Origin of the sequence: Viridibacillus arenosi (assembly GCF_001955655.1) — a bacterium.
Classification (GTDB): Bacteria; Bacillota; Bacilli; order Bacillales_A; family Planococcaceae; genus Viridibacillus; species Viridibacillus arenosi.
The window spans coordinates 1-115,343 of sequence record NZ_MSPW01000007.1 but is presented as its reverse complement, the minus strand read 5'-3'; the positions used below and the strand labels follow the sequence as shown (position 1 = coordinate 115,343).

General features: G+C 35.0%; 104 protein-coding genes, 1 pseudogene and 1 riboswitch (1 of these 106 running past the window's edge). Of the genes and pseudogenes, 29 read left to right on the top strand and 76 right to left on the bottom strand.

Annotated features, from left to right (window positions below):
* Positions 1-944 carry the 5' end (the start) of an MMPL family transporter gene (locus BK137_RS13855; protein ID WP_038178952.1) on the bottom strand. The gene continues 1,270 nt to the left of window position 1, outside the view, so the window shows 944 of its 2,214 coding nt (coding positions 1-944); it begins with the start codon at positions 942-944; its stop codon lies off the left edge, out of view.
* 118 nt (positions 945-1,062) lie between these two features.
* Here BK137_RS13855 and BK137_RS13850 point away from each other — a divergent pair, with 118 nt between their 5' ends.
* A complete protein-coding gene (locus BK137_RS13850; RefSeq protein ID WP_038178950.1) occupies positions 1,063-1,683 on the top strand; it encodes a TetR/AcrR family transcriptional regulator in 621 nt (206 codons plus the stop codon).
* A gap of 6 nt (positions 1,684-1,689) precedes the next feature.
* Here the strand turns inward: BK137_RS13850 and BK137_RS13845 are convergent, their stop codons facing one another.
* On the bottom strand, positions 1,690-2,139 hold the full coding sequence (locus BK137_RS13845; RefSeq protein WP_143691055.1) for a hypothetical protein: 450 nt from the start codon (positions 2,137-2,139) through the stop codon (positions 1,690-1,692).
* Between the two features lie 51 nt (positions 2,140-2,190).
* Here BK137_RS13845 and BK137_RS13840 point away from each other — a divergent pair, with 51 nt between their 5' ends.
* Entirely contained in the window at positions 2,191-3,609 is a 1,419-nt protein-coding gene (locus BK137_RS13840) for a cryptochrome/photolyase family protein (protein WP_038178948.1), read from the top strand.
* A gap of 26 nt (positions 3,610-3,635) precedes the next feature.
* Here the strand turns inward: BK137_RS13840 and BK137_RS13835 are convergent, their stop codons facing one another.
* The 13 genes from BK137_RS13835 to BK137_RS13775 form a co-directional block, all read right to left on the bottom strand.
* A complete protein-coding gene (locus BK137_RS13835; protein ID WP_038178946.1) occupies positions 3,636-4,070 on the bottom strand; it encodes a MarR family winged helix-turn-helix transcriptional regulator in 435 nt (144 codons plus the stop codon).
* A 27-nt stretch (positions 4,071-4,097) separates the two neighbouring features.
* Positions 4,098-4,853, bottom strand: coding sequence for an SDR family NAD(P)-dependent oxidoreductase (locus BK137_RS13830; RefSeq protein WP_038178944.1), 756 nt, complete (start codon positions 4,851-4,853; stop codon positions 4,098-4,100).
* Positions 4,854-4,995: 142 nt separating this feature from the next.
* Entirely contained in the window at positions 4,996-5,601 is a 606-nt protein-coding gene (locus tag BK137_RS13825; protein WP_038178942.1) for a class I SAM-dependent methyltransferase, read from the bottom strand.
* A gap of 696 nt (positions 5,602-6,297) precedes the next feature.
* Entirely contained in the window at positions 6,298-8,316 is a 2,019-nt protein-coding gene (locus BK137_RS22320) for a CotH kinase family protein (protein WP_051448542.1), read from the bottom strand.
* Positions 8,317-8,352: 36 nt separating this feature from the next.
* Entirely contained in the window at positions 8,353-9,036 is a 684-nt protein-coding gene (locus BK137_RS13815) for a DUF4956 domain-containing protein (protein ID WP_038178940.1), read from the bottom strand.
* A gap of 21 nt (positions 9,037-9,057) precedes the next feature.
* On the bottom strand, positions 9,058-9,759 hold the full coding sequence (locus tag BK137_RS13810) for a polyphosphate polymerase domain-containing protein (RefSeq protein ID WP_038178938.1): 702 nt from the start codon (positions 9,757-9,759) through the stop codon (positions 9,058-9,060).
* Between the two features lie 22 nt (positions 9,760-9,781).
* The gene (locus BK137_RS13805) at positions 9,782-10,699 is read right to left on the bottom strand and encodes a peptidylprolyl isomerase (protein WP_038178936.1); all 918 of its coding nucleotides are present in this window, start codon (positions 10,697-10,699) and stop codon (positions 9,782-9,784) included.
* Between the two features lie 141 nt (positions 10,700-10,840).
* Positions 10,841-12,265 (bottom strand): HAMP domain-containing sensor histidine kinase, encoded by a 1,425-nt coding sequence (locus tag BK137_RS13800; RefSeq protein ID WP_038178934.1) that lies wholly within the window; start codon positions 12,263-12,265, stop codon positions 10,841-10,843.
* On the bottom strand, positions 12,249-12,929 hold the full coding sequence (locus BK137_RS13795; protein ID WP_038178932.1) for a response regulator transcription factor: 681 nt from the start codon (positions 12,927-12,929) through the stop codon (positions 12,249-12,251). Before BK137_RS13795 ends, BK137_RS13800 begins: the two co-directional genes overlap by 17 nt.
* 208 nt (positions 12,930-13,137) lie before the next feature.
* Complete coding sequence (locus BK137_RS13790) at positions 13,138-14,415, bottom strand: cation:dicarboxylate symporter family transporter (protein WP_038178930.1); 1,278 nt, start codon at positions 14,413-14,415, stop codon at positions 13,138-13,140.
* Positions 14,416-14,569: 154 nt separating this feature from the next.
* On the bottom strand, positions 14,570-15,466 hold the full coding sequence (locus tag BK137_RS13785; RefSeq protein ID WP_038178928.1) for a response regulator: 897 nt from the start codon (positions 15,464-15,466) through the stop codon (positions 14,570-14,572).
* A 2-nt stretch (positions 15,467-15,468) separates the two neighbouring features.
* Entirely contained in the window at positions 15,469-16,737 is a 1,269-nt protein-coding gene (locus BK137_RS13780; RefSeq protein WP_038178926.1) for an ATP-binding protein, read from the bottom strand.
* Between the two features lie 555 nt (positions 16,738-17,292).
* Positions 17,293-18,345: an NAD(P)/FAD-dependent oxidoreductase gene (locus tag BK137_RS13775; protein ID WP_038178925.1), complete on the bottom strand. Its 1,053-nt coding sequence runs from the start codon at positions 18,343-18,345 to the stop codon at positions 17,293-17,295.
* A gap of 178 nt (positions 18,346-18,523) precedes the next feature.
* On the opposite strand from BK137_RS13775, the gene BK137_RS13770 reads away from it, so the two are divergent.
* Genes BK137_RS13770 through BK137_RS13755 form a run of 4 tightly spaced genes read left to right on the top strand, consistent with a single transcriptional unit; the run spans position 18,524 to position 22,295 of the window.
* Positions 18,524-19,321, top strand: coding sequence for an ABC transporter ATP-binding protein (locus tag BK137_RS13770; protein WP_038178923.1), 798 nt, complete (start codon positions 18,524-18,526; stop codon positions 19,319-19,321).
* Positions 19,318-20,244 carry an iron-hydroxamate ABC transporter substrate-binding protein gene (locus BK137_RS13765; RefSeq protein ID WP_038178921.1) on the top strand — a complete coding sequence of 309 codons (927 nt, stop codon included), beginning with the start codon at positions 19,318-19,320 and terminating at the stop codon, positions 20,242-20,244. The genes BK137_RS13770 and BK137_RS13765 overlap by 4 nt, the downstream gene beginning before the upstream one ends.
* A gap of 36 nt (positions 20,245-20,280) precedes the next feature.
* Entirely contained in the window at positions 20,281-21,291 is a 1,011-nt protein-coding gene (locus tag BK137_RS13760; RefSeq protein ID WP_038178919.1) for a FecCD family ABC transporter permease, read from the top strand.
* Positions 21,288-22,295 carry a FecCD family ABC transporter permease gene (locus BK137_RS13755; RefSeq protein WP_038178917.1) on the top strand — a complete coding sequence of 336 codons (1,008 nt, stop codon included), beginning with the start codon at positions 21,288-21,290 and terminating at the stop codon, positions 22,293-22,295. The genes BK137_RS13760 and BK137_RS13755 overlap by 4 nt, the downstream gene beginning before the upstream one ends.
* A gap of 167 nt (positions 22,296-22,462) precedes the next feature.
* Here BK137_RS13755 and BK137_RS13750 read toward each other — a convergent pair whose 3' ends face one another.
* Positions 22,463-23,473, bottom strand: coding sequence for a YeiH family protein (locus BK137_RS13750; protein ID WP_038178915.1), 1,011 nt, complete (start codon positions 23,471-23,473; stop codon positions 22,463-22,465).
* A gap of 112 nt (positions 23,474-23,585) precedes the next feature.
* On the opposite strand from BK137_RS13750, the gene BK137_RS13745 reads away from it, so the two are divergent.
* Positions 23,586-24,476 (top strand): LysR family transcriptional regulator, encoded by an 891-nt coding sequence (locus tag BK137_RS13745; RefSeq protein ID WP_038178913.1) that lies wholly within the window; start codon positions 23,586-23,588, stop codon positions 24,474-24,476.
* A gap of 57 nt (positions 24,477-24,533) precedes the next feature.
* Here BK137_RS13745 and BK137_RS13740 read toward each other — a convergent pair whose 3' ends face one another.
* The 5 genes from BK137_RS13740 to BK137_RS13720 form a co-directional block, all read right to left on the bottom strand.
* Entirely contained in the window at positions 24,534-25,271 is a 738-nt protein-coding gene (locus BK137_RS13740; protein WP_038178911.1) for an amino acid ABC transporter ATP-binding protein, read from the bottom strand.
* Positions 25,272-25,293: 22 nt separating this feature from the next.
* Complete coding sequence (locus BK137_RS13735; protein ID WP_038178910.1) at positions 25,294-26,037, bottom strand: amino acid ABC transporter permease; 744 nt, start codon at positions 26,035-26,037, stop codon at positions 25,294-25,296.
* Positions 26,038-26,100: 63 nt separating this feature from the next.
* Entirely contained in the window at positions 26,101-26,955 is an 855-nt protein-coding gene (locus tag BK137_RS13730) for a transporter substrate-binding domain-containing protein (protein WP_038178908.1), read from the bottom strand.
* Positions 26,956-27,091: 136 nt separating this feature from the next.
* Positions 27,092-27,273: riboswitch (Lysine riboswitch) on the bottom strand.
* Positions 27,274-27,392: 119 nt separating this feature from the next.
* Positions 27,393-28,841 (bottom strand): hypothetical protein, encoded by a 1,449-nt coding sequence (locus BK137_RS13725; protein ID WP_038178905.1) that lies wholly within the window; start codon positions 28,839-28,841, stop codon positions 27,393-27,395.
* Between the two features lie 335 nt (positions 28,842-29,176).
* Entirely contained in the window at positions 29,177-29,368 is a 192-nt protein-coding gene (locus tag BK137_RS13720) for a hypothetical protein (protein ID WP_038178903.1), read from the bottom strand.
* 530 nt (positions 29,369-29,898) lie between these two features.
* On the opposite strand from BK137_RS13720, the gene guaC reads away from it, so the two are divergent.
* Positions 29,899-30,882 carry a GMP reductase gene (guaC, locus tag BK137_RS13715; protein ID WP_038178898.1) on the top strand — a complete coding sequence of 328 codons (984 nt, stop codon included), beginning with the start codon at positions 29,899-29,901 and terminating at the stop codon, positions 30,880-30,882.
* Between the two features lie 57 nt (positions 30,883-30,939).
* On the opposite strand, the gene BK137_RS13710 is transcribed toward guaC, so the two are convergent.
* Complete coding sequence (locus BK137_RS13710; RefSeq protein WP_038178897.1) at positions 30,940-31,830, bottom strand: LysR family transcriptional regulator; 891 nt, start codon at positions 31,828-31,830, stop codon at positions 30,940-30,942.
* A 125-nt stretch (positions 31,831-31,955) separates the two neighbouring features.
* On the opposite strand from BK137_RS13710, the gene BK137_RS13705 reads away from it, so the two are divergent.
* Positions 31,956-33,146, top strand: coding sequence for a coenzyme F420-0:L-glutamate ligase (locus BK137_RS13705; protein WP_038178895.1), 1,191 nt, complete (start codon positions 31,956-31,958; stop codon positions 33,144-33,146).
* 101 nt (positions 33,147-33,247) lie between these two features.
* Here the strand turns inward: BK137_RS13705 and BK137_RS13700 are convergent, their stop codons facing one another.
* From BK137_RS13700 to BK137_RS13635, 13 genes and pseudogenes are all read right to left on the bottom strand, one after another.
* Entirely contained in the window at positions 33,248-33,751 is a 504-nt protein-coding gene (locus tag BK137_RS13700) for a methylated-DNA--[protein]-cysteine S-methyltransferase (RefSeq protein ID WP_038178889.1), read from the bottom strand.
* Positions 33,744-34,652 (bottom strand): DNA-3-methyladenine glycosylase 2, encoded by a 909-nt coding sequence (locus BK137_RS13695; protein ID WP_038178886.1) that lies wholly within the window; start codon positions 34,650-34,652, stop codon positions 33,744-33,746. The genes BK137_RS13700 and BK137_RS13695 overlap by 8 nt, the downstream gene beginning before the upstream one ends.
* 12 nt (positions 34,653-34,664) lie before the next feature.
* Positions 34,665-35,192 carry a bifunctional transcriptional activator/DNA repair enzyme AdaA gene (locus BK137_RS13690; RefSeq protein WP_038179170.1) on the bottom strand — a complete coding sequence of 176 codons (528 nt, stop codon included), beginning with the start codon at positions 35,190-35,192 and terminating at the stop codon, positions 34,665-34,667.
* A gap of 54 nt (positions 35,193-35,246) precedes the next feature.
* Positions 35,247-36,017, bottom strand: a pseudogene (locus BK137_RS13685) (isocitrate lyase/PEP mutase family protein).
* Positions 36,018-36,229: 212 nt separating this feature from the next.
* Complete coding sequence (locus BK137_RS13680) at positions 36,230-37,111, bottom strand: phosphotransferase (protein ID WP_038178884.1); 882 nt, start codon at positions 37,109-37,111, stop codon at positions 36,230-36,232.
* A 728-nt stretch (positions 37,112-37,839) separates the two neighbouring features.
* Positions 37,840-38,913 carry a sensor histidine kinase gene (locus BK137_RS13670; RefSeq protein WP_143691054.1) on the bottom strand — a complete coding sequence of 358 codons (1,074 nt, stop codon included), beginning with the start codon at positions 38,911-38,913 and terminating at the stop codon, positions 37,840-37,842.
* Positions 38,910-39,587 carry a response regulator transcription factor gene (locus BK137_RS13665; RefSeq protein ID WP_038179166.1) on the bottom strand — a complete coding sequence of 226 codons (678 nt, stop codon included), beginning with the start codon at positions 39,585-39,587 and terminating at the stop codon, positions 38,910-38,912. Before BK137_RS13665 ends, BK137_RS13670 begins: the two co-directional genes overlap by 4 nt.
* Before the next feature lie 20 nt (positions 39,588-39,607).
* On the bottom strand, positions 39,608-41,356 hold the full coding sequence (locus BK137_RS13660) for an ABC transporter ATP-binding protein (RefSeq protein ID WP_038178883.1): 1,749 nt from the start codon (positions 41,354-41,356) through the stop codon (positions 39,608-39,610).
* Positions 41,357-41,778: 422 nt separating this feature from the next.
* Complete coding sequence (locus tag BK137_RS13655) at positions 41,779-42,279, bottom strand: HugZ family pyridoxamine 5'-phosphate oxidase (RefSeq protein ID WP_038178881.1); 501 nt, start codon at positions 42,277-42,279, stop codon at positions 41,779-41,781.
* Positions 42,280-42,293: 14 nt separating this feature from the next.
* A complete protein-coding gene (locus BK137_RS13650) occupies positions 42,294-43,085 on the bottom strand; it encodes an ABC transporter ATP-binding protein (protein ID WP_038178879.1) in 792 nt (263 codons plus the stop codon).
* 1 nt (position 43,086) lies between these two features.
* Positions 43,087-44,073 (bottom strand): FecCD family ABC transporter permease, encoded by a 987-nt coding sequence (locus BK137_RS13645; protein WP_038178877.1) that lies wholly within the window; start codon positions 44,071-44,073, stop codon positions 43,087-43,089.
* Between the two features lie 27 nt (positions 44,074-44,100).
* Positions 44,101-45,090: an ABC transporter substrate-binding protein gene (locus tag BK137_RS13640; RefSeq protein ID WP_038178875.1), complete on the bottom strand. Its 990-nt coding sequence runs from the start codon at positions 45,088-45,090 to the stop codon at positions 44,101-44,103.
* 435 nt (positions 45,091-45,525) lie between these two features.
* The gene (locus BK137_RS13635) at positions 45,526-46,974 is read right to left on the bottom strand and encodes a DEAD/DEAH box helicase (RefSeq protein ID WP_038178873.1); all 1,449 of its coding nucleotides are present in this window, start codon (positions 46,972-46,974) and stop codon (positions 45,526-45,528) included.
* A gap of 266 nt (positions 46,975-47,240) precedes the next feature.
* On the opposite strand from BK137_RS13635, the gene psiE reads away from it, so the two are divergent.
* A complete protein-coding gene (gene psiE, locus BK137_RS13630; protein WP_051448541.1) occupies positions 47,241-47,696 on the top strand; it encodes a phosphate-starvation-inducible protein PsiE in 456 nt (151 codons plus the stop codon).
* Between the two features lie 648 nt (positions 47,697-48,344).
* On the opposite strand, the gene BK137_RS13625 is transcribed toward psiE, so the two are convergent.
* The 3 genes from BK137_RS13625 to BK137_RS13615 form a co-directional block, all read right to left on the bottom strand.
* Positions 48,345-48,854 (bottom strand): QueT transporter family protein, encoded by a 510-nt coding sequence (locus BK137_RS13625; RefSeq protein WP_051448540.1) that lies wholly within the window; start codon positions 48,852-48,854, stop codon positions 48,345-48,347.
* Positions 48,855-49,006: 152 nt separating this feature from the next.
* A complete protein-coding gene (locus BK137_RS13620; protein ID WP_038178871.1) occupies positions 49,007-49,762 on the bottom strand; it encodes a 3-oxoacyl-ACP reductase in 756 nt (251 codons plus the stop codon).
* 51 nt (positions 49,763-49,813) lie between these two features.
* On the bottom strand, positions 49,814-50,035 hold the full coding sequence (locus tag BK137_RS13615; protein ID WP_038178863.1) for a DUF2829 domain-containing protein: 222 nt from the start codon (positions 50,033-50,035) through the stop codon (positions 49,814-49,816).
* Between the two features lie 393 nt (positions 50,036-50,428).
* Between BK137_RS13615 and BK137_RS21935 the strand changes: the two genes are divergently transcribed.
* The 3 genes from BK137_RS21935 to BK137_RS13600 all read left to right on the top strand — a co-directional run bounded on the left by BK137_RS21935 (position 50,429) and on the right by BK137_RS13600 (position 53,530).
* Positions 50,429-50,587, top strand: a complete 159-nt coding sequence (locus tag BK137_RS21935; RefSeq protein ID WP_076034972.1) for a YfhD family protein — start codon at positions 50,429-50,431, stop codon at positions 50,585-50,587.
* A 392-nt stretch (positions 50,588-50,979) separates the two neighbouring features.
* Entirely contained in the window at positions 50,980-51,912 is a 933-nt protein-coding gene (locus BK137_RS13605; protein WP_038178860.1) for an L-lactate dehydrogenase, read from the top strand.
* Positions 51,913-51,955: 43 nt separating this feature from the next.
* Positions 51,956-53,530 carry an L-lactate permease gene (locus BK137_RS13600; RefSeq protein WP_038178858.1) on the top strand — a complete coding sequence of 525 codons (1,575 nt, stop codon included), beginning with the start codon at positions 51,956-51,958 and terminating at the stop codon, positions 53,528-53,530.
* Between the two features lie 131 nt (positions 53,531-53,661).
* On the opposite strand, the gene BK137_RS13595 is transcribed toward BK137_RS13600, so the two are convergent.
* Positions 53,662-54,969, bottom strand: a complete 1,308-nt coding sequence (locus BK137_RS13595; protein ID WP_038178855.1) for a GHKL domain-containing protein — start codon at positions 54,967-54,969, stop codon at positions 53,662-53,664.
* A gap of 876 nt (positions 54,970-55,845) precedes the next feature.
* Between BK137_RS13595 and BK137_RS13590 the strand changes: the two genes are divergently transcribed.
* Positions 55,846-56,379, top strand: a complete 534-nt coding sequence (locus tag BK137_RS13590; protein ID WP_179078271.1) for an ECF transporter S component — start codon at positions 55,846-55,848, stop codon at positions 56,377-56,379.
* Positions 56,380-56,657: 278 nt separating this feature from the next.
* Here the strand turns inward: BK137_RS13590 and BK137_RS13585 are convergent, their stop codons facing one another.
* The 15 genes from BK137_RS13585 to BK137_RS13510 all read right to left on the bottom strand — a co-directional run bounded on the left by BK137_RS13585 (position 56,658) and on the right by BK137_RS13510 (position 74,842).
* Positions 56,658-58,160, bottom strand: a complete 1,503-nt coding sequence (locus BK137_RS13585; RefSeq protein WP_038178848.1) for a malate:quinone oxidoreductase — start codon at positions 58,158-58,160, stop codon at positions 56,658-56,660.
* An 872-nt stretch (positions 58,161-59,032) separates the two neighbouring features.
* The gene (locus tag BK137_RS13575) at positions 59,033-59,308 is read right to left on the bottom strand and encodes a hypothetical protein (RefSeq protein ID WP_038178842.1); all 276 of its coding nucleotides are present in this window, start codon (positions 59,306-59,308) and stop codon (positions 59,033-59,035) included.
* Between the two features lie 315 nt (positions 59,309-59,623).
* Positions 59,624-60,256, bottom strand: a complete 633-nt coding sequence (locus BK137_RS13570; RefSeq protein ID WP_051448539.1) for a hypothetical protein — start codon at positions 60,254-60,256, stop codon at positions 59,624-59,626.
* Positions 60,257-60,533: 277 nt separating this feature from the next.
* Complete coding sequence (locus BK137_RS13565; protein ID WP_038178839.1) at positions 60,534-61,214, bottom strand: Dph6-related ATP pyrophosphatase; 681 nt, start codon at positions 61,212-61,214, stop codon at positions 60,534-60,536.
* 356 nt (positions 61,215-61,570) lie between these two features.
* A complete protein-coding gene (locus BK137_RS13560) occupies positions 61,571-62,068 on the bottom strand; it encodes an LURP-one-related/scramblase family protein (RefSeq protein WP_038178837.1) in 498 nt (165 codons plus the stop codon).
* A gap of 231 nt (positions 62,069-62,299) precedes the next feature.
* Positions 62,300-64,351, bottom strand: coding sequence for a GAF domain-containing sensor histidine kinase (locus BK137_RS13555; RefSeq protein WP_038178835.1), 2,052 nt, complete (start codon positions 64,349-64,351; stop codon positions 62,300-62,302).
* Positions 64,352-65,335: 984 nt separating this feature from the next.
* The gene (gene rlmH / locus BK137_RS13550) at positions 65,336-65,815 is read right to left on the bottom strand and encodes a 23S rRNA (pseudouridine(1915)-N(3))-methyltransferase RlmH (RefSeq protein ID WP_038178833.1); all 480 of its coding nucleotides are present in this window, start codon (positions 65,813-65,815) and stop codon (positions 65,336-65,338) included.
* 90 nt (positions 65,816-65,905) lie between these two features.
* Positions 65,906-66,070: a CxxH/CxxC protein gene (locus BK137_RS13545; protein ID WP_038178832.1), complete on the bottom strand. Its 165-nt coding sequence runs from the start codon at positions 66,068-66,070 to the stop codon at positions 65,906-65,908.
* A gap of 167 nt (positions 66,071-66,237) precedes the next feature.
* Entirely contained in the window at positions 66,238-67,455 is a 1,218-nt protein-coding gene (locus BK137_RS13540) for a S1C family serine protease (RefSeq protein WP_038178830.1), read from the bottom strand.
* A gap of 177 nt (positions 67,456-67,632) precedes the next feature.
* Positions 67,633-68,421: an MBL fold metallo-hydrolase gene (locus BK137_RS13535; protein WP_038178828.1), complete on the bottom strand. Its 789-nt coding sequence runs from the start codon at positions 68,419-68,421 to the stop codon at positions 67,633-67,635.
* Between the two features lie 12 nt (positions 68,422-68,433).
* Complete coding sequence (locus BK137_RS13530) at positions 68,434-69,270, bottom strand: two-component system regulatory protein YycI (RefSeq protein ID WP_038178819.1); 837 nt, start codon at positions 69,268-69,270, stop codon at positions 68,434-68,436.
* The gene (locus BK137_RS13525; RefSeq protein WP_038178817.1) at positions 69,257-70,621 is read right to left on the bottom strand and encodes a YycH family regulatory protein; all 1,365 of its coding nucleotides are present in this window, start codon (positions 70,619-70,621) and stop codon (positions 69,257-69,259) included. The genes BK137_RS13530 and BK137_RS13525 overlap by 14 nt, the downstream gene beginning before the upstream one ends.
* Complete coding sequence (walK, locus tag BK137_RS13520) at positions 70,612-72,435, bottom strand: cell wall metabolism sensor histidine kinase WalK (RefSeq protein ID WP_038178815.1); 1,824 nt, start codon at positions 72,433-72,435, stop codon at positions 70,612-70,614. The genes BK137_RS13525 and walK overlap by 10 nt, the downstream gene beginning before the upstream one ends.
* 5 nt (positions 72,436-72,440) lie before the next feature.
* The gene (gene yycF / locus BK137_RS13515) at positions 72,441-73,151 is read right to left on the bottom strand and encodes a response regulator YycF (protein ID WP_038178813.1); all 711 of its coding nucleotides are present in this window, start codon (positions 73,149-73,151) and stop codon (positions 72,441-72,443) included.
* 224 nt (positions 73,152-73,375) lie between these two features.
* Positions 73,376-74,842 (bottom strand): peptidoglycan DD-metalloendopeptidase family protein, encoded by a 1,467-nt coding sequence (locus BK137_RS13510; protein ID WP_038178811.1) that lies wholly within the window; start codon positions 74,840-74,842, stop codon positions 73,376-73,378.
* A gap of 473 nt (positions 74,843-75,315) precedes the next feature.
* Here BK137_RS13510 and BK137_RS13505 point away from each other — a divergent pair, with 473 nt between their 5' ends.
* The gene (locus tag BK137_RS13505) at positions 75,316-76,128 is read left to right on the top strand and encodes a YitT family protein (protein WP_445329623.1); all 813 of its coding nucleotides are present in this window, start codon (positions 75,316-75,318) and stop codon (positions 76,126-76,128) included.
* Between the two features lie 171 nt (positions 76,129-76,299).
* Here BK137_RS13505 and BK137_RS13500 read toward each other — a convergent pair whose 3' ends face one another.
* From BK137_RS13500 to rpsF, 8 genes are all read right to left on the bottom strand, one after another.
* Positions 76,300-77,595, bottom strand: a complete 1,296-nt coding sequence (locus BK137_RS13500) for an adenylosuccinate synthase (RefSeq protein WP_038178809.1) — start codon at positions 77,593-77,595, stop codon at positions 76,300-76,302.
* A gap of 145 nt (positions 77,596-77,740) precedes the next feature.
* Positions 77,741-79,099, bottom strand: a complete 1,359-nt coding sequence (gene dnaB, locus BK137_RS13495) for a replicative DNA helicase (protein ID WP_038178807.1) — start codon at positions 79,097-79,099, stop codon at positions 77,741-77,743.
* 12 nt (positions 79,100-79,111) lie between these two features.
* Positions 79,112-79,561: a 50S ribosomal protein L9 gene (rplI, locus tag BK137_RS13490; protein WP_038178806.1), complete on the bottom strand. Its 450-nt coding sequence runs from the start codon at positions 79,559-79,561 to the stop codon at positions 79,112-79,114.
* Positions 79,558-81,534 (bottom strand): DHH family phosphoesterase, encoded by a 1,977-nt coding sequence (locus BK137_RS13485; RefSeq protein WP_038178804.1) that lies wholly within the window; start codon positions 81,532-81,534, stop codon positions 79,558-79,560. Before BK137_RS13485 ends, rplI begins: the two co-directional genes overlap by 4 nt.
* Positions 81,535-81,547: 13 nt before the next feature.
* Positions 81,548-82,489, bottom strand: coding sequence for a YybS family protein (locus tag BK137_RS13480; RefSeq protein WP_038178802.1), 942 nt, complete (start codon positions 82,487-82,489; stop codon positions 81,548-81,550).
* A 228-nt stretch (positions 82,490-82,717) separates the two neighbouring features.
* Entirely contained in the window at positions 82,718-82,954 is a 237-nt protein-coding gene (rpsR, locus tag BK137_RS13475) for a 30S ribosomal protein S18 (protein ID WP_038178800.1), read from the bottom strand.
* Positions 82,955-83,009: 55 nt separating this feature from the next.
* Positions 83,010-83,558 (bottom strand): single-stranded DNA-binding protein, encoded by a 549-nt coding sequence (gene ssb / locus BK137_RS13470; protein ID WP_038178798.1) that lies wholly within the window; start codon positions 83,556-83,558, stop codon positions 83,010-83,012.
* Positions 83,559-83,600: 42 nt separating this feature from the next.
* Entirely contained in the window at positions 83,601-83,891 is a 291-nt protein-coding gene (gene rpsF, locus BK137_RS13465) for a 30S ribosomal protein S6 (RefSeq protein ID WP_038178796.1), read from the bottom strand.
* Between the two features lie 169 nt (positions 83,892-84,060).
* On the opposite strand from rpsF, the gene BK137_RS13460 reads away from it, so the two are divergent.
* The gene (locus tag BK137_RS13460; protein WP_235175662.1) at positions 84,061-84,612 is read left to right on the top strand and encodes a DUF3267 domain-containing protein; all 552 of its coding nucleotides are present in this window, start codon (positions 84,061-84,063) and stop codon (positions 84,610-84,612) included.
* Between the two features lie 51 nt (positions 84,613-84,663).
* On the opposite strand, the gene ychF is transcribed toward BK137_RS13460, so the two are convergent.
* The 3 genes from ychF to BK137_RS13445 all read right to left on the bottom strand — a co-directional run bounded on the left by ychF (position 84,664) and on the right by BK137_RS13445 (position 86,952).
* The gene (gene ychF / locus BK137_RS13455) at positions 84,664-85,764 is read right to left on the bottom strand and encodes a redox-regulated ATPase YchF (protein ID WP_038178794.1); all 1,101 of its coding nucleotides are present in this window, start codon (positions 85,762-85,764) and stop codon (positions 84,664-84,666) included.
* A gap of 82 nt (positions 85,765-85,846) precedes the next feature.
* Positions 85,847-86,062 (bottom strand): DUF951 domain-containing protein, encoded by a 216-nt coding sequence (locus tag BK137_RS13450; protein ID WP_038178792.1) that lies wholly within the window; start codon positions 86,060-86,062, stop codon positions 85,847-85,849.
* Positions 86,062-86,952, bottom strand: a complete 891-nt coding sequence (locus BK137_RS13445; RefSeq protein WP_412104671.1) for a mechanosensitive ion channel family protein — start codon at positions 86,950-86,952, stop codon at positions 86,062-86,064. Before BK137_RS13445 ends, BK137_RS13450 begins: the two co-directional genes overlap by 1 nt.
* A 71-nt stretch (positions 86,953-87,023) precedes the next feature.
* Between BK137_RS13445 and yyaC the strand changes: the two genes are divergently transcribed.
* The gene (yyaC, locus tag BK137_RS13440) at positions 87,024-87,632 is read left to right on the top strand and encodes a spore protease YyaC (protein ID WP_081729989.1); all 609 of its coding nucleotides are present in this window, start codon (positions 87,024-87,026) and stop codon (positions 87,630-87,632) included.
* Here yyaC and BK137_RS13435 read toward each other — a convergent pair.
* The 11 genes from BK137_RS13435 to rpmH form a co-directional block, all read right to left on the bottom strand.
* A complete protein-coding gene (locus BK137_RS13435) occupies positions 87,576-88,280 on the bottom strand; it encodes a DUF554 domain-containing protein (RefSeq protein ID WP_038178783.1) in 705 nt (234 codons plus the stop codon). The genes yyaC and BK137_RS13435 overlap by 57 nt on opposite strands.
* An 11-nt stretch (positions 88,281-88,291) precedes the next feature.
* On the bottom strand, positions 88,292-89,131 hold the full coding sequence (locus tag BK137_RS13430; RefSeq protein WP_038178782.1) for a ParB/RepB/Spo0J family partition protein: 840 nt from the start codon (positions 89,129-89,131) through the stop codon (positions 88,292-88,294).
* A complete protein-coding gene (locus BK137_RS13425; RefSeq protein WP_038178780.1) occupies positions 89,124-89,885 on the bottom strand; it encodes a ParA family protein in 762 nt (253 codons plus the stop codon). The genes BK137_RS13430 and BK137_RS13425 overlap by 8 nt, the downstream gene beginning before the upstream one ends.
* A gap of 172 nt (positions 89,886-90,057) precedes the next feature.
* Positions 90,058-90,918 (bottom strand): nucleoid occlusion protein, encoded by an 861-nt coding sequence (gene noc, locus BK137_RS13420; RefSeq protein WP_038178778.1) that lies wholly within the window; start codon positions 90,916-90,918, stop codon positions 90,058-90,060.
* 192 nt (positions 90,919-91,110) lie between these two features.
* On the bottom strand, positions 91,111-91,827 hold the full coding sequence (gene rsmG / locus BK137_RS13415; RefSeq protein WP_038178771.1) for a 16S rRNA (guanine(527)-N(7))-methyltransferase RsmG: 717 nt from the start codon (positions 91,825-91,827) through the stop codon (positions 91,111-91,113).
* Positions 91,828-91,869: 42 nt separating this feature from the next.
* Entirely contained in the window at positions 91,870-93,768 is a 1,899-nt protein-coding gene (gene mnmG, locus BK137_RS13410; protein WP_038178770.1) for a tRNA uridine-5-carboxymethylaminomethyl(34) synthesis enzyme MnmG, read from the bottom strand.
* Between the two features lie 28 nt (positions 93,769-93,796).
* Positions 93,797-95,182 (bottom strand): tRNA uridine-5-carboxymethylaminomethyl(34) synthesis GTPase MnmE, encoded by a 1,386-nt coding sequence (gene mnmE, locus BK137_RS13405; protein WP_038178768.1) that lies wholly within the window; start codon positions 95,180-95,182, stop codon positions 93,797-93,799.
* 593 nt (positions 95,183-95,775) lie between these two features.
* Positions 95,776-96,600, bottom strand: a complete 825-nt coding sequence (gene jag, locus BK137_RS13400) for an RNA-binding cell elongation regulator Jag/EloR (protein ID WP_038178766.1) — start codon at positions 96,598-96,600, stop codon at positions 95,776-95,778.
* Positions 96,597-97,364 (bottom strand): membrane protein insertase YidC, encoded by a 768-nt coding sequence (yidC, locus tag BK137_RS13395; protein WP_038178764.1) that lies wholly within the window; start codon positions 97,362-97,364, stop codon positions 96,597-96,599. The genes jag and yidC overlap by 4 nt, the downstream gene beginning before the upstream one ends.
* Before the next feature lie 59 nt (positions 97,365-97,423).
* Entirely contained in the window at positions 97,424-97,777 is a 354-nt protein-coding gene (rnpA, locus tag BK137_RS13390; RefSeq protein ID WP_038178762.1) for a ribonuclease P protein component, read from the bottom strand.
* 221 nt (positions 97,778-97,998) lie between these two features.
* Positions 97,999-98,133 carry a 50S ribosomal protein L34 gene (gene rpmH, locus BK137_RS13385; RefSeq protein WP_036200974.1) on the bottom strand — a complete coding sequence of 45 codons (135 nt, stop codon included), beginning with the start codon at positions 98,131-98,133 and terminating at the stop codon, positions 97,999-98,001.
* 556 nt (positions 98,134-98,689) lie between these two features.
* Between rpmH and dnaA the strand changes: the two genes are divergently transcribed.
* The 12 genes from dnaA to BK137_RS13325 all read left to right on the top strand — a co-directional run bounded on the left by dnaA (position 98,690) and on the right by BK137_RS13325 (position 114,987).
* On the top strand, positions 98,690-100,033 hold the full coding sequence (gene dnaA / locus BK137_RS13380; RefSeq protein WP_038178759.1) for a chromosomal replication initiator protein DnaA: 1,344 nt from the start codon (positions 98,690-98,692) through the stop codon (positions 100,031-100,033).
* Between the two features lie 171 nt (positions 100,034-100,204).
* Positions 100,205-101,341: a DNA polymerase III subunit beta gene (dnaN, locus tag BK137_RS13375; protein WP_038178757.1), complete on the top strand. Its 1,137-nt coding sequence runs from the start codon at positions 100,205-100,207 to the stop codon at positions 101,339-101,341.
* A gap of 178 nt (positions 101,342-101,519) precedes the next feature.
* Positions 101,520-101,747 (top strand): S4 domain-containing protein YaaA, encoded by a 228-nt coding sequence (gene yaaA / locus BK137_RS13370; RefSeq protein WP_038179148.1) that lies wholly within the window; start codon positions 101,520-101,522, stop codon positions 101,745-101,747.
* Position 101,748: 1 nt separating this feature from the next.
* On the top strand, positions 101,749-102,870 hold the full coding sequence (gene recF / locus BK137_RS13365) for a DNA replication/repair protein RecF (protein ID WP_038178755.1): 1,122 nt from the start codon (positions 101,749-101,751) through the stop codon (positions 102,868-102,870).
* A 73-nt stretch (positions 102,871-102,943) separates the two neighbouring features.
* Complete coding sequence (gene gyrB, locus BK137_RS13360; RefSeq protein WP_179078269.1) at positions 102,944-104,869, top strand: DNA topoisomerase (ATP-hydrolyzing) subunit B; 1,926 nt, start codon at positions 102,944-102,946, stop codon at positions 104,867-104,869.
* A gap of 26 nt (positions 104,870-104,895) precedes the next feature.
* Positions 104,896-107,427 (top strand): DNA gyrase subunit A, encoded by a 2,532-nt coding sequence (gene gyrA / locus BK137_RS13355; RefSeq protein ID WP_038178753.1) that lies wholly within the window; start codon positions 104,896-104,898, stop codon positions 107,425-107,427.
* Between the two features lie 583 nt (positions 107,428-108,010).
* The gene (locus BK137_RS13350; RefSeq protein ID WP_038178751.1) at positions 108,011-109,024 is read left to right on the top strand and encodes an ABC transporter ATP-binding protein; all 1,014 of its coding nucleotides are present in this window, start codon (positions 108,011-108,013) and stop codon (positions 109,022-109,024) included.
* On the top strand, positions 109,021-109,968 hold the full coding sequence (locus BK137_RS13345) for an ATP-binding cassette domain-containing protein (protein ID WP_038178750.1): 948 nt from the start codon (positions 109,021-109,023) through the stop codon (positions 109,966-109,968). The genes BK137_RS13350 and BK137_RS13345 overlap by 4 nt, the downstream gene beginning before the upstream one ends.
* Position 109,969: 1 nt before the next feature.
* The gene (gene opp4B / locus BK137_RS13340) at positions 109,970-110,932 is read left to right on the top strand and encodes an oligopeptide ABC transporter permease (RefSeq protein ID WP_038178748.1); all 963 of its coding nucleotides are present in this window, start codon (positions 109,970-109,972) and stop codon (positions 110,930-110,932) included.
* Positions 110,933-110,965: 33 nt separating this feature from the next.
* Complete coding sequence (locus BK137_RS13335; RefSeq protein ID WP_038178746.1) at positions 110,966-111,877, top strand: ABC transporter permease; 912 nt, start codon at positions 110,966-110,968, stop codon at positions 111,875-111,877.
* Positions 111,878-111,893: 16 nt separating this feature from the next.
* Positions 111,894-113,696, top strand: a complete 1,803-nt coding sequence (locus BK137_RS13330; protein WP_038178744.1) for an oligopeptide ABC transporter substrate-binding protein — start codon at positions 111,894-111,896, stop codon at positions 113,694-113,696.
* A gap of 190 nt (positions 113,697-113,886) precedes the next feature.
* Entirely contained in the window at positions 113,887-114,987 is a 1,101-nt protein-coding gene (locus BK137_RS13325) for an HD-GYP domain-containing protein (RefSeq protein ID WP_038178742.1), read from the top strand.
* The last annotated feature ends 356 nt before the right edge of the window (positions 114,988-115,343 follow it).

Sequence of the window (115,343 nt, the reverse complement as noted above, 5' to 3'; positions counted from 1 at the left end):
ATAACAACTGTCAAAGCACTCATAGCAATGGCGCCACCTGAATCTCTAATAGCAAGTTTCATCGCTTTGTACTTATCTTCTTCATCTAGTAATATTTCACGATATTTTGATATTAAAAATAAACAATAATCGGTTCCTGCCCCGAAGAGTAGAACAGTCATAATTGATACTGCCTGGGCATCCTTACTAATCCATCCTTGCTCAGCAAAAAAACCTAATGAAGGACTAATAATCCCGTAAGCAAATCCAACGATAATAAGTGGAATGATTGCTAGTAGCGGTGATCTGTATAACAAAATAAGTAGAACTAAAACAAGTAATACTGTGGCAATCATTAGTTTAATATCTGCTGAAGAGAACAAACTAACTGCATCTATTTGAATTCCAACTGGTCCTGATAGACGTAGCTGTAATTCATCGCTACTTAACTTTGCAGTGAACGGGTCTTTCCCTAATTCTTCTTTTACAAGTTTTTTAAATTCATCTGTGCTTTTTTCAAGGTCATCTGTAATAGCATCTTTATCAAAGAAAATAGGCGTTACAATTGTTGTACCATTTTCAGATGCACTTGCAGCTAAAGCTTGAGGTGGTAAATTCCCTAATGGTGGTAATACTGTTTGTTGCTCTAATGGGTTATCAGCTAATTTCTTATATACATTTTGAATAGCTGTATAGTCATCTTTCGATAATTTCCCACCTCTATGCCATACAACTAATAATGGATTACCCGAGTCATCGGAAAACTCCTGATCGATTAACTTAGCAGCTTGTTGAGACATTGCATCAGCTGGGACATTTTCAGCTGAATCATTATCAATGCTGTTTACTTGTGGCCACATGAATGATAAAACTGTTACGAGCAATACCCACGTTATAAGTGCAATCCAACGTGACTTCTTTCCTCCAACTAATTCACCCCATGCTTCTAATGGATGTTTTTTCACGCTTTACCACCTTCCTAATACATTTGTTTTTATTATATATACTGGTTAGTTAATTTTTCAAGTGGTTTCACTTAATATGATATAATATATATAAAATAACCAAGTAGGAGGAGTTCAAGTGAGGCAGAAATCACGTAGCCTTGGGAGACCTCGTCAAAATCAAACGACAAAACCAACAAAAATGATTATTTTAGATACAGCAACAAAATTATTTATTCAACACGGCTATAAGATTGTTTCCATGGATGATGTCGCCAAAGAATGTAATATTACAAAAGCGACTGTTTATTATTATTACTCTACGAAAGCAGAGTTATTTACAGATGCTATGGTGCATATGATGCAGCGAATCGCTTTAAGAATTTCGCAAATTTTAGCAACAGATGCGCCTTTAAAAGCAAGATTATATCAGCTTGTTAAAATTCAGCTATCAGCAACAATTGATGTGGATATGGGAAGCTTTATGCGAGACGCCAAAACGCATTTATCTGATCAACAGCTACAAATGATGAAAGAATCTGAAGAGCAAATGTATGAAGCAGTGGAAAATGTATTAATAGAAGCTATGAACAAAGGTGAAATTCCAAAGTTCGACCCTAAATTCGCCACACATTCATTCATGTCTTTATTAAACGTAGGTAATTATCGAGATGCACAATCCCAATCCATATTCTCTTCCATTGATGAAGCGACAAAACAAATTGTTGATTTTTATCTTAGAGGTTTAGGTGTTCAATAAAAACGCCTAAATCTTTTTGTTTTTGAACAATATTAAATAAAGACTTGCTGATACTATACCAAATAAAAGGTGACCCACTATCCACACAACTAATGCCTCAACCGAGGTAATGGCTGGTGTTCTATTAGAAAGTACCGTCATTGGGAAATACACTAAGGCGATGAATATTGATACTAAAATCACTACAATTAATTGATGTCTTTTTATATATTTTTTAATGTAAATTATGTATACCATAACAATCGATAACCCAATGGAAATAAGTAGATGCAATAGAAATTCCACAGTTTCCGGATAGTGATAATTTCCAAAGATGGGCATAAAATCAACATTTAACAACAATGTGTACACTCGTATATTGTAAGTGACTTCAACATATTTAAAGAGGTATCCTAGGAAAAGACCTGCGATAGTACCTGCAATAATACTTTTTATAACGAAATCCTTTTTTCTCACTACCATCACCCTTCCCTAAATGTTTACTGGACTATAAATGGAGGTATTACTATGAAAAAAATAATCGTTTGGTTCAGAAAAGATTTAAGAATCCACGATCATGGTGCACTTTTTGAAGCTGCTCAACAAGGATATATAATACCTGTTTTTATTTGGCCTTCTGAGCAAGAATTCGAATATACTGATAGTATTGCTGCAAAATGGTCACTTCATCAATCATTAATATCCCTGAAACAAGATTTAGCAACAAAAGGAATACCTCTTATTATACGTAAAGGAAATATCCAAAAAGAGTTATTGCAGCTTATAAAAGAAACATCTGCTGATGCGGTTTTTTATAATAGATGTTACGAACCTTTCATGGTGCAATCCTTATTTGAGATTGAAATACAACTTTCTAAGTCTAAAATTGAAGTACAATCATTTCCAGGTAATCTTCTCTATCAGCAATGCACCATTTTAAATAAAAGCCATGAACCATATAAAGTATTCACTTCTTACTGGAAGAGAACTATGCAAGAACATGTACCCACTCCTTATGCCATTCCAAAGATGACTTCTACTTTAGAAACATTACCTGAATCATTAGAAATACATGAATTACAATTATTATCACCTAACAGCATAGAACCTAGGCTAGATCTACATTGGAAAATTGGGGAACAAGCAGCGATTAGTCATTGGACAGAGTTTCTAGAATATGGACTTAATAAATATGAACGCTATAAAGATTTCCCTAGCACACAGGCTACATCACTGTTATCCCCTTATTTAGTTTGGGGGAATATTAGTGTGAAATCGATTTGGCATTCTATTCAATCTCACGAAATACAAGATCCATCTACTGAAATGTTTTTAAGACAACTGGTTTGGCGTGATTTTGCATATGACCAGCTAATCCACTTCCCTACTATGCCAATAAAGCCATTGAGAGAAGCATTTAACACTTTTTCATGGGAAGGTACATCAAGTGATTTCAACAAATGGAAGCTAGGACAAACTGGTTATCCACTAGTGGATGCTGGTATGAGGGAATTGCAAGCTACAGGCTATATGCATAATCGAGTACGAATGGTAGTTGCTTCATTCTTGGTTAAACATTTACTAGTTCCCTGGACAGAGGGATCTAAATGGTTCGCGCAAAAGCTAATCGATTTTGATGTCGCCAATAATGCTATGGGCTGGCAATGGACAACTGGCTGTGGCATTGACTCAGCTCCCTATTTCCGTATCTTTAACCCAGTCGCGCAAGGCCAACGTTTTGATCCAAATGGCGATTACATTCGTCAATGGATACCCGAATTGAAGCATTTGTCCAAAAAATTCATTCATAAACCGTGGGAAGCCTCACAAGAAATACTAGCATTAGCACAAGTAGAATTAGGTAATGACTATCCTTACCCTATTGTTGAACATGATTTCGCAAGAAAACGTGCGTTACAAGCTTATAATCTCATAAAAAAAGCTTAGTTCCCATGAGAGAACTAAGCTTTTTATTATAACTCTTCTTTTGCTACATTTTTCAACAATTTATTTTGGATGGCCAAATATTGATCGACCTCTTCCTCACTTAATACGCTGAAAAGTTCCAATGCTAAATCATGTCCCTTTGACTGGGCATCAATTAACACCTTACTTCCCATTTCTGTAATAGCTAATAAAACATGACGACGGTCATTAGCATTATATTGACGTTCTGCAAAGCCATTTTTTACTAACTTTGTTGCAATATTCGTCATAGCACCTGGCGTATAGCCGAGCTTATCTGCTAAAACAGTCTGCTTTTGTGGTCCGTTTATCTTTAACTCACTCAGAGCTAATATAGGTGATATGCCTATATTATGTGGAAACATTTGTGAAAATCGAATGATATTAGCATTGTTTACTAATTCAACTGCATGTATAAGTTTAAAAATATTCGTGTCTCTCAATTTGTCCTCCCCTGATTGCAGAAAAACTTATCTAAGCATTATTGATCCACCGTCAGCCATAATTGTTTGACCAGTAATATATTGAGAATCCTCAGAAGCTAAGAATACTGCTACGCGACCGATATCATTTTCAACATCACCAAAACGTCCCAAAGGAATTTTGTTTTTAACTGCTTCATAATATTCTGGTTGTGCTTTTGCCCAAGCTTCTACACCTTGTGAATTTGCAAGCGGTCCAATTATGTTAACGTTGATACCGAAACGGCCCCATTCGTTAGCAGCTACACGTGTAATACCACGAATTGCTTCTTTAGCTGCCGCATATACACCTTGCGTTTCATGTCCAGCTAAACCAGCACCTGAAGCAAAGTTAATAACATTTCCTTTTGTTTCCTTCAAGTATGGAAGTGCGGCTTGCATTAAATAGAATGTTGCGTAGAAACCTGTACCAAATGATAGATCAAGATCTGCTTGAGTTGTTTCCTCAATTGATACTTGTTTTGATGCATGAGCATTGTTTACTAAGACATCAATTTTACCATATTTATCAGCGACTGTCTTCACGATATTGCCTAAATTATCACGATCCATAAGGTTAGCTTGGATAAATGTTGATTTTGGAGAAATTTCTTGTAATTCTTTTGCCATTGCTTCTCCAGCTTCTTCATTTAAATCAACGATTGCAACGATTGCGCCTTCTTTAACCATTGCTTTTGCCATACCGCCACCGATACCGCCAGCTCCACCGGTGATAATTACCACTTTTTCATCTAACTTCCCCATTAATCACAACTCCTTTTATTCATGATTATATTTTAACATTAAAACATTTATTAGTGAAATGTAAAATCCCCCTTTAAAAAGCCTATTGATTCATAAAAGTTATACTACATAAGTCTTTACAGCAACTTTTTATGGATATCATTTACATATAATTAAACACTAATATTCGCTCATTTATATTACGAATGGAAACTTCTTTAAGAAATATCTCATTCTCTAATTCAAAATTAGTTTCATATTGTAAAAACTGCACATAATCTATTGATGGATAATATAAAATAAGACTAATTTGACGAGGCTCCAATTCAACAGAGCGTAATATATTGTTTACTACTTTACGGAATATTTGAACTGAGAATGGATTGAAAAAGAAAAACACATTATCTTTTGGCTGAATTAAATAATCTTGTGCTAACACACATTCAAAATCAATAGCACTATTTTTCACACTGTGTTTCTTCATATATTGAACTTTATTCGTTAAAGCATTTTCATAAAAAGTAGAATTCATTTCAACCCCAACAACATTTGTATGAAAGCGGTGATGCACATAAAAAGGTACACGTCCTTTACCACACCCCATATCCACCACACAATCCGTACTTTCAAGACTATATTTCTCAAAAAGTTGGTCTAGTGCGGCGTATGGCGTAGGCTCATAGCGGTGGTAATGCGTCAATGTTGGATAGCCATACTGATTGCCTCCAGTCTCAATATGTAAAAGCTGATCAAATTGTATTTCATTCATATTTTGTTCACCCAATCTTTAATATTAAATATTTTATAATTAAAACTTTTGATTATCTAATAATTTTCAATTATAATGGTCTCACAATTTAATAATAATTTAACGGAAGGGAATTTGTGAATTATACGACTTGTTTAGCAAAATGAGCTTCCATCATTACTAGTAGTGGTGCCGTAATTGATGAAAACCACTCGTTTTTATGCTGAAGAAACCGTTCGTTCAAGAAGTGAACTCTAGGGACTAGCAACGGAGGCTAGATTCTTTTAATCATTTTCTAACTCACTCTTCTTAATCCGTTTTTATTAAATGTAAATGGGCAGTGAACTTTGGCTTTCAAAATCTGAAGGAGAAGTTTTACTCATTTAAATGTTTTAACGACAAAATACCTTTCTTTTAAGCTAGCTGCTCGACACAGCTAGCTTCTTTTTTATTCTTTGAGTTATATTTTATTAACTTCAACAAAAATCTGACTCCTTTATTAATAATAGGAGTCAGACATACACATAAGAAATTCAACTAACATCAGTTGATTTAGTTAACAGCACTAACTTTTTTAAATAACAAAAGGTTGCCATAGATTGATGTGCTATACAATCAATTGGCAACCTTTTGTCTCTTTTAAAGTAGAAGTTGGGTGGGTTCACTCTGCCAGCACCGGCAATCAGTTACCGGGCAGTGATTATTCATTCGTTAGTTTTATCGTCTGCGTTTAAATAGGAAGACGAAAATCGTGGCTATAATTAGGCATCCAATAGCTATAGAACTTATTATAATCGTGTCTCTTGAATAACCCTTTATTTGCTGATTTTCTTTATCGGGTACACCTAGAATCTGCCCACCATCTCCTCCAGGACCACCCTGCATACCATTTGGAGGTTGTCCTCTTTCAGGCATATTGTTTGGATCAAAACCTTCGCCACCAGGTAGATTTTGTATACCCTCTTCTTTGGTTTCTGCGTTAGTTTTTGCGGTAGTACCTTTATCAGTATTTGTATTTTGTTGATTTACTTTATCACCTGTAGAGGTGGATGAATCTACAACCAATTCACCTGATAGTTGTTTCAAAATTGATTGTGAACGTTGTTTTGCGAATTCAGGTAAGCTATTATCACCTGTTACTGCCGCTTTAAATTCTTCTGTTGTATAAAATTTCGTTGGATCTTTTTCAACATAAGGAGTGATTAATTTTGCAATTTTAGCAGTTTCTATTGCAATTTTATCCTCTGTTAAATATTTTGTAGCTATATCATTTAAATATTCTTCATATTTTTTACGATATTTATCATTCGATAGTAGGGCGTTTAATAATGGACGCTCTTCTAAAGACGTCCCAGAAACCGGTGTTGTTACACTGAAATTGATACTTGAATCTGAAATCAACTGACCATTTCCTGCGCCCATACCTACACGTTTTTCGATAGCGTCTTTATCCTTAGTGGCATCTTTTGTTCCATCAGCCTCTTCTTTGTTTAATTCAGATCCTATTGTATCGTCTGTTAATACTTCTTGATCTGCATTATTTATAGGATCCTGATTTTGCACTTCTCCGTTATTTTCCTGTGGTGGCTGCATTTGTCCCCCATCACTAGGTGGTTGACCTTGCGTACCTTCTGGAGGTGTAGGCATACCATTCATATCCATTTGTTCATCACTATTTGAGCCTGCTTGAGCTTTACTCTCAGTAGTTGATTTTATTTCAGAATTGCTATCACCTTTAGTAGCTAAAGAATCTTTTTCTGTATTTTCGTTAGTGTTTTCTTGGGTTCTATCACGGCCGCCACCGCCTCCCCCTGCACCAAAACCTCCAAAGCTCATATTGTAATCCCAAGGAATAATGGAGAACTTGCCTTTTTCTTCATATAAATAATAGTTATGCTTCATGTTACCTTGATAACTATCTAGGTTTACTAGTGCTGTATTTGTTGCAAAATAGCGCAACATATTGTCCACATCAACTGTGTCTTCAATACTAGCACCTTTATTGTTAATGGCACTTAAGAAATTAATCATCGCTTCATCATCAGAATCATCTGTACTTGTTTTTTCATTCAAACCAGTGTAATCATCGATATCATCACTAATCCATTTCAAATCACTGCCTGTACCATCTGGTTTGTATAATGACCCAGTATTGGTTAAGAAATTTTTGGCTAGGAAAGTTTCGTCCACTTGTTCAACGCCTAGGAAAAGCCCTCTATCTTCACCATTCACCGTTACATACATATATGAGTATGAGGGTGTTGGCAAGCCCATTTCTTCCATTAGCTGATAAGAAAGATATTCTCTCATCAGAGTTGCATCACTATAATTGTTGTTTAAATTCAGCTTCTTCAAACCATATAAACTTTGCTCGTCATTGTAATAATCGAAGTCGATTTTCAAGCTGTATCGATCTGAATCTTCATCACTTGCCACCTCGCGCAACGACAAATTACCTTTTGTACGTACACCGACGTGCTCAAGTATTTTTCCATTTACAGTAACATTTGCTTCTTTAATTTCCTCATCAAGCGGATTATCTAACATGTCTTGCCAATCCTTATCAGAAATTTCAAGATCGACTGTGGTTACTTTATCTTTGTTAAATACCTTATTTGTATAACTTGTTTCTGTATTTTTGGAATCCAAAGATAGATTGGGCAAGATTCCTACAGCGCATATGAACACAATCACGAGTACAGCGAGAATGCCGTATACTACTCTATTTTTGATCATGCTGTAACTCCTTTACGATGATTTGTGGTTCTTGTATTAAGCAGTGAAGTTACCATCGTAGCTAAGCATTACTGCTGATTTCACACCTTGAATAGCTGTTAAATCATTCATGAATTTTGAATCATTTTCTTTTACTCGAATTTCGTAAGTTACTTCTAACTCTTCACCAGGCATCACTGATTTTGATTTTAAAGCGTGTTTTTTTGATTGAGATGAAATAACTTTTTCCATAGCATTTTCAACTGTTGAATCTGCATATTTTATGATTAATAAATATGGATTTTCAATTGTGATTCTATTGACGAATAGTACTAGCACTAAGCCAATTAATATTGAACCTACGATTACTAATGGAATAAATCCGGCACCACATAAAATACCTGATACGATAGACCAGAATAAAAAGACTAAATCCATTGGGTCTTTGATAGGTGTTCTAAAACGAACAATTGATAAAGCACCGACCATACCAAGGGACAATAGGACATTTGAAGAAATACCCATAATAATAAGTGCTGTGGCCATTGTCATAATCATTAAAGAAATATTGAAAGTGTGTGAATAAATTACACCTGAAAATGTCTTTTTATATACTGCATAGATAAAAAGGCCAATGATAAATGAGACAAAGAGTCCGATTAATGCATCTGTTAGCGAGAAAGCTGACGTTTTCTCTATAAAGCTTGATTTGAAAATATCTGTGAAATTTGTTGTATCCATTATTAATTCCTCCAAAAAGTATTAACCGTACATACGGCTTAATTGATATTTTGAATATGCATCAGGTCTACGATCCATCATTTGCAACATCATTTTGATAACATCCGGTAAATATTCATCGTATTTCACTTCTAAAATTACTTGTGTTGGATCAAATACAGATGCCATAGGTAAATCTGGATTAAAAATATCTGTATTACGAAAACTTGTTTTAATTTGGCCATCAAATGTCACGCGTACATTCCCAAATGGGTAAACATACGCTTCGCGAACATAATCAACAACTGTCATCGGCTTCAATTGATATAAAGACATTTGAATAAATAGTTCACGAATAAGTTGGCGTTCATCCTCCTCCATCCAGTCAATCTGTCCAATACGCATTGATTCATATTCATCACATGAAATACGGCATTTTTCTTTAAAAGTTAAATTGTTTCGCTTACTTTTCTTTTCAAGATTAATGAATGATGAATTATGGCCGTAAATACGAACGCGATATTTATCACGTTTGAAATAACCTTCTTTTTTCTCATTCAAAATTTTGTTTTCAAAGTTATCGAAATACACGCTACGAATTAAATACTTCCCATCACCACCAGCATGTGCATCAAGTTTCATCACATGTTGTAGTTTATTACGTAAAATGGTGTAATCCATTTGTGAGATGGCATGTTTGAGTTCTTTTCGACCTTTAACAGTAAACTCATCTTGATATCTCATATTTTTTTGCTCCCTTTATCACTTATTTTCCATCAGCTAATGCATTCTCGATTTCATAATCTTCATATAAAGAAGACAACCATGTTGAATAGTTGGCATTTATTTTTTCGTTCATTAAAGCTGTTTTTACATCATCCTTTGAGTTTTCAAATGTAGCTTCCTTTGCTGCTTTTTTACCTGTAACTTTAATAATGTGGTAGCCATAATCTGTTTTAATAGGATCGCTTATTTCATCCACTTTCATGGAAAAAGCAGCTTTTTCAAAACTTTCGTCCATTACACCTTTTCCAAAATAGTCTAGGTTACCCCCATTTGAAGCACTTGCTGTATCAGTTGAATACTCACTAGCTAGCTCTGCAAAGTCTTCACCTTTTTTAATTTTCTTCTCTACCTCTTTTGCTGTTTCTTTGTCTTCAACTAATATATGACTGGCTTGTACTTGCTCTTCTTGAGAAAAAGTATCTTTATTTTCTTTAAAATATGTTTTTAGCTCTTTTTCGGTAATATCTATTGTTGGTTCTATTAATTTTGTAGTTGTTAAATATGTCTTAATATTGTCCTTTGCATCTTGTAATTTCATAGCGTTAGATTCTAGCGCTGCTTCAAATGCCTCTTTACCACCATAAGAATTTTGCAAGTCATCTAGCTCCGCCTGAATCTCTTTATCTGAAACGGTAATTTTTTTCTTGACGGCTTCTAGCTCAATGACTTTATTTGTGATCAGTGTACTAAGCACGTCAGTCCCATATTGAGAAACAAGTTCTTTATTTAACTCTGATTGGGTTATTTTTTCCCCGTTAATTTTAGCGACGTAATTATCTGCTTTTGGTACTGTTAAATAGTAGGTAATTAACGCCATTAGTAAAATTAATGGGATTCCTATAACTAGAATGAGGCGCTTACCCCTCCCCTTCTTATCTTCTGATATTTCTTTTGTCATTTATATCATCCTTCCTTATGTTCTGTTCTTTACAAAACCTACTTTACAGAATCAATGTGTCAGCTAAATGTCGGGATTTGTATTTATGAAAGAAAAAAATCCAATTCGAATTTATGATCGAATTGGATTTCTTGGTCATTATCATTTATTTGATTTTGGAATTATTAATTTGAATGTTGTACCTTTCTCAGAGCTTTCTACAAGATGTAGATCGCCAAGGATGGACTGCGCCATCATTTTACTAAGCGGTAGCCCTAGACCTAAGCCACGCACTTCGTATTTCTTATTTTCACCTCGATAGAAGCGTTCGAAAACTAAATCTTGCTCTTCCTTTGGAATACCTTGTCCATAATCAGATACAGTAATAACAACCGATTCCTTCTCATCATGCAAAACGACGTTAATATTGCCTTGCCCCTTCATAGCTTGTTCAGCATTTGTAAATAAATTGGTGAAAATCTGTTGAAAACGAATAGCATCAATATTCACCGTTACTAACTCTTTTAATGTAGTCAGTGTTAACTGGATATCGTCAGTGTCCTGCATTAGCCTCCATCGATTAACTACGTCTTTTACCATTTGGTTAATTTCAAGTTCTTCAAATTTTACAGGAATGGCGTTTACAGCAAATGAGTTGAATGCCAATAGATCACCAACCATTGTTTTTAATTTTGATGTTTCATTTATCGCCATTTTAACAAATTCGCGAGCATCATCACCTGAAACAACTCCATCTTGAATGGCTTGTAACAGACCACTAATAGAAGTTACAGGTGTTTTTAATTCATGTGTCACACCTGCTAATAATTCTGTTCGCATTGACTCAAGTTGTTCCAAGCGCATTGCCATCTCTTTAAACGAACGAACAAGTTCATACACTTCTTCTTCCTTTAAATTTTCAGGAAGTTTGATATTATAGTCTCCCTGCTGTACTTGTTTTGCTGCGGCGGCAACCTCTTTAATTGGTGTAGCTAATCTTCTTGATAAAAAATAAATTGCACCTAAACCTAGCAATGCTAAACTGCCTATCATAATAGCTAGCTGACCATACTCTTGATTTAAATGTGTAAGGCTCTCCTTCGATTCTACAATGACTACCCAACCGACTTGTTCATCGTCAATTTCAATTTTCTTCTTTACCGCATAAAAAACTTTTGATGTACCATTATAAGTAAGTTTCTGTACCTCATCACTAGACGATAAAATATCGGCTTGAATACTTTGCTCTCGCGGTCCTTTAGGACGATTACTTGAAATGATTTTGCCTTCAGTATCTACTATATAAATGACGGGCTTAATATCCATATTCATAAAACGATCACGCTCTCTAAATAGTCCAGGATTTTCACCATTTGGAATTCCTGCATCAACATTATCTGAAATGCGATGAGTCGTTTCCTCTGCCATGAACTCAATCATATCCAATCGATACACTAGTGTTGTATGACGTAACCAGATTGCTGATATAAACGCAATAATTGTTAGCCCTATACATAGAGTTAGCAAATAGCGCGTAGTCCAATATCGCGTTAAGGATACCCTTTTCTTTTTACGACTTTTTAACACTTAACTGATACCCCAATCCACGAAGTGTCTTTATTTCCCCGTCTTCGGCAGGCCAGTTTTGTAGTGATTTACGTAATCTCTTTATTGCTAAATCGACTGCACGGTCGCTACCATCATATTCCCATCCCCACACTTGCTCAATTAATTGATCTCGTGTAAATGTTTTGTTTGGATGCTCTGCTAGAAACATTAATACTGATAAATCTCTTGGTGTTAAATCTATTTCTTGATTATTCACATGTACATCATGTGATTGTAAGTTAATTTCTAAGCTACCAAATTTCCTCTTAGGGGCTTTATCGCCTTGTGTTCTTCTTAAAACGGCTTTCACGCGTGCAACAACCTCTTCAGCAATAAATGGCTTTGTAATGTAATCATCTGCACCTTCATTTAGGCCTTCAAGGCGATAATTGACTTCACCTAAGGCTGTTAACATGATAACTGGACAAGTATTTATTTGACGTATTTCCTTTAAGATCTCCCACCCACTTTTTCCTGGGAGCATAATATCTAATAACACGAGATTAGGATTAAATTCATGGAATTTCTTAATTGCATCAGAACCATTATAGGCCTGCTCTGTTTGAAAATTCACCTTTTGCAAATAGGCCTTGAGCACTTGGCTAATCGCAAATTCATCTTCTACAATGAGTACTTTATCCATACAATTCCCTCCAACTCGCTTATATTTTCGTTTTCCAAACATTATATCATTTCAATACGTCAACTAGATGTCATAAACAAATAACACATAACTGAAAAGCGGTAAAAAATTAAAAAAACTCCACTAACATAGCCGTTAGTGGAGCTCATAATTTTTTATTAAAGAAATGTCCTAGAAGTGAATGAAAATAATTCTTCCACTAAGCTATTTATTGTACTGAATCTTCTGGTTTGTCAAAGTAGGTTGCCGCTTTTTCGTAATCGAAGCGACCTTCCCATTTAGACATAACAATTGTAGCTAGAGAGTTACCAACTACATTTACCACTGTACGAGCCATATCAAGAATACGGTCAATACCAGCAATAAATGCTAAACCTTCTGGTGGAATACCAACAGTACCAAGAGTCGCTAATAATACAACAAAAGATACACCTGGTACGCCTGCAATACCTTTAGAAGTAACCATCAATACAAGTACTAATGTAATTTGATCCATAATAGTTAAAGGAACATTATACATTTGAGCAATGAAAATTGCCGCAATCGCTTGGTATAGCGTAGAACCATCTAAGTTAAATGAATATCCCGTAGGTATTACAAAAGATACGACATCCTTTGGACTACCGAATTTCTCCATTTTTTGCATTACTTTTGGTAATACGGTTTCAGAGCTTGAAGTAGAGTATGCTAAAATCAACTCATCTTTTAATACTCTAAGCAAACGGAAAATATTGATACCAACGAGCTTAGCAATTGAACCTAATATCACGATTATAAAGAATATCATGGATGCATAAACTAAAATCGCCAATTTACCTAAAGGAATTAATGACTCTAAACCAAATTTTGAAACGGTTATCCCGATTAATGCGAATACACCAAAAGGAGCAAATTTCATAACTGTGTTCGTTACCCAGAACATAGCGTCTGCTGTTCCTTGGAAGAAAGCAAGAACTGGTTTCCCTCTCTCACCAATAGAAGCTACACCAAGCCCAAATAATACAGAGAAGAAGATTATTGCTAACATGTTCGTATTAGCCATAGCATCAATGATATTCGTTGGAACAATATTAATAATTGTATCAGCGAAACCATGACTTTGTACTTCTTCAGTTGTATGAAGATATTGAGAAATATCACCTTTAGTGATAGCACTCATATCCACACCAACACCAGGTTGGAATATATTCGCAACCAATAAACCGACAACAATTGCAATTGTTGTTACAACTTCAAAGTAAATAAGCGTTTTCGCACCTAATTTACCAAGCTGTTTCATGTCACCTGTTCCAGCAACACCTAAAATTAATGTAGAAACAATAATCGGCACAACGATCATTTTGATCATATTCAAGAATATTGTACCAATTGGTTGTAAATAAGTTTCAACCTTTGGATTGCCGTAGAAAATCGCACCTACTGTAATACCTAAAACAAGTCCGATCAATATTTGAACAGCTAAACTTATCTTAAATTTTTTCTTCATCAATAAGTCACCCCTTTGTTCTGTTTTACTTTTTACAGAAAAAGCCTTATTCACATTTTAATAACGACTTATCAAATCCGACAGAATCCGACATTTATTTGATTAAAAAATTTTGAAATAAGAAATTATATTGTTTTTCCACTATCTATTTTGCCTATTTAGGTGGATGTTGATACTTCTCTAAAGACTCTACATATAACACTTGTAAGAATTTCTTCACATTCACTTTTATCTTCCTAGTCACTTTAGAATCCTCTTGAATCGAACGCATACATGTTCGAATTTCTGAGAACTCAAAGTAGCGCGGAGCATAATATTCAAACTCAGGGTTTGTATAATCTACAACACCTAAAGTTGCTAAGTTGTTCATTGCGGCCAATATCGTTCTACGTATGCGTTGCTCTATGGCCTTACTTTCTTTCATTATCTCAACACCGTTAGTCTTTGTTTCAGATGCAAGTTCCTCATATAAATCCTTTAAAGCGGGCAATTGCATTGAAGATTCACTACGATTGATCAACAATTCCATTATGCATAGAATATCATCACTTCCTACTTCTCCTACAATACCCATATCATTTAAAATGGATAACACAACATCTCTTATAGTTCGATGTGTCTCTTCTTTTGTGGTCTCTTCAAAATTTATTAAAGATTCACGAATCGTGAGCAGTGATCGTTTTAATAAAAAACGCTCAGCAGTTTTCTTTAAGACATTTTGCACTTCCACTCGATTGATGGGTTTATGGATAAAGAACTCCACATCTTTTTCGTATGCTTGTCCTACCATTTCCTTATTAACGACTTGTGAAATCATCACAAAATGGCCTTTAAATCCTTGTTTTCTCAATTGTTCTATTGTTTCAATACCATCTAAGTTTGGCATTAATAAATCGATTAATACAAGATCAGGATGGCTTGATAAAATAAGTGGCAATGCACTTTCTCCACTATCAGCCTCCCCAATTACTACCCCCAAATCACCTTCAATAATTATTTGCTTCAGCATTCGGCGGCTAGCTGCATCATCATCTACTATAAAATAACGCAGGATTATTCAACTCTCTTTCGAATATTCTTCGTTGGTATTTCGATTCTAAAAATCAAGCCACTCTCAAGATTTCTAACAGAAATATCCCCTTCAAGCATTTGTACAATTTCGCGTACGTGAGATAAGCCAATCCCAGTTGCTGCAACACCTTGCTTATTGTATTTCGTTGTAAAGCCAGGCTCAAAAATAATATCTAAATCCTCTTTAGATATACCCTTGCCAGAATCACTTACTTTAAAGCATGTCTTCTTTTCTATATCAGTCACCTCAATTGAAATTTCACCATCATCATCAATGGCCTCAACAGCATTTGCTACAAGATTATTGAGCATAGCTAGTAACGGAATTTGTTGATTCGTTTCAAAATCGGTGGATACTTTCACATGAAAAACAATTTGTTTACCTAATAGCTCACTATATTTCTTATTAGCCGTTGTAACGAAATCAAATAAATTCGATAAAAAATAAACATCATTTGTTTTTTGAAGCGTGATGTTTGATAAACCCGAGAATATACGCTGAGCATCTTTCTTAACTTCATGAATTTCCTGGGCAATATGCAAAGCCTTCACACTCAGCTCTCTTTGCTCAATATCCTTTAATTTACGATATAGATCATAGCTAGAAGCTGTAATTTTCTCTATATGATTCATTGATTTTTGCAAATACAACGTCTCTACATATAAACCTGAGTCTACCGTTAGCTCTTCCTCTAATCGTTTATGTTGCTCTGAAATAACGACTGAACTATATAAACCTACGACAAAAAAGCTTCTCAATAAAGCAACTGCACTTAATAGCCCCAAATCATATAAATCAATACTCGTTTCAGCTATTAAGGAAGAGCGAATGATATGTTCTACACTATTCCCTATAATTTCAAGTAATGTCGCATATATACCTAAGCGTAATGGTTTATCTTGATATTTTTCAACGCCAAATATTCGAAAACCACTAGAAAAAATAAAGTAATAAATAAAGGCAGGAGCATTTTGCTTTAGGCTTTCCGTAATATCAAACAAATTAAACGCTACATCATTCATAATTCGGAATAAAACTACCGTTAACCCCGTAACAATCCCAGCTCTTATAATTGCATAAGGCGGTCGAATTAATATAAGTAAAAGGAACATAATGCTCCCAAGACCAAATCGAAAATTTTCCCCATAGAAAGGTGCCACTTTTATCTCACTGCTAATAGCTGTCAAAATAGCGATGAGAATTATCCATATCAGCTCGGACTTTCTCCATTTAGCACTTAAATTGATCATTAGAACTCTCCTAAAATAAATTACCCAATAAAAATGAATTTGCTTAAAAATCTCTATTTTATGAAAACGCAATCACTACGCCATTTTACCATTGTTCTATTTACAAGGAAAAACATTTACTTAATGCTCTTCTTTTATTAAGAAAATGATCTTTAAGTTACACAAATAATGTGATCAATATGAGGACTTAAGTTGTTTTCTACTATAATGGTTGAATTCTTAACATTTTTCACCAAAGATATTAAAGGCAACTCCAAATTAATTAGGGGAATGAATTGAAAAAGTTAAAGAACTATATTACTTCGTTCTAATTATTCAATTAAGCGTAAGATGACTGTTTATACAGTTAGATTGGTCTTTTATGGTTGAGGTAATACCTTCATATATAAGTATTGTTACTTCAATTTAAATTAATTTTTTGATTAGTTTGCTTTTAATAAATAATAAAAACCCGATTAAGCAGTCAGTTGATGCACTGGCTTTATCGGGCTTCATTATTTTAACTCTAGATAAACGGTTAGCTAGTAGTACTAATCATTACATTACCAAAACACTTTAACATTCCATCATTTTTGAAATTAACTTCCGATTACGTTTTTTAAACAACTCGTTGTGAGAGGAAACCATTCCAAATCCATTTGCCTCAGGTTCAATATATTTTTTAGCCTTATTTACTGCATTTGCTGCATCTTGGAATGCGCCAGCAATTAAATTCACTTTCCCTTCATATTTTACAATATCACCTGCGGCATATAGACCTGGTACTGATGATTCGCCCGAAGAGTTGCTTTCAATATAAAAGTTTTCCGCAATATCAATTTCAACTTCACTATTTTGAAGTAAAGACGCATCTTGTTCAAAACCATGATTAATAATGACTTCATCAATTTCTACATACTCTACTTCATTACTTTGATGATTTGTTAATTCGACTTTCTCAATTATTTCTCGATTTTCACTAGCGATAAATTTTGTAATAGATGTGTTAAAAAAAGATGTAACCGAGCTTTCTAATAAGTGATTCACTTGGGATTCATGCCCATTTAGTTGATCTTTTCGATACGTTAAATACACCTTTTTCGCTATTGGCTCTAATTCATTTGCCCAGTCAATTGCTGAATTACCGCCGCCAGAAATGATGACCGTTTTATCTTTGAAGCGTTGAATAGATTTTACAGTGTAGTTCAAGTTCGATACTTCAAATTTATCTGCACCTTCAAGTTGAATTTTCGTTGGATTCAAGATACCACTTCCAACGGCAACTATTATGGTTTTGGAGTAATGCTTATTTCCTGAAGCTGTCGTTAACTCAAAAAGGTTTCCATCATTTTTTACAATGGATTCTACTTTTTCATTTAACACAACAGTTGGATTAAACGTTAATCCTTGTTCGACTAATTGCTCAATCAATTGCTCTCCTGGTAGCGGCTTATGTCCCCCTACATCCCATATCATTTTTTCTGGATAAACGTGCAATTTACCACCTAAATAAGGTTGATATTCAATGATTTTCGTTTTCATTTCACGTAATCCACTATAAAAAGTTGAATATAATCCTGCTGGTCCTCCACCAATTATCGTCACATCGTACAACTCTTGTAGTTCCATATATTAACACTCCTAATTTGTATTAAATAATTTATGTATCTATCTATTTTCTTCAATTGAAAAAATTAATTGACTTTCAGTATCATTGACCTTATATTTAAGCATGTGCAATGATACTGAAATTCATTCTCAATTGTAAGCTATTAATTTTATTTTGTAAACGGAGGTTAGTCATATTATGGTTCGCCTATATACAGATGACTTAAGCATTGGTTATGGTGACCGTTTAATTGTCAAAGAATTGAGTATATCAATTCCCGATAAGAAAATTACAACGATCATCGGCGCAAATGGTTGTGGTAAATCAACGCTTTTGAAAACAATGACTCGTATTATTTCTCAGCAATCAGGTGCAGTCTTGCTAGATGGGGAAAACATTGCCAAGCAAAATACGAAGGACTTAGCGAGCAAAATGGCTATTCTCCCTCAAACACCAGAGAGTGTTAGTGGGTTGACAGTAGGGGAGCTTGTATCCTATGGACGCTTTCCTTATCAAAAGGGACTTGGCCGGTTAACAAAAGAGGATTATGACGTCATTGAATGGGCTCTCGATGTAACAGGAACTACTGAATTCAAATACCGCTCTGTTGATGCATTATCAGGCGGTCAGAGACAACGTGTTTGGATTGCCATGGCGCTTGCACAAGAGACAGAGATTATTTTCCTTGATGAGCCAACAACTTATCTAGATTTAGCTCATCAATTAGAAGTTCTCAACCTTTTACAAAAGTTAAACGAAGAACAAGAACGTACTATTATCATGGTATTACATGATTTAAATCAAGCAGCGCGTTTTGCTGATTATATTATTGCTTTAAAAGATGGGGAAATTGTGAAGGCAGGAAATTGCGAAGATGTTATTACAGCTGATGTACTTGAGAAAGTATTCGCAATTGATGCTCATATCGGAATAGACCCTAGAACAAACAAACCAATGTGTGTCACATATGATTTACTAAAAGGAGCAGAAAAATGAAAAAGTTATTTATACCATTCGTATTATTATTCGTTTTAATCATTGCCGCTTGTGGCAATAAAACTGAGGATAAAGCTGAGGATACTTCAGCAGATAAAAACAATGAGCCAACGACGATTACATATGAATCTGAAGATGGTCCAGTAGAAGTGCCAGCCAACCCACAAAAAGTTATAGTATTAGGTTCTTTTGCAGGTAACGTAATGGCACTTGATGTACCACTTGTAGGTGTTGACGCTTGGGCAAAAATGAATCCTCGTTTTGATTCAACTTTAAAAGACGTTGAAGAAGTAACAGATGAAGATATAGAGAAAATTATAGAGCTTGAACCAGACTTAATCATTGGTCTTTCAACTGCTAAAAACATTGATAAACTAAAAGAAATTGCTCCAACAGTAACATTTACTTACGGAAAAGTAGATTACCTTACACAACATTTAGAAATTGGTAAATTATTAAATAAAGAAAAAGAAGCAAAAGTATGGGTTGACGATTTTAAAGAACGTGCTGCTACAGCAGGCGATGAAATCCGTGCGAAAATCGGGGAAGATACAACAGTTTCTGTCATCGAAAACTTCAATAAAGACCTATATGTATACGGCGATCACTGGGGTCGTGGAACAGAAATTTTATATCAAGAAATGAAATTAAAAATGCCTAAAAAAGTAGAAGAGTCAGTCTTAAAAGACGGCTATTATGCTCTATCTCAAGAAGTTTTACCTGATTATGCTGGTGATTATGTTATCTTAAGTAAATTCTCGGATAGTGATAATTCATTCCAAAAAACAGAAACATTTAAAAACATTCCTGCTGTTAAAAATGGTCATGTATATGAAGCAAATGCTAATGAATTCTATTTCAATGATCCGTTAACTCTAGAATATCAATTAGAATTCTTCAAAGACCATTTCTTAGGAAAATAAGCATCACTAATTTTAAAATAGGAATGATGATTAACTATGACAAAAGAAAAACAACAATCCATACCGTTTGTTATTAAATTCATAGTAGGAATTATCGTTCTGATCTGTATATTTACAGTAGCTATGGTATTCGGTGCTGCAAATACTTCTGTAAGAGAAGTATGGCTAGCTATTACTTCAGATTCAGCGAGTGATACCATTACGATGATTCGAGAAATCCGTTTACCGAGAGAGGTCGGCGCCATTTTTGTTGGTGCCGCCCTTTCTGTTGCGGGTGCTATTATGCAAGGCATGACACGAAATCCATTAGCAGATCCAGGATTACTTGGACTAACTGCTGGTGCAAATGCTGCTCTAGCCATCACCTTTGCTCTTCTACCATCCACAAGCTATTTTGGTATTATGATTGCTTGTTTCATAGGTGCCGCAATTGGCGCTGTTTTAGTATTTGGAATTGGTATGTTAAAAAGAGGTGGATTTTCTCCACTACGAATGGTGTTAGCCGGAACTGCAGTTTCTGCATTCCTTTATGCAATAGCTGACGGGGTAGCCTTATACTTTAAAATTTCAAAAAACGTTTCTATGTGGACAGCTGGGGGCCTTGTCGGCACTGCATGGAGTCAGTTACAACTAATTATACCTATTATTATTGTAGGTCTAATTGTAGCTCTCCTTCTTTCAAGACAGCTCACTTTACTAAGTTTAAGTGAAGAAGTAGCAGTTGGCTTAGGGCAAAATACAATGCGTGTAAAGATCATTTTATTTTTCATCATTATTATTTTAGTTGGAACATCAGTGGCACTTGTAGGAAATATGGCTTTCATTGGTTTAATGGTACCTCACATCGTGCGTGCCATTGTCGGTACAGATTACCGTCTTGTTATTCCCATGTCAGCTATCGTAGGAGCTTCCTTTATGCTATTAGCTGATACAGTTGGGCGTACAATTAACGCACCTTATGAAACGCCTATTGCTGCTATTATTGCTGTTTTAGGACTACCGTTCTTTTTAATCATTGTTCGTAGAGGGGGCAAAGTATTCTCATGATTGCACCTCATTTGATTAGAAGACAACGATTAATCATATTTATACTATGCGCATTAATTATAGCTACATTTATTATCGGTTTAGGTATGGGAGCATCTTCAGTTTCATTCGACCGTATCATTCCAACTATTCTTGGTAACGGTACTTTCAAAGAAGAATTTGTTCTCTTTTCAATACGCCTACCTCGAATTCTTATTACTGTTTTAGCGGGTATGGCACTCGCATTATCTGGCTCCATTTTGCAAAGCATTACACGTAATGATTTAGCCGATCCAGGAATTATCGGGATTAATGCTGGCGCTGGAGTTGGCGTAGCTATTTTCTTTTTATTTTTCCCTGTTGATGTTGGAACATTTATATATGTCTTACCGGCAGTTGCCTTTTTAGGTGCTTTGCTAACGGCTATATTGATATATGCATTTTCTTATAGTAAGAAAGAAGGTCTACAACCGGTACGCTTAGTTTTGGTCGGTATTGGGTTTTCAATGGCGCTCTCAGGCGTGATGATTGTTCTAATCTCATCAGCTGAACGTACAAAAGTGGATTTTATAGCTAAATGGTTAGCAGGTAATATCTGGGGAAATGATTGGGCATTTGTATGGGCAATTTTGCCTTGGCTTGTTATATTAATTCCTTATACTCTATTCAAGGCAAATAAACTGAACTTATTAAACTTGAGTGAACCTGTAGCTATTGGAGTAGGTGTCTCACTTGAGAAAGAAAGAATTGTTTTACTGTTAACTGCTGTAGCATTAGCTGCTTCTGCGGTTTCGGTCACCGGCGGAATTGCCTTCATTGGTCTTTTGTCACCTCATATTGCGAAAGCACTAGTAGGACCGAGAAATCAATTATTTATACCTGTGGCTATTTTAACAGGTGGTTGGCTATTACTACTTGCCGATACTATAGGGCGTAATATTATAAGCTTCAGTAGCATTCCAGCGGGTATTATCGTATCTCTAATTGGTGCACCGTACTTCATTTACCTATTGTTTAAAAAATAAACTAAAACCTCTCATTTATGAGAGGTTTTTTTCATTATTATATTAATACTTGTTCTTGCATCATTTTCAGCGGTTATATATTCAACACCACAATCATTTGCATTTTTATATAGTAAATCGACCACTTCTTTATTTTTGCCTGCAAATAATATAACTATTTTAGGGTATTAAAGCAAAATGAATATTAGGATCAACGCAAAAATAATTTGGAATAGACCAATACCACCTGCATATGCAGATAATTTCCATCCATGCTGTGTTAAATCTTTTATATTAACACTCATACCAATACCTGCAAGTGCCGTGATTTCCAAATAATTTCCAAAAACTTTGATTGGATGTGTAATTGCTGCTGGAAATAAAACAATACTATTGATTACACACAATAATAAAAACCCTGCTACATACCAAGGAACAATTGAACGTATGTTGAATTTTCCTTTAGTGGCTTCTTGAGCTTCTTGAGCCTCTTGATTTGCCATCTTTATACGTGTTAGAACAAACACGACTAATGCTAAGAAAATGATTCTGCTGATTTTAAAAATTTCTGCCTGATCTTTCACTGCCTCACCAACTATGCTCCCACTAGCAACTACTTGCCCTACGGATTGCAATGTCCCACCTATTAAAGCTGAAGACGGTAGAATATTATTATGAAAAACAGTACTTGTAATGACAGGCAAAAGAATCATCAAAACCGTACCTAGTAAATTAACAATTGTTATTGATACAGCCATATCTGATGTTTTTGCATTAATTGCTGGTGCTGTTGATGCAATAGCTGAAGAACCACAAACTGCATTACCACTCGCCATCAATAAGCGAAAGTCCTCACCAAAACTTAATTTTTTTCCCAACCAAATAACAAAAGCAATTGTCCCAGCCATTTGAATAAGAATAAAAGAGATACCCGTTAGCCCAATATTAAATAAAGAGTTAAATGTCAGCGTTGCACCCAATAAAATAATTGAATAGTATAGCAGATTACTTTCTGAAAACTTTATTCCTGGTCTTAACATCGAGTTCGACCCAAATTTTAAATTGCCAATCATAATACCTATTAAAATAGCAAATAACCCACTGCCTAAACTTGGAAAGAAACGTCCAAATACCATTCCAATAAAAGCGATCATAATACAAATTATCAATCCAGGTAGAACATTTATTATTTTCTTCATTTTGTAACCCCATTTATTTTTGTTTGTACCTAAACTTTACTGGAGAATTAATAATCAGTAAAATACAGATAAGTAATTATGACTATTAGTATTTCTAATAAGGGGGAATTTAATGTATTACGATGCTTTAAAGACATTCGTTGCTTTAGCGGATATAAAAAACTTCACGAAGACAGCTGAATACCTCCATATTTCTCAACCTAGCGTTAGTTTACACATAAAAAATTTAGAAACTGAATTTAATACACAGTTGTTTTTACGCTCACCTAAATCTCTAAAAATTACCCCCTCTGGTGAAATTCTCTATGATCGCGCTAAACAAATGTTAGCTATTTACGATCAGACCAAATCGGATATTCTAACACTTCAAAATGAAATTAAAGGAAAACTGCTAATTGGCGCAAGCTTTACCATTGGCGAATACGTACTACCTTCATTACTCGTTACTTTACAGCAAAAATATCCTGAACTTCATCTGGAGGTAATGATCGGAAATACGGATGAGGTTGTTGAAGCTGTTCAATTGCTGAAGATAGATATCGGCTTAATCGAAGGGCAAACAACCAATAAAGAGTTAATTATAGAACCCTTCATGGAAGACGAGTTATTGTTAGTCGCATCTCCTTCACATGTGCTTGCCCAAAAAGAAATCATAACGATTCAAGACTTACATAATCACACATGGCTAACTCGCGAAGAAGGCTCAGGTACACGTAATTACTTACTTCATGTACTAGAATCTAACAGTATCAATATTAAATCGCTAATCTCCATTAGCAGTAATCAAGGATTAAAAGAATTTATGACACAAGGAATTGACGGACTTACACTACTATCAAAGAGTGTCATTGAACATGAATTAAAAAGAGGGACACTCGCTGCTATCCGTTTAGAAGACCATATATTTAAGCGGAGTTTTTCCTATGTATATTCACCTATTATGGGAAGTAAAAAGAATACCTCTATGTTCATAAAAGAAATCAACAATAAGTGGCATATATAAAAAGCCGTTTCTTACATCAAACGAATGACGTAAAAACGGCTTTCTTATTCAATACCCCTATTGTTTAAACGTGCGTTTTAAAAATGACTTTGTACGTTCATTTTGCGGATGGTTAAAGATTTGCTCTGGTGAACCTTCTTCCACTATGACCCCTTTATCCATGAAAACAACACGATCTGAAACTTCTCTTGCAAATTCCATTTCATGTGTCACGATTAACATCGTAAGACCTGTACCTGCTAATTCCTTCATAACCTTTAGAACTTCTCCAACCATTTCTGGGTCGAGTGCAGATGTTGGTTCATCAAAAAGTAATACATCTGGTTCCATAGACAGCGCTCTAGCAATAGCTACACGTTGCTTTTGACCACCTGATAATTGGTGTGGCTTCGCATTGACATAACGATCTAAACCAACAACCTTCAAGTACTTCATAGCAACATTCTCAGCATCACTTTTAGAGCGTTTTAAAACCTTTGTTTGACCTACAATACAATTTGTTAATACATTAAGGTTATTAAACAAATTGAATGATTGGAATACCATACCTAGTTTTGTACGATAATTATTTATATTATGGTTGTTATCTAGAATATTGTCACCTTGATAAACAATCTGTCCTCCACTTGGTCTTTCTAATAAGTTAATACAACGTAGAAGCGTAGATTTCCCTGATCCTGAAGAGCCGATGACACAGACAACTTCCCCTTTGTTTACAGAGAAATCAATGTCTTTAAGAACTTCATGAGTGCCAAAGGATTTGCTTAGATGTTGTATCTCGATTACATTTTTCATAAGTCTATCTCCTTTGTCCGCATCATGCTTTTTTGCCTTCCATTTGTTCTAGATCATCAATCATTTGATAGTTTTGTGGACCATCTAATCGTTTTTCAAAGTAGTGTAGAATTTTCGTCACTACGAATGTCATGATTAAGTATAAAATACATGCTACAAAGAATGACTCGAAATATCTGAAATTATTCCCCGAAACAGATTTTGTTTGGAAGTATAGTTCTGTAACCCCAATTACATTCAATACTGATGTATCTTTAATATTCATAACAAATTGGTTACCTGTTGCAGGTAAAATATTCCTTAAAACTTGTGGTAATACTACATGAATCATAGTTTGCCAATGATTCATACCAATCGCTTGAGCTGCTTCAAATTGGCCCTTATCTACTGAGATAATACCGCCACGTACAATTTCAGCCATATACGCTCCTGTATTAATAGCAACGATAAAAATTGCTGCAAACGTGCGGTCCATATCTACACCAAATGCTTGGGCAGCACCATAGAAAACTACCATTGCCTGAACAATCATTGGTGTACCTCGGAAAAATCCTACGTATATCCCAAGAATTATATTTATTAGTTTTAATACAATTCTTTTTAATCCTCTTTCAGGTTTAGGAATCGTATTAATAATACCGATAAGTAATCCAATGATTGCACCGAAAACAGTACCAAGTGTTGCAATTAATAACGTCATCCATGCCCCGCGAAGGAACATTTCCCAGTTTTCTGTTGCTATACTTATAATCCAATCAATACTCATACTGTTCCTCCTTCAAAAGCAGTAATACCGACTGCTTCATATGCAGCCGGTATCCGTCATACATTATTTTGCAGCTGGTTGGTTTGCAATCGCTTTATCCATAATTTCTGTACGCTCTTCTTCAGAGATACCTTTTAAAACTTCATTAATTTTATCTTTTAATTCGCTATCTTTTTCAATACCTACAGCAATTGCTGTATCTTCTTCAGACGCTTTAAAGCCATCTGTGAATTCAACCATTACAAATTTATCATTTGCAGCTGAAGAACTAATACCTTCTGGACGTTCAGATACATAACCATCAATCACACCTGATTCAAGTGCTACACGCATTGCAGGGAAGTTATCCATTGCAGCTTGTTTTTTAACACCAGTAATTTGATCTATTACATCATAGTGTGTTGTATTTAATTGACCTGTAATTTTGGCACCACTAAAATCCTGGATTGATTTAGCTTTCTCGTATTTACTGCCCTTTTTAACAACCATTACATAATTAGATGTATAGTAGTTATCAGTGAAATCAATTGTCTTTTTACGCTTTTCAGTTGGAGACATACCCGCCATAATTGCATCAATTTTACCTGAAGTTAATGAAGGTACTAGACCGTCCCATTCTGTTTTGACGATTACTAGTTCTTTTCCTAAAGATTCTGCAACTCTTTTTGCAATCTCAACATCATAACCGCCAGCATATTCTGCGTTACCAGAGATTTTCACGCCGCCGTTTGAATCATCCTTTTGTGTCCAGTTAAACGGAGGGTATCCCGCTTCCATACCAATTGTGAATGTTTCTTTTTTTGTTTCCCCTTCAGTAGATGCACCTGATCCCGAACCTGCATCTTTAGTTCCACAACCAGCTAATAGTAAAATAGCAAGTAGTGTCATAGCAGAAAAAATTGCCCATGTTTTTTTCATATTATATTCTCCCCCTCTAAATAATATCCTTAATTTTCTTCAAAATACTAAAAAAGGCTATTGTACGTATAAAAAACGCGCCCTGAGATGAACTCAGGTCGCATTGTACAATAGCCTAAATCCTCTACTTATCCCTAAATGAGATAGCTCAACTCAACGAACTAGGACGTTCATTGAGACAGTCCTGCAGTTATTAACTACAGACCCAGCAAGTAACATCGAGTGTATTACAAACTTCGGCGACATCTCCTTCTCAATAGTTTCATAGTTTCTCAAGCTCCACTAAAGACTAATAGATATCGCGCCTCTACCTCACCCATTAACAAGTGAGGTTGTATTCAATTATCATTGTACACAGTCTACAGTAACGAACTTTCAGTGTCAACACACATTTTATAAAATACTCAGAATACTATCTTTTTTCTTACAACTAGTTTTTAGCCTCTAACAATATCTGACCCAGCGTACGTAACTTCACCTGTCGTAGCATTAATCTTATCAATTACACCATTTTCAGAAGGTGCATTAATAGAGTAATTTAAGCTGTATATTGTCATTTCATCATCTTCATCTATCTCTTCAAAACGTGAAAGTTTCATCTGCAAACTCTGTTTATATATAGTATCCGCTTCTTCTAATGTAATCATTGGTGTAGTATTCACACCTCGAATAGCCTCCATATTTAATGCGCTATACAAACATGAACGAATAATTCCTGTATGTATACCTACCTCAATTAGAACGGAGTATTTGTCTAATTTGTATCCCTGGAAAAATGGGATAAAAGTAAACATAGTTGTTGGTTCATCTTCATGTTCGTCTTCATGCTCGTCTTCATCATATTCATCCACATTGAAGAGATCATCATCCGAATCATCGTCAAATTCTTCTGTATCATCATTCAATACAGATTGTTCTTCAAGCATGTATTTATGGTGTATGTCACCCGCAATAATCTCTAAAAATTGCATTGCATTGTCTTTTAATTGCTCAAAAGGTAACTCAATCTTTGCTTCTGTATCCCATTCCACATTAGATTCATAGTTAGCGCCTGCATCATCAAAATGTAGTACTTCGATTACAGCTTCTGCATCTTCACCTTTTTCATCTAACTCTTCCGCAACATACCAATATAAATTACCCTCTTCTTCACGTAATACATATTGATCAGTTGCACCCAATAATTTTGGTAATGCCTTCGTCACTTGGACAGGTGTAACAGCAAATTGTTCAAGCTGTGATTCACTGAACAACTGACTTGCTTTTTGAACTTCCCCATCAACAGTAACACCTATATAATCTCGAATTGGTTGATAAACCAATTCAAATTCTCCTTGCTCTTCATTTTCTTCGATTCCTAATTCCACTAATGTCTCTTTACATAAAATTTCTCTAGCTTCATCTTCTGTTACTTCCACTTTTGGATATGTAAGTTGATAATATTCTTGGAATATTGTAGCCGCTGTAATAGTGCCATATGAATTAATCTCTATAACTGCACCAGAATTAGGTAAAGGGAGTTTTAATTTTTTATCGATAGCTTCATAAACTACTAAATATTCTCCTTCGCCAATTTCAGAGAAATTACTAAATTGTATTACTTCACGGCCGAAATCCTTCACAAAGGACTCTGTAATATGTAAAATTTCATCCATCTCAAGTTCTTCTAGATTTTCTAACTCAACATCGTTGTTTTCTACTAATTTATCAAAATCGATGTTGATGTTTGTCAACTCTTTATCGTCAGTCACTTCAATATAACCGTAATTGACATCATTTCTTGCATCCAGGACTTCAATACTATCTTCCATTGTTTCATCTTCATTGATTACAATCGGAGGCAGTCCAATTAAATACTTCTTCAATTTCATTTCTATCTCTATCATACGATGCTCCCTTTCAAGAAATGTATTATTGTTACTATAATATTAACTTCTTAAACAGTGAATTACTATCAAATAGGACATAATAAAAAAAATAATCTACAAATAACGTCATATTTCTAATTTAACAGAAAAAATCCAAAAAAAAAGAAAAAAGACCTGCCTTACGCAAGCCTTTTTCCCTGTCATTATCCAATTAAAACTAAATTAGCCCTTAAATATATTCTGTATGATACAACTCTACAATAAGCAGATATTCCTACACAAGTTATATTAAATTTATTGTTTTAGTCTTTTTTTACGTCATTGATACTCAAATATATATCTAAAAAATGCTCTTAGTATTTTGGATCATCTAACGCTTGATAATCTTGTTGATATTTACCGCCATCAGCAACTTCTGCATGATATAAAGCTTTCAGGGCATAATTTTTTTCAAGATCCAAAGACTTTTTCAACTCTTTAAATTTTGTATGCAATTCTTTGTTTTCATTTATTAATTGTTGCATTTGTGATTTAATGTATTTCAAAGATTTTCATCTCCTTTCAGATGGTTAATCTATTTAATCAGTATACCACTAATCGTAATGCTTTTTAATGTCCATAATTTGCTTAAATTAAAGCAATAATAGTAATTCAAAGAACAGAAATAATTATAATATGAAGTGGACCGATTTTTTTAAAGTAACTACCAGCGATGAAACGAAACCAATACAACATACGATATTGCTAAAAGATTTTTAATTAAAATGAATATAAACAGCGATTTACAACTACTCTCTAAAACTTCAAGGTATATTTCAACAAGATCTCCTAATGCTACTCTTAATAAACTTCATTTTTTGAAATTAAAGACTTCTCTCCCTTAAGAATCTCTTACATCAAACTCTGTATTTTAAACTTCCCTATAAGATTTTTTATGATTATTACTTGAATATCTACAGAATAAGATGAAAACGCTTATTATCTTTTGACATAAGACCAAAAATGATGTAAATTACTAAAAGACGAACGTTTTATTTATAAGGATAATAATTATTCGGTTTTAGGAGTGTGTTTTATGGAAAATGTATTTGATTACGAAGATATTCAATTGGTTCCTGCAAAATGTATAGTAAATAGTAGATCTGAATGTGACACATCTGTTACTTTAGGTGAACATACATTTAAATTGCCTGTCGTACCTGCAAATATGCAAACAATTATTGACGAAAAAGTAGCCATTCAATTAGCTGAAGATGGATATTTCTATATAATGCATCGTTTTGAACCAGGAAAACGTGCAGATTTCACTAAAGATATGCAAGCTCGCGGATTAATCGCTTCAATTAGCGTTGGAGTAAAAGAAGAAGAGTATGCCTTCATCGAACAATTGGCAGCAGATAAGATTGTTCCTGATTTCATCACAATCGATATTGCACACGGTCATTCAAATGCTGTAATCAATATGATTCAACATATTAAAAAACATTTACCTACTAGCTTTGTAATCGCTGGTAACGTTGGTACACCAGAAGCTGTAAGAGAATTAGAAAACGCTGGCGCTGATGCTACTAAAGTGGGTATTGGACCAGGTAAAGTATGTATAACAAAAATTAAAACTGGCTTTGGTACAGGTGGCTGGCAATTAGCTGCTCTACGCTGGTGTGCAAAAGCTGCTACTAAACCGATTATTGCAGACGGAGGTATCCGTACTAATGGCGATATCGCTAAATCTGTACGCTTCGGTGCTTCAATGGTCATGATTGGTTCATTATTTGCTGGACACGAAGAATCTCCAGGTAAGACTATTGAAAAAGACGGTAAACTTCTTAAAGAATATTTTGGTTCAGCTTCAGAATTCCAAAAAGGTGAGAAGAAAAACGTTGAAGGTAAAAAACTGTATGTTGAACATAAAGGCTCTCTAAAAGATACCCTTACTGAAATGCAACAAGACCTTCAATCATCTATCTCTTATGCTGGCGGCAAAAAACTTGACGCTATCCGTACAGTAGATTACGTTGTCGTTAAAAACTCTATCTTTAATGGTGATAAAACGTACTAAGAACTTGTAAAACATTAAAAACCGCCAAAAAATTTCTTGGCGGTTTTTTTCAATTATCTATATTTGATTACTTTCTACAATTTCAACAAATTTTGTTGAAGCTGGCGATAGAGGAACACTTTTTAAAAAGCATACGCCTATACTCCTTTTTGGGATTTCTTCCATTAAAGGCACTTCATATAAAATTCCTTTATTTAAATAATCTTTGGAAAATTCCTTTGTTACACAAGCTATCCCCAAATTTATTTTTGCAAACTCTAATAATAAATCATGTGAACCCAGTTCAAATTCTGGTGAAATCTTAACACCCTTTGTCATAAGATAATCATCTACATATTTCCTCGAGACAGATTGTTGCTCAAGTAATATTAGTGGCAAATCTACTATTGAAGCAAAGCTAAGTGGCTCCGTAATTGTCTTCATGTATTGTTCTCCACAAACGAATATATCTTGAACATCAATACAAGGTTTAAGCTCTAATGTTGGATCATCAATAGGGAAATTACAGAAGGCAATATCAACTTCTCCCGATTTCAATACTGCACAAAGCTCCATTGTTGTACCATTCATTATTTTAAATTTAATATTTGGGTGCTGATTATGAAAAGCTTCTAAAAAAGGAAGTAAAAAATACTTTGAAATTGTATCGCCCACACCTATTTTCAATTCACCTGTAGTTAAATCTTTAAATTCTAAAAGCTTTTCTTCTCCGACATGAAGTAAGTTAATTGCTGAATTTGCATATTCGAATAATAAGCTACCTTCATACGTTAAAGAAACCCCTTTAGGTGTTCTATTAAATAGGCGGATATCTAGTTCATTTTCTAATTGTTTAATCGCCTGACTAACAGCTGGTTGTGTCATATACAGATCATTTGCGGCTTTTGAAAAACTTGAGCTTTTCCCCACTTTACAAAACACTTTATATAAATCTAATTTACTTACCATATAACCTCACCTTATACCTATCATTTGATATATTAATTTTACTTATACCATTATTGTGAGGTATATTACAAGTTGTGAGTTTTAAAAAATAATAGTAAACAATATAGCAATGAGGAGCGATTATTTTGGAAAGAGTAGTTGGAACAGTTGTACGAGGTCTTCGTGGCCCAATCATCAATCAAGGCGATAGCATTGAAGATATCGTTGTAGAAAGTGTATTAAAAGCATCAGAAGTTGAGGGCTTTAATATTCAAGATAAAGATATCGTAACAGTAACAGAATCAATCGTTGCCCGTGCTCAAGGTAACTATGCTACAATCGATCACATCGCAAAAGATGTTAGTGCGAAATTCGGAGATGACACTGTAGGCGTTATTTTCCCTATCTTAAGCCGTAACCGCTTTGCTATCTGTCTTCGTGGTATTGCAAAAGGCGTTAAAAAAGTTGTTTTAATGCTTAGCTACCCTTCAGATGAAGTAGGTAATCACTTAGTTGACCTTGATACACTTGATGAAAAAGGCGTTAACCCATGGACAGACGTTTTAACTGAAAAACAATTCCGCGAATTATTCGGACATAACAAACACACTTTCACTGGCGTTGATTATATCGATTACTACAAATCACTAGTCGAAGAATACGGTGTTGAATGTGAAGTTATCTTCTCGAACAATCCAAAAACAATTTTAGAATATACTAAGAGTGTATTAACTTGCGATATCCATACAAGATTTAGAACAAAAAGAATTTTAGAAGCTAACGGTGGAGAAAAAATCTACAGCCTAGATAACATCCTAGCTGAATCAATTGATGGTAGTGGTTTCAACGAAAGTTACGGTCTACTAGGATCAAATAAATCAACAGAAAATAGCGTGAAGCTTTTCCCACGTAATTGCCAACCTGTTGTAGATAAAATTCAACAAATGCTGAAAGAAAAAACAGGCAAAAATGTTGAAGTTATGATTTATGGTGATGGCGCATTCAAAGATCCAGTAGGTAAAATTTGGGAGCTTGCTGATCCAGTTGTATCACCTGCTTACACAGCTGGTCTTAATGGCACACCTAATGAAATCAAATTAAAATATCTTGCTGATAATAACTTTGCTGATTTAAGAGGCGAAGAACTTCAAAAAGCTATCTCTGAATACATTGATAATAAAGGAACTGACCTTGTAGGCGCTATGGAAGCACAAGGTACTACACCTCGCCAACTAACTGACCTAATCGGTTCTTTATCTGATTTAACATCAGGCAGTGGTGACAAAGGTACTCCAATGATCTTTATCCAAGGTTACTTTGATAACTATACTAAATAAGATTTAAAGATGATGGGTGAGGCTGTAAGAACTTTAATCAGCACTCTTATCAAAAAAGAGAGAATAGGCAATTGTCTATTCTCTCTTTTTATTTTATCAATCTATTTTCCATAACCTTTCGTAATTCCTTTACAACTAGTTTTTTCATGCTGAAGTAGCCATTCCTTTCTCCACACGCCCCCTGCATAACCTGTTAATTTTCCGTTTGAACCAATAATTCGATGACAAGGTATAACAATACTTAATTTATTTTTTCCATTTGCATTTCCTACTGCTCTAATGGCCTTCTCATTTCCAATTGAAACGGCAATATCTTTATACGCCACTGTTTTTCCGTATGGAATACTTGTTAAGGCGTTCCACACAATTTTTTGAAAGTCTGTCCCTTCATATTTAATAGGAAAAGTAAATTCACGACGCTCCCCTTTAAAATATTCATCAAGTTGAGTATAGCAATTTTCTAAAATAATTGGCGTTTCGTCTTGCTTATTATTTACGGCTCTGTCCTGTTCAGAAAACATAATAGAGCTAATTGCTTCATCTGTACCTGTTATTTCTATCACTCCAATTGGAGATTCATAATCTAATTTATATAACTTACTCATATAAAGACCTCCATAGATAAAAGGTTGCGTATGCTTGCAGCCCTGCCCAATTTGCTGATAGCTCTTTGATTTCATCTATTGTTGGCTTACGCCCTAGGCCTAAATGGATTTTCAGCGCGTTGTGGAGACCGACATCCGTTATTGGAAAGGCAGATGGATGATGTAAGCATTTCATCATCACATAGTCAGCCGACCAAGCCCCTATTCCTCTAATCTTCATTAACGACTTTTGAATTTGTTGATAGTCCTGATACCCAAGTATCAATTCCTTTGTTAATATACCCTTTGTCATTATCTTAGCTACATCAATTACATACTCGGCCTTTCTAACAGAAAATTGCAGTTCCCTTAAATCATCCACAGTTATAGTTGCAATCTTTTCATAGGTCGGGAATAGCCAAAAGGTATCACCCATAAAGGTAAGACTTTCACCAAAGGTCTCAACAAAGCGTTTTTTTATTATGTAAGCAAAAGTTAAATTTATTTGCTGTCCAATAATTGCCCAGGATAGTGCTTCAAATAAATCTGGAATACACATAATCCTTAAACCATAATATTTCTGAACAAAAATCTGTAACACCTTGTCCTGCTTTGCTGCATCATAAAACACACGAAGATCTGTCTCCAAATCAAACCATTCCCATATATAAGATGCCACTTCCTCACGGATTCCTTTCGAGGGCGGAGTAATAGGAAATTCGACAAGAATTATATTTTGAATGCATCCAATTTTACATAAAACTAATTCTTGATTTATTTTTATTAGTTTATATAAATATCCATCTCTTATTTGATGCAATACTTCTTGCTTAGACCTATTTAAGAACAATAAACACTCTTCGAAATTGAATTCTTCAGGTGGATAAATTTCTATATATGATTGGTGATTAATCCAATTCATTTCCACAACTCCTTACCCTTCAAGGCTTCGATATTCACTAGGGGAACAATTCGTTAAACGACGAAATGACTTATAAAAATTGGACGAGCTTTGAAATCCAACTTCATAGCAAATCTCAAGATTCGTGTGACTTGTACTTTTAAGAAGATGCGTTGCCTTATCGATTCGTATTTTTTCTAAATAAGTACGCGGAGTTTCTGAAGTTTCCTGTTTAAATAGACGGTCAAGATGATACGGGCTTATACCGACATGATCAGCAATATCCTGCAATGATATCTTTTGTTTATAGTGATTGACCAAAAAGGTAGTTACAATTCTTACAAGTCCGGTGTGTGGTGAATGCTCAACTTCTGGCTGACATCTCTTACAAGCACGGAATCCGGATTTTTCAACCTCATTGATGTCATAGTAGAACTCTACATTTATTTTTTTAGGCTTCCTTGATTTACAAGAAGGACGGCAATAGATTTTTGTTGTTTTTACTGCGGTAAAAAAAAGCCCATCGTATGTTCGATCACATGCAATAATCTTTTCCCACATTTCTTCAAAAGAAAAATTTAAATTTTTCACCTTTTATTTCACCGCCCTTTCGGATTAATCTTCATATAAAAGTGAAGTATCCTTTAACTCCAGCATTTGTGTCGCATTTTTTTCTAAAAAGGCAATTACTTTATCCGATAAAGCATTTCCAAAACTAAAACGTCTCACGCCTATATCCTTCAGCTAATTACAATTTGTTAAACCAGGTAAAGATAATATATTTAGTGGGGCGTCAATATGAATAACTATTTCTTTAATTTCATCTTCTTTAGTTAAACCTGGGACAAATATTCCGCTAGCCCCACTTTCTACGTACGCTTGTGTTCGATTAATCGTTTCCAAAAGTGGATTTCCCATTTGTAAATAAGTATCTGTTCTAGCATTGATATAAAAGTCTTTAAAACCATTTTGATTTAGAGCTGTTCTGATTTTCGTTAAAAGATTACAGTGATCCTTTAACTCTCTCAATCCTTGTTGGCTTTTTAGAGAATCCTCAATATTAATTCCTGCGACACCAATATCGGCTGTTCTTAGCACATGATTAACAATTATATCAATATCTTCACTATATCCTGCTTCAATATCCGCCGAAACAGGTATCTTTACATTATCTGTAATTGTCTTAATAATTTCTAAATGCCTATCAAAATTAATTAATTCACCATCTGCATATCCAAGTGAGTTGGCAATTCCCCAGCTCGTCGTACCAATTGCTTTGAACCCTACTTTCTCAAGAATTAAAGCAGATAGAAGATCCCAAGCATTTCCCAAAAATAACGGTTCCTCCAACAAATGAAGTTCATTGAACTCTTGAATGGTGGTCATTTCATTTCCTCCTAAAGTGTATTGAATCTCATTTTAACAAGGTATCCACATTCAATTCGTCCTCAATCTTGCTATTATGGTCTAGAAATCAAAAAGGAGAAATCATTGATAATTTCTCCTTTTACCTTAAAAATCAAGTTATATTCATATAATCTCTTTTATTCTGCAATAAGTATCTATTTCAAAGACTACCTATTTTTTTAAGTTAATGATTAAAATAACGATTTATGTCCTAACCAAGATTCTATATCAACACTACCTTGAACGGCTAATAATCGGTATAAATATCGATAAGGCACTCTATATTTTGTTAAGTCGGGAATTTCCATTACCCTTTCATAACCCTCCTTAAAGTCTTCGACTGATTTTTCATCTAGCACATATTCTAATGCGATAAAATCTAACTCTCTAGGAGCAATAACATATGCTTCCGTATCGACAAGACCAGTGATTTCTCTACCGTCCGATAAAAACTGTGTTGGATCCATATCTACTAGTACAAATGTAGAATATTCAGGGACAGGTAATCCATTGATCAAATTATTTATTTCAGGGAGCATGTTTTTTATTCTTTCTTCTTTAAAGTGAAATCGGGATACTGAATCAAATAAAGCATCTTTCATATGTTGATTAAATTCTTCTAAACTTACTTGATAGCTCCTTGATGGATTACCTACAAAATTTTCTTTATATTGATGAATTTTAGCCAAACCTTCTCCAAAACTTTGCAAAACTGAAGATGGCAGACCAATAAATGACTCGACTATTTGTCCTTTTAGTTTTTCTACAACAACGAATTCTTTTGTTAGGATCCTCCCCTTATCTATTACTTTTGGTATTGATATTGAAGTAAGGTTGCTCAATGTATTATTAACATGTTCTAATTCATAAACTTGCCTTGGGTCAATTCCGAATAACCTTTTACATCCCCACCAAAATTCATTATTAGGATCATCTTTCATTTTAGAAGGTCGTACAACCACTTCTTGATTATCTGTTTTAACCAACCATACATCACTAGCGTGGTCTTCATAACCAGGGCTTAATTCCAGCATATCTTTAATTGGCTCTTTAAATAAAAATTGTAAATCCATAAAATCTTCCTACTTTCAAAATACATACTTTACTAATGTATTTTTCTATAACGGCTCTACGTTCTCCTTTATAATTTTTTTCTGAAAAATTATAAGACAAATAAAAATCTTATTTTATAAATATTTCCCTAAAACATGAAATATTACTTGAAAAGTACCTTTACACCATACAAAAGACTTATATTAATGTGCAATTTGTGCGATTTAAAATATTGAAAAAATTAGGGGGCATCATTTACAAAAATAGGTAATAAAGTGTGCGCTTGTAAGATATTATAGAGGATACAAAATTTAAAGGGTAAAACGTAATTATTATTCTATTCTGAGTGAATATAAGGGGGTTCTATCATGTCTAACTTAAATAATCTAAAAGAATTTGAAGAACTTCACGTCGAATTTCAGGGGAAAGTATTAAACTTGAAGTTACTTCTTCAGCAAAATGAAAATGAGCACATTGAAAACAAATAATAATAATAAATATCCTTCACAAACTAATGTTATAAAGAAGGGTATTAGTTATGGAACTTGCCTATCTATGATTATTTCTTATACTACGTATCACTCCATAGGGTGGGCTGTTATACATGGTTGTTTTAGCTGGTTTTACGTTATCTATTGCTTAATCAAATATACTCCTGGTTTATTTTAGAAAGTAGAAAAGACCTCTAGCAAGCTCTAGAAGTCTTTTTTTACTTTGAACCATAGATTATTTAATTTCTGCCTCATGGCTATTTTTGAACCACTTCACCTAGCTCTAAAGGCAACGTCACAAAAAATGTAGTCTGTTCACCAAGTTGGCTTTGTACTGAGATTCTGCCATTATGCATGTCTATAATTTTATGCACAATAGAAAGTCCTAAGCCACTGCCCCCGTTTGATACTGCTCTAGATCTATCTGCTTTAAAGAAACGTTCAAATATATGTTTTTGGTCTTCTTCTGTCATTCCTATCCCAGTATCAGTAATAGAAATAGTGACCGTATCATTTTGTTTGAATAAACGAATATAAATCGTTCCTCCATTTGGAGTGAATTTTATACTATTACTAATTAAATTCATCCATACTTGATTCATCAAATCTTCGTCAGCAAAGACTGTGACATTTTCCAAATCGATTTCCATTTCAATATTTTTAGAAATCCATCTCGGCTCACAAGATAAAACGACATTACGTAATTGTTTATCTAATCGAAATTGTTTTGGTTCAAATGGATGATGTTGTGATTCTAATGAAGTTAATTTTAATAAATTATCACTGATTTTCGATAATCGATGGCTTTCCATCTCAATAATTTCTAAATAGTGCTGCCTTTTTTCATCAGTCAAATTAATATTTTTCAAAGCTTTTGCAAAACCATTAATCGATGTTAACGGAGATTGAATTTCATGAGAAACATTGGATATAAACTCTTGACGCATTTTCTCCATTTCTCCTAATTCAATTGCCATATGGTTGATACCGCTAATAAGTTGTCCAAAATGATCTTCGTCATCATCTGATTTTAAGTCTAATTTGACGCTAAAATCCCCTTTCGCAATTCGTCCTAAGGCATCAACAATGGTATCCCAATAATTACGTTGTCTTTTTAATCCAAATAAAAAGAGAATAGTAACAGTACATCCAAAAAGTATAAAAACACCTATTACAGTATTAAATTGTTGCCAAAATCCTTGAGGGTACTTGCCTAGCCAATCATATATATAAGAGGTCACGTGAAAAGAGATAAACGCAAAGAGAGTGTTAATTAAAAGGAAAAGAATAATCACACACAGTAATTTTAATATAATTATCCATTTCTTCATAAGCCTAGTTCCAATCGATAACCGAGCCCCCGGATTGTCCGTATTATGAATTCACTTTTATCTTCTGGGAATCGCTCTCGAAGTCTTTTAATATGAACATCTACCGTACGATCATCACCTTCATAGTCATATCCCCAAATTTCTTCTATCAATTGTTCTCGTGAGAATGTCTTCCCAGGATAACTTGCTAATGTAAATAATAATTCAAATTCCTTTAATCGAAGAGTAATATTTTCTCCTCCATACATTAGCTCATACGTTTCTCGATTCATCCAAACATTTCCCACTTCCACTGTTTGAGATAAAGAAATATGGTAACGCTTTAGGATAGATTTAACTCGAACGATTAACTCTGCTGGCTCAAATGGTTTTACAAGATAATCATCCGTACCCAGATTAAATCCTTTTACTTTTTGAGCGGTTTCCCCTTTTGCAGTCAGCATAAGAATAGGCAAATCGTTATTTAGCCTTCGTATTTCTCGGCATAATTCCCATCCATCCATATTTGGCATCATTATATCCATAATGACCATATCAACTTTTTCCGATTCTAACTTGGACAGTGCATCAACACCGTCCACAGCTTCAAGTATACTTAGTCCTTCATTTTGTAAAAACACACTTACTAATTCTCTAATATGTTCATCATCATCCACAACTAACAGTCTTGTCATGACAACAAATCCCTTCATACTTACTCTTGAATACGTAATTGTTGTTTAGCAAATTCCTTGTACATCTCATGTGATTGGAATAACGCATTATGCGTCCCGCTCCCCGTAATATGGCCCTTCTCAATAAAAATAATATTGTCGGCATCGACAACGGTAGAAAGACGGTGGGCAATAACGAGTGTCGTTCTGCCTTTCATCAAATTGTCTAATGCTTTTTGAACATAAATTTCCGATTTACTATCAAGGCTAGAAGTCGCCTCATCAAGCATTAAAATTTGGGGGTCACGTAATAGTGCTCTAGCAATTGCAATCCGTTGTCGCTGTCCACCTGAAAGTTTGATTCCTCGTTCTCCTACTTCAGTATCAAACTTATCTGGAAGTGCTTGAATAAATTGATCGGCATACGCCATTTTTACGACTTTTTCAAGTTTTGAATCTGTAACCTCTTTTTCTATTCCATAACAAATGTTATCGCGTATTGTTCCGGATATAAGTGCACTTTCCTGAGCAACATACCCAATTTTACGTCTCCAAGAATGTAAAGAAAATGTATCAATAGGTGTATCCCCTAATGTTATGCTTCCCTTTGTAGGTTGATAATACCGTTCTAAGAGAGAAAATGTAGTAGTTTTTCCCCCTCCACTAGGACCAACAATAGCCGTTACTTTACCAGGTTCAATTGTGAAATTAATATCAGATAAAATCGCTTCATTTCCATATGCAAAGTCCACATGATTTACATGAATAGGTTCTTTCACTAGATCTAACTCTTTACCTTCATAGATGTCTTCCTCATCATGTTCAAGTACTGCACTAATACGTTCTGTTGCTCCCATTGCTTTTTGTAATTGCGTAAAGAACATCGTCAATTGCGTCATCGGTATAATAATTTGAATTAAATATAAAATAAATGCAACCATATCGCCAGCTGTTAATGCACCTGAAGAGACACGTACTCCCCCGTACCCAATAACTGCCACAAGCACAATCATAAGGATGAAAGAAATCAATGGTGAAATAAGTGCGTGTATTTTAGCTTCTTTTAAACCAAAATTGAAAAGATTTGTAATGCCTTTTTTTCCACGCTCATATTCTATGTTTTCTGCATTTGAAGCTTTTACTAAACGTGATTCTGGTAATACTTGATTTAACACAGCAGTAAATTTTGCCGTTTCATCTTGCATTCCTTTTGAAATTACATACATTTTCTTACCTAACAACATCAATATCAACATTGCAATTGGAACAGCAACAAGCATTACTAACGTCATTTTCCAATCTAAGAATAGCAAAATCGTAACAGAACCGATAATCGCAATAATGCCAGATAAACAGTTAGCAAGATGCTCTGTAATGAGCTCCTTCACAACAGCAGTATCATTTGTTACACGGCTTAGTGTCTCCCCAGTATCATTCTTATCATAATAAGGTATTGGTAGGTGAAGTAGCTTTTTCCACAAACGATCTCTCAACTTTGCTACTACATGATGACCAACCCGGTTTAACAAATAAATCGAGAGCCCGCTCGCTATTGCTTGGGCAATAAAAGCAATTACTAATAAAATTATTTGCCAATAGTTAAGTGAATCTAGTGAAAACCCATCCACTAATTTTTTTGTAAATAACGGTACGACAAAGCCTACTCCTGTTGTCGCAAAACTCATACAAAGTGCAATAATTAGCAAAAGCTTAGGCGGTTCAGTTTGTTTAATTAACTGAACAAACTGTCGCCAACCCTTTAATTTATTTTCTTTTATATCTTCTTTCATCGTTTATACTCCTCCTTATATATTCTCATACAACGATTTAACGATCTTATAATAGTTACTTTAGCATTTCATTATGAACTCAATATGAAGTGAACGACGGTAGAGAGATTTAATGAAGATGAGCCTCTTATTAATTTTACTATAGATAGAATCTCTTAGTATGTAAGCGAAGATTAATATAACTGGGAAGTGTAAAAGAGATGCAAATGCGAAGTTAGAGCTTCGAAATTAAAATACCATTCATCTTCATAAGTAGATATAAATAGGAAAAAGGAGAAGGCATGCCATCACGAGCGGATGATATCTCTTCTCCTCATATTAAGCGTATTCAATTTCCCTACTATTTAACTGCTACTGTTAAATTGAGCTTTGTTTTATCATATAGAGCTCAGTAGTGGACAATCACTTCATTAAAGTAAAGCTTATTTATCCTTTTTATCTACCACAACATGCTCAAATTTTCCGCCAGATAAATCAATATCAAATGCTTGACCAAAGCCAACTACATAGCGACCTTCTTTTGGCGTAAGCTCAAATAAAGATAGATCTAATCCTCGTAAAACGCCCATCATTGGTGCGCCGTGGTTCTTTTCAAACTTAGCAAAAATTTCTTCATGGCCATCATTTCCTACATTCTCTGCAACACATTGGAAGCGAACTCGCTCACGTGCAAATAAGTTTGGAGAATCTTGTTCATCTGTAATCATCATTATACTAATTAAATTATTGTCTTCAATAAATTTATAATGGTCCGTAATGATACTTATATAAATATAAATCTTCCCATCATGCTGAACATATGGTGCATAACTAGTGAATGGATTACCATTGCTATCTAAGCTACTAATAACAACTGTCTTACACTTTTCGATAAACTGTAAATATTGGTCTTTCTTTTTAGTGATATCAATTTGTTTTACCATTTGTTTGCCTCCTATTATTGAGCAGTTACTTTAGAAATTCCTAATAAGTTTATACGTGGTTTTCCATGCTGAAAATGTGAATCAATGTCACATTCCACTCCATAAACGTTACGAATCATTTCCTGAGTCATTACTTCTTCTGGCGTACCGTAATTTACCACTATTCCCTTGGAAATAACGCATATTTTATCGCTATAAATACTCGCCTGATTTAAATCGTGTAGTACCATTACAACCGTCATGCCTAATTCGCGATTGACGGTATGAACTAATTCTAACAACTGAAGTTGATGAGCAATATCTAAGTAAGTTGTAGGTTCATCAAGCATCAAAATTTTAGGCCTCTGCGCTAATGACATGGCAATCCAGGCCCTCTGCGCTTCTCCACCTGAAAGTGATGCTACTAATCGGTCTTTCAAAGGTGTTAACCCTGTTTTTTCAATGGCCCATTCAACTATGCTTAAATCCTCATCACTCGTACGTTCATACCATTTCTTATGAGGTATACGTCCATATTTCACTAGTTCTTCAACTGTAATATCTGACGGTGGCTCATTTGATTGGAATAAAACACTCATCATTTTTGAAATTGATTTTGTACCTAATGATTGCAAGTCTCTACCATCTAAAAAAACTTTTTCTTTTTGCACTGGAATCAATCTAGACATCGCTTTTAAAGCTGTAGATTTTCCTGAACCATTCGGACCTATAATCGAAACGATTTCGCCTTTTTCTACGTTTATCTCAAAATTATCTAATATTTTTTTCTGATCATAGCTAATATCCAATGATTGAGCTTTTAGCATCTTAAATGTCACCCGCTCTCATTAAATATAAAAAGTAAGGGCCGCCTACCATCGCCATGACGATACCTGCTGGAATATCTAAAGGTGAGAATAGGGACCGTCCAATTGTATCGGCAACTAGCAGAACAACAGCCCCTAATACCATACTCATAGGCATTAGAAGACGATAATTTGAACCGACTATTAATCTAGACATATGTGGCACAATAAGTCCTACAAAACCTAACAATCCTACAATCGATACAGAAATAGCAGCCAAATATACCGCTACTAAGGATAGTACTATTCGAATTCTGTTTGTATTTTCACCTAAGTTTACAGCTACATTTTCACCTAAGTTCAAAATGTTTGCTGAACGAATACAAAATAATGCAGCAATCCAACCAATAATGGAATATGGGAAAAGAATACTTACATCTCCCATTCCTTTCGCTGATAAACTACCGTTCATCCATTGTAAAGCTGAAGGAAGACGATCACTATAAAGAATCGAAAGTAACCCTGTTATTCCACCAAATACTGCATTTACCGCTACTCCTGATAAAATAATCCGAACAGGTGAAATACCATTCTTCTTCCACGCTAATGCATAAACGAGCGTAACAGCTATCAATCCGCCTACTACAGCTGCGAGAGGAATCCACTTACCGAATTCAGGGAATAGTAATAAGATAAATAATACTGTCACTGCAGCACCACTTGATACCCCTGTTAAACCTGGATCTGCCAGAGGATTTCTCATTACTGCTTGTAGCAATGCACCAGATATAGCTAAGTTAATGCCCACTATAGCAGCAATAAGGACTCTAGGTATTCGTAAATCCCAGACGATTGTCTCTGACAATGATTCACCAGAACCGAATATAGTTCTTATCGTTTCCATAGGTGACAGTTGCACACTTCCAATACCGATCGACAGAATCATAAAAATGATTAGTAGAATAGCTGTTATACCTATGCTAAATTTTTTCTTCGGTTTCACTTTCATTACGTCCAACCCTCATCCTAAGTCATATTACTTATATAAAATTTCGTTTAACTGCTCTAATCCTTTTGTTGCTTTTTCAATTGAAGCATAACCAAATACTTCATAGTCAAGTGCTTGAACGCGATCTTCTTTAAAGGCTTGTAATTTCTCCCAAGCGCCATTCTTCTTCACTTCTGCTTTAAACTGTTCTAATGCTGCTGTTGGATCACCGTGTGAAACAAGAAGGATTGCATCTGGATTTGAGGCAACTACATCTTCCATATTCATCGGTACATATGCTTCCGTTGATTTTAACGCTTCATTAACTATATTTGTAGCTCCTAACTTCTTCACTAAACTACCAACATATGTTTTTTCACTCATCAACATGAATGACTCGCCTGAACCAAATAGCACCATAACTTTTGATGAATCTTTACCTTTTACCTCTTCTAATACTGCTGTTTCTTTCTCTTCTAATTGTGAAAGATACGTTTTAGCTGCATCTTCCTTATGTAAAACTTTCCCCATTACTTCAAATGAAATTTTTAGATCTTCATAAGAATCTGTTGGAATATATGCAGTTGCTACTTTACTATTTTTTATTTTCTTATCTAAACTATCTTTAATCGATTCTGGTCCGATTAAGATGTCAGGTTTAAGGCTTACAATTTTCTCTACATCTGGCTCGATAGTAGAACCAATCTGCTCAATTTTATCGAATCCCTCAGGTAATTTATGCGTTGAAGTTGGTATTCCAACTGGTTTTACATCTAAAATATTCATCATTTCTAAAATCGAAACAGAAGTTGTAACAATTGATGTAGGTTGTTCTGCTGGAAATTGTTTCAATAACTTTTCTACTGCTTCTGTATGTTCACTAGAAACCTTTGTATCGCTTTGAGATTTCTCAGCATCACTATTTTGATTAGCTACAACTTTTTCTTTTGTCGTTTCTGGTTCCGCCTTATCTTCTCCGCATCCACCCAAAACAAGTAATGCCGATAAGAATGCCGCTCCATATAAGCCTTTTTTCATTACTAAAAATCCCCCGTCTAATTTTAATTGAAAATAATTATCATTATCAAATAGAAATATATCAAACAATAACTATGTTTACAACTACTTTTTCAAATACTTTCAAAAGAATATGATAACTACAATTAAAATAGACACTATTAAACTATTTAGAACTCAAGGAAATTAAATAAAAAACCGTACTCTATACTTAGAGTACGGTTTCATAGAAATAAATGATAATTTATCTAAAATCAAATGTTGGATGAACTATATTTTTTATAAAATTATCATCAACTACTTAATTTAGGAATTTGAAGCGTTATAATAAACAAAAAAACCGCACCTGCTAACGGTACGGTTTTTTTTGATATATTTAAAATTAATTTTTCACTTAAAAGCATAGAAGTGATAGATATATATCTTTACCACTTTGTTATTAGCAACACTAACATTTTACTTCTTATTGGCCTCATATACCTTTAATAATTTGCCTTTTATAGTCGTATTCTTCATATTTTTCAACACAATTGGACCCTTATCATTTAATATTTCAACATAAGAAAAAGTATCTGTAATTGTAATGATACCTATATCTTCGACTGTCACGCCATTAATTTTGGCAATTGTACCAACAAAATCTACTGCTCTGAGTTTCTTTTTCTTTCCACCATTAAAATATAATTTCATGATTTGCTTGTTTAATTTTTCATTCTTTGCGGCTTTCAACTTCGGTTCTACGTTCATTTTTTCATCAAAATCAGATTTTTTATTTGAAACTTCTTCTTTTGAAGGTACTACCATGTGTGGTATTTTGAAACCAATATATTCTTCAATTTCATTTAAAAATTTATCTTCAAACGGTGTAACTAACGTAAGGGCTTTCCCTTTTTGACCCGCCCGTCCGGTTCTTCCTGTACGGTGAACATAACTTTCTTTCTCTAATGGCAGGTCATAATTGATGACATGCGTAATATTATCAATATCAATTCCTCTAGCGGCTACATCTGTGGCAATTAAATAGCGGAAATCCCCTCGTTTAAAGTCATTCATCACTTCAAGACGAATATCCTGGATCATGCCTCCATGAATTTTATCACAGCTATAGCCTAAATCTGCTAACTGCTCACATAAAGTATCTACTCGATCTTTTGTTCGGCAAAAAATAATACAACTATCGGGATTTTCAACAATCGTTACATCTTTAAGCATTGATAGTTTGTTGCTTTCTTCTACGACAATAAGCGAGTGATCGATTTTATCTGTCGTTAATCCAGTGGCCTTAATTTCAATATCAGTAGGTTTTTTCATGTAATTGAGCGCTAAGCTTTTAACCGCTTCAGGTAAAGTAGCTGAAAATAACATCGTCACTCGTTTTCGAGGTAATTCTTTGATAATGGCTTCCACTTGTTCAATGAATCCCATATTCAACATTTCATCTGCTTCATCAATAACGAGATAACGAATCTGATCTAAAGCTAGTGTACCTTTTTCAATATGATCCATTACACGACCCGGAGTACCAACAACTACATGCGTTTTTTGCTTTAATTCTGTCTTTTGGATGGCAAAAGGTTGTTTGCCATAGACAGCTGTTGCTTTTATTCGTTTAAATCTACCTAAATTTGTGAAATCCTCTTTTACTTGAACCGCAAGTTCTCTTGTTGGTGTCAAAATTAAAGCTTGGGGTTTATTTTCTTTCCAATCAACTAATTCACAAATTGGAATTCCATAAGAAGCCGTCTTACCACTACCCGTTTGAGATTTCACGACAAGATCTTTATTCTCCAACACAAGTGGTATAACTTTACTTTGAACTTCTGTTGGATTTCTGTATTCTAAGCTATTCAGCGCATTTACGATTTCATTACTTAATTTATAATCTTTAAAACTTTCTCCACTCATAACTAAGCCTCATTTTTATATTATTTACTATTTATATTTCCGAAAAGATGATTATCTTATTTGATTATCTTATACAAACTTCAATTATACTCGAAATTTTACTTACACATGCAATTCTTCTACTAATTAATATGGCTAAAAGACTTTTAATAATGTACTCAAGATGATTTCTCATCATTTATTGACTTTTCTCATAGACTGTAATGACATTATATTATTTCTCCATACTAACTTTTATAAAAATTACAACGGAATAGGGGAATCAGATGAACAAAAACAAAGTGGACTTATCTGCGGTGATAAGGAAAATACCTGTATTTTTACAATTATTCCTAAATTTTTGTCTAGTTATTTTAGCACTCATTTTGTCATTCTTACTTGTGAAAGAAATAGTTGTGTTCTTTGAGATTTTAATGACTCGCGGCAGTAGTGACTATAAGTTATTCCTCGAAAATATACTTATCTTCTTTTTGTACTTCGAATTTATCACGATGATTGTAAAATATTTTAAGGAAGATTACCATTTTCCACTTCGATATTTTATATATATTGGCATTACGGCAATGATCCGCCTTATTATTGTTGAGCATGATCACCCAACTGATACACTTATTTATTCACTAATAATTTTAATTCTGATTATTGGTTATTTCATAATCAATATTACGCCACTAGAAAGACCAGTCCATTTATGGTTTTTTAACAAGAAAGAAAAAAAATAGGTATCCCTTATCCATTTAAATTATTTAGTAGCATTATATTGGAAATTCACTGTTCTATTAATATATTCAAAATAGTTATGTAATGGATTTAATTATAGACAAAAGGCTCTTCTCAATATCTCCAAAAAATAAAACAAACCAAGGAATTTTCCCCTTGGTTTGCTTTTTGTTTTATTCTCCCTGAAATTAGATCGTAACTCAGGACAATTATAATCCCATTGCTAATATTAGTTTAAAACTTAAGCATACCACTAGTACGAATCTTAATAGAGGAACTAATTACCACGTATAAATTTTAAAGATTTCTTGAATATCGAATATAAATTGCTAAACAGTTTTTAGATTCAGTTACTTGTTGATTAATCCAATAAGCTATTATTTCATTTAGCTTTTATTTGTTTAATTGTTATCAACACTTAAAATTTCATCCATACTGTATGAAGCTAATTACCAAGCGTTAATCCTCTATATTCCCCGCGGCCAGAAAAACTTAAAGTTGTAGTCACATAGAAGACCTACTTTTCAGCATTATTTATAATATTTAACCAGACTAAAAAGAGTTATAATATCTGCTTTAAGGAAAAAATGTTTAACAATTTAGTTCTATACGCATAAAAAACACACTCGCTAATGCGAATGTGTTTTAATTTATTTTGATAAATCAAATCTTTTATTTAATAAGTAAATAGTGATACCTCCAACAGTCATAGACAATAACTCCCCAATCCCTACTGTTAACCAAGTTGGCCAAAATGGAAGATCATAAAGAATCGTTAATTGTCCTGCAACTGTGAACATTGATATAGCAAAAATCAATGCGGTAATAACCATTTTCAAAATGTCATTTGTTATTTTTTTTGTCACTGCACGACAAAGAATTAATACAAGAAAAGTAGAAATACCACCAATTGGTACATCTAGTATCCAAGTTGGTGACATAAAATTTGCAAGTATTACTCCCACTGTCACTGCCACAACATAGCGCTTGTTATACAATGCCAGATAGTTGAACATCTCAGACAAACGTAGTTGCACTGCTCCAAAACTAATGACTGACAATAAAACAGTCACTGCCACATATACGGCTGCTACAAGTGCCGTCTTTGTAAGCTCACTTACAGAAATTCGTGGTGAATCCTTTGAAAAAGACGTATTCAATTTTAATTCTCCTTTGTAAAATAGCGTATCAGCTATTCTAGTAATAACTACGACCAAAGGAAGAGAGCCTATCGCCCTATCTGAAGTGCCGTAGTGCAAGCTATATTTGCTTACTTGCGTATTATATCAGAAGAATTTAACATTGAACAAGGCTATCTCGCAATCCATCCACCATCAATCGGTACAACAGCACCATGAATATAATCAGATGCTTGACTAGCCAAGTAAAGTGTTAAATTTGCCACTTCACTTGGTTGAGCCCAACGTCCCGCAGGTGTTTCTTTAGCTACCCATTTTGCTATTTCACCATCTCCTTCAAAATCAGCCTTATTCATCGGTGTTTGAATTGCCCCAGGTGCAATCGCATTTGCACGAATTCCTTCTCGACAATAATCTTGATCTAACTGCTTTGTATAACCAACAATTGCATGTTTAGATGCTGTATAAGCTGCACCACCACCGCCTGCCACAAGACCAGCAATTGATGCCATATTAACTATTACACCTGATTTTCGCTTTAACATTTGAGGTAAAATTGCATTCGTTACAAAATAAGTACCCTTTATATTCGTGTTCATAATTTTATCCCAAAGATCCTCATCTGTATCGAGTGTTTTCGCAAATCCATCTAAAACTCCAGCGGTATTCAGTAAAATATCTATTTGCTTGAATTTAGCCATAGCTCCTTCATACGCTTGCACTACATCTGCCTTCTTGCAAACACTACCTATAGAGTAGGCAAAGCGTGCACCATATTTTTGATCAATACTTAATAACCCCCGCTCATCTATATCAAAACCAAATACATTCGCCCCATTCTCTAAAAAAGCAATTGCCTGAGCCTGCCCAATGCCAGATGAAGCACCTGTTACAAATACTGTTTTTCCCGTATATTCTTCAAATTTCAAAACTACACTCCTCATAACAAAAAGCCCATGATTTCTCATGAGCTTTTCCTATTAATCGACGATTATCCAATCTTCTGCTAACAAATCACATACTGTTGGTGTGAACATTGTATAGCCCTCACCTTGTACATTAATTAAAAAGTATGGGTTTAAATTCTCACCATCATGTTCGCTTTGTCCAACAAGCTTTACATACAATTCGGCACCGCCCCAACCTTCGCGAATCACTTTCTCACCAGCTTTTAAGCGTGGTAATACCTCTTCAAAAGTCACTTATACTCATCCTTTATCTCAGTAATATCATGCGTTCTTTATCGGGAAAAGTATACTGGATTGTTTAATTTTTTACAACTAAAGTTTGTACAGTCAAGCTTAACATTGTACTTGATGAATTTCTTAATTATCAATGCACTCTAAGGTTACAAACAAATCTATTTTTAATACATACAAATTTCAAAGAGAGTATTCATAATCACAACTAATGGAAATTTATTGAAATTCACACAGGTTATCAAAATTATATAAAACTTAACTTAGTATCACTTAAATAAAGTGCGATAAATACAGAGCTGCGGAAAACCATTTGCGTGCTGTTTATTTTGTTGTGATAAAAAAATGTATCAATGCCATATTAAGAATAATTCAAAATGAAAGGAGAGATTTAGTATGGGAAGAGACAATAAACAAGGGAAAAGTCATAACAAGGGTACATTACCTCAAACACCTAAAAATCAAAAAATAGCCCCGAACAAGGTAAATGAAGAGTTTTCTCAAGAGTTGGCTGAACTTAATACATTGATTACCAAAAGCAAACGAAAAAAATAGGTGTTTTATTGGTAATTTATATGTATGGAGGAAATCATTTCTCCTTTAATAGAATTTGAATTAAGTTATAATATTTTTGGATGAATTGATGAGTTATTTGGAGAAAGTAATAGAACAACTATCCATTTAAGAAGTTCATTAAAAAATCTGAAATGGATAGTTCAATATCGAAAAAAGAATTCCCTATATAATGATCAAATCATCCCATTGGATTAATATCCAGTGGGATTTTTTTAGGGCTTAGCTTAGCTTAGCTGAAATGAAAAACTTCTTTAAATACCTCAAGGTATATTACAAATAAACAGCGCCAAACTACGCTTATTCATTTATAAAATTCTTTTAAACGAATGATAAGCATAGTAAATATAAAAATTGAATTGGAGGAATATAAGATGAATTTTACACAAGGAGATAAAGTTGTATTAGTTGGTACAGGTGCAGTGGGATCTAGTTATGCGTATGCGTTGATCAATCAAGGCATATGTGAAGAACTTGTACTTGTTGATATAAATGAAGCTAAAACAAAAGCTGATGCAATGGATTTGAATCATGGACTTGTTTACGCACCAATACCTCAAAAAATTAAATATGGGAATTACAGTGATTGTAAAGATGCGGCAATCGTTGTAATTTGTGCAGGGGCAGCACAAAAGCCTGGAGAAACGCGCCTGGATCTTGTAAGTAAAAACCTTGCTATTTTCAAATCTATTGTAGGAAGCATTATGAATTCTGGATTCAATGGCATATTCTTAGTCGCTTCCAATCCAGTAGATATTTTAGCTTATGCAACTTGGAAATACTCTGGTCTGCCAAAAGAAAGAGTTATTGGATCAGGTACAATTTTAGATTCTGCTCGATTCCGCTTTTTATTGGGGGAAGAATTTGGTGTAGCACCAACAAGTGTTCATGCTTATATCATTGGTGAGCACGGCGATTCAGAACTTCCAGTTTGGAGTACTGCTAATATTTCAGGGAAGCTAATTGCAACTGATTTAACTGATCAAAGAAAAGATGAAATTTTCGTTCAAGTTCGCGATGCAGCTTATGAAATTATTGAGTCAAAAGGAGCTACTTATTATGGAATCGCAATGGGACTAGCTCGAATAACAAAAGCCATTTTACGAAATGAAGAGGTCGTATTACCGGTTGGCTCATTATTAGAAGGAGAATATGGTCACAGCGATGTATACGTTGGTGTTCCGACAATTATTAATCGTTGGGGAAGAAAGAGTATAGTAGAACTTTCTTTAAACCCAGAGGAAAAGGAAAAGTTGGCTAATTCCGTAAAAACATTGAAAGAAGTTCAATCTCCATTTTGGAAGTAATTCCTAAATGGAGTAGGAATTTCTAGCAAAGGAGCCATGGACCATGTTAGTAGAAACTTATAATCCTTTTAATCAACTACTCATTTCCTCAATGGTTGCGGCAATTCCAATTATTGTTTTTATTTTGTGTTTGACTATATTTAAAATGAAAGGTATTTATGCTGCCTTATTAAATTTAGTCATTACCTTTTTTATCGCAATTATGGTATTTAAATTACCTTTTGGCGAATCGGTTGGAAGCGTCATTCAAGGTGCCATTCAAGGAATATGGCCAATTGGTTATATTATTGTCATGGCAGTTTGGTTATATAAAATCTCAGTTGACTCAGGGAAATTTGATGTATTACGCGCAAGTATCGCCGGTATTTCACAAGATCAACGACTGCAGCTACTGCTAATAGGCTTTTGTTTTAATGCATTCCTTGAAGGAGCAGCTGGTTTTGGTGTTCCAATTGCAATTTGCGCGGTACTTTTGGTTTCGTTAGGATTCAAACCTTTGCAAGCAGCTATGCTCTGTCTTATAGCAAATGGTGCCTCTGGAGCGTTTGGCGCAATTGGTATACCTGTCGCAATTACAGGTACATTAAATTTAGAAGGCAATGTAACTGCTATGGACGTTTCAACAATGACGGCACTAACCTTACCAATCATTAATTTTACAATTCCATTCTTACTTATTTTCTTAATTGATGGATTCAAAGGGATTAAAGAAACATTACCAGCTATTCTCGTTGTATCTACCACCTATACGGTGACACAAGCTATTATCACCATTTCTATAGGTCCTGAACTAGCTGATATTATCCCTCCATTACTTGCTATGGGGATTTTGGCTTTATTCTCAAAAAAATGGAGACCAAAAAATATATTCTTACTCAACAACAAAGAACTTAAAATTGAAAAACATACAACTAGTGATGTGATTAAAGCTTGGTCTCCGTTTTATTTATTGAGTTTATTTATCTTAATATGGAGTATTCCACCTTTTAAAGCTTTGTTTGCGGAAGGCGGAGCTCTAGACTTTACAAAAGTAACATTTGGCATACCTGGATCTACATTAAGTTCAAGTATTGAAGTAATAAGTGCAACAGGTACAGCAATATTGCTAGCAGCCTTAACAACTATTTTTACGACAAAAGGCATTGGTTTTGGGCATGGTGTTAAGCTTTTAAGAAGAACAATTTCGGAATTTTGGATTCCTATTGTGATGATTTGTGCCATTCTTGGGATTGCTAAGTTAATGACTTACGCAGGATTAACAAGTGCATTAGGTGAAGCAGTAGCAACTACAGGTAATGCCTTCCCATTTTTATCACCAATACTAGGGTGGATTGGCGTATTTATGACCGGATCAGTTGTTAATAACAATACCTTATTTGCACCAATTCAAGCTACAGCAGGTATCATCATCGGAGTAGATTCTGCTCTATTAGTATCCGCTAATACAGCTGGTGGGGTAATGGCAAAATTAATTTCCCCTCAATCAATTGCCATCGCAACTGCTGCTGTTGGTCAAACTGGTAAGGAATCCGAATTAACTAAAATGACGTTAAAATACAGCGTTGCATTACTCGCATTTGTTTGTATTTGGACATTTATTTTATCCATTTTTTATTAAAATTAGTCAGGGGCTTTCATCGTTACAGGTGAAAGCTCTTTTCTTTTCCACTGATGTGGTCAAATGAACTCAGTGAGATTTAAAAAAACTTCCTACAACTACTAGTAGGAAGTTTACATTTACAGTCAGATTTATTTTAGAGGGATTTCCACAATGGCTGTAGTCTTTAATTCATTTGTTGAATCAATTGAGATTTCCCCATTATATTTATTCACTATTTCCTTCACAATAAATAAACCTTGCCCTCTAATTTTTCCTCGTTCTGCTTTTTTTGTTGAATACCCTTGTTTAAAGATATGTTCATTCTCCATAATCTCCGGTCCTGTATTCGTTATCTCAAATACATATTGCACATCATCTGCTTTACAGCTAATCATTATTTTACGTTTACTCTCAGGTAATTCTATTGTTGCATCAATAGCGTTATCAATTAAATTCGATAATATTTTAATTAAATCTGTTGTTTTTATTTTATCAAATGAATCGTGAGAAACTGTAAAATTCATATCAATATTATAATTTTGTGCTGCAAGTTTCTTTGTTTGCAATAATATAGAAAGCCCGGGGTGGTCAATATTTAATTTTAACGATTCAATCGCCTGAACTTCTTTAGACAGAGATGATAAGTATTGTTGTGCTTGATCAGATTCTCCTAACTGTAGCAACCCGTGTAAAACTTGAATATGATTGGTGAAATCATGCCTTAAAGAAGATATAGAAGTAATTAATGCTCTAATTTCCGCTTGATAAGTATCTTCTGTATACCCTACTTCTTTAGCCACTTCTTTTTGATACCATCTTTGTAATATGAAAAATGAACCAATTACTACCAAGATAAATACACCATTATAGACGAAAAGATTGATATTATTTGCCAGTACCTTTACTTTTATATCATTAAGTTTATCAGTACTAATATCGATACCTAGGTATCCAATTACCTTTCCCATTTCATCCTGTATTGGTACACCAACAGACAGATAAGCTCCATAATCGGGATCTTTAATTACACCTGTTACATATGTATTTCCCTCATACGCTTTTTTGACCTGCTCTTCAGGTACTGTACAAAACTCACCAATATTAAAGCCCTTTTCTATTTCCTTAGGTAGCCCCACTATCATCGCTTTTGATACCTTAGGATTATCAATTTCTAATGTATATACATATAAAGCACCCAGTTTTTCCCTTGCATCATTTAGGTAGCTTCTTAGATCCCAATAATATTCGTTTCTCACAGGATCATTCAAAAATTGTTGATATGCTTCTATATCTATCGCTGCCGCAATGGATTTTGCAGCCTCAAGGCTTTGGTTTGCGATTGACTCTTCAACCGTCTTTTTCATCTTCACATAAGATGTAAAGATATTTAAACTTGTAAATACTAATAATAAGACAGTAGATAACAATAAAATTAATTTTATTTTACGATTTTTCATACAAACTGGTACTTCCTCATCGTTTTTTATTGAAAAAATAAATAATGAAATAGATCCTACGGATTTCTTTTAAAATATTCATTTGCTTATGAAATGGAATCAAGAACTTCCTTTCCAACAATAGCACTATATAATAGTAAATATCAAAATTACTCGTTTGTTTAATCAAACTTTCTTAAAGACATTGCCTGTATATACTACTGCGAAAAATTCGCAAAATCAATTTTTTATTGAATAGACTAAGATAATTTATCATAAACAATCAAAATTTAGCATTGTAATGTATGGTCATTGCAATTCTTATAATGACGATGTTCTTCCAATATTGAAATAGAAAAATAACATCGATAATCATTATGCCATTCTCCTATTTAGTTTAGTTGATTTTATTTTTATCCTTTATTTATAGTAAGGTTCATCGTGATTTATTTAATTGCAATTTTTATTTGAAGAATTTTGAAAAGACCGCCTTTAAAACCATACGTCTCTAAATATCATTTTTCAAGTTTTTTATTACATCATTTATCCTATTTCGAATCTTGAATTCTTTGTTTTATGATTCAACATAAATTTTTTACGATTTTTATATAAACTGGCACCTAAGTTTTACGCAAAATTGGCACTTTTAAAAACACCAATCCTTTGCTATGGTTATCAATAATTGAAGAAATTGATTTAAAGGGAAGGATGCTATCATTGAAAGTAATTTGTACAAGTTATGACTACGATCTCTGATTATGCACTAGTACTCAATAAAGGTATCTTGGTAATTTTTTAATTTTATTTTTCTAAATATTCAGTCATCATATATTAAGGGCAACCATGCACTACTATTCCCTGATGCCTATAAAGTAAAGATAAGAAAGGATTATGAATATGCAAAAAACAACAAGTTATTCAAACGCACGTACTTTTAATTTAATTTTAACATCCATGTTAATTGCACTTGTTTTCGTTGCAACGCTCTTATTAAATATCAAACTACCTATCACGGCAAATGGAGGTTTAGTGCATCTTGGAACAGCTATGCTCTTTATTGTATCCATCTTATTTGGACCTAAAAAGGGCGCCATAGCGGGTGCCATTGGGATGGGTTTATTTGACTTAGTCTCTGGTTGGACATTGTGGGCACCATTCACCATTTTAACTCGCGGATTACAAGGTTATATAGTTGGGAAAATTGCATGGTCGAATGGCCGTAATGGACGTAGTATGGGTTTCAATCTATTAGCTACTATCATTTCAGTTCCTTTTATGCTAGCTGGTTATTACATTTGCGAAGGAGTTATATTTAGTAGTTGGATTGTACCAGCTGCCTCTATTCCTGGAAACATTGTTCAAAATGTGGTAGGGATATGTGCTGCCATTCCAGTTTGTGCTGTACTGAAAAAACTTCCATTTTTTAAATAATTATAAAAAGTTACAGAACAATATAAATGGATTCTTAAAAACATTATTTTCAATTTCATAAAAAGGGGGAGAATGCTATATATCAACAATTCTCCTTCTTTTATTTTTCATTAAACTTCAAATTGCAAATTGAAATGAACTCAATTACTGATGACCCCATCAAGAGTAACCTATCTAACGGCGAGTTTTAAAAAAAAAGAACCTTTGATTAATCCAAAGATTGATCAAAGGTTTTATGTTTTACTTTCATTCAGTATCTTTATTTCTACATCCAAAAATTAATTATTATCCTGCAAGTCCTCGCTTAGACCAAGTGCCTGCGCTGTTGAATTATGAATTTCTTGGAAAAGCTCTGGGTTATTCGCTAATGATACGCCATAAGAAGGAATCATTTCTTTTATTTTTGGTTCCCACTCTTTAATATGTTGCGGGAAGCATTTATTTAATACCTCAAGCATGACGTGAACAGCAGTAGAAGCACCCGGAGAAGCTCCTAGTAAAGCAGCAATTGAACCATCAGCTGCACTTACAACTTCTGTACCAAATTGAAGTGTTCCTTTACCACCTGCTTCAGTATCTTTAATAACTTGTACACGTTGACCAGCGACTACAATATCCCAATCCTCGCTCTTAGCGTTCGGTATAAACTCACGTAACTCTTCCATACGCTGTTCTTTCGATAACATTAGTTGTTGGATCAGATATTTTGTCAATCCCATCTCTTTAACTCCTGCAGCCAATAATGTTGTAATATTATGCGGTTTTACAGAAGCTATTAAGTCCATATTTGAACCTGTTTTTAAGAACTTAGGTGAGAAGCCGGCAAACGGTCCAAATAGCAATGATTTTTTGTTATCAATATATCGTGTGTCAAGATGCGGAACAGACATTGGTGGAGCACCAACTTTAGCTTTTCCGTATACTTTTGCATGATGTTGCTCAGCAACTTCTTGGTTTTTACATACCAAGAATAAACCGCTGATTGGGAATCCACCAATGTGCTTACCTTCAGGGATACCTGTTTTTTGCAGTAACTCCAGGCTTCCTCCGCCAGCTCCGAGGAATACGAATTTCGCCTTATGGTATTCCATTTTACAGCCATCGATATCGTGCACTTTTAATTCCCATGAGCCATCTTTAGTACGCTTAATGCTTTCAACACTATGTTTATAATTGATATCGACATTTTGAGTCTTTAAGTTATCGAATATCATACGCGTTAAAGCACCAAAGTTGACATCAGTTCCAATGTCCATTTTTGTTGCCGCAATTGCTTCATTCACTGGACGGTCTTGCATAATAAGTGGAATCCATTTTTTCAATGTTTCCGGATCATCAGAAAATTCCATACCTTGGAACAATGGATTTTTTGTCATTGTTTCATGACGTTTCTTTAAAAATTCTACATTTTTTTCGCCTTGTACCATACTCATATGAGGTAATGGCATGATAAAGTCTTGTGGATTACTAATTAGATTGTTTTTTACAAGATAAGACCAAAATTGTCTTGAAAGTTGGAATTGTTCATTAACGTTTATAGCTTTGCTAATATCAATAGAGCCATCCGATTTTTCGGAAGTGTAGTTAAGTTCGCACAGTGCAGCGTGCCCTGTTCCCGCATTATTCCATTCGTTAGAGCTTTCCTCTCCCGCGTCTGCGAGCTTCTCAAATACTTTGATTTCCCATTCTGGTGCTAATTCTTTCAGTAACGATCCCAAAGTCGCACTCATGACTCCGGCACCAATTAAGATAACGTCTGTTTTATTCTGACTGTTGCTCATATTAACCTTCCTTATCTCCTAAAATTTTCAAAAAAGATGTAGGCGCTCATGCTTAGGCGTCATAGCAAGACAAGGCGCAACCTAGGAAGACACCTTATCTATATTAATCATTATTCTATCCTAGTCTATCAAAGTTATGAAATAATTAAAACATGTACTACTATTTGATAGTTATATGCTATTTAAAAGCCAGTAAAAAGTCCTTAACTCAGCATCTTGCAAAAATTAAATTTTTGCAATGCCTTTACCCATTATCAATTCAGTTAAACAAACGGAAGCCTACCAGATCCATTTGCCGGATAGTCGTTCGGTGGATGCGGTATATTACGGTGAATTTGATCTAGTAAAAATAATTATAACAAAAGAGAAAACGTGGGAAGAGCTTTTGCAAAGTACGACCTAGAGGCTTTTTCATAAGTAATGATAACAGATACATAACTTTTTTAAGATGTAATATAATAGGTTCAATGTATTATTTTAGATTTATTTAATAACTAAAACTGTGGGAATATCAGAGCTCTCGAATATGACTTTTTTCTGAATATCTATAAAAGAAAGGGGAACATTCTTCGTATCTAAATATACTAGTACAGCGCAATTAAGTTGAGTTATGGTCAGATTTCTCATAGGTGAATTAGCAATTGTTTCTGTGAGATAAACAAAGCTCACATTCTTAAGTACACCATCTAATTCAATAGACATTGGATGTGTGGAAAAAACACCCGCATAAATAGCATATCAATTCACCTCGACTTTCAGAGATGTTGAAGAAAAATAATAATGTATCTACTTCGCAAATTCTTCTTAACCTTCACTCCAGAAAAATAACCCTCGTAAGTATTGTTAACCTACGGGGTTATTGTCTTATAATGCTACTCTTTTACAATCTCATCGGCTTCGACCAATTGCTGTCTTATCAACTCTAACTGATCTTTATTTTGTCCCACTGTATCCATATGCTCATGACGTTGTTCTGCATTTAAGAGTGCATTTTCTGCATGGGATATTGAATTGAAAGCATGCTCAACCGCTATCTCCTCTGGGTGTGACATCGCTTGCTTAACTGCACGATCCGCCTTTTGAACAGAGTTGCTTAACAAAGTACTTGGATGATCCTTTTTCCAACTTGTATCCGAGTGCTTAGCCATTGTTCCACATTCCTTTCCAAACATATTGTGATCCAATGCTTAGTATTGTAATATGTTCAGAAAATATGCACTGAGTAAATCTAATGAATACCGATGTAATTTAAATTGAGGTCTTGGCATAGCTTTACTGCAGGTGAGTAATACTAACTTCAACCGTTGATACATCGTCAGAATAAATATTTAAATGAAATACAAAATAATTACTTTAGAAAAAACTTGTTAAACAAATTAGAACCTCATTTACTTATGATACAGTTCTCCGTTATAAATCAATACGAGGTTTTCTTAATTCTTTCATCATAGTTCTTCTACATTTTATTCATCCAGCCCTAGTACTTTATAAATTTTTTTAATTCTTTTTAATTGAGGTGCTGTAAGTTCATTCTCTCTTCGCTTTAACACAGTTAAAAATGCTTCTTTATTATCATTATTAGAAGCTATAAGAGTACTCTCAGCGTGTTGAGGGAGTTCTTTAAATCTGCAAGTTTCTAAATGATGAAGCAGAAAAGGAAAAATTCGTTCATTGTTTTCCTTGCTTGCGGATGCTAACTTTGCTAAAGTTAATACCCCTTTATCAACAGTAATAACGGAGCCAGTTTTCATCGTTGAAAAAATCGTTTCAAGATGCTCCATCATAATCGTAGATGACACTGTTGCAATGGTAGATAATACTGTCATTGCACCCCAAACTAAACGGTTATTTCTACTTTTCAGTAAATTTATAAAGGTTAAAGCGAATTCACTTATAAGCTCTGATTTAACTTCTCCAATTTCATATGCTACTTTAATACAATCTTGTTGAATTCCTTTATCCTTATTAGATAAGTTTTGTATTACTTCTTTTATACCTTCAAGATTATGATCCTTAACTAATTCTTGTGCTAGTTCAATATTTGGTTCTTCATCACGACGTTGTAACTTTGAAGCCAGCTTAGGCACTATCGTCATATTATCCCTCTTTTATGTTGATATCATTCTATTCACATACTATGATATTAATCAGACAATATTATGTATTAAGTTTTACAGTAAACATTGGGACAAAGATTTACATAAAAAAGCAGCAATAAACGATTTTCATTTAAGAAAATCGTTTATTCTAATCTTTTTATCATATTACATAAATTAATTTTATAGATTATTATAAAAAACGCCATTTATAAACCCTCATTTACTTATGATACGGTTCACCGTTGCACCTTTAATGGAGGTTATTTTCAAAATGTTAATTTTCTAATTCTAATGTTAGGTACATATAGTCACCTTTTGACGTAATTTCTCCATTTCTAACCTTTAAATCTTGTTTAAAAAGTGGCCCACTTATAACTGTAGTATGGAACTCTCCTGCTTCACCACAAGGGTCGATACCCCTTTCTTCTAACTCTTTCATATATTCTAAAGTAAGTACACGTCCAAGATCTTCTTCTTTCATTCCTTTTTTCAAATTAACTGTCACTACCTTTGTTACAAATCCTAAATGTATAAACTCCTCTACTACATCTTTATGGCTTTTTTGCCAAAGTGGCATACCAAGTTCAAGCCCTACACTGCTTGTAACTCTTTCATGCCAACAATCTTGTTCTGGTACATCAATATCACCTGTTACAAGCACCTCTGCTCCTAATTCTTTCGCGTCTTTTAGCAGCTTTACAAATACTCCTTCATAACCTTCCCATGTCGCAGCCCCTGTGTAAAGCGGAAGTCTTATAGATTCTGCTTGTGCTTTAAGCACTGATGGAATAAGACTATGTGATCTTGACCTTTCTCCAGTTTCCTCCATCATTACAATAATTCCTATGGCTGTTCCTTCTTGCATAGTTTTATATAATGCTAAAGTACTGTCTTTCCCTCCACTATATGATGCTATAAACTTTTTATTTTTTGCACCATCAATCCATTTTTTCATTTTTCTATCGCTACTACACAAGATATATACAAAAAATAACTTTGAATACCTATTTATCAATATTTTATGAATTATTTTTACTCTGACTATTTATTGTTAGAGATTTTATCTAGTAGCTTCTCCCTTCTTTTTTATATTTATTAAGTCCAAAATTATAACATCGCATACATTTATACATCTATCCTCGAAAATAATTTTATTAACTATTATTAACTGTATCATTAAAAACTCCATATTAAAAAGCAGGGAAACCATTCGTAATTTCCCCACTTTATTGATGTTATTTCAACTGTTATTTTTAATTTTGAATTTTTAAAGAAGACCCGTCGGAATTTTTTATATTGTACGTCCCTACATTAAATTGTCGCTGCTGAGGAAGCGGCTGCATGGTCAGCCTTCACACAATCAATTGCGACAACGAACGCAATAATGATGGCCTCCATCTCCTCATTCAATATTTGAACCTTATAGCTATCTCCCCAAGTGAACCACTCCTTGTTCACTTTACCGATGACTACACCATGCTGTAGGACCTGAAAATCCATATCCCACCAGTTACCATGTATCTCAATGTCTGCTGCATCAATCGTATAGCGTGCTTTAAAGAAAGAAAACTCCTTCTTAATCGTTAACACCTCTCGACCATTTACCTCAACAAAAAACTTCGGTAAAAAGCTGAACACCTTTTTCGTAATAAGCGCGACTTCATCTCTTTTTGTGTTCATAATGGAGAAAGTCTTTGGAATTTGCATAAAACTACCCTCTACGTAATAAACATCCTTCTCCTGCTGATCCTTTACCGTAAATTTGCCACTTAGACTGAATACCTTTTGCTTTATATAAAGTTGCTTCATTCTACACCTCCTTCGAAATAGCATATCAATATAGCGCAGATTTCATCATAGCTGTTAATAATTATAGAAATAGGTTTTTAATATTTAGACTTATAAATTTATTTATTCAGCGCATTATATGTAAATACCTTCTTAACAAAAAAGATATGCAAGTAAAGTAGTTTGCATATCTTGCTAATCTATTCAACTCTACGGTTCTTCGTAACAACACTAAAGCAGAGTTTCACTTTTTCATATACAAGTAAATTTTACAAAAAAAGTAGTTCCTTCAGATCCTGTTTGAATTTCAATTTTTGCGTTATGACGTGCAGCAATGGCATAGCATATGCCCAGTCCTAAGCCAGTGCCATTATCTTTGGTCGTGTAAAATGGAGTACCCATTTTCTCTACTATCGCAGGACTGATACCTTCTCCTTGATCCCGTACTGCAAGAACTACACAATTTCCATCTCCTTTGTAGGTACTGATGGATAAAACCTTACCTGTGCTCATTGCTTCTAAGCCATTACGGTATAGATTTATTATCAATTGTCGTATTTCGTTACGATTTAAAAGTAAATCTGGAATGTCTTTCAGATTAAATTGAATAATTTTGTTTTGATTAAATGTATCTATCTTTATTAAAGGAGTAATATCTCGAATAATAGAATTTAAATCTAACATCTGTAAATCGGATGTCTTTGTATTACCTATAGAAAGAAATTCAGTAATTATAGAATTGGCACGGTCAAGTTCTTCGATCATTACATTAAAGTAATCATTATGTTTTTCGAATTCGCTCTCTTTTATTAATAGCTGCAAAAATCCTCGTACTGTTGTCATGGGATTTCTAATCTCATGGCTAATACCTGCTGCCATCTGACCTATTAAGTCTAGGTTTGATAATCTATTCAGTTCCTTGTCATATTTCTTTTTTTCGGTTATGTTTTTTAAAAGGCAGCAGATTCCCTCATCATACGGGTAAGCAACTACTTCGTACCAATAATCACCATAGGCTGAGGTCATTTCGAAATGTACTGCTATTCGCTCTGACATCGCACGATGAAATTCCTTATACATGACCGTGTCTACACATTTCGGGAAAATTCCCCATATATTCTGGCCTAATACATCTTTTGCCGTTTTCCTTTGCGGCAAATATTGATGTTTATTCATGTAAAGAAATTCCCACTCTTTGTTCAATGCAAAGAATCCATCCGTTATACTTTCAATAACACTTGTAACCTTTTCATTAGCAGTAGCTAATTCCCTTGTTCGCTCTTCCACCATATTTTCAAGTTGGTCCATATATAACAAGTTTGAAAACGTAGGGGCTGTGGCATCGACTATCGATTTTGCTAATTGAATTTGAGATTCATGGTAATTACAAGTTTCCCCTCCTAAATTGACAACTGTTATAACCCCTAATACTTCCCCCATTGAAACCAGTGGAATCATAAGTAGACTCATACTATCTATATTTGGAGTGAGAATTATACTTTTTGTTTTAATAACCTGTTGAATCATAGCTTCGTAGCTTTGGTTCATTCTTATGCTTTTAAGATTCTCCATCCAATTCGCTTCTGTCCAATCACAGTCTTTATTTAACTTCATGAACGTGATTGTGTTTTTCCCCAACGGATCCAGGATGTGGGCTGCACTTTTTTTGCTATCTAAAATCTTTCCTAAGTAGTAAAAACATTTATCAAGACTTTTCTGCACGGAGGAACACATCGATAAATCACGTGTAACATCGAGTAACAACTGCTTTTCTGCAATAAGGTTTTCCTTTTGCTTTAAATTATTTGCGTTTTGAATTGCAACTGCAGCCATATTCACATATGCTTCAACACTTTGAATTTCAGACTCTGTTAAATTCATCGGCGTTCCATAATCAAATAAAAAAACTAAACCAAATATCTCTTGTTCATATGAGATAGGCAGTGCTAATAAGGATTTAATTTTGAAGGCTTCTACCGATCTCGGGTCCGGCCGATTATCCTTTGAGGTATCAGAGATATAGATGGTTTTTTTAGTTTCAATAACTTCTTTGGCCAGTAAGTCTGTTTCAATATCAATTACCTGTGTATCGAGTGTTATGCCATTCATATCTTCTGGCTTTCCTACAAATCCTCTAAATGTGCCATCTTTTTCGGGTAAATAAATACCAACCGAGTTACATTGCACGATTTCCTCGGATATTGCCTGCGTTACACGCTGTAAAACTTCACGTAGTTCTAACTTTGTATTAATTACTTTGGTTATATTCGCGAGCCTAGAATATCTCGTCTGTTCACTTAACATTCACATGTTCTCCAATCAAAGCCTACTAAAATTAAAAGTATAATTTCTAGGTAACAGTCTAGTTCTAGATCATTTTACTATTTTTAATTTTATATCTGTATCCTATTATACATGGAAAACCTATATTACTTATGATACGGTTCACCGTGGTAGCGCTAGCCTGTTTAGATCCGATGATAGGAACGACCATAAGGACTTCTAATAACTTCAATTCGCTTTTGTTAGGTCCTTATATTTTTCCATTGCCAGTCACCTTCAATGGTTCTATCCACTTAACAGACCATTCATATGATACCAATGAATAAGAACTGATTGTTGATTCTGTTTGCATGAGCTACATTTTCCGCACGATTTTTGTTGTCATTTGTTCTCTTTCAGAGGTAATATTTAACATTCGCACCAATACACGTTCACTCTTCAAAAATCTCATCTGTCGATAATGATTTCATATATAAATATACATCATGAAAATATGCTTGATAAATTTCCTCAAAGTCCCTATCTTTTGCCCCCTCACTTATAACTATTGAACTTGTATTCCATTACAAAAATTTTTATTCCATAAAAAATAAACACATTCATTTTATCTGAACATGCCTATCGAATTTTCGTTAACTTATACTAAATACTATGTTCTTCTAACTGATTTAGAAATGAAAGTAACATTTGATTCATAAATCCACTCCATTCCCATTTTATGCTTATACTCAGTTTGGAGAAAAAGGACTGTCCAACAAATTCTTAAATGGAAACAGGTATACTTTTTAGTGAATCACTATTTTTAGTTGGTGATGGATTGTAGTGGAAGACGGCGGCTCCAGCGGGAATAGCATGAGCTGAAGGCCCCGCAGGAGCGAAGCGATGAGGAGACTGAAGCCATGCCCGCGGAACGCGTCCGTCTGAAACGGAAATCAATACATGAATAAAGGAGATCATCTCTCAGTCACTAAATGACTTAAGAGAAATCCCCTTCTAAAACCGCACTTACTTATGATACGGTTCACCCTTCATAATCCTAAAACTTCTATATATCTGTTCTACCAACACTAATTTCATCAACTGATGAGGTAATGTCATTTTACCGAATGATTGCTTTTCGTTTGCGCGCTTCAGAACATCGTCATGTAATCCAAGCGAGCCACCGATGACGAAAGTAATTTTACTTTTACCATATGTCATAAGTGATTCGATGTCTTTGGACATTTCTTCGGATGTTTTCATTTTACCGTTGATAGCAAGAGCGATGACGTGAGTGTCAGGTGAAATTTTAGCTAAAATGCGTTCGCCTTCTTTTTTCTTAACAATTTCCATTTCAGCTTCGCTTAATTGTTCGGGTGCTTTTTCGTCTGGGACTTCAATAAGATCGATTTTTGCATAGGCGCCAAGGCGCTTGACATACTCCTCAATCCCCATCTTTAAGTATTTTTCTTTTAATTTCCCAACGGTAATAATCGCTATATTCACAAGTTATCCACCTTCACATTTAATTTACAAACACGTTATCCACAGAAGTTATACACATATCCACAAGCTACATCAATATCTTGTGTGCGTTCATTCGTTCGCCACAACATATGTTGCTGCCTCTTCACAATAAGTACAACTTGTGGATAACTTTTCTTCCTCTGTCGCCATTTCAAATAACGGAACCTCTTTTTGTTCTGCCACGAACATGTCTAAAGCGTGTCCTATATGCGTTTCACAGCTGTATATTTTCAAAATATTTCATCCTTTCAATTTTCAAAATTTCCGCAAACTTATACACAATTCGGTCAATGTTATCCACAGTCTATTGTAGCAAAGGAAAAGCGAGTAGGAAAGTCGTGTCTTCACGTTTCCTACTCGCCTGTTGATACGTTAGTAATTAATTTCCATTATCCACAAGATTAACTTGTTGGACTATTCGTTAAAGTTAGTTCCTTCTCAATTATTTCCCCACCTCTGTATGCTTTAACTTTTAATTTATCGCCGACCTTTTTTTCATTGTATAAATGTTTTCGAAGATCAATTGAATTGTCTACTTTTTGGCCATCAATTTCAACAATGACATCATATTGTTCTAAACCTGCTTTTTCGGCTGATGAATTTTTAACGACGCTACTAATAACAATACCTTCAGTTATTTCAGCAGGTAATTTTAATGTACGAGTTTGATGGAATGCAGGTACATTTGTTAGATCGATTAATGATACGCCCATTGATGGTCTTTCTACTTTACCTGATTTTTGTAATTCATTGATAACAGGAATTGCTGAGTTAATAGGAATTGCAAATCCTAAACCTTCAACAGTGGATTCCGAAATTTTCATTGAGTTTATGCCTATCACTTCACCTGCAAGGTTTACAAGTGCACCACCACTGTTACCTGGGTTAATAGCTGCATCTGTTTGTAATACCTCTGCTTGCCAATCTGGCTCACCATCAGAGTTTAAATCCACTGGTACTGTACGATCCTTACCCGAAACAACCCCTGTTGTAACAGAACCTGAAAAATCAAGACCTAATGGGTTACCAATTGCAATAACTGTCTCTCCTTGTTTTAAAACCTCAGAGTTACCAAATGTAGCAACTGTGTTAACCTTCTTACTTGAAATTGAAATGACTGCTAAATCTGTCCAAACGTCACTACCGATTAGTTTTGCTTCTGCTTTAGAACCATCTGCTAATGTTACTTCTAATTGTTTTGCGCCTTCAACAACATGATTATTTGTTACAATATACGCTGTGTCACCATCTTTTTTATAGATGACTCCTGAACCACTTCCGGCTTCTTGGGTAGTTGGTTCAGCTTGGCTCCAAAAATCTTGTGCAGATTCTTGGATATTTGTAATACCGACAACCGCTCCTGCAACTTTTTCAACTGCTCCTGTAACATCTGTTGTTACCTCAGTTGTCACTTGCTTCGTTGTGTTATTGCTTGTACCTATGGCTCCCGAACTTCCTGAACCATTTGGTAAACGATCTACCATCGATGGCATCAGCAGCCAAACAAGTAAAGCACCAATAATAACACCAATTAGACCACTAAAAAAATAGCCTGCTCTGCTACTTCGTTTTTTAGAACGACTTCTATCTTCTCCGTTAATGTTATCGTAATATCCCATACGTATCATCCCTCCGTTGTTTACCTGATAGTTATACTATATCTTTCGAAGATTAAAATCAGATGAAAATGGATTAAAAATCAGTTCAAAATTTTTTACTTTATTTTTCATCTTCGTAGCATATATTTCCCTATAAGTGCATAAAAAAACCTCCCTTTTTAAGAGAGGTTAAAATCACTATACTGTTACAACTTTAGTAGGTTCGTCTGCATCGGTATCTAATAACGTAACAAATTCGCCTGGCATAATTCCACATGATTGCAACGTTTGAGATACACTCATACGAGCCAAATCTTTCATATTATTATCTTTACTCAAATGGGAAAGATAAATACGTGTTGGTTTTTGTTCTACAACTTCGCTCATAGCAACAGCAGCATCTTCATTTGATACATGTCCAACATCACTTAGTATACGGCGCTTTGTAGACCAAGGATAACTCCCCATTTGTAGCATACTTACATCATGATTACTTTCAAAAACAAAGGAATCAGCACCCTGGATAATCCCTTTCATTCGATCACTGACATAACCTGTATCCGTAATAACTACAAGTTTACGACCATTTTCATGGAAGGTATAAAACATAGGATCCGCAGCATCATGAGAAACAGCAAATGATTCGACATCTAATGAGCCGAATGATTGTACTGTTTCCATATCAAATTGGAAGCGCTGTTCTAGTGGAATATTGCCAACTTTGTCATCCATTGCAGCCCATGTTTTAGCGTTGGCGTAAACTGGAACATGATATTTACGTGCTAAAACGCCCACGCCTCTTATATGATCAATATGTTCATGCGTTACAAAAATACCGCTTAGTTTTTTTATATCGCGATCAACTTTTGCAAAAAGCTGCTCCATTTTCTTGCCAGTTAGACCTGCATCTACAATAAATGCATGGTCCTCATTTTCTACATAAATAGCATTACCTGTACTACCACTTGCTAATACACTGAACTGCATAGTAAAGACTCCTTATTCACTTTCTACTTCTTTATTGCTATTTAATTCTTTATCATTTTCTATTGCTTGAATATCGATAACTTGACCATCTACCGCATTAACAAAATAATCTGCTTCGTCACCATCCGCAAAATCAACACGGATATGCCATGTTGGCGCAAGAACTTGAGTTTCTATTAAAGGAGCAAATGTATAATAGCCAAGCTGTGGTTTATTAATATTCGAATCTTGCTTTAACAGACCTTTTTCATATAGTACTTTAATTGCTTCACTAGCAGTGAAACCCTTACTTTTCTCACCAAATGCATCTAGTGATTCAAACATCGTTTGTTCATAACCTGTCACTGCTAAGTCTTTATTCCAATGCAATGTTATCCTCGCATTTTCATTAAAATAGATTACGCGATTGTCAATTTGTTGGAAAAAGGTTGCCTCTCTTTTTTCTTCATCTATACGCCAAAGTTTATACGTTTCTCCCTCATACACATACTTTTGCATGAATTCTGCAAAACTCGTGGCATCTTTAATGTTTCTGAGTAATATTGGTTTTTCAAATTTTACAGTCCGCATAGAACCATTAGTCATGTCATAATGCTGATTATCAAATTTCTTGGAGTCAGCAGGTTTAAAGTGCTTGATTTGACCAGATATATACGAAATTTTTTCATTTTTAGCAGGTAGGCCTTTAACCGTAATATTCTCATCCTCTAAGCGCTCTTCTAACGATGCTTCGCCAACTTTTTCAACATCTTGGTCCTCATTGTATCGATTGACATAAAGTGAATAAAGAAAAACGTTTAGTAATGAAAATACAATGATGAAGATTGTTTTCGTTTTACTCCAATCCAATTTGGCCACCTCCCGCAATAACAGGCGATAAATGTTCCCACTTACCATTGATACTATAGAACCACATTGGCTCCAGTGTGAATAAATTTGGATTAGCATTTTTCGTTAAATAAAAACCTGACCGAATTTCCTCAATATCTTCATAGTTAATATCTTTTCTATCCTTTAGTTTCTCTATTGCCTCTGGTCCAGATATTAACTTACCATCATTCCTTACTAAAGGAATAGGAACCGGCTGGTAGTATGGACGATAATACTTCGAGATGCGGTCGTTACCCCAATCCCAATAAGTCGAAATTTCCGTTAAAGTAACTGATCGGTCACTAAAGACTGGCTGATCTTCTAAATACATTTGATAAGTAACCTTCTGATTCCCGTAATCTACTTCACTATACCGGAAGTCGCCAGTCCAGCCACCATGTTCATTAATAAAACTAAATGTATTCAAAATAAGATCTGACTCTAACGCCTTTTCTTTGTTTTCTACTATGGATGTATTAACGAAATTGAGCGTTTTCTTTGTAACATCAATAGTCATTAGTGATTTGTCATCTGTGTACTTTTCTGTGCCAGTTGCTTCATCTGGACTACGTTTCACTATATTAGGATTAGAGAAAAGCGCATTTTTATAGTTATAAACAGGATCTGATTCAATTATATACGTGTATTTAGGAATGCTAATAGCTTTTGCCGGCAAATAGAAACTCTTTGCTCCCTCACGTTCAATTTCAAGATAATTTGCGAAGCTTTTTGCCACTTGTACTACATTAGTCTGGAAGTGTTTTTCACTTTGAACTTTTACTTTAGCTTTATACAATTTATTGTTTTTTGAATTAGCAAAAAAAACAATAAGCTCATTATTAGACATGCTACTATTGTTTAACTTATTCCAATCAATAATCATGCGATTGAATGATGCTTCCGTTAATTTTTTATTCTGTGTGGGTAATAGGTTTTGGAAGAATACAGGGAAAGGTATTTCATCTGTATAAAACAAAGTCATACGATTATTCATACCTATTAATTCATTGAGCTTTTTATCATCTAAATTATTACTTACAAGTGTCAAATCAGAAAGTTCCCAGTTTTTCATTTCACTTAAAATAGGATCCATTTTAGTATTTTCATTTGTGCCTTTCCATTTTTCACTCATATGAAAAAGCATACGATAGGGCTTAATGATATCTGACATTTGACGCTGTTTTCCAATTGAAATATCAAAGACTTTCGTAGTTCCAATTGTTTCATAGTTTGGTTTGTAAGTCCAAATAGAAAATGTAAGTGTAATACTCAAAAAGACAAGGACGAATAGAGCGATAGACTTTGTTTGCTCAACATACTTCAATCCCATTCACCTGCCTCATCTAATTCGTACGGCAATGTGAAGAAGATCGTTGTACCATTCCCCTCTTCACTTTCTGCCCAAATTTTACCACCATGAGCATGAATCATCTCTCTAGAAATTGCTAAGCCGAGGCCAGTGCCCCCCATAGAACGGGCTCTAGCACGGTCTACACGATAAAAACGATCAAAGATACGCTCAACATTTTCTTTCGGTATTCCCATACCATCATCGGAAATCATGACTTTTAAAATTCCTTCTTGTGCTGTTACTCCAAAGCGAATATTACCACCATCTGGCGAATATTTTAATGCATTCGAAATAATATTATCAATGACTTGTGTAATTTTATCAGTATCTAATTCTACATAGCATGGTATATCAGAGATGTGTCGTTGGAATTCTACGTTTTTTGATTTAGACATTTCAAAGCGATCAATAATTCGATCAAAAAATTTATTGAAATCTACGATATCTGCATTTAACTCATATTCTCTACTATCCATACGAGATAATTGTAATAGATCATTTACAAGACGAATCATTCGCTCTGTTTCTGTTTGGGTAACATTTAGAAAAGTAGGCGCGATATTTTCATCTCGCCATGCACCATCCGCTAATGCTTCTAAGTAACTACGCATTGTTGTTAATGGCGTACGAAGTTCATGCGAAACGTTAGATACGAATTCACGGCGCTCCATTTCTATCTTCTCTTGTTCAGTTATATCATGCAGAACTGTAATCAGACCATTTACAAAACCAGTTTCTTTTTGAATAACAGAGAAATTCGCCCGCCAAATATAAGGTCGTTCTGGTGAACTAAAATCTAGATTCACAGCATCTTTCATATGGATTAGATCTTCAAAAGTATATTCTTCTTCTAACCCTAAAACGGAAATAAGTGGGCGTCCCATTAATTCATCGTTTTCACTATTTAAAAGCTGTTGAGCAGGTGTATTGATTAGTATAATACGGCCCTTTCGATCAGTCGCAATTACACCATCTGTCATATTAGCTAGAACGGATGCTAGCTTTCTTCGTTCACCCTCTGTTGTGGATTGCGCTTCCTGAAGCCTATTTGTTAAATGATTAAAGGCTATTGCAAGTTGGCCAATTTCATCATTGCCATAAACGCGTACTTTGCGCGAATAATTTCCTTTAGCCATTGCTTGGGCTTGCTTTCTCATATCTGATATTGGTTTTGTAATTGTTTTTGCGATGAAAATACCAAGTATAACTGTAATGGCTAAGGCAAGTGCTGTACCTCCAGCCAAAATGCGATTAATCTCATTCATCTGTCCAAAAACACTTTCAATATTCGATTTTAAATAAACGGTTCCAATGACCTTACCATTGGAAGTAATAGGCGTCGCTACTAACCATACACGTGTTTTAGTTTGATCATCTAATGCGATTTTTTCTGAACGAGTTGGAGTAGCTATTGATTGGCGCACTAATTTATCCGTCGCACGCTGTCCAACGATGGACTGATTACTCGCATCAGATGTAGCTAAAATCCGATAGCTAGCATTGATAACTTGAATTTCACTTATATCTCCAGAAGATATTCCGCCTAATACCGTTTTCAAGCTTTGCTCCAAGCTAGGATCAGTTTCTGGTCTTTCTTTTAAAAGTTCCTCTTTAACACTAAATGTCACTAGCTTTAAACGGTCGTCAACAGATGTTTTAAAGTTATCTTTTAATGTTTGTTCCAATTCCCGTACGAAGTAGAATCCTATAATTTGCATAGCTATTAAAATTAATAACACGTAAATAAGTACTAGCTTTACGTGAACGGATTTAAAAAAACGGACTTTCTGCATGTATTTTACTCCTGTTCAGGATTTCTTAAGTAATATCCTACGCCACGGCGCGTCACGATCCATGCTGGATGACTTGGATTGTCTTCAATCTTCTCACGTAAGCGGCGGATTGTTACATCCACTGTACGGACATCCCCAAAATAGTCATAGCCCCATACCGTTTGTAATAAATGCTCACGCGTCATAACTTGACCAATATGTTTTGCTAGATAATGTAGTAATTCAAATTCACGATGTGTAAGTTCAATTGCTTCATCGCGTTTTAATACTAGATACGCTTCTGGTTGAATGACAAGCGAGCCAACTACGATATCACTTGAAGTTTCTTCTTGCTCTTCTGTTGCTATAGTTGATTGATGTCGACGCATATTCGCTTTTACACGGGCGATTAATTCGCGTGTACTAAATGGTTTAGTCACATAATCGTCTGCTCCTAATTCTAAACCTAATACTTTATCAATTTCGGAGTCTTTTGCTGTTAACATAATAATAGGTATATCATATTTCTTTCGTACTTCACGGCATACTTCTATGCCATCTCTTTTTGGTAACATGATATCCAGAAGCATTAAATCTGGTTTTATTTCTTCCACTTTCTCAAGTGCTTCATCACCATCATAGGCACAAACAACTTTGTAGCCCTCTTTTATTAAATTAAATTGTAGTATATCTGCAATCGGTTTTTCATCATCTACAACTAAAATTGTCTTGTCCACATTTATACTTCCCTTCATATATGAATTGGATTTATATTGTCAATTAACGTTAGTTTTCGTATATTCCACATCTTTAACTCTATCATGCTTTAGCCTTCAGTGCATCTTTTGGAATTCAAGGTATATTAATATTTCCCCGGGAATAATGTTATTCTTAACCCATTTTACAAAGCATTCTATGTAAAAAAACAGTCCACTTGGATAATGGACTGTAACGTTCTATTTTATTTTAATACATTTAACGGGTTTAGTAATTTTCCATTTTTAGACACTTCGAAATGTAAGTGTACACCTGTTGAATTACCTGTTGTACCCATGACCCCTAATTTTGACCCTTGCGCTACAACTTGTCCAACTTCCACATCAATCGATGCCAAGTGCCCATAGACTGTTTGAAAGCCATTATTATGGTCAATTGTTACCTTATTGCCGTAAGATCCATCCACACCTGCAAATGTGACTTCACCGTTATCAGCTGCTTTAATTGTGAAACCATCTGGTCTAGCAATATCAAGTCCTCGATGTAATTCGCCCCAACGATAGCCCATCTCACTTGAAATGTAGCCACCTTCTGCTGGCCATTCAAAGCTTCCGCTCCCACGTGAAGGTACTTCTTTTGTTCCCTTCACGATTACACGTGTTTCTGCTTCCTTCGTAACAGATTGTGTTGTTACTTTTTCTAAAGCAGGCTCACCATCTATTTCAGTTATTACATGCCTTACTAACTTTTTACCGTCCTCGCCCTTTTGTTTTACTTCTTTTTCACTTGTTAGCATTGTTTTATCTTTTTTAATAATTGTTTTGTGCTCTATTTTCTCAGACTTTATGGATTCTTTTGTTAGTTCGATATTAATCCAAGGCTCCAACTCTGCTACTTTTATGGTATGTCCAATTGTTAGAGATTTTTCATCTGTTAAATTTTCATTGAGTTTCAAAAGCTTAGAAGTTGAAAGTTTATATTTAGCTGCAATACTACTAAGTGTATCACCTTTTTTAACGGTATAAGATTTCTCTTGAAGCTTGCCTTTTGTTAGTAATTTAACAGCTTCCTTTGTAGTTAATACATTAGCTGGATCTGTATACTGAGTCATACCAGCTACTGATTGTTTGATAGAAATATCCACAATACGTGTTTCATTTTTCTTTAATGGTGGTAAAGTTTTATGATTATTTTCCATAGCATCCAATGACTTAAGCTCTTCGGCTGAAACATACTGTAATTTAAGCTGACGAATTGTTTCATCATATGCATCGATGTCTTTGACATAGGTAGCCACTTTACCATCGATAAGTAAGGCAAATGCTGAAGCTTTAATTTTTAAAGCATCGTCTAGCTTTTTTAAAGTATCTTCGTCATTTGTATCCTCTTGGAAAACTTGCTCTGATATAACGGATAAATCTGGTGTAGCATTAAGCGAGAGATCTTCGTATTGGGTGCTAGCCTTTTTCACCTTATCTTCAATATGTTTATCAATCAACTTTTCATTAGATACTGCTCCCATGTATTGATTCTTAATGTATATATGATAAATTTTATGCAATTGATTGTCTTTCTGAGCATTTACATAACCATTATTCAATCCTACTAATGACACGAGGAATATTGCGATAGTTGCTACTTTCATTGCTATTGATTGGCGGTTTCGTTTAGAAAATATGGAGTTCTCACTACCATTCCGATTCAAACGCATGATAAGCTCCTTTCGTTTTTTGATAAAAATCAATTATTATTTACAAGAGTTATGTCGAAATCAAGCCTCTCTAATTTAACATATTCCAATTTCCAATTGAACATATTACACTTGATGTCACTAAAATGTATAATTAACTCCATTTATTTTAAATCTTTTACAAATAAAGGGTTTTAATAGGTATTTTTTATTTATTATAAACATTTTTTGTAAACATTATTCACCATACCACTCTCTATATATACAAAAATCTCATTTCATTTTCATGAAAATTGTTACAATATAACTCTTTTTACTTTTGCATTTTAGAAAATTCCGTTAAAATTAAGTTAGAATAATTAGTTTTTTTAGAGAATGGGGAGATTAGTTTGAGTGACTCAAACAGGAGTATGGAAGACATTTTAGCAGAAGCAAAAAAAATCAATGATAGAAATAGGAAAACGTCTAAAACCCGTTTACTAAAACGCATTATTATGGTGATTACCGGTGCTATCATTATGGCGATTGGCTTGGAACAATTTCTTGTACCAAACAATATTTTAGATGGTGGAATTGTTGGTATATCTATTATTGTTTCTCACCTTAGCGGTCTACCACTAGGATTATTTATTTTCCTCTTGAACATACCCTTCTTTTTCCTCGGTTATAAGCAAATTGGGAAAACATTTGCATTATCAACCGCGTTAGGAATTACTACTCTATCTATAGCAACGGTTCTATTACACCCAATTGAACCTGTCACAAACGATTTACTATTATCTACAGTATTTGGCGGAATTGTTCTTGGTACTGGTGTCGGTATCGTTATCCGCTACGGTGGCTCTCTTGATGGGACTGAAATTATGGCCATTTTATTTAACAAAAACTCTCCGTTCTCTGTCGGCGAAATCATTATGTTCTTCAACCTAATCATTTTCGCTATAGCCGGTTTTGTTTTTACATGGGAACAAGCGATGTATTCAGTACTAGCCTATTTCATTGCTTACAAAACAATCGATGTAGTCATTCAAGGGCTCGATGAATCGAAATCAGTCTATATTATTAGCGAAGAATATGAAGAAATTGGGCGCGCTATTATGGATCGTCTTGGCCGTGGAGTAACGTACTTAATAGGAGAAGGCGCTTATACTGGTGACAGGAAAAAAGTGATTTTCACAGTCATCACGCGACTAGAAGAATCTAAACTAACAACAATTGTTGAAGAACTCGATGACCACGCATTCCTGGCAATCGGCAATATAGCTGAAGTTCGTGGTGGACGCTTTAAGAAGAAAGATATTCACTAAATGTAAAAAGGTTAATTCCCTATAAAGAATTAACCTTTTTTATTTAAATAAAAATATTAATCTCTATGCACTTTGCCATTCTATTTTGCATTTTGTGTAAATTAATATTATACAGTGTAATGCCATAAAAAAAGCGGAGATAATTATCTCCGCTTTTTTTCTATTTATTAATTAATGCTTATTCTCCCAAACATCTACAAGGACATTTGTTTGATCGCGGTCTGGTCCTACTGAGAATGTAGCAATTTGAATGCCAGCTAGTTCACTAACGCGCTCAACATAGCGACGAGCGTTCACTGGTAATTCTTCTAGCGTTCTGCAGCCTGTAACGTCTTCAGACCAACCTGGAAGTTCTTCATATACTGGTTCACATTGTTCAATAATGTGAAGATTAGCAGGATATTCTGTAAGTATTTGACCATTGTATTTATAAGCTGTACAGATTTTAACTGTTTCAAGTCCTGATAATACATCAATTGAGTTTAACGATAGATCTGTAATACCACTTACTCGACGTGAGTGACGTACTACTACGCTATCAAACCAACCAACGCGGCGTGGACGTCCTGTAGTTGTACCATACTCACGACCTACTTCGCGGATTTGGTGACCTACTTCATCAAATAATTCAGTTGGGAATGGCCCGTCACCAACACGAGATGTATAAGCCTTACAAACGCCAATAACGCGCATATCTCTAGATGGCCCAACTCCGGCACCAATTGCCACTCCTCCAGCTACTGGGTTTGAAGAAGTTACAAATGGGTATGTTCCTTGATCGACGTCAAGCATAACACCTTGTGCGCCTTCAAATAATACGCGACCACCTTCATCAAGAACATCATTTAAGATTTTTGAAGTGTCTGTTACATATTTAGCAATTTCTTGACCATAACCATAGTATTCCTCAAAGATATCTTCAAAATGTAACCCTTCTGTTTCATAAAATTTCTCAAAAAGGCGATTTTTAAGAGCTAAGTTTTCACGTAGTTTATGCTCAAATACTTCACGGTCCAATAAGTCTGCCATACGGATTCCAATACGCGCTACTTTATCTTGATAGCAAGGTCCGATACCTTTAGCAGTTGTCCCAATTTTGTTGTCTCCACGGCTTTCTTCATCTACGATATCTTGTTTAATATGATAAGGTAGAATAACGTGTGCGCGGTTAGAGATACGAAGATTTTCAGTACTTACGCCTCTCTCTTGTAACCCTTTCAATTCCGTTACGATGGATTTTGGATTTACAACTAATCCGTTACCGATAACTGAAATCTTATCTTGATAGAAAATACCTGATGGAATTAAGTGTAACTTGTACGTCTCACCATCAAATTTTATCGTATGGCCAGCATTATCTCCACCCGCATAACGAGCTATTGCTTCAGCTTTTTTTGATAGGAAGTCGGTGATTTTACCTTTACCTTCATCTCCCCATTGAGTTCCCACTACTACTACTGATGTCATTACCAGCACCTCCGTCAGACGCTTTCAAGCATCCTGAATCAAACACGATAATTGTATCAACTGAAAAGGCAATAGTCAATTGAAAACAAACAAAAACACGAACGCACTATAATATATAGCAATTAACGTTCGTGTTTCATATACTCTAATATCCTCCAGCTGGCTCATGCTGCGACCAATCGACACTAACAAATTTGTTATGTTCTTTAACGAACGCAAGCTTAACCGTATCTGTTGGACCATTACGTTGCTTAGCTACAATAATTTCAATCGTATTAGCATCTTCCGTTTCTTTATCGTAGTAATCTTCACGATATAGGAAAGAAACGATATCGGCATCCTGCTCAATACTCCCGGATTCACGTAAATCACTCATCATTGGTCGTTTATCTTGACGTTGTTCAACGCCACGTGATAACTGAGATAAAGCAATAACAGGCACTTCTAATTCACGCGCTAATGCTTTTAGAGAGCGTGAGATTTCGGATACTTCTTGTTGGCGGTTTTCACGCCCACTACCACTGCCTTGAATCAGCTGCAAATAGTCGATTAAAATCATGCCAAGTCCATGTTCTTGCTTCAAACGGCGACACTTTGCTCGTATTTCATTAATACGTACACCTGGTGTATCGTCAATGAAAATGCCTGCTTTAGATAAACTGCCCATTGCCATCGTTAGTTTGCGCCAATCTTCAACATTTAAAGCACCAGTTCGTAATACTTGTGCATCAATGTTACCTTCTGCACATATCATACGCATGACAAGCTGTTCTGCACCCATTTCCAGTGAGAAGATAGCAACATTTTCCGATGTCTTTGTTCCTACATTTTGGGCAACATTCAAAGCAAATGCTGTTTTCCCAACTGAAGGTCGGGCTGCTACAATGATTAGGTCCCCACGTTGAAACCCTGCTGTTAGGCGATCCAAATCACGGAATCCTGTAGGAATACCTGTAACGTCACCTTTTCGGTGTTGTAACTGCTCAATATTTTCATATGTTTGGACGAGTACATCCTTCACGGGCTTAAAGTCGCCTGCGTTTTTGCGGCTTGCCACTTCCATCATTTTACGTTCAGCTTCTGCTAAAAGTGCATCCACTTCGTCTTCACGTGTATAACCATCTTCTACAATTTTCGTTGCTACTCTAATTAAACGGCGTAATAAAGCCTTCTCTGAAACGATTTGTGCATAATAAGCGACATTGGCTGCTGTTGGTACAGCATTGGCAAGTTCCGTTAAGTAAGAAATGCCACCGATGTCTTCTAGCTCATTATGATTGGAAAGTTCCTCTGTCACTGTAACGACGTCTATTGCTTTACCTTGATCGCTTAGACGCAACATCGTCGAGAAGATTTTAACATGCGCAGATCTATAGAAATCATCTTCAAGAAGAATTTCTGAAGCCGTTATGAGTGATTGTGGTTCAAGAAAAATGGCTCCTATGACAGATTGTTCAGCTTCAAGATTATGAGGCGGAACGCGTTCCAATAATGGATCGTTCATATATGTCTCTCCTTACGCTTCTTCTGTAACATGTACTTTCAGTGTAGCTGTTACTTCATGATGTAGCTTCACTGGTACGTTTGTAAATCCTAGTGCACGAATAGCGTCTGCTAATTCCATTTTACGTTTATCAATTTTGATACCATGTTGTTTATTTAAACCATCTGCAATTTGTTTTGTAGTCACTGCACCAAATAAACGGCCACCTTCACCTGATTTTGCTTTTAGTATAACCGTTAACTCTTCAATTTTTGCTTTTAAATCTTTAGCAGCAGCTAATTCAGCAGCAGCATCTTTTTCAGCTTTTTTCTTTTGCCCATCTAATTGGCTAATTGCTGCTTGATTTGCCTCAACAGCTAGATTATTTTTTAATAAGAAATTATGTGCATAACCATCAGCTACATTTTTGATTTCACCTTTTTTGCCTTTACCTTTAACGTCTTTTAAGAATACTACTTTCATGATTCCGAACTCCCTTCTAATACAACCTCTATTGCTTCTTTTAACATGTTAATAGCCTCATCAATTGTTGCTACGTCTAATTGGCATGCAGCATTCGTTAAATGTCCACCACCGCCAAGCTCTTCCATTACAAGCTGGACGTTAATCTCACCTAGTGAACGCGCACTAATACCAATGACTCCATCATGACGATGAGCAACTACAAATGATGCAGAAATGTCTTTCATTGTTAATAATATATCTGCTGTTTGTGCAAGTAAAACCGAGTTATAAATCTTATCATTATCCCCACGTGCTATAGCTAGCCCTTGATGTACAAACTCCGCTGTTTGGACTATTTTAGAACGTTCAATATACGTATTGATATCTTCCTTCAATATACGTTGTACTAAAATTGTATCTGCACCGTTTGTACGTAAATACGACGCTGCTTCAAACGTACGCGCTCCAGTACGTAAAGTAAAACTTTTTGTATCGACAATAATGCCTGCCAGAAGAGCTGTTGCCTCTAACATTGTTATTTTATCATTTTTTGGTTGATACTCTAATAATTCTGTTACAAGCTCCGCAGTCGATGACGCATAAGGTTCCATATATACAAGCATCGGATTTTTCACAAACTCTTCGCCACGTCGATGGTGGTCAATTACGACGACTTTCTCAGCCCTATTTATTAATTTCTCTTCAATAGTCATCGATGGCTTATGTGTATCAACAACGACTAATAATGACTTATCGGTAATTTTCGATAATGCTTCCTCCGGAGTAATAAATCGATCATAGAGATCAGACTTTTCCTTGACCACATTCATTAAGCGGACAATACTATTATCAATTTGATCGAAATCCATAACGACATAACCATCAATTTTATTCATCTGAGCCATTTTACGAACTCCAATGGCTGCTCCTATGGCGTCCATATCAGGCATTTTATGGCCCATTACGAAGACTTGATCACTATCCTGGATTAAATCACGTAGTGCATGAGAAATAACGCGTGCACGTACTCTAGTACGCTTTTCAACAGGATTTGTTTTACCACCGTAAAATTTCACTTTACCATTAGGTTGCTTGATTGCAACCTGGTCACCACCGCGCCCTAAAACAAGATCTAAACTAGATTGCGCTAGTTCACCCAGCTCTATAAGTGATTGAGAACCAGCACCAACACCAATACTTAATGTCAAAGATAAACTCTGTTTTGCAGTAGTTTCACGAATATCATCTAAAATAGAGAATTTCTTCTTCTCAATTTCTTGTAAAATGGATTCATTTAGTATCGCTATAAAACGATCCGTCGAAATGCGCTTTATAAAAATACCATATTGTGTGCCCCAATTATTAATAAGCGATGTAATGAGTGAATTTGTCTGACTACGATTTTGATCATCCATACCTTGTGTGATTTCGTCATAGTTATCAACAAAGAGGACTGCTATTACTGACCGATCTTCATAGTAAAGCGTTTCAATTTCTACTTGCTCAGTGATATCAAAGAAATATAATAACCTTTCTTCGGGTTTATAAAATGCTCTATACTTACGATCCCTAAGAGTGATATTCATCTCATGCTTCTCATCATGTTTGATTAATGTATAGAGATCTTCTGAAAGTGTAAAAATCTCCTCTCCCATTAATGTATCTACATCTAAAATACCTAGCATATATGGATTCGACCATTCAATCATATATTGAGTATCAATTAAAATGATACCAATAGGCATTTCAAGCAAGGCCTCTTCCCCTACTTTTTTCATACGATATGAGAGTGTTTCAATGTGCTTTTCTGTTTCTTCATAGGTTGTTTTTTCCGTTTTCCATGTCATTATTAGCGCCAATACCACTACAAGACCATAAGCGATACCAATGAACGGATTCCACATTATACATACGATAACGCTTGCTACACTAAGAAGAGACAGAATTAAAAGAGGATATCGAATTGGTCTTTTTCTGAACAAAGTACCCATAGAATTCAGCTCCTTATTTTCTCGGCGTTCCCGTCACAAGCGCACGAATATTAAATCCTAAATCCACAATACCAAGTAGCGTAACAAACGAGTATAGAGGTAACGCTAAAATAGTACTTATTATTGCAACCCATTTAGGCCATTCTTGCTCATGTATATAGTAGTGAATAAATGAAATCCCTTGTAACAGCAGTAATGTGCTCAGTATAAATGACAGATTCAAAAAAGCCATATCAGCGAAAGAGCCACTTTCAGGTTTTATAAATAATGTCACTATTAAAACTAGCATATAGTACCATAAAACCGATCTAGGCAATTGAAGGTCTTTAAATGGTGCAAATTTTGGAACAGTTATTCCAAAACGTTTTAATAACGGTAAATTAACTGTAATGATAATAAAAGTGATTATGAATACAGACATCGTAATCATAGTCGGCATTACCATAGTTACTAAATTAAACATTTGCTCTAACTGTTCAGCAGTCAACGCTTTAACACCCGGCATAGTCTTAGCTAATTCATTTGATCTTTCATAGCTTTCTCTGGCGATGTCCATCAAAATCTTCAAACTATCTACATTGAATAATTTTACCGAGATAACATACATAATCGCCATAGATAGTAATACACTAATACCTGTAGTCATAAATAAATAAACTTTGCTTTTTTTCATACGCAGTGTGTCGCCAATTAAAAATCCTGCAAGGCAGAAAATAATAGCAAGTGGCAGGGACATTATACCTGTAACAAGTATAGAAACTCCTATACTAACAACAGCTACTATCATTGATGCTTTGCGATCATACATTGTACTATACCAAGCAATTGGAAAAGAAATAAACCATATTGTTACCAAAGATAATATAGGAATATATGAAGTAATCGCTAAAAGGGCTGTAAATATTACGGCCATCATCGCCCCTTGTGTCAGTTGTTGCGTTTTATTTTTAGGCATTTATAACCTTCCTTTTTTCAAAAGACTATCTTTTATTTCATCTTATTATTGTACCATGTTTCATGTTCATGAACAAAAATGCACTAGGCTATACTTTTGTGGATTATGAGGTGTTTAATGGAGATATTTTATGCAGTTCGTTTAACTACTATAAAATAAATTAGATTGATGTAGGTATTATTTTTGTAAAAAAAAAAAAAGACCGGTTACCCGGTCTTTAGAAAGTTATTATCTTTCTTCTGTGCTGAATGGAAGTAAGCCCATAATACGAGAAACTTTAATTGAAGCTGTAAGTTTACGTTGGTATTTTGCGCTAGTACCAGTTACACGGCGTGGAAGAATTTTTCCGCGCTCAGAGATGAATTTTTTCAACAAATCTACATCTTTATAGTCGATGTGTTTGATGTTGTTAGAAGTGAAATAGCAAACTTTACGGCGTTTGCGGCCTCCTCTACGTGGTGCCATAGTATTGTCGCCTCCTTAAGTATATTGGTATATATTGCGTGCAATGGATTTTTACTTAGAATGGTAAGTCATCTTCAGAAACTTCGATTGGACCACCATTGTTGTTAGCAAATGGATCTTCATCTACACGCGTATAGTTTTGCTGACTAGGTGATTGATTCTGTTGATAAGATGGTTGTTGCTGATAGTTGTTTTGTTGTGGAGCTTGGCTGTACGATTGTTCACCACCATATGATGGTTGTCCACCGTACTGTTGCTGTCCTTGTGGACGATCTCCTGCAGCACCGCGCGGCTCTAAGAACTGCACGCTATCTGCAACAACTTCAGTTGTGTAAACACGTTTACCATCTTGTCCTTCATAACTACCTGTTTGGATACGGCCTTCTATGCCCGCTAGACTTCCTTTTTTCAAGAAGTTAGCAGTATTTTCAGCTTGTTTACGCCAAACAACACAGTTAATAAAGTCCGCTTGTTTTTCACCTTGTTGGTTAGCAAATGTTCTATTTACAGCAATTGTAAAGCGAGCAACAGCTGCGCCACTTGGTGTATAGCGAAGTTCCGGATCTTTTGTTAGTCTTCCAACTAATACGACTCGGTTAATCATCAGAATACAACCTCCTTTATCTGCGATTTTTATAAATTTAGATTATTTTTCTTCTTCGCGAACTGCAATGTGGCGAATAATGTCTTCGCTAATGTTAGCAAGACGAGTGTATTCGTTGATAGCTTTAGCGTCAGCGTTGATTTTCACGATTTGGTAGAAACCTTCACGGAAATCATTGATTTCGTAAGCTAAGCGGCGTTTGCCCCACTCTTTAGATTCGATGACTTCAGCGCCGTTTGAAGTTAAGATTTCGTTGAAGCGTTCTACAAGAGCCTTCTTCGCATCTTCTTCAATGTTTGGGCGAATGATGTACATTAATTCGTACTTTTTCATCTATAAGCACCTCCTTATGGACTTTGGCCCGACTAGTTGCAGTGGGCAAGGAGCAAGTAAATTTATTACTCACATCAGTGAATTGTAGCACATTAATTTGAATATAGCAACCTTCATCCCTATACTTTTCCAAGTCATTTCCATTATACTTAGCGTAGAGGTGATTATTTTGATAGAACACGAAAAACCTTCAATTATTGAGCTAGATTTAAAGAAAATAGCTTGGCAAAACATCATTATGACTTTTAGCTTAATGATCGGACTTATTATTCTAAATGGTTGGATCCATCAAGTATTTGAACTAAATTTTTCACTTTTAAGTATTATATTATTTATCGTATATTATATTATTTTAATTGTGTTACATGAAATTTTTCATTTAATTGGTTTTATGATTTTTGGTAAAGTACCTTTTCACTCACTGGATTACGGTGTGAATTTGAAAATGGGTGTTGCCTATGCAACAACGAAAGAGCCTATTTGTAATAAGGCAATGAAAAAAGCACTTCTACTACCTTTTTGGACAACCGGCGTTATTCCTGCTGTTTTTGGTCTCTACTTTAATAGTACGATGCTTGTTGTATTAGGAGCTTGGTTAATTGCTGGTGCTGTTGGGGATTTTGCTATGTATTTCGCACTTCGTAAATATCCAAATACATTTTGGGTAAAAGATGACCCTGATTTACCTAGATTATATTTGTACAAAAACAAAACATATTAAAATAAAAAAAGACAGAGCCGGATACATCCAGCACTGTCTTTTAATTTTATATTATACGTTGAAGCGGAATAACATAACATCGCCATCTTGTACGATGTATTCTTTACCTTCTTGACGTACTTTACCTGCTTCTTTGGCTGCAGTCATTGAGCCATATGCCATTAAATCTTCGTAAGCAACTGTTTCTGCACGGATAAATCCACGTTCAAAGTCAGAGTGGATAACACCAGCGCATTGTGGTGCTTTCATCCCTTTACGGAATGTCCATGCACGTACTTCTTGTACACCTGCTGTGAAGTAAGTTGCTAGTCCAAGTAGATTGTAGGATGCACGAATTAATTGGTCTAAACCAGATTCTTCGATTCCTAGTTCTTCAAGGAACATTGCTTTTTCTTCATCATCAAGTTCTGCAATTTCTTCTTCGATTTTCGCACAAATAACAATTACTTCTGCGCCTTCAGCTTTTGCATATTCGCGCACTTTTTGTACATATTCATTGTCGTCAGCATTAGCTACTTCATCTTCAGAAACGTTAGCTACGTATAGCATAGGTTTCACAGTCAGTAGGTGGAACCCTTTAACGATTTTAAATTCTTCTTCAGTAAAGTCAATAGAGCGACCCGGTTTTTCAGCTTCAAAAGTTTCTTTTAGGCGAGTCAAAATCGGTGCTTCTGCCATTGCATCTTTATCTTTTTGTTTTGCTAATTTTTCAACACGAGACAAGCGTTTTTCAACTGCTTCTAAATCTGCAAGAATTAACTCAAGGTTAATAACTTCGATATCTTCGATTGGATCTACTTTACCTGATACATGTGTGATATTATCGTCAGCGAAACAACGAACTACTTGTGTAATTGCATCTACTTCACGAATGTGTGCTAAGAACTTGTTACCAAGCCCTTCACCTTTACTAGCGCCTTTTACGATACCAGCAATATCAGTAAATTCAAAAGCTGTTGGCACAGTTTTCTTCGGCTCTACTAATTCCGTTAATTTTTGTAGACGATTATCTGGTACTTCAACGATTCCTACGTTTGGATCAATCGTACAGAATGGATAGTTTGCAGATTCTGCTCCTGCTTTTGTAATTGCATTAAACAATGTTGATTTACCTACGTTTGGTAAACCTACGATGCCAGCTGTTAAAGCCATTCTATTCACAACCTTTCAATTTTTCATAAACAGTATTATATTTACACGACTTGTTAATTATAGAGACTCATCTAATAAAAGTCTAATTTTGCTCTTCTGTTACAGGATTAGCAGGAATTAATATTTTCTTTAACTTTTTTTCAAAGTCTCTTCGTGGAATCATCACGCTATGCTGACATCCTTCGCATTTAATACGAATATCTGCACCCATTCGGATAATTTTCCACTCGTTTGTTCCACAAGGATGTTGTTTTTTCATTTCTACAACGTCGCCCAACTCAAACTTTTTTGCTTCCATCATCTTTCTCCTTCTTCGTTAAATGTTTGATTATTATCTCTTTCATAAACCATCATTTTTGGATAAGGAATTTCGATACGATTTCGATCAAAAATTTCTTTTACATCACGACGAACCATACGTGATATTGCAAAATGTTGCATTGGTAATGTTTCCACTGAAATACGAAGAGAAACTTCTGCACCTACGACATTTTGTACGCCTAATAATGTAGGAGGCGCAGTTATTTCTTCATGTTTTTTTGGTAGCTCTTTAAGATATTCCTCTATCAAGCGCTCTGCTTTTGCGATATCTGAGCTATAAGCAACACTTACATCGATAATAGCAATTGAATTATTTATAGAATAGTTTACAACATCAGTGATTGAACCATTTGGAACAATATTAATCTCTCCTGCAGCACCTTTAATTTTAGTTGTACGTAACCCAATTTCGAGTACAGTACCTTCTACTGAAGTGATTTTAATATAGTCACCAACACCAAACTGATCTTCAAAAATAATGAAGAATCCAGTGATGACGTCTTTCACTAAGCTTTGTGCACCAAACCCGACTGCTAAACCTACGATTCCGGCACCTGCTAAAAGTCCTTTAACATCTATATTTACAGCTGATAATATCGCTAAAATCGCCGAAAAATAAACTACATATGAAACAATACTTTGTACCAGTCTCAAAATAGTTCGATATCGTCTTTCAGATGCTGGTTGTAAAGGGGCTGGCGCTTTCATACGGATTTCAAATCCTTTACGAATAGCTATTTTAGCTACACGTACAACAACCATTGATAATATCGTGATTGCTGTAATTTTTATTGTTGCAAGACCAACACCTATCCACATTTCTTCACTAGTCAAAGCTGCCATAAAGTTCTTATACATTTTTTCCAATTTTGCCGCTCCTCTTGCATAAAAAATTCTCGTTATGCGTATAATGCTGAAAAAAGAAAGAGAGATTCTGGATGCTTATAACTTCGAATCAACCATTTTCACATGTTCTTCATTATAAAGAATCAGGTGCCATTTGGAGGTTGAGCTCTTTCCTTTTAGAGCATATACCATTTCATCACGAAAATCTTGTATTTTGCTGTATTGGAACCGATCGCTCTACTGGAGACTCACTCGGACCATTAGCCGGCAGTTTTTTAAATCAGTATGTTTCATTTCCTTATGAAATTATAGGGACTTTGGAAAAACCCCTTCATGCACTGAATCTAACAGATACAGTTGATAATTTATCTACCCATGAAATACAGCCGTTTGTAGTTGCCATTGATGCTTGTCTTGGTTCACAGCAACGCATTGGGGAAATTATTGTACATGAGGGACCTTTACTGCCTGGCAAAGCTGTGAAGAAGGAGCTCCCCCCTATTGGCGATATGTCTATAAAAGGCATAGTCAATATTGGAGGATTTATGGAGCATGCAGTTTTACAAAACACTCGCCTACATGTTACGTACGAAATGAGCCAGCAAATTTCCCGCGCATTATTTTTAGCATGGAGTCGTTATTCTTTAAAAAAGGTACATGAACATAACCGCGATGGCCACAATGAGTATTCCCGGAAGTAAATTGGCCACGCGGATTTTCGTTAAGCCTACTAAATTAAGACCTATTGCAAGAATCATAATACCACCTGTCGCGGTCATTTCTTGAATGAACATTTGTAGTGCAGCATCAGGTATGAACCGACTAATTTGTCCTGCAAAAACAGCAATAATACCTTGATACAAAAATACCGGAACAGCAGATAAAATAACTCCTATCCCTAGTGTCGAAGCTAAAATTACTGCTGTAAAACCATCAATAATACCTTTTGTTATTAAAACAGAATGATCATCACGTAGCCCACTATCTAACGCACCTATTATAGCCATGGAACCAATAACAAAAATAAGAGTAGCGTTAACAAAACCTTGTGAAATATTCCCATCTTTAGCCTTGTTTCCTAGTTTTCTCTCAAGAAACTGACCTAGACGGTTTAATTGCTTATCTAGATCAATCCATTCTCCTAGAATAGCACCAAATACAAGGCTAACAATGACGATGATAAAATTCTCACTTTGTATGCCCATTTGAATGCCCAACACTGCGACAGCTAGACCTATAATACTCATCACTGTCTCTTTAGTGTTATCGGGTATTCTCTGTAACAATCTACCAATTAACGTGCCAATTACAATCAACACTGCGTTTATTGCCGTACCTAATAGAACCAAGTGAAATCCTCTCAATCTTCGAGTAATTCTAATATACGTTCTAAATCATCAGCAGAGAAAAATTCAATTTCAATTTTCCCCTTATTTTTCGATTCCTTAATTGTCACGTTCGTACCAAAATAATCACGTAACTGTGATTCCTTTTCGGCAATGAAAATATCCTTTTTCACTTTCTTCTTTGTTTCACGTGAAACATTGTCATTCATAGATTGTACTAATGCCTCTAACTGACGAACGTTCAAATGCTGAGTTAACACTTTTTCAGTTACTTGTGATATTAATTTTCTTCTTTTCAATCCCAGTAATGCACGACCATGACCCATTGTGATTTTACCTTCTGATAAAAGAATACGCACATCTTCCGGCAATGCTAACAACCGGACATGGTTCGCAATATGTGGACGACTTTTCCCTAAACGAGCTGCTAATTGTTCCTGCGTTAAGTTTAAGTTATCCATTAGATTTGTATAAGCCTCAGCCTCTTCAATTGGGGTTAAATCTTCACGTTGTAAATTCTCAAGAATTGCTAACTCCATCATCTGTTGATCGTCCATCTCTCGGACAACAACCGGAATTTCTGTTAACCCCGCAAGTTTGGAAGCTCTAAATCGTCTTTCACCAACAACAATTTCATAAAAGTTAACTCGTTTGCGTGCAATAATTGGTTGCAAAACTCCATGTTCTTTAATGGATATGGCCAATTCCTCGATTGCAGACTCATCAAAAATTTTCCGAGGTTGATATGGATTTGCTCGTAAATCTGTTAATGCCAAATGCTCAATTGTTTCATTACTAGATAAAGATTCACCTGGGAATAATGCGTTAATTCCTTTTCCTAGACCTTTAGCCATTTTTAATCACTTCCCTTGCAAGCTCTAAATATCCTTCTGCCCCACGCGATTTTGCATCATATACAATAATTGGTTCCCCGTGACTTGGCGCTTCACTTAAACGGACATTACGTGGGATAACCGTTTTAAACACTTTATCTTGAAAATATTTTTTCACTTCTTCTATTACTTGAAGACCCAGATTCGTACGTGCGTCAAGCATCGTCAATAAAACACCCTCAATTGTTAGTTGATGATTTAAATGCTTCTGTACTAACCGGACAGTTGATAATAGCTGACTTAATCCTTCTAAAGCGTAATATTCACATTGTACAGGAATCAAAATTGAATCAGATGCTGTTAATGAATTAATTGTTAACAATCCAAGAGATGGTGGACAGTCAATTACGATGTAATCATAGTCGTTTTTTATATCTTCAATTGCATGTTTTAACCGTACTTCTCTTGAAATTGTTGATACTAGTTCTATTTCAGCCCCCGCTAACGCAATTGTAGCAGGTACTATATATAAATTTTCTACTTTTGTTTCTCGAATGACATCTTTAATTGGTTCGTCATCAATTAGCACATCATAAATACATTTATGTACTTCACCTTTGTTAACCCCAACTCCACTCGTTGCATTTCCTTGAGGGTCTGTATCAATCATTAATACTTTTTTACCTAAATGGGCGAGGCAAGCGCTAAGATTAACTGATGTTGTAGTTTTTCCTACGCCGCCTTTCTGGTTAGCGATTGCAATTGTTTTACCCACATGTGCACCTGCTTTCCAAAATCAATTTTATAAAAATAGGCAATATTAAATTAATTTGAATACCTAATTTTCATTCTATCAAAAAAAAGTACAATAGGCTCTTATTATAAAAGAAATATATATAAAAAAACTCTTGTCTTAAATACTAGACAAGAGTTTAAAATAGATGAAATTATGATTTCTTTTTCGGTATCTTCACAGTGATTTGATAAAACTCATCATGTTCTTCTTCTTCGGCTTCTACATTAATACCTGTTTTTGTAACCATCGTAAGTGATTGTCGAATGGTATTTAATGCAATACGAATGTCTTTACTAATTGCTTTACGGGTTGGTTTATTTTTCTTTGGCTTTTCAGCAGGATTTAGAATTCCATCAATTCTTTGCTCTAACTGTCGTACATTATAATCATTGTCGATTATTTCTTGTAACAACGCTAATTGTAATTCCTTATCTTTAACAGGTACCAAAGCACGTGCGTGACGTTCTGAAATTTCCCTTTTTAAAATAGCCATTTGGATTTCTTCAGGTAACTTTAATAAGCGGATTTTATTAGCTATTGTTGACTGACCTTTACCAAGTCTTTGGGCAAGTGCTTCTTGTGTTAAACCATGAAGTTCTAATAATTTTAGGTAAGCCTGTGCTTCCTCAATTGATGTAAGTTCTTCACGTTGTAAGTTTTCAATTAACGCCACTGAAGCTGTTTCTTTGTCATTCATTTCACGGACGATTGCGGGCACTTCTGTCCACTCTAGCATTTTCATCGCGCGATAACGACGCTCACCGGCAATTATTTCGTAATGACCTTCTTCCATTTTTCGAACGACGATTGGTTGAATTACACCGTGTGTACGGATTGTTCGTGCAAGCTCTTCAATCTTCGAATCATCGAAAATTGTACGTGGCTGATAACGATTCGGCTGGATCTCATCAATAAGGAGTTTAACAACCGATTCCGCACTTTCTACCTCATTTTTCGAGTCGTGTTCTACTTTCTCACCACTTCCAAAAAAACGTGAAAAAGTACTTTTCATCCCTTGGCACCACCTTTAACGATATTTCCAAGCATTCTCCATCTAATATCATAGGTAAAAGCCCGTTAGAAGGTGGAGAGAACTATTTATATTTTGACTATCATTGTGCAATAAGTAACTTCTACATATCATTATAGTTATTTTCTATAAAAAACGTAAGAACCCTTTTATGTTTCACGTGGAACGAAACAATTATTGGATTGGTGATTTGTTTGGTACACCTGGCTTACGTGGATACTTCTTCGGTGTATTTTTTGTTTTATTAAAAATAAAAATAGAACGTTCACTATCTTCTATTGGTAATAAGAATGAATAGCTATCTACTAATTTAGCACCTAATACTGTTAATGCCTTTTTTGCATCCTTCATCTCTTCATCACCACTTGCTGCTTTCATCGCAACAAAATGGCCGTTTGTTTTCACAAGCGGTATACATAACTCAGAAAGTACTGATAATCTAGCGACTGCACGAGCTGTCACAAGATCAAATTGTTCTCTATATTTCGGATTTTGACCAAAATCCTCTGCACGTGAATGAACAAATTCCACATGATCTAAATTTAGCTGTTCACTTAAATGTGTTAAAAATTGAATACGTTTATTTAATGAATCTACAATTGTCACTTGTAAATGTGGGAAACAGATTTTAATCGGAATACTCGGAAAACCTGCACCTGCTCCTACATCACATATCGATTGCACTTTATCGAAATCCATATAAAAAGTAGCACTAATAGAATCGTAGAAATGCTTTAAATAAACAGATGGCTGGTCAGTAATTGCAGTTAAGTTCATTTTCTCATTCCATTCAACTAATAGTTCAAAATAAGTATGAAATTGTTTTAACTGTCCCTCTGATAACTCAATTCCTTGTTCTTTTAAAGCCTGCACAAACTGTTCTTCGTTCATGATTTTCCCCTTCCATGTAGTGCCACTGTTGGTTTTATCATATTAATCGTTGCTCGCTAATTTCGCTATTCTACCATGTTCAATATACACTAGTAAAATTGAAATGTCAGCCGGGTTTACACCCGAAATACGTGATGCCTGCGCAACAGATAGTGGTCTTACTTGTTTTAATTTTTGTTTTGCTTCAGTTGCAATTCCTGAAATTGCTTCATAATCAATGTTCTCCGGAATTTTTTTGTCTTCCATTTTTTTAAGCTTATCTACTTGTTGAAGTGCTTTTTCAATATAACCTTCATATTTTACCTGAATTTCGATTTGCTCTTTTTCCTCTGTTGATAACTCAACAGGTGACTCAGTTAATGTTGACAATAATTCATACGTCATTTCTGGTCGTTTTAATAGATCAGCTGCACGGATACCATCTTTTAATTCACTACTACCTAAATCACGTAATAAACCTTGTGTTTTAGCATCCGGTTTTAAAATTGTATCACGAAGACGTTTAATTTCATTGTCTACTTTTTGACGTTTTATATTAAATCTATCATAACGTTCTTGAGTAATTAAACCTGCTTCATAAGCACGATCAGATAAACGCATATCCGCATTGTCATGACGTAGTAATAATCGGTATTCTGCACGAGATGTTAATAGACGATATGGTTCGTTTGTTCCTTTTGTTACAAGGTCATCGATTAACACACCTATATATGCATCTGCACGTCCTAGAATCATCTCTTCTTTACTAAGCGCTTTAGCAGCAGCGTTAATTCCAGCCATTAGACCTTGTCCAGCAGCTTCTTCATAACCTGAAGTACCGTTAATTTGTCCAGCTGTATATAAGTTTGCAATGCGTTTAGTTTCTAGTGTTGGCCATAATTGTGTTGGCACAATTGCATCGTATTCGATTGCGTAACCTGCTCTCATCATTTCTGCCTTTTCTAGACCTGGCACCGATTCCAACAGTTTGCGTTGTACATGTTCAGGTAAGCTTGTTGATAACCCTTGAACATACACTTCACGTGTATTACGACCTTCTGGTTCTAAGAATAATTGATGACGAGGCTTATCACTAAAACGAACAACCTTATCTTCAATCGATGGGCAATAACGTGGGCCCGTACCTTTAATCATCCCTGAATACATTGGAGATAAATGAAGATTATCATTAATGATTTCATGTGTTTCTTCACTTGTATATGTCAGCCAACATGGTAGTTGATCTGTAATATATTCAGTCGTTTCATAACTAAATGCACGAGGCTCTGTATCACCAGGCTGAATTTCAGTTTTACTGTAATCAATTGTTTTGCTGTTAACACGTGGTGGTGTACCTGTTTTAAAGCGTACTAACTCAAAGCCAAGTTCTTTTAGATTATCTGCTAATTTAATAGATGGCTGTTGGTTATTTGGACCACTTGAATACTTCAAGTCACCAATAATGATTTCACCACGTAGGAATGTACCTGTTGTAACAATAACTGTTTTTGCATGATAAACAGCACCAACTTGCGTAACGATACCTTTTACTTCACCATCTTCAACGATTAATTCATCTACCATTGCTTGGTGAATTGTAAGATTTTCTTCGTCTTCTAGTAACTTTTTCATTTCTTGTTGGTAAAGTACTTTATCTGCTTGTGCGCGTAGAGCACGTACTGCAGGACCTTTACCTGTATTTAACATACGCATTTGGATATGTGTTTTATCGATAATTTTACTCATCGCACCGCCTAATGCGTCAATTTCGCGTACAACAATCCCTTTAGCCGGGCCACCTACTGAAGGATTACATGGCATAAAGGCGATCATATCAAGATTGATTGTTAACATAAGTGTTTTTGCACCCATTCTTGACGCAGCATATGCAGCTTCTACTCCTGCATGACCTGCTCCAATTACAATCACATCGAACGTGCCTGCTTCAAATTTTGTTGGCATGCTCGTTACTTCCTTTCTATATTTAAGTTTATTTCCCTAAACAGAATTGTGAAAATAGCTGATTGATTAAGCTTTCTTGCACGGTATCTCCAATAATTTCACCAAGAAGTTCCCATGTTCTAGTGACATCGATTTGAATCATATCGACAGGTACACCCGCGTGAGCTGCTTCAATAGCATCCTTAATCGTTGAATGCGCTTGGTGTAGTAAAGCGATATGCCGTGCATTTGATACATATGTCATATCTCCAGCTTCCAATGATCCTTCAAAGAATAATGCCGCAATTGCTTCCTCAAGCTCTGTGACACCTTCTTCTTTAAGTAGTGATGTTGTCACCACTTTGCGATTGCCCGCTAATGCTTGTACACGAGCTAAGTCGATCTGTTGTGACAAATCTGTTTTATTAACAACGACTATATAGTCCATATTTTGAATCGTTTCGAAAAGACGTTCATCTTCCTCAGTAAGTTCATCTCCATAATTCACAACCAGCAGAATTAAATCTGCTTCTTTCAATACTTGCCTAGAGCGTTCAACACCGATGCGCTCAACGATATCCTCGGTCTCGCGAATACCTGCAGTATCGACCAACCGTAATGGAACACCTCTTACATTTACGTACTCTTCTATAATATCACGCGTTGTACCAGCAACGTCTGTAACGATTGCTTTATTTTCTTGTACAAGGCTATTTAATAGTGATGATTTGCCGACATTCGGACGACCTAGTATAACAGTTGAAAGGCCCTCACGCAAAATTTTGCCCTGAGAAGATGTTTGTAAAAGTTTCTCGATTTCTTTCATTACCCATGTAGACTTTTCGAGCATAAGTGGAATTGTCATTTCTTCAACATCGTCATATTCTGGATAATCTATGTTCACTTCTACTTGCGCTAAAGTTTCTAATAGTGCTTGTCTAAGTTCACCGATTAATCGTGATAATTTCCCGTCCATTTGACCAAGCGCTACATTCATCGCACGGTCTGTTTTTGCACGAATCAAATCCATTACAGCTTCTGCTTGGGATAAATCGATTCGGCCATTTAAGAATGCTCTCTTTGTAAATTCACCAGGCTCAGCTAATCGCGCACCATTCTTCAATACTAATTGCAGTACTCGATTCACTGAAACTATTCCACCATGACAGTTAATTTCTACTACATCTTCACGTGTAAATGTTTTTGGTCCTTTCATCATCGATAGCATAACTTCCTCTACTACCTCACCTGATTCAGGCTCCTTTAAATGTCCATAATGAATAGTATGTGACGGCTGTGTGGATAACTTTTTCCGATTCGGTGCATGAAACACACGATCTGCAATGGCAACAGCATCATCTCCACTCAAACGGACAATGGCAATTGCCCCTTCACCCATTGGCGTTGAGATAGCCGCAATTGTATCGAACTCCATAGATAATACCTCCTAAAAAATTAAAAATTATCCACATGTGGATAACCTGAAAACGAACTAACTCTCTAACATACAATAATAGCATAAAAGCTCGAAAAGTAGAATTGTGGACAACTTTTTTTAAATGCAGAAGGCGTCCGCTTAGCGACAAGGTCATTGGTAGGCGGAAGCCAAAATCGCTCTTTGAATTTACCCTTCCGTTAAAAAGCCCCAAGTAGCTAGCACCTAAAGCCGTATTACTTTTTTTGAATGCTACAGGCACTCGTTAAGCTCTACAAGTACTTGAATCTTCTAATCAAAAAACTTTCCAACTTTTTTTGAGAATTGAGGATAGCCACCTAAGTTCGCCACGTCGTGTCATAACGGTTCCAATACCAACGTCCTGTTAGCTTAGGGTGCTCGTTTAACTGCGAAACTCCCCAAACATTAGCTCCTGAAGCTAGATAGCTCTATTTAATGAAAAAACAACCATTTTTCATTCGTAAATTTATTATTTATCAAATGGATAAAGGCTAACCAACTAAAATTATCCATTAAAACAAACAAAAGCCCAGCTCATTTAAAATGAGCTGGGCTTTAACAGAATATTTCATTTATCGAATTGGTTCAATAACTAAATAGCGTTTGGTATCCGATCCAACGGAATACGTCTCGATATCAATTCGATTGGCAAGAATATGATGGATAATTTTTCGCTCATTCGAAGGCATTGGCTCTAACTCAATCTTTTTCCCTGTATGAACGGCCTTATCTGCCATACGATTTGCTAGCTGTTCCAATGATTCTTGGCGACGCTTGCGATAATTTTCTACGTCTAATTTTACTAAGACGAATCGCTTTGCGTATTGATGAACAACTAATTGTGTCAATTCTTGTAGGGAGTTTAGCGTTTGGCCACGTTTACCAATTAGTAATGCTGCCTTCTTGCTCTCTAAACTAATATTAATAATTTTACCCTTTTCTTCAACACCGATAGTTAAGTCATTGATATCTAACTGCTTAGCTATATCTGTTAAATAAGTGACTGCATGCTCAATAGCTACTGTGTTATCGTTACGTTTCTCATCTATTAATTCATTTTCTTCAACTTCCAAAGGTGATAGTTCTTGTAAGTTTTCAGTTGTCGATTCTTGTATATTTTCTACTTCACTTTTCGAAATAAGCGCTACTGCTTCTGATGATTCAATTTCACTCACTTCTACCATTGCCTGTTGCACAGATTGTTGCTCTTGATCCGATTTCTCAAGTTGTTTTTCAGTTACGCGTACATTTGCTTTACGTGAACCAAAACCTAAAAAACCCTTTTTACCTTCTTGAAGTATTTCAATATCTACTTGCTCTCGGGTAAGGTCAAGCTCTTTTAACGCTATAGAGATCGCTTCTTCTACGGTTGCTCCCATTTGCGTAATCTGTTTCACTTTTTGGCCCCTCCTGTTTTTGCAGGTTTTGTTGTTTTGTTCCACGGCTTATACATAACAAGATTTTGTATGAATGTAATAATATTACCAATTACCCAGTAAAGAGATAAAGCGGCAGGTAAATAACTACCTAATCCAATAATCATAAATGGCATGATGTACATCATAATTCGCATTTGAGGATTATCCATCGCTGGGCCAGTACGTAGAACAATAAACTGCATGATACCTGCTAGAACAGCGAGTACAATACTCGATTCTGCTAATGGGAACATGAAAAAGTCGCCCAAGTTAATTTCTGGTGTCGAGTTCATACGACTAATTGCGTGATAGAAACCAACTAGAATTGGCATTTGAATCAGCACTGGTAAGCATCCAGCTGCTGGATTAGCACCAGATTCGCTCATTAATTTCATCATTTCTTCTTGATACTTTTTCTGAGTTACTGCATCTTTGGAGCTGTATTTCTCTTTTAACTTCGCCAATTTAGGCTGTAATTCTTGCATTTTCTTCGCACTTTTTGTCTGTTTAATCATTAACGGTAAAATAGCTAAGCGAATAATGATTGTTACACAAACTATTCCCCAAGCATACGTACCCAGTAATCCTTTAAATAGCGTTATGAAAGCTACGAATGGCCAAACGATATATTTGCTCCAAAAACCTTCAGTGTCACTATAAATTGGTTGGTTATATTCTGTACACCCAGTTAATAATAATGTTATTGAAGTAAGCGCGAGAATGATCCAAAGTTTTTTCTTCAATCTTCATCCCCCTAAAATAACTTTCATTTTCTATCAGCTATTTTATCATGCACCTTCTATTACTCTCTACTACTTCTTTTTAAAACCTTCGCAATTTTTAAAACATGCTGTAAACTCTTTTTCGTTTCATGAAAATCTATAGTGGCCGCCGGATGTCTGGCGATGATCACGTATTCCATATCATTTCTCAAATCATCTTGTAATTCGAAGAAACTCTGACGGATATAACGTTTGATTTGATTTCTAGTGACTGCCTTACCTATTTTCTTATTAATGGATAGCCCAATGCGAAATTCTTCTTGTCCTTCTTTTGGTAAACAGTAGACAACAAATTGACGATTCGCAAATGACTTGCCTTTACGAAATACTTTTTGAAAATCTTCATTCTTTTTAATTCTGCGGCGTTTTTTCATCTTTGCACCTGCTTATTCATTGTTCTTTCTTCTCTATATGAAGGTTTCAATTACACTGATCGTTGATTCCCTCCAAAACGATATATTTTTACGACCTACCTCTTAAAGCTTTGCAAAAGGAGTTGACCATAATAGTTTGGCCGTTTTGGAGAAAAACCAACAATACTAAACACTAATTTCTCCATAAAGAAAAAAAAGACCACTGATGTTGGTCAGTGGACTTATGCTGATAATACTTTTCTTCCTTTACGGCGACGTGCAGCAAGTACTCTACGACCATTTTTAGAACTCATACGTGCGCGGAAGCCATGTACTTTACTATGTTTACGTTTTTTCGGTTGGTATGTGCGTTTCATTTATATGACACCTCCTGGAAAGTCTATTATAAAAAATACTACAGACAGTCTTGCATATTATATATAAATTCCAGTCATTCTGTCAATGCTTATTTAGAAAATACATTTTATCGCGATCCAGTTAGCAGCGTTTTTTTATTAGTAAGTTATCCACAATCTACTATCTCACTCTCAAAAACTAGTGTGGACACTTTTTTACACCCTCAAAATTATCCACAAGACTTATAGACAGGTTCTACACAAATTCACTTGTTGTGGATAAGTTCGTTGTGTATATTTATGCAATTTGTGGATAACTTCGAAAAAATCTTGAACTGCCTGGTTTTTTTTGATAAGATTATTGTGTTTTACTCTGTAAATAAATTTGTGTATGCAAAATGTTATCCACAATTGTTGATAATGTGTGGATAGTTTTATCCACCACCTAAGAATAACATTTATCCACAGCTTGTTTTTATTGTGAGTATCTATCATGTATAGTTCATTTATAAACATATTTTAACCGCATTTATAACCAAATATTCAATAGAGATATTTATGTAAAGGAGAAAGAAGCTTGGAACATTTAGAAGAGTTATGGGACAAAGTGCTCTCACAAGTTAAACAAAAGATCTCAAAACCAAGCTTTGAAACTTGGCTTAAATCCACGAAGCTACTTTCATACAAGGGTGATACCGTAACTATTGCAGCGCCAAATTCATTTGGGCGTGAATGGTTGGAAAATCACTATGTACAGCTAATTGCTTCTATTTTGGCAGAATTAACAGGAAAAGATTTGCATATCCGTTTTGTGGTTCAACAAGACCCAGGCTTTGATGATTTTGATATTCCATCGCCACGTGTTCAAGAAAAACAAGATGATCGTCCAGATTTCTCTCCTGGTATGCTGAACTTAAAAAACACATTTGATACATTCGTTATTGGATCTGGTAACCGCTTCGCACATGCTGCTTCGCTAGCCGTTGCAGAAGCACCAGCAAAAGCATATAACCCATTATTTATATATGGGGGAGTAGGTTTAGGAAAAACCCATTTAATGCACGCAATTGGCCACTATGTATTGGAACATAACCCTAATGCTAAGGTGGTTTATTTGTCATCTGAAAAATTTACAAATGAGTTCATTAACTCTATCCGCGACAACAAAGCTGTAGAATTTCGTAATAAGTATCGCAGTGTAGATGTCCTACTAATTGATGATATTCAATTCCTAGCTGGAAAAGAATCAACTCAGGAAGAATTTTTCCATACATTTAATACTTTGCACGAAGAATCGAAACAAATAGTTATCTCTAGTGATCGACCTCCAAAAGAGATTCCAACTTTGGAAGACCGCTTACGCTCACGCTTTGAATGGGGTCTAATAACGGATATCGCTCCACCTGATTTAGAAACGAGAATTGCAATATTACGAAAAAAAGCAAAGGCTGATGGATTAGATATTCCAAATGAGGTTATGCTATATATTGCAAACCAAATTGACTCTAATATTCGTGAATTAGAAGGTGCTTTAATCCGCGTAGTTGCTTACTCATCGCTTGTAAATCAAGATATTACGGCTGAATTAGCTGCACAAGCATTAAAGGATATTATTCCTAACTCCGTACCTAGAATGGTAACAATTTTAGATATTCAAAAGGCTGTTGGAGAACACTTTCATGTGAAATTAGAAGATTTTACTGCAAAAAAACGTACAAAATCAATTGCATTTCCACGTCAAATTGCTATGTATTTATCACGCGAGTTGACCGATTTTTCATTACCTAAAATTGGTGAAGAATTTGGTGGTCGTGATCATACAACGGTCATCCATGCACATGAGAAAATCTCAACCATGTTTAAAGAAGATCAGAAATTACAGCAAGATATTAAACAGATAAAGAGTATGCTAGGTAAGTAAAAACCTGTGGATAACCCGGAAAGTTAACAACATACTTATACACAGCCTGTCTACACACGGATAGGCTGATTTTATTCGTTAAATTGGACTTATCCACAAATCCACAGGCCCTACTACTATATCTATTAATCTTTTAATAAATAATAATATATATAAGTGAGGTATAATTTTATGAAATTTGATATCATGCGAGATCGTTTATTGGATGGACTAAATGATGTCATGAAGGCAGTTAGTTCAAAAACAACAATCCCTATTTTGACAGGAATAAAAATTGATGTAAGCGAAGAAGGAATGCGTTTAACTGGTAGTGATGCAGATATTACAATCCAAACGTATATACCTGTTGAAGAAAATGGCGAACAATTAATCAATGTTGAAAAACCAGGTTCAATTGTGTTGCAAGCAAAAATGTTCAATGAGATTGTACGTAAGTTACCTACTAATGACGTTGAATTTGAAGTATCAGAAAAATTCCAAACACGTATTCGTTCAGGTAAATCTGACTTTCACCTAATTGGTTTAGATTCAACTGAATATCCTTTATTACCAGAGTTGAGTGAAGATAATCAATTTACTGTTCCTGCTGATCTATTAAAATCAATTATTCGCGAAACAGTATTTGCAGTATCAACAAGTGAAAGTCGTCCAGTATTAACAGGTGTTCATTGGCAAATTAAAGACGGAGAGCTTGTATGTGTTGCAACTGATAGCCATCGTCTTGCTCGTCGTAAAGTTACTTTAGAACATTTACCAAGTGAACAATCTAGTGTTGTTGTACCTGGAAAAAGTTTGACTGAATTAAGTAAAATATTGAACGATGCAACTACTCCTGTAGATATTGTTATGACAAACCAACAAGTTTTATTCAAAACAAATGATGTTTTATTCTTCTCACGCTTACTAGAAGGGAATTATCCTGATACATCTCGTCTAATTCCTGAAGAATATAAAACAGATGTGACTGTAAATGGTCGCTCTTTACTTCAAGCCATTGACCGTGCTTCTTTACTTGCACGTGAAGATCGTAACAATGTAGTACGTTTTACAACTATGCAAGATGACACGATTGAAATTTCTTCGAATTCACCTGAGGTAGGAAAAGTAGAAGAACAAATTCAAGTTAGTTCACTTGTAGGGGAAGAATTGAAAATTTCTTTCAGTGCAAAATATATGATGGATGCATTAAAAGCAATTGATGGCCAAGATGTTGTTATTCAATTTACAGGTGCTATGAGACCATTTATTATTCGCTCTGTACATGACGATGCTATATTACAATTGATTTTACCTGTTCGTACTTACTAAAAATAACTATTTCGATATAACGATAGACGCAAATTATTTCCCAAGATTATTTATGACCTGGTCATAAATAACTGATTTTACTAAAGGATAGTCGTTTCGATGACTATCCTTTTTACTTATGAACAAAAGTTCGGTAAAATATAGGGATAGAGAAAAATAGAAGAGGATGAAATTAACTGTGAATGAAATTGCTATTGATACTGAATTTGTAACGCTTGGCCAATTATTAAAAATAACAGATGCTATTAGCTCAGGTGGAATGGCTAAATGGTTCTTGCAAGAGAATGATGTCTATGTAAACGGGGAAGTAGATAATCGCCGTGGACGTAAATTATATGTTGGCGATACTGTGAACATTCCTGGGACAGGGAGATTTCAGATAACTGGTCCAACGAACGGAGAATAACATGTATATAGATCGGTTAAAGCTGACGAATTACCGTAATTATGAATCGTTAGACTTGTCATTTTCTCCGAAAATCAATGTTTTCTTAGGAGAAAATGCACAAGGAAAAACAAATGTTATGGAATCTATATATGTTTTATCGATGGCAAAATCGCATCGTACCTCGAATGAGAAAGAATTGATACGGTGGAGCGAAGATTATGGTAAAATAGAAGGTGACGTTCAAAAAAAATATGGTCATCTACCTTTGGAATTAACCCTTTCTAAAAAAGGAAAAAAAGCAAGGGTTAACCATTTAGAACAAAGCCGTTTAAGTGATTATATTGGACAGATGAATGTCGTGATGTTTGCCCCGGAAGATTTAACTGTAGTAAAAGGCAGTCCCCAAATCAGAAGACGTTTTCTCGATATGGAAATCGGGCAAATTTCTCCAGTATATTTACATGATCTATTAACATTTCAAAAGCTATTAAAGCAACGGAATCACTTATTGAAAAAAAACCAAGGAAAATCGGCATTGCAAGATGTAATGTTTGAAGTATATACCGAACAATATATTCAAGCTGCAGTAAAAGTTATTCATAAAAGATTTCAATTTATGGATTTACTCCAGGAGTGGGCAGAACCAATTCATTTTGGTATCTCTCGAAATTTAGAGAGATTACAAATTCGTTATCGTCCAGTAAGTGGTATGGACCCGCATTGGACAACTGCTGAAATGGCGAATTTCTTAGAGAAGAAGTTACAAGATGCCTTGCCACGAGAGCTTGAACGCGGTGTCACATTAATTGGACCACATAGAGATGATTTGCAGTTTCTTGTGAATGACTATGATGTACAAACATATGGATCTCAAGGTCAGCAACGTACGACGGCTCTATCACTCAAATTAGCTGAAATTGAACTTATTAAACAAGAAGTTGGGGAAGCGCCAATTTTGTTACTAGATGATGTTCTTTCAGAGTTAGATGATTACCGTCAGTCACACTTACTGAATACTATTCAAGGTGAAGTTCAGACCTTTGTGACAACAACAAGTGTTGAAGGAATTGACCATGATACAATCCGAGAAGCAGCAATGTTTCATGTGAAACAAGGTTCTGTTGAGGTAGAAGAAACCTAGTATTAATACAGGTCAGTGGTTAGTAAAATAATTTAAAACGCATACTGATGTCATGAAAGAGTAGGTGGAACAAATGGCAATGGAAGAAAATAAACAGCCTGCTGCATATGATGCAGATCAGATACAAGTATTAGAAGGTTTAGAAGCAGTTCGTAAACGCCCGGGTATGTATATTGGTACTACAAGTTCTAAAGGTCTTCACCATTTGGTGTGGGAGATTGTAGATAACAGTATCGATGAAGCCTTAGCTGGATATTGTGATGAAATTAAAGTAACAATCGAAAAAGATAACTGGATTCGTGTTGACGATAATGGCCGTGGTATACCTGTAAGCAATCAAGAAAAAATGGGAAAACCAGCTGTTGAAGTTATCATGACAGTGCTACATGCCGGAGGTAAATTTGGTGGTGGCGGATACAAAGTATCTGGTGGTTTACATGGTGTTGGTGCATCTGTAGTAAACGCATTATCAGTTTCAACTGAAGTGTATGTAAAACGTGATGGTCATATACATTTCTTGAGTTTTAGTCGTGGTAAAACAGATCAGCCACTTCAAGTTATTGGCGAATCTGAAGAAACAGGAACAACAACACGCTTTAAAGCTGATCCTGAAATTTTCAAAGAAACAACAGTTTATGAATTTGATATATTAGCGCACCGTATACGCGAGCTAGCTTACTTAAATCGTGGTATTAGTATTACGATTGCTGATGAACGTGGTGAAGAAGTACGTTCAAATACATACCACTATGAAGGTGGTATTAAATCGTATGTTGAACATATTAACGAAAAGAAAGAACCTCTTCATGAAGCAATTGATTTAAAGGGCGAAAAAGATGGCATTTCAGTTGAAATTGCTATGCAGTATAATGCTGGATTTGCCTCTAATATTTTCTCGTTTGCTAACAATATCAATACGTATGAAGGCGGTACGCATGAATCTGGATTTAAAACAGCTTTAACACGAGTTATTAACGATTATGCGCGTAAAAATAATCTAATTAAAGATGCAGATGCGAATCTTTCAGGTGAAGATGTACGTGAAGGTTTAGTTGCTATTGTATCGATTAAACACCCTGATCCTCAATTTGAGGGGCAAACGAAAACAAAATTAGGTAACTCTGAAGTTAGTACAATTACAAACTCATTGTTCTCAGAACGTTTTGAGCGATTTTTATTAGAAAATCCTGCAGTTTCTAGAACAATTGTTGATAAGGGTTTAATGGCGGCTCGTGCACGCGTTGCAGCTAAAAAGGCACGTGAATTTACTCGACGTAAATCCGCTTTAGAAGTTTCTAGCTTACCAGGTAAATTAGCTGATTGTTCTTCTCGCCATCCTGATGAGAGTGAAATTTATATCGTAGAGGGTGACTCTGCCGGTGGTTCTGCTAAGTCTGGTCGTGATCGTCATTTCCAGGCAATATTACCTTTGCGTGGTAAAATTTTAAACGTTGAAAAAGCACGTCTTGATAGAATTCTATCCAATGCTGAAATTCGAGCAATGATTACAGCGATAGGTACTGGTATCGGCGAAGATTTCGAACTAAAAAAAGCACGTTATCATAAAATTGTTATCATGACCGATGCAGACGTCGATGGAGCACATATTCGAACGCTATTATTAACATTCTTCTTCCGATTCCTGCGACCGATAATTGAAGCGGGATATATCTATATTGCACAGCCCCCTTTGTACCAAGTAAAACAAGGGAAACATATTGAATATTGCTATAGTGATGAAGAACTTCAAGAAATTTTAGAGCGTCTTCCAAATTTACCAAAGCCAGGTATTCAGCGTTATAAAGGACTTGGAGAAATGAATGCTGAGCAATTATGGGATACGACAATGGATCCAGAACATCGTACATTACTGCAAGTTGAACTAGATGACGCAATAGAAGCGGACCGCACATTTGAACAATTGATGGGGGACGAAGTAGAACCGCGTCGTCAATTTATCGAGGAAAATGCTGTTTACGTGAAAAATCTAGATATTTAACGAGCTAGTGAAGGGAGGTAAGCACTTTGTCAGAAATTAATAATCCTGGTGTTAAGGGGATTAACATAAGTAAAGAAATTAAGACTTCATTTTTAAGTTATGCAATGAGTGTTATCGTCTCTCGTGCTTTACCAGATGTCCGCGATGGTTTAAAACCAGTACATCGTCGTATTTTGTACGGTATGCAAGAGTTAGGTAGTACTTCTGATAAGCCATATAAAAAATCCGCACGTATCGTTGGTGACGTAATGGGTAAGTACCATCCTCATGGTGACTCATCTATTTATGATGCAATGGTACGTATGGCGCAAGATTTTAGCTATCGATATATGTTAGTTGATGGTCATGGTAACTTCGGTTCTGTCGATGGTGATGGAGCCGCTGCCATGCGTTATACGGAATCCCGTATGTCTAAAATCGCAATGGAAATGCTGCGTGATATTAATAAAGACACTATTGATTACCAAGATAACTATGATGGCAATGAAAAAGAGCCAATCGTGTTACCGGCACGTTATCCAAACTTACTTGTCAACGGTGCTTCAGGTATTGCTGTTGGTATGGCAACTAACATTCCTCCTCATCAATTAGGTGAGGTTATTGATGGTGTTTTAGCAATCTCTGATAATCCAGCAATTACAACTGAAGAGCTAATGGAAATTATTCCAGGACCAGACTTTCCTACAGGTGGTACAATCTTAGGCCGAAGCGGAATCCGCCGTGCCTATGAAACTGGCCGTGGTTCTATTATTATTCGTGCTAAAGTTGAAATAGAACAAAAATCAAATGGGAAAGATACAATTGTTATTCACGAACTTCCTTTCCAGGTAAATAAAGCGAAATTAATCGAAAAAATTGCAGAGTTAGTACGAGATAAGAAAATTGATGGTATTACAAATATTAATGATGAGTCTGACCGTAACGGTATGCGTGTAGCTATCGATATTCGCAAAGATGCAAATTCTAATGTTGTATTGAATAACTTATATAAACAAACAGCGATGCAGTCGAGTTTCGGTATTAACATGCTTGCGTTAGTAGATGGACAACCAAAAGTTTTGAGTTTGAAAGAATCTCTTTATCATTACTTAGAACACCAAAAAGTAGTAATTCGCAGACGTACGCAATTCGAACTGAAAAAAGCTGAAGATCGTGCACATATTTTAGAAGGTTTACGTATTGCACTTGATCATATTGATGAGATTATTCACTTAATTCGCAGCTCACAGACAGGTGACGAAGCAAAAAGTGGCCTAATGGAAAAATTCAGCCTAAGTGAACGTCAAGCACAAGCGATTTTAGATATGCGTTTACAACGCTTAACAGGTTTAGAACGTGAGAAAATTGAAGGTGAATATCAAGAATTACAAGCTTTAATTGCTAAATTACGTGAAATTCTTGCAGACGAAGGTAAAATTCGCAAAATCATTCATGACGAATTACTTGAAGTGAAAGAACGTTTCAATGATAAACGTCGTACTGAAATCACTGCTGGCGGTATGGAAATGATTGAAGACGAAGATTTAATTCCTCGTGAGAATTCAGTTATTACTCTTACTCACAATGGCTATATCAAACGTTTACCTGCGAACACATATCGAAGTCAAAAACGTGGAGGTCGTGGCGTTCAAGGGATGGGTACAAATGATGATGACTTTGTTGAACATCTAATGAATACGTCTACGCATGATACAATTGTATTCTTTACATCTAAGGGTAAGGCATTCCGTGCAAAAGGCTATGAAATCCCTGAGTATGGTCGTACAGCCAAAGGTTTACCAATTGTTAACTTATTAAGTGTTGATAAGGATGAACAAGTAACAGCAATGATACGCGTTCCTTCGTTTGAAGATGATGCTTACTTTATCTTCACAACACGTACTGGTGTAACGAAACGTACTCCTGTATCATACTTTGCTAATATTCGTAACAATGGTTTAATAGCTATATCTCTACGTGAAGATGATGAATTAATTTCTGTCCGTCTTACAGATGGGAAAAAAGAAATCATCATTGGTACACGTAATGGTATGCTTGTACGATTTAATGAAGAAGACATCCGATCAATGGGGCGTACAGCTGCAGGGGTTCGTGGTATCCGCTTAAAAGATGATGACTATGTTGTCGGAATGGAAATGATTGAGCCAGGACAAGAAATTTTAGTTGTAACAGAAAAAGGTTACGGAAAACGCACGCCAGAAGAAGAATATAGAATTCAATCTCGTGGTGGTGTAGGTATTAAAACTTGTCAAATTACAGATAAGAACGGTCCCTTATCTGCTGTGAAAACAGTGGATGGTTCAGAAGACTTAATGCTTATTACAATTAACGGTATGTTGATTCGTATGGATATTAATGATATCTCTGTAACAGGACGTAGCACACAAGGTGTACGTCTAATTCGTCTAGGCGATGAAGAGCTTGTTGCAACAGTTGCAAAAGTTGCAAAAGAATCTGAAGAAGATGAAGAGTTAGATGAAAATGTAGAATCTGCTGGATTAGGAGAAGTAACAGTAGAAGAAACTGATGCAAGTTCTGAACCAACAGATACAGAATAATTGTATTTATTAATACGAAGAACCTCGATTAAAACTAATCGAGGTTCTTTTTTTATTATTATTTTCATAACTTTATTAGACAGAGTGAAATTAAAATTGGAAATTAACTGTAATTTTTGTGACTTTAGGAAAGAACAATTGACGAGGTGACATGATAAACAAAAAAACCAAATATTATAGGGTTTTTCTAGGAAATTTTATTTATAATTCTACAAAAAACGACAAAAAATGTTATCACTCTAGGAATAAATATAATACTATAGAAAATTATATATTATATTAAAATATTTTATTTAAATACTTTCTTACTTTAAAGTAATAGATTAATAGACGCTGTTAAGCGCTTTACATTACAAATAGATTGAATTTTCATATTTTTATACTATATTGAGAAAAAATAATTAAATAGATTGACTAAAATTGGAATGAGTGTGTAAAATGTAAATCAATATATAACATTTGTATGAGTTTTTTAAAGTAATTTACATATTATTTAATTTTATGTATATATTTTCGCTCAAGACACTGTTATTATTTTCTTAATATTCTATCTACATTACGAGATTTTGAAAGGAGATACATTTTGGCTAGCTCAGAGAATTTATTAACCATCAGGAATTTACACACCGGTTTTCGAATAAAGGATACATATTATAATGCTGTAGATGATATTTCTATTAACTTAAATAAAAATGAGATTTTAGCAATTGTTGGAGAATCGGGTTGTGGTAAAAGTACACTTGCTACTTCCATTCTTGGATTACACGTTGCAAACAATACCAAAGTCACAGGTGAGATTCTTTATAAAGATTTAAACCTTGCGGGACTTTCAGAAGATAAGTTTAATGATATTCGTGGTAATGATATAGGGATGATATTCCAGGATCCATTATCTGCATTAAATCCTTTAATGCGAATCGGTGAACAGATTTCAGAATCTTTAGTTTACCATACGAAGTTTACAAAAGAGCAGAGAGCAGAACGTGTTCTTGAACTGTTAAATCAAGTTGGAATACCTAATCCTGCAAGAGTAGCAAATCAGTTTCCACACCAATTATCAGGGGGAATGCGTCAACGTGTCATGATTGCCATTGCCATTGCTTGTAAACCAGCTATTATCGTAGCAGATGAGCCAACAACTGCGCTGGATGTTACGATTCAAGCACAAATACTAGATTTATTGAAAGAATTACAAGCAGAGACAAAGAGTGGGATTATATTAATTACACATGACCTTGGAGTTGTTGCAGAAGTTGCAGATCGTGTTGCGGTTATGTATGCAGGTCAAATTATTGAAGAAGCGCCAGTAGAGGAGTTATTTAATAACCCTAAGCATCCTTATACAAGATCACTACTTAACTCAATTCCGCAGATGAATAGCGAAAATGAGAAACTTCAAGTAATTAAAGGTTTAGTACCATCACTTAAAAATTTACCGCGTCAAGGATGCCGTTTTTCATCTCGAATTCCGTGGCTTGCTGCAGATACACATGAGGAAGACCCAGTATTACATGAAGTTTCCCCTGGTCACCTTGTAAGATGTACTTGCTGGAAACACTTTGATTTCGAAGGTGCAGAAGGGGGACAACTAAGATGAGTTTTATGCAAATAAAAGATTTATGTGTACATTACCCAATTCGTGGTGGCTTTTTCAATACAGTTGTTGATCATGTTTATGCAGTTGATGGTGTTAGCATGGAATTTGAAAAAGGTAAAACATATGGTCTAGTTGGTGAATCTGGTTCTGGTAAATCAACCACAGGGAAAGCAATTATCGGACTTGAGAAAATTACATCGGGTAGCATTATTTATGAAGGAGAAAATGTTACTAATCAACGTCGCGAAAGAACTTCACCATATAACAGAGATATACAGATGATTTTCCAAGATTCACATTCTAGTATGAATCCAAGAAAACGTATTAAAGATATAATTGCTGAGCCAATTCGGAATTTTTTGAAGTTAAGTGATCAAGAGGAAAATAAACGGATTAATGAATTGCTAGCAATTGTAGGGATGCCAGAGGACGCTAAATATAAATATCCGCATGAATTTTCAGGAGGACAAAAGCAGCGTATTGGTATTGCACGAGCAGTTGCTTGTAATCCAAAAATGATTATTGCAGATGAACCTGTTTCGGCGCTTGATTTATCAGTACAGGCTCAAGTATTAAACTTTATGAAGGATATTCAACAGGAATATGGCTTGAGTTATCTATTTATCTCGCATGATTTAGGTGTTGTAAAACATATGTGTGATCATATCTCAATTATGTATAAGGGGCGCTTTGTTGAAACTGGTCGTCGTGAGGATGTTTATAAAAATCCTCAACATATATATACACAGCGCTTATTATCAGCAATACCTAATATTGAACCTTCTACTCGTATTGCACGCAAAGCAGAGCGTCAAGGAGTAGAAGCACTTTATCAAACGGAACAACATAAGTATTATGATGAAAATGGCAAAGTCTATGCTCTAAAACAATTAAGTAGTACGCATTCGGTTGCCATGAATACGCAAGAAAAAGGAGGCAATTGAAATGTGGAAAACAGTATTAAGACGATTTTTAGTTATGATTCCACAGTTATTTGTCCTTAGTCTACTTATCTTTGTCATGGCGAAGTTTATGCCTGGTGATCCGTTTACAGGGTTAATAACACCAGAAACAGATCCAAACGTAATAGAAGAGTTAAGGATAAAAGCTGGATTCTATGATCCTTGGTATGTCCAATACTACAATTGGATTACAAATGCTTTCCAAGGTGACTTTGGTGATAGCTATACATTTAAAGTAGCGGTTTCATCACTTATTGGTGAGCGTGCTTTAAATACATTTTGGCTATCGTTATTAAGTGTTGTTTTACTATATGCTATTGCCATTCCGTTAGGTATTTTGGCTGGACGCTATCAGGATTCGTTGTTAGATAAGGGAATTGTTTTATATAGCTTTATTAGTTATGCGATTCCTACATTTGTATTATCGTTGATTTTCTTATTTATGTTTGGGTATCATATTCCAATTTTCCCAACTAGCGGAACGGTGGATGTTTCTCACGATCCTGGTACTTGGGGCTATTTCTGGAGCAAAGTGTATCATATGCTTTTGCCAGCTATCACTTATGCATTACTAGCTACTACTGGAGTAATTCAATACTTACGTTCGGAAATAATCGATTCGAAATCAATGGATTATGTTAAGACAGCACGAAGTAAAGGTCTTCCGATTTCGAAAGTTTATACTAAACATATTTTTAGAAACTCATTATTACCAATCGCTGCCTTCTTCGGATTTACTATTACAGGATTATTGGGCGGATCAGTATTTATCGAAACAATCTTTGGCTACCCGGGGATGGGGCAGTTATTTATTTCATCTATTGCATCGCGTGATTATAGCGTAATTACAACGCTTGTCATGCTATTCGGCTTCTTAACATTATTAGGTAGTCTACTGTCCGATATTATTATGAGTATTGTTGATCCAAGAATTCGGATAGAATGATGAATCTTAATGACAAAGGAGAGGTGAATAGAGATGACACAGCAAACAGAAAGTACTGCAATCACGACAAAAGATACAATTAGCTCTCCACCGACTGGATTCCAAGTCATATTAAGGGAGTTTAAAAAAGATAAACTAGCAATGTTCTCTTTAATTTTATTAGGGTTAATCATTGTAGGCATTTACGTAGCCTCATTTTTCATTGATCAAGAGGAATTAATGCGTATTAGCATAAGAGGTAAATATGCGGAACCAGGTGACGGCTTTATACTTGGAGCAGACCATGGTGGGCGATCCATTTTAGGGCAATTAATTATTGGGGCTAGAAACTCAATTACAATTGCAATTATTATTACGATTATCACTGGAGTTGCCGGTGTTGTTATAGGTTTAGTAACAGGCTACTTTGGTGGGCTTATCGATAATATATTTATGCGTATTATTGACTTCTTTTTGACACTGCCAACGACTATGATTATTATCGTGTTCGTTACAATTATTCCTAAATATACTGTAACGACTTTTATATTGATAATGAGTCTCTTCTTATGGATAGGTACTGCAAGACTTATACGTAGTAAATCCCTATCAGAAAGCAGAAGAGATTATGTTAGTGCTTCTAAGACAATGGGAACTCGTAATTCAACTATTATTTTCAAAGAAATCATGCCGAATATAAGTTCTCTTATTATTGTTGAATTGACATTGAACTTTGCAGGAAATGTCGGCATTGAAACAGGATTATCCTTCCTTGGCTTCGGTTTACCACCATCAACACCAAGTTTAGGAACTCTTGTTAGTTACGCAGCAAATCCCGAAGTATTGTCTACGAAGTTATGGGTTTGGTTACCTGCAGCATTACTAATTTTAGTATTGATGTTAGGAATAAATTATGTTGGACAGGCTTTACGTCGTTCAGCAGATGCAAGGCAGAGATTAGGATGATAAAGGAGGAAAAAAGATGAAGAAAAAGAATTGGTTTTTAGTTTCTATGCTATTAGCTTTAGTGTTAGTTTTAGCAGCATGTGGCGGAGACAAAGACAAGAAAAATGAATCTAGCGGTGGCGGGGATAAGCCGAAAGATGAAGAAAAAATAGATACAAGCGCATTCCCAGTAGCTGTAGAAAACAATGACGAGGCAATCAAAGGTGGTACTTTACAAGTCGCTCTTGTAAATGATTCACCGTTCAAAGGGATTTTCTCAGCGGAATTATACGAAGATGCATATGACAGTGAAATTATGGCCTTTGCAAGTAATTCAATCTTTAAGACAAAAGAAGATTTCTTAATCAGTGATGAAGGTATCGCTTCATTAAAAGTAGACGCTGATAACAAAAAAGTAACGGTTAAAATTCGTGAAGGCGTAAAATGGTCTGATGGTGAACCTTTAACTATAGACGACGTTATTTACCCATATGAGATCATTGGTCACAAAGATTACACTGGTGTTCGTTATGATGGGGATTTCAAAAATATTATTGGTGCTACAGAGTACCATGCAGGTAAAGCAAAAACTATCTCAGGTTTGAAAAAAATTGATGATTTAACTTTAGAAATTACATTCAAAAAATTATCACCAGCTATTTATAATGGTGGTGACGGTTTATGGGGCTATGCAGCACCAAAACATTACTTAAAAGACGTAGCAATCAAAGAATTAATCAAATCGGATAAAATCCGTAAAACACCAGTTACTCTTGGTGCATTTAAATTTGATAAAATTGTAAATGGTGAATCAGTACAATTCTTAGCTAACGAACATTACTGGAATGGCCAACCTAAAATTGATAAAGTTGTTTTAACAACTGTTCCTTCAACTCAAATTGCAGAAGGTCTAAAAGCTGGTAAGTATGACATCGCTACATCGTATAGATCAACGAATTATGATGCAGTTAAAGATTTAGAAAACTTAACAGTACTAGGTCGTAAAGAATTGGCTTACTCTTATGTTGGTTTTAAACTTGGTAAGTTTGACACTAAAAAAGGTGAAAACGTAACAGATCCAAACGCTAAAATGGGAGATGTTAGTCTACGCCAAGCATTTGCATATGCAATGGATGTTGAGCAAGTAGCTGAAGAATATTATGGTGGCTTACGTACACGTTCTAACTCATTGATTCCACCAGTATTCTCTGCATTCTATGACGATTCATTAGAAGGATTCAAATATGATCCTGAAAAAGCAAAAAAATTATTAGATGATGCAGGATATAAAGATGTTGATGGTGATGGATTACGAGAAGATAAAAACGGTAAAAAACTTGAAATCAAACTTGCTGGTATGGCTGGCGATGATAAAGATGAAGCTATGATGCAATTTTACTTGCAAAATTGGAAAGATGCTGGTTTAAATGTTGTTTTAACAACAGGTCGTTTAATCGAATTCAACAGTTTCTACGATAAAGTAAAAGCTGATGACAAAGATATTGACGTATATATGGCTGCGTGGGGTACTGGTACTAACCCATCTCCATCAGGTATTTATGCGCGTGATGCATCTTACAGTTATAGTCGTTTCACTTCTCCAGAGCTAGATAAATTACTAGCTAATATTGATTCTGAAGAAGCAATTGATCCAGAATACCGTGCAAAGGCATTTAAGGATTGGCAAGTCTACATGGCTGAACAAGCGCCAGTATTCCCAATTTACTACCGCACAGAAATCATGCCAGTTAACAAACGTGTGAAAAACTACAATAAAGACTGGGTTAACGAATCTGATTTAAACCAATTGGAACTTACTGCTGAAGAGCCAATTAAATAACAAAGTATGTAACCAAATTAAAGAAACTCCGAGCAACTGCACTATATGTGCAATGCTCGGAGTTTTTTTGTTCTAACAAAAATTTAATTAATTTGATAAAAGGACTGAATATTTATATTACAATTAAAGTAAGTTTTAGATACAATATATACTAGGACAAATTAATTATCTTTTAAAGGAGTGCGTGCATATGAGCGCTACATTAGTGAAAGTGGCTGATTTGCGATTGGGTAGTATTGTGGCCGAAGATATAATGGCAAATACACAATATCCTATTGTATATAAAGATACTAAAATTACTAGAGAGCATTTAATTGTATTTCAGGCTTTCCAAATTCCAAAAATTCCAGTGCTCACTACATCAATCATTGAAAAAAAAGAAAAGGAAATTACGGTAGTTCCTGATAATGTTAAGGAAGATGAAGTGGTAGTAGAAAGTATGACACCATTTGCTAGCCAATATGGAAAGAGTGTTGCGGAATTTAAAGCCGAATTTTTTAAATGGCAAGCGGGCAGTAAAGTTGATATTGTAAAGGTTCGTACTATTATACTTCCGTTAATAGATTATGTATTAAGAGATCGTGCACTTATTTTTTCGTTGAATGAACTTTCAGATTCTAAAAACTATATTTATCATCATTCAGTTGCACTGAGTTTAATCTCGGCTGTAATTGCGCATAAGATGGGCTTAACAAAAGGTGATATTATTCAAATTGCCAGTGCAGCTGCTTTAGCTGATTGCGGTATGGCAAAAGTAAATAAAAAGATTCTTGAAAAAGCAGGGGCTTTAACTGAGCTAGAACTTAAAGAAATTCAAGAACATCCCTTTTATAGTGCACAATTAGTGAAAGATATTCCTCTTTTAAAATCTGATATGAAAATTGCTATATATCAGCATCATGAGCGATTAGATGGTAGTGGTTATCCATTAGGTGAGAAAGGTAATTCCATTGCTGTGTACTCTCATATTATTGCAGTAGCTGATGTTTTTCATGCTATGACATGCGAACGAGTATACAGAGAAAAGGAATCATCATTTAAAGTATTAGAAATGATTCGCGAATCGCAATTCGGTAAATTTAATATTGAAGTTGTCCACACATTGTTTAGCTGTATAGCTGATTTACCGTTAGGAACAAAAGTAGAATTATCTAATTTTGCATTAGCAACAATTGTTTTTGTAAATAAGGATACCCCTACTCGTCCAGTTGTAAAGTTAATAGATACATCAGAAATTATAGACTTATCAAGGAATCGTATATTATATATCGAAAGATTAATCGTCGAATAGCTTTATTAATTCTATCCCTTAATTAAGTCGTTCTATAGGAAGAAACTCTTTAGAAAGATAAGTAGTTTTATATTTTAGGGATAGAATTTCATTTTTTATTAAAAAGTGTTGACAGTTATATCGAAAGTGTTATATTATATTACTTGTCGCTAAGACGTACTTAACAAAACTTAATAACTTTACTTTCAAATAAAACTTTTTAAAAAGCGGTTGACAGTTGAAGATATAAATGTTAAGATTTATAAGTCGTCAAAACAACACGATAAAATGAACCTTGAAAACTGAACATGCAAGACGTTAATCAATAAATGTTTTTGAACATCAACTCTGTTGGTGGATCAAAACAAAAATAGATA

Excerpts from the sequence above, each read along its gene's own strand:
- BK137_RS13840 (WP_038178948.1), top strand. The coding sequence starts at position 2,191 with ATGAAAAAAATAATCGTTTGGTTCAGAAAAGATTTAAGAATCCACGAT.
- BK137_RS13830 (WP_038178944.1), bottom strand. The coding sequence starts at position 4,853 with ATGGGGAAGTTAGATGAAAAAGTGGTAATTATCACCGGTGGAGCTGGC.
- BK137_RS13825 (WP_038178942.1), bottom strand. The coding sequence starts at position 5,601 with ATGAATGAAATACAATTTGATCAGCTTTTACATATTGAGACTGGAGGC.
- BK137_RS22320 (WP_051448542.1), bottom strand. The coding sequence starts at position 8,316 with ATGATCAAAAATAGAGTAGTATACGGCATTCTCGCTGTACTCGTGATT.
- BK137_RS13815 (WP_038178940.1), bottom strand. The coding sequence starts at position 9,036 with ATGGATACAACAAATTTCACAGATATTTTCAAATCAAGCTTTATAGAG.
- BK137_RS13810 (WP_038178938.1), bottom strand. The coding sequence starts at position 9,759 with ATGAGATATCAAGATGAGTTTACTGTTAAAGGTCGAAAAGAACTCAAA.
- BK137_RS13805 (WP_038178936.1), bottom strand. The coding sequence starts at position 10,699 with ATGACAAAAGAAATATCAGAAGATAAGAAGGGGAGGGGTAAGCGCCTC.
- BK137_RS13795 (WP_038178932.1), bottom strand. The coding sequence starts at position 12,929 with ATGGATAAAGTACTCATTGTAGAAGATGAATTTGCGATTAGCCAAGTG.
- BK137_RS13790 (WP_038178930.1), bottom strand. The coding sequence starts at position 14,415 with ATGAAGAAAAAATTTAAGATAAGTTTAGCTGTTCAAATATTGATCGGA.
- BK137_RS13780 (WP_038178926.1), bottom strand. The coding sequence starts at position 16,737 with ATGATCAATTTAAGTGCTAAATGGAGAAAGTCCGAGCTGATATGGATA.
- BK137_RS13775 (WP_038178925.1), bottom strand. The coding sequence starts at position 18,345 with ATGGAACTACAAGAGTTGTACGATGTGACGATAATTGGTGGAGGACCA.
- BK137_RS13770 (WP_038178923.1), top strand. The coding sequence starts at position 18,524 with ATGGTTCGCCTATATACAGATGACTTAAGCATTGGTTATGGTGACCGT.
- BK137_RS13765 (WP_038178921.1), top strand. The coding sequence starts at position 19,318 with ATGAAAAAGTTATTTATACCATTCGTATTATTATTCGTTTTAATCATT.
- BK137_RS13760 (WP_038178919.1), top strand. The coding sequence starts at position 20,281 with ATGACAAAAGAAAAACAACAATCCATACCGTTTGTTATTAAATTCATA.
- BK137_RS13755 (WP_038178917.1), top strand. The coding sequence starts at position 21,288 with ATGATTGCACCTCATTTGATTAGAAGACAACGATTAATCATATTTATA.
- BK137_RS13750 (WP_038178915.1), bottom strand. The coding sequence starts at position 23,473 with ATGAAGAAAATAATAAATGTTCTACCTGGATTGATAATTTGTATTATG.
- BK137_RS13745 (WP_038178913.1), top strand. The coding sequence starts at position 23,586 with ATGTATTACGATGCTTTAAAGACATTCGTTGCTTTAGCGGATATAAAA.
- BK137_RS13740 (WP_038178911.1), bottom strand. The coding sequence starts at position 25,271 with ATGAAAAATGTAATCGAGATACAACATCTAAGCAAATCCTTTGGCACT.
- BK137_RS13735 (WP_038178910.1), bottom strand. The coding sequence starts at position 26,037 with ATGAGTATTGATTGGATTATAAGTATAGCAACAGAAAACTGGGAAATG.
- BK137_RS13730 (WP_038178908.1), bottom strand. The coding sequence starts at position 26,955 with ATGAAAAAAACATGGGCAATTTTTTCTGCTATGACACTACTTGCTATT.
- BK137_RS13725 (WP_038178905.1), bottom strand. The coding sequence starts at position 28,841 with ATGATAGAGATAGAAATGAAATTGAAGAAGTATTTAATTGGACTGCCT.
- guaC (WP_038178898.1), top strand. The coding sequence starts at position 29,899 with ATGGAAAATGTATTTGATTACGAAGATATTCAATTGGTTCCTGCAAAA.
- BK137_RS13710 (WP_038178897.1), bottom strand. The coding sequence starts at position 31,830 with ATGGTAAGTAAATTAGATTTATATAAAGTGTTTTGTAAAGTGGGGAAA.
- BK137_RS13700 (WP_038178889.1), bottom strand. The coding sequence starts at position 33,751 with ATGAGTAAGTTATATAAATTAGATTATGAATCTCCAATTGGAGTGATA.
- BK137_RS13695 (WP_038178886.1), bottom strand. The coding sequence starts at position 34,652 with ATGAATTGGATTAATCACCAATCATATATAGAAATTTATCCACCTGAA.
- BK137_RS13690 (WP_038179170.1), bottom strand. The coding sequence starts at position 35,192 with ATGTGGGAAAAGATTATTGCATGTGATCGAACATACGATGGGCTTTTT.
- BK137_RS13680 (WP_038178884.1), bottom strand. The coding sequence starts at position 37,111 with ATGGATTTACAATTTTTATTTAAAGAGCCAATTAAAGATATGCTGGAA.
- BK137_RS13670 (WP_143691054.1), bottom strand. The coding sequence starts at position 38,913 with ATGAAGAAATGGATAATTATATTAAAATTACTGTGTGTGATTATTCTT.
- BK137_RS13665 (WP_038179166.1), bottom strand. The coding sequence starts at position 39,587 with ATGACAAGACTGTTAGTTGTGGATGATGATGAACATATTAGAGAATTA.
- BK137_RS13660 (WP_038178883.1), bottom strand. The coding sequence starts at position 41,356 with ATGAAAGAAGATATAAAAGAAAATAAATTAAAGGGTTGGCGACAGTTT.
- BK137_RS13655 (WP_038178881.1), bottom strand. The coding sequence starts at position 42,279 with ATGGTAAAACAAATTGATATCACTAAAAAGAAAGACCAATATTTACAG.
- BK137_RS13650 (WP_038178879.1), bottom strand. The coding sequence starts at position 43,085 with ATGCTAAAAGCTCAATCATTGGATATTAGCTATGATCAGAAAAAAATA.
- BK137_RS13645 (WP_038178877.1), bottom strand. The coding sequence starts at position 44,073 with ATGAAAGTGAAACCGAAGAAAAAATTTAGCATAGGTATAACAGCTATT.
- BK137_RS13640 (WP_038178875.1), bottom strand. The coding sequence starts at position 45,090 with ATGAAAAAAGGCTTATATGGAGCGGCATTCTTATCGGCATTACTTGTT.
- BK137_RS13635 (WP_038178873.1), bottom strand. The coding sequence starts at position 46,974 with ATGAGTGGAGAAAGTTTTAAAGATTATAAATTAAGTAATGAAATCGTA.
- psiE (WP_051448541.1), top strand. The coding sequence starts at position 47,241 with ATGAACAAAAACAAAGTGGACTTATCTGCGGTGATAAGGAAAATACCT.
- BK137_RS21935 (WP_076034972.1), top strand. The coding sequence starts at position 50,429 with ATGGGAAGAGACAATAAACAAGGGAAAAGTCATAACAAGGGTACATTA.
- BK137_RS13605 (WP_038178860.1), top strand. The coding sequence starts at position 50,980 with ATGAATTTTACACAAGGAGATAAAGTTGTATTAGTTGGTACAGGTGCA.
- BK137_RS13600 (WP_038178858.1), top strand. The coding sequence starts at position 51,956 with ATGTTAGTAGAAACTTATAATCCTTTTAATCAACTACTCATTTCCTCA.
- BK137_RS13595 (WP_038178855.1), bottom strand. The coding sequence starts at position 54,969 with ATGAAAAATCGTAAAATAAAATTAATTTTATTGTTATCTACTGTCTTA.
- BK137_RS13590 (WP_179078271.1), top strand. The coding sequence starts at position 55,846 with ATGCAAAAAACAACAAGTTATTCAAACGCACGTACTTTTAATTTAATT.
- BK137_RS13585 (WP_038178848.1), bottom strand. The coding sequence starts at position 58,160 with ATGAGCAACAGTCAGAATAAAACAGACGTTATCTTAATTGGTGCCGGA.
- BK137_RS13575 (WP_038178842.1), bottom strand. The coding sequence starts at position 59,308 with ATGGCTAAGCACTCGGATACAAGTTGGAAAAAGGATCATCCAAGTACT.
- BK137_RS13570 (WP_051448539.1), bottom strand. The coding sequence starts at position 60,256 with ATGACGATAGTGCCTAAGCTGGCTTCAAAGTTACAACGTCGTGATGAA.
- BK137_RS13565 (WP_038178839.1), bottom strand. The coding sequence starts at position 61,214 with ATGAAAAAATGGATTGATGGTGCAAAAAATAAAAAGTTTATAGCATCA.
- BK137_RS13560 (WP_038178837.1), bottom strand. The coding sequence starts at position 62,068 with ATGAAGCAACTTTATATAAAGCAAAAGGTATTCAGTCTAAGTGGCAAA.
- BK137_RS13555 (WP_038178835.1), bottom strand. The coding sequence starts at position 64,351 with ATGTTAAGTGAACAGACGAGATATTCTAGGCTCGCGAATATAACCAAA.
- BK137_RS13540 (WP_038178830.1), bottom strand. The coding sequence starts at position 67,455 with ATGGGATATTACGATAACATTAACGGAGAAGATAGAAGTCGTTCTAAA.
- BK137_RS13535 (WP_038178828.1), bottom strand. The coding sequence starts at position 68,421 with ATGCAGTTCAGTGTATTAGCAAGTGGTAGTACAGGTAATGCTATTTAT.
- BK137_RS13525 (WP_038178817.1), bottom strand. The coding sequence starts at position 70,621 with ATGGGATTGAAGTATGTTGAGCAAACAAAGTCTATCGCTCTATTCGTC.
- walK (WP_038178815.1), bottom strand. The coding sequence starts at position 72,435 with ATGCAGAAAGTCCGTTTTTTTAAATCCGTTCACGTAAAGCTAGTACTT.
- BK137_RS13510 (WP_038178811.1), bottom strand. The coding sequence starts at position 74,842 with ATGCGTTTGAATCGGAATGGTAGTGAGAACTCCATATTTTCTAAACGA.
- BK137_RS13505 (WP_445329623.1), top strand. The coding sequence starts at position 75,316 with ATGGTGATTACCGGTGCTATCATTATGGCGATTGGCTTGGAACAATTT.
- BK137_RS13500 (WP_038178809.1), bottom strand. The coding sequence starts at position 77,595 with ATGACATCAGTAGTAGTAGTGGGAACTCAATGGGGAGATGAAGGTAAA.
- dnaB (WP_038178807.1), bottom strand. The coding sequence starts at position 79,099 with ATGAACGATCCATTATTGGAACGCGTTCCGCCTCATAATCTTGAAGCT.
- rplI (WP_038178806.1), bottom strand. The coding sequence starts at position 79,561 with ATGAAAGTAGTATTCTTAAAAGACGTTAAAGGTAAAGGCAAAAAAGGT.
- BK137_RS13485 (WP_038178804.1), bottom strand. The coding sequence starts at position 81,534 with ATGGGTACTTTGTTCAGAAAAAGACCAATTCGATATCCTCTTTTAATT.
- BK137_RS13480 (WP_038178802.1), bottom strand. The coding sequence starts at position 82,489 with ATGCCTAAAAATAAAACGCAACAACTGACACAAGGGGCGATGATGGCC.
- rpsR (WP_038178800.1), bottom strand. The coding sequence starts at position 82,954 with ATGGCACCACGTAGAGGAGGCCGCAAACGCCGTAAAGTTTGCTATTTC.
- ssb (WP_038178798.1), bottom strand. The coding sequence starts at position 83,558 with ATGATTAACCGAGTCGTATTAGTTGGAAGACTAACAAAAGATCCGGAA.
- rpsF (WP_038178796.1), bottom strand. The coding sequence starts at position 83,891 with ATGAAAAAGTACGAATTAATGTACATCATTCGCCCAAACATTGAAGAA.
- ychF (WP_038178794.1), bottom strand. The coding sequence starts at position 85,764 with ATGGCTTTAACAGCTGGCATCGTAGGTTTACCAAACGTAGGTAAATCA.
- BK137_RS13450 (WP_038178792.1), bottom strand. The coding sequence starts at position 86,062 with ATGGAAGCAAAAAAGTTTGAGTTGGGCGACGTTGTAGAAATGAAAAAA.
- yyaC (WP_081729989.1), top strand. The coding sequence starts at position 87,024 with ATGCTTATAACTTCGAATCAACCATTTTCACATGTTCTTCATTATAAA.
- BK137_RS13430 (WP_038178782.1), bottom strand. The coding sequence starts at position 89,131 with ATGGCTAAAGGTCTAGGAAAAGGAATTAACGCATTATTCCCAGGTGAA.
- noc (WP_038178778.1), bottom strand. The coding sequence starts at position 90,918 with ATGAAAAGTACTTTTTCACGTTTTTTTGGAAGTGGTGAGAAAGTAGAA.
- rsmG (WP_038178771.1), bottom strand. The coding sequence starts at position 91,827 with ATGAACGAAGAACAGTTTGTGCAGGCTTTAAAAGAACAAGGAATTGAG.
- mnmG (WP_038178770.1), bottom strand. The coding sequence starts at position 93,768 with ATGCCAACAAAATTTGAAGCAGGCACGTTCGATGTGATTGTAATTGGA.
- mnmE (WP_038178768.1), bottom strand. The coding sequence starts at position 95,182 with ATGGAGTTCGATACAATTGCGGCTATCTCAACGCCAATGGGTGAAGGG.
- rnpA (WP_038178762.1), bottom strand. The coding sequence starts at position 97,777 with ATGAAAAAACGCCGCAGAATTAAAAAGAATGAAGATTTTCAAAAAGTA.
- rpmH (WP_036200974.1), bottom strand. The coding sequence starts at position 98,133 with ATGAAACGCACATACCAACCGAAAAAACGTAAACATAGTAAAGTACAT.
- dnaN (WP_038178757.1), top strand. The coding sequence starts at position 100,205 with ATGAAATTTGATATCATGCGAGATCGTTTATTGGATGGACTAAATGAT.
- recF (WP_038178755.1), top strand. The coding sequence starts at position 101,749 with ATGTATATAGATCGGTTAAAGCTGACGAATTACCGTAATTATGAATCG.
- gyrB (WP_179078269.1), top strand. The coding sequence starts at position 102,944 with ATGGCAATGGAAGAAAATAAACAGCCTGCTGCATATGATGCAGATCAG.
- BK137_RS13345 (WP_038178750.1), top strand. The coding sequence starts at position 109,021 with ATGAGTTTTATGCAAATAAAAGATTTATGTGTACATTACCCAATTCGT.
- opp4B (WP_038178748.1), top strand. The coding sequence starts at position 109,970 with ATGTGGAAAACAGTATTAAGACGATTTTTAGTTATGATTCCACAGTTA.
- BK137_RS13335 (WP_038178746.1), top strand. The coding sequence starts at position 110,966 with ATGACACAGCAAACAGAAAGTACTGCAATCACGACAAAAGATACAATT.
- BK137_RS13330 (WP_038178744.1), top strand. The coding sequence starts at position 111,894 with ATGAAGAAAAAGAATTGGTTTTTAGTTTCTATGCTATTAGCTTTAGTG.
- BK137_RS13325 (WP_038178742.1), top strand. The coding sequence starts at position 113,887 with ATGAGCGCTACATTAGTGAAAGTGGCTGATTTGCGATTGGGTAGTATT.